Annotated in this window: 120 protein-coding genes, 1 pseudogene and 2 riboswitches (1 of these 123 cut by a window edge); of the genes and pseudogenes, 86 read left to right on the top strand and 35 right to left on the bottom strand. The window is 36.5% G+C overall.

Annotated features, from left to right (window positions below; genetic code table 11):
- The 9 genes from ACQKOG_RS00715 to ACQKOG_RS00675 all read left to right on the top strand — a co-directional run.
- Positions 1–942 carry the 3' portion of a sensor histidine kinase gene (locus ACQKOG_RS00715; protein ID WP_427444434.1) on the top strand. Its footprint begins 444 nt before the window's first position, so 942 of the gene's 1386 nt are visible here — the last part of the coding sequence; its start codon lies beyond the left edge, outside the window; its stop codon occupies positions 940–942.
- A 529-nt stretch (positions 943–1471) separates the two neighbouring features.
- On the top strand, positions 1472–1849 hold the full coding sequence (locus ACQKOG_RS00710) for a 2-oxoglutarate ferredoxin oxidoreductase subunit beta (RefSeq protein WP_370075134.1): 378 nt from the start codon (positions 1472–1474) through the stop codon (positions 1847–1849).
- A 224-nt stretch (positions 1850–2073) separates the two neighbouring features.
- The gene (locus ACQKOG_RS00705; RefSeq protein WP_427444430.1) at positions 2074–3162 is read left to right on the top strand and encodes an ABC transporter substrate-binding protein; all 1089 of its coding nucleotides are present in this window, start codon (positions 2074–2076) and stop codon (positions 3160–3162) included.
- Positions 3152–3988, top strand: a complete 837-nt coding sequence (locus ACQKOG_RS00700; RefSeq protein WP_427444427.1) for an alkaline phosphatase family protein — start codon at positions 3152–3154, stop codon at positions 3986–3988. The genes ACQKOG_RS00705 and ACQKOG_RS00700 overlap by 11 nt, the downstream gene beginning before the upstream one ends.
- A gap of 280 nt (positions 3989–4268) precedes the next feature.
- Positions 4269–5111, top strand: coding sequence for an ABC transporter permease (locus ACQKOG_RS00695; RefSeq protein ID WP_402868032.1), 843 nt, complete (start codon positions 4269–4271; stop codon positions 5109–5111).
- A complete protein-coding gene (locus tag ACQKOG_RS00690; RefSeq protein WP_370075130.1) occupies positions 5111–5896 on the top strand; it encodes an ABC transporter permease in 786 nt (261 codons plus the stop codon). The genes ACQKOG_RS00695 and ACQKOG_RS00690 overlap by 1 nt, the downstream gene beginning before the upstream one ends.
- The gene (locus ACQKOG_RS00685) at positions 5893–6894 is read left to right on the top strand and encodes an ABC transporter ATP-binding protein (protein WP_427444422.1); all 1002 of its coding nucleotides are present in this window, start codon (positions 5893–5895) and stop codon (positions 6892–6894) included. The genes ACQKOG_RS00690 and ACQKOG_RS00685 overlap by 4 nt, the downstream gene beginning before the upstream one ends.
- Entirely contained in the window at positions 6891–7679 is a 789-nt protein-coding gene (locus ACQKOG_RS00680) for a DeoR/GlpR family DNA-binding transcription regulator (RefSeq protein WP_427444419.1), read from the top strand. The genes ACQKOG_RS00685 and ACQKOG_RS00680 overlap by 4 nt, the downstream gene beginning before the upstream one ends.
- Entirely contained in the window at positions 7657–8679 is a 1023-nt protein-coding gene (locus tag ACQKOG_RS00675; protein ID WP_427444416.1) for a histidinol phosphate phosphatase domain-containing protein, read from the top strand. The genes ACQKOG_RS00680 and ACQKOG_RS00675 overlap by 23 nt, the downstream gene beginning before the upstream one ends.
- On the opposite strand, the gene ACQKOG_RS00670 is transcribed toward ACQKOG_RS00675, so the two are convergent.
- Both ACQKOG_RS00670 and ACQKOG_RS00665 read right to left on the bottom strand, forming a co-directional pair.
- A complete protein-coding gene (locus tag ACQKOG_RS00670) occupies positions 8612–9412 on the bottom strand; it encodes a hypothetical protein (protein ID WP_427444413.1) in 801 nt (266 codons plus the stop codon). The two genes, ACQKOG_RS00675 and ACQKOG_RS00670, sit on opposite strands and share 68 nt — an antisense overlap.
- Before the next feature lie 78 nt (positions 9413–9490).
- Positions 9491–9934 carry a hypothetical protein gene (locus tag ACQKOG_RS00665; protein ID WP_427444410.1) on the bottom strand — a complete coding sequence of 148 codons (444 nt, stop codon included), beginning with the start codon at positions 9932–9934 and terminating at the stop codon, positions 9491–9493.
- Between the two features lie 201 nt (positions 9935–10135).
- Between ACQKOG_RS00665 and miaB the strand changes: the two genes are divergently transcribed.
- The 12 genes from miaB (at position 10136) to ACQKOG_RS00605 (ending at position 23588) form a co-directional block, all read left to right on the top strand.
- The gene (gene miaB / locus ACQKOG_RS00660; protein WP_370075122.1) at positions 10136–11680 is read left to right on the top strand and encodes a tRNA (N6-isopentenyl adenosine(37)-C2)-methylthiotransferase MiaB; all 1545 of its coding nucleotides are present in this window, start codon (positions 10136–10138) and stop codon (positions 11678–11680) included.
- Entirely contained in the window at positions 11681–12118 is a 438-nt protein-coding gene (locus tag ACQKOG_RS00655) for a RicAFT regulatory complex protein RicA family protein (protein ID WP_370075121.1), read from the top strand. It abuts the gene before it with no gap.
- 162 nt (positions 12119–12280) lie between these two features.
- A complete protein-coding gene (cotE, locus tag ACQKOG_RS00650; protein WP_370075120.1) occupies positions 12281–12895 on the top strand; it encodes an outer spore coat protein CotE in 615 nt (204 codons plus the stop codon).
- Positions 12896–13015: 120 nt separating this feature from the next.
- The gene (mutS, locus tag ACQKOG_RS00645; protein WP_427444405.1) at positions 13016–15622 is read left to right on the top strand and encodes a DNA mismatch repair protein MutS; all 2607 of its coding nucleotides are present in this window, start codon (positions 13016–13018) and stop codon (positions 15620–15622) included.
- Between the two features lie 14 nt (positions 15623–15636).
- A complete protein-coding gene (mutL, locus tag ACQKOG_RS00640) occupies positions 15637–17532 on the top strand; it encodes a DNA mismatch repair endonuclease MutL (RefSeq protein ID WP_427444402.1) in 1896 nt (631 codons plus the stop codon).
- Positions 17533–17970: 438 nt separating this feature from the next.
- On the top strand, positions 17971–18171 hold the full coding sequence (locus tag ACQKOG_RS00635) for a hypothetical protein (RefSeq protein ID WP_427444399.1): 201 nt from the start codon (positions 17971–17973) through the stop codon (positions 18169–18171).
- A gap of 103 nt (positions 18172–18274) precedes the next feature.
- Positions 18275–19921, top strand: a complete 1647-nt coding sequence (locus ACQKOG_RS00630) for a glycerol-3-phosphate dehydrogenase/oxidase (protein ID WP_427444396.1) — start codon at positions 18275–18277, stop codon at positions 19919–19921.
- 3 nt (positions 19922–19924) lie between these two features.
- Positions 19925–20839: an alpha/beta fold hydrolase gene (locus ACQKOG_RS00625; RefSeq protein WP_370075116.1), complete on the top strand. Its 915-nt coding sequence runs from the start codon at positions 19925–19927 to the stop codon at positions 20837–20839.
- Positions 20826–21728, top strand: a complete 903-nt coding sequence (gene miaA, locus ACQKOG_RS00620; RefSeq protein WP_427444393.1) for a tRNA (adenosine(37)-N6)-dimethylallyltransferase MiaA — start codon at positions 20826–20828, stop codon at positions 21726–21728. The genes ACQKOG_RS00625 and miaA overlap by 14 nt, the downstream gene beginning before the upstream one ends.
- 91 nt (positions 21729–21819) lie before the next feature.
- Entirely contained in the window at positions 21820–22050 is a 231-nt protein-coding gene (gene hfq / locus ACQKOG_RS00615; protein ID WP_370075114.1) for an RNA chaperone Hfq, read from the top strand.
- Positions 22051–22150: 100 nt separating this feature from the next.
- A complete protein-coding gene (locus ACQKOG_RS00610; protein WP_427444390.1) occupies positions 22151–22453 on the top strand; it encodes a rhodanese-like domain-containing protein in 303 nt (100 codons plus the stop codon).
- 262 nt (positions 22454–22715) lie between these two features.
- A complete protein-coding gene (locus ACQKOG_RS00605) occupies positions 22716–23588 on the top strand; it encodes a DMT family transporter (protein WP_427444387.1) in 873 nt (290 codons plus the stop codon).
- A 224-nt stretch (positions 23589–23812) separates the two neighbouring features.
- Here ACQKOG_RS00605 and add read toward each other — a convergent pair whose 3' ends face one another.
- Together add and ACQKOG_RS00595 are read right to left on the bottom strand one after the other, a co-directional pair.
- Positions 23813–24805 (bottom strand): adenosine deaminase, encoded by a 993-nt coding sequence (gene add, locus ACQKOG_RS00600; protein WP_427444384.1) that lies wholly within the window; start codon positions 24803–24805, stop codon positions 23813–23815.
- 65 nt (positions 24806–24870) lie between these two features.
- A riboswitch (purine riboswitch) is annotated at positions 24871–24969 on the bottom strand.
- A gap of 202 nt (positions 24970–25171) precedes the next feature.
- A pseudogene (locus ACQKOG_RS00595) lies at positions 25172–25279 on the bottom strand (phosphoenolpyruvate phosphomutase); the annotation flags it as partial.
- Positions 25280–25622: 343 nt separating this feature from the next.
- Between ACQKOG_RS00595 and ACQKOG_RS00590 the strand changes: the two are divergent.
- Positions 25623–26387 carry a YheC/YheD family protein gene (locus tag ACQKOG_RS00590; RefSeq protein WP_427444381.1) on the top strand — a complete coding sequence of 255 codons (765 nt, stop codon included), beginning with the start codon at positions 25623–25625 and terminating at the stop codon, positions 26385–26387.
- An 879-nt stretch (positions 26388–27266) separates the two neighbouring features.
- Here the strand turns inward: ACQKOG_RS00590 and ACQKOG_RS00585 are convergent.
- Complete coding sequence (locus tag ACQKOG_RS00585) at positions 27267–27872, bottom strand: response regulator transcription factor (protein WP_427444378.1); 606 nt, start codon at positions 27870–27872, stop codon at positions 27267–27269.
- Positions 27873–29327: 1455 nt separating this feature from the next.
- On the opposite strand from ACQKOG_RS00585, the gene ACQKOG_RS00580 reads away from it, so the two are divergent.
- The 7 genes from ACQKOG_RS00580 (at position 29328) to cobT (ending at position 37069) form a co-directional block, all read left to right on the top strand.
- A complete protein-coding gene (locus ACQKOG_RS00580; RefSeq protein WP_427444375.1) occupies positions 29328–30428 on the top strand; it encodes a ThiF family adenylyltransferase in 1101 nt (366 codons plus the stop codon).
- A 9-nt stretch (positions 30429–30437) separates the two neighbouring features.
- The gene (locus tag ACQKOG_RS00575) at positions 30438–31766 is read left to right on the top strand and encodes a YcaO-like family protein (RefSeq protein ID WP_427444372.1); all 1329 of its coding nucleotides are present in this window, start codon (positions 30438–30440) and stop codon (positions 31764–31766) included.
- 36 nt (positions 31767–31802) lie between these two features.
- Positions 31803–32666 carry a SagB/ThcOx family dehydrogenase gene (locus ACQKOG_RS00570; protein WP_427444369.1) on the top strand — a complete coding sequence of 288 codons (864 nt, stop codon included), beginning with the start codon at positions 31803–31805 and terminating at the stop codon, positions 32664–32666.
- A 23-nt stretch (positions 32667–32689) separates the two neighbouring features.
- On the top strand, positions 32690–33946 hold the full coding sequence (locus ACQKOG_RS00565) for a M16 family metallopeptidase (protein ID WP_427444366.1): 1257 nt from the start codon (positions 32690–32692) through the stop codon (positions 33944–33946).
- A 14-nt stretch (positions 33947–33960) separates the two neighbouring features.
- A complete protein-coding gene (locus ACQKOG_RS00560) occupies positions 33961–34890 on the top strand; it encodes an ABC transporter ATP-binding protein (protein WP_427444363.1) in 930 nt (309 codons plus the stop codon).
- Positions 34887–35636, top strand: coding sequence for an ABC transporter permease (locus tag ACQKOG_RS00555; RefSeq protein WP_427444360.1), 750 nt, complete (start codon positions 34887–34889; stop codon positions 35634–35636). The genes ACQKOG_RS00560 and ACQKOG_RS00555 overlap by 4 nt, the downstream gene beginning before the upstream one ends.
- Before the next feature lie 86 nt (positions 35637–35722).
- A riboswitch (cobalamin riboswitch) is annotated at positions 35723–35899 on the top strand.
- 114 nt (positions 35900–36013) lie between these two features.
- Positions 36014–37069 carry a nicotinate-nucleotide--dimethylbenzimidazole phosphoribosyltransferase gene (gene cobT / locus ACQKOG_RS00550; RefSeq protein WP_427444358.1) on the top strand — a complete coding sequence of 352 codons (1056 nt, stop codon included), beginning with the start codon at positions 36014–36016 and terminating at the stop codon, positions 37067–37069.
- Between the two features lie 108 nt (positions 37070–37177).
- On the opposite strand, the gene ACQKOG_RS00545 is transcribed toward cobT, so the two are convergent.
- Positions 37178–37783, bottom strand: coding sequence for a trimeric intracellular cation channel family protein (locus ACQKOG_RS00545; RefSeq protein ID WP_427444354.1), 606 nt, complete (start codon positions 37781–37783; stop codon positions 37178–37180).
- A gap of 275 nt (positions 37784–38058) precedes the next feature.
- Between ACQKOG_RS00545 and ACQKOG_RS00540 the strand changes: the two genes are divergently transcribed.
- From ACQKOG_RS00540 to glnA, 3 genes are all read left to right on the top strand, one after another.
- A complete protein-coding gene (locus ACQKOG_RS00540) occupies positions 38059–39309 on the top strand; it encodes an aminotransferase class I/II-fold pyridoxal phosphate-dependent enzyme (protein WP_370075107.1) in 1251 nt (416 codons plus the stop codon).
- Between the two features lie 249 nt (positions 39310–39558).
- On the top strand, positions 39559–39933 hold the full coding sequence (locus ACQKOG_RS00535; protein ID WP_370042727.1) for a MerR family transcriptional regulator: 375 nt from the start codon (positions 39559–39561) through the stop codon (positions 39931–39933).
- Positions 39934–40016: 83 nt separating this feature from the next.
- On the top strand, positions 40017–41351 hold the full coding sequence (glnA, locus tag ACQKOG_RS00530; protein ID WP_370075106.1) for a type I glutamate--ammonia ligase: 1335 nt from the start codon (positions 40017–40019) through the stop codon (positions 41349–41351).
- Between the two features lie 146 nt (positions 41352–41497).
- Here the strand turns inward: glnA and ACQKOG_RS00525 are convergent, their stop codons facing one another.
- Positions 41498–41896 carry a CotD family spore coat protein gene (locus ACQKOG_RS00525; protein ID WP_427444343.1) on the bottom strand — a complete coding sequence of 133 codons (399 nt, stop codon included), beginning with the start codon at positions 41894–41896 and terminating at the stop codon, positions 41498–41500.
- Between the two features lie 896 nt (positions 41897–42792).
- Between ACQKOG_RS00525 and ACQKOG_RS00520 the strand changes: the two genes are divergently transcribed.
- Positions 42793–44148: a YjiH family protein gene (locus ACQKOG_RS00520; protein ID WP_427444823.1), complete on the top strand. Its 1356-nt coding sequence runs from the start codon at positions 42793–42795 to the stop codon at positions 44146–44148.
- 156 nt (positions 44149–44304) lie between these two features.
- Positions 44305–44862, top strand: coding sequence for a hypothetical protein (locus ACQKOG_RS00515; protein ID WP_427444340.1), 558 nt, complete (start codon positions 44305–44307; stop codon positions 44860–44862).
- A 207-nt stretch (positions 44863–45069) separates the two neighbouring features.
- Here the strand turns inward: ACQKOG_RS00515 and ACQKOG_RS00510 are convergent, their stop codons facing one another.
- The 4 genes from ACQKOG_RS00510 to ACQKOG_RS00495 form a co-directional block, all read right to left on the bottom strand.
- The gene (locus ACQKOG_RS00510; protein WP_427444337.1) at positions 45070–45672 is read right to left on the bottom strand and encodes a DUF7010 family protein; all 603 of its coding nucleotides are present in this window, start codon (positions 45670–45672) and stop codon (positions 45070–45072) included.
- Between the two features lie 79 nt (positions 45673–45751).
- Entirely contained in the window at positions 45752–46435 is a 684-nt protein-coding gene (locus tag ACQKOG_RS00505) for a hypothetical protein (RefSeq protein ID WP_427444334.1), read from the bottom strand.
- A complete protein-coding gene (locus tag ACQKOG_RS00500; RefSeq protein ID WP_427444331.1) occupies positions 46432–47298 on the bottom strand; it encodes an ABC transporter ATP-binding protein in 867 nt (288 codons plus the stop codon). Before ACQKOG_RS00500 ends, ACQKOG_RS00505 begins: the two co-directional genes overlap by 4 nt.
- A gap of 3 nt (positions 47299–47301) precedes the next feature.
- The gene (locus ACQKOG_RS00495; RefSeq protein WP_427444820.1) at positions 47302–47619 is read right to left on the bottom strand and encodes a GntR family transcriptional regulator; all 318 of its coding nucleotides are present in this window, start codon (positions 47617–47619) and stop codon (positions 47302–47304) included.
- A 319-nt stretch (positions 47620–47938) separates the two neighbouring features.
- On the opposite strand from ACQKOG_RS00495, the gene queF reads away from it, so the two are divergent.
- The 7 genes from queF (at position 47939) to ACQKOG_RS00460 (ending at position 54672) form a co-directional block, all read left to right on the top strand.
- Positions 47939–48439 (top strand): preQ(1) synthase, encoded by a 501-nt coding sequence (queF, locus tag ACQKOG_RS00490; protein WP_370075100.1) that lies wholly within the window; start codon positions 47939–47941, stop codon positions 48437–48439.
- Positions 48439–49074: a queuosine precursor transporter gene (locus tag ACQKOG_RS00485; RefSeq protein WP_370075337.1), complete on the top strand. Its 636-nt coding sequence runs from the start codon at positions 48439–48441 to the stop codon at positions 49072–49074. Before queF ends, ACQKOG_RS00485 begins: the two co-directional genes overlap by 1 nt.
- Positions 49075–49433: 359 nt before the next feature.
- Positions 49434–49685, top strand: a complete 252-nt coding sequence (locus tag ACQKOG_RS00480) for a phage holin (RefSeq protein ID WP_427444327.1) — start codon at positions 49434–49436, stop codon at positions 49683–49685.
- Positions 49686–49779: 94 nt separating this feature from the next.
- On the top strand, positions 49780–51885 hold the full coding sequence (locus ACQKOG_RS00475; protein ID WP_427444324.1) for a DUF2339 domain-containing protein: 2106 nt from the start codon (positions 49780–49782) through the stop codon (positions 51883–51885).
- A 343-nt stretch (positions 51886–52228) separates the two neighbouring features.
- Positions 52229–52672: a type IV pilus modification PilV family protein gene (locus tag ACQKOG_RS00470; protein WP_427444321.1), complete on the top strand. Its 444-nt coding sequence runs from the start codon at positions 52229–52231 to the stop codon at positions 52670–52672.
- 44 nt (positions 52673–52716) lie between these two features.
- Positions 52717–53136 (top strand): hypothetical protein, encoded by a 420-nt coding sequence (locus ACQKOG_RS00465; RefSeq protein WP_370075096.1) that lies wholly within the window; start codon positions 52717–52719, stop codon positions 53134–53136.
- A complete protein-coding gene (locus ACQKOG_RS00460; protein WP_427444318.1) occupies positions 53137–54672 on the top strand; it encodes a DUF7305 domain-containing protein in 1536 nt (511 codons plus the stop codon).
- A 153-nt stretch (positions 54673–54825) separates the two neighbouring features.
- On the opposite strand, the gene ACQKOG_RS00455 is transcribed toward ACQKOG_RS00460, so the two are convergent.
- From ACQKOG_RS00455 to ACQKOG_RS00445, 3 genes are read right to left on the bottom strand one after another with little or no spacing between them, the layout of a single operon-like run.
- Entirely contained in the window at positions 54826–56475 is a 1650-nt protein-coding gene (locus tag ACQKOG_RS00455) for a hypothetical protein (RefSeq protein WP_427444315.1), read from the bottom strand.
- 22 nt (positions 56476–56497) lie between these two features.
- Complete coding sequence (locus ACQKOG_RS00450; protein WP_427444313.1) at positions 56498–57067, bottom strand: PulJ/GspJ family protein; 570 nt, start codon at positions 57065–57067, stop codon at positions 56498–56500.
- Positions 57060–57512, bottom strand: a complete 453-nt coding sequence (locus ACQKOG_RS00445) for a type IV pilus modification PilV family protein (protein WP_427444310.1) — start codon at positions 57510–57512, stop codon at positions 57060–57062. Before ACQKOG_RS00445 ends, ACQKOG_RS00450 begins: the two co-directional genes overlap by 8 nt.
- A gap of 309 nt (positions 57513–57821) precedes the next feature.
- Here ACQKOG_RS00445 and ACQKOG_RS00440 point away from each other — a divergent pair, with 309 nt between their 5' ends.
- From ACQKOG_RS00440 to ACQKOG_RS00395, 10 genes are all read left to right on the top strand, one after another.
- Positions 57822–59189 (top strand): VanW family protein, encoded by a 1368-nt coding sequence (locus ACQKOG_RS00440; RefSeq protein WP_427444307.1) that lies wholly within the window; start codon positions 57822–57824, stop codon positions 59187–59189.
- Positions 59190–59207: 18 nt separating this feature from the next.
- Positions 59208–60878 (top strand): GspE/PulE family protein, encoded by a 1671-nt coding sequence (locus ACQKOG_RS00435; protein WP_427444304.1) that lies wholly within the window; start codon positions 59208–59210, stop codon positions 60876–60878.
- A gap of 14 nt (positions 60879–60892) precedes the next feature.
- Positions 60893–61942 carry a type IV pilus twitching motility protein PilT gene (locus ACQKOG_RS00430; RefSeq protein ID WP_427444301.1) on the top strand — a complete coding sequence of 350 codons (1050 nt, stop codon included), beginning with the start codon at positions 60893–60895 and terminating at the stop codon, positions 61940–61942.
- On the top strand, positions 61939–63144 hold the full coding sequence (locus ACQKOG_RS00425) for a type II secretion system F family protein (RefSeq protein WP_427444298.1): 1206 nt from the start codon (positions 61939–61941) through the stop codon (positions 63142–63144). The genes ACQKOG_RS00430 and ACQKOG_RS00425 overlap by 4 nt, the downstream gene beginning before the upstream one ends.
- A gap of 100 nt (positions 63145–63244) precedes the next feature.
- Positions 63245–63688, top strand: a complete 444-nt coding sequence (locus tag ACQKOG_RS00420) for a type IV pilin protein (protein ID WP_427444296.1) — start codon at positions 63245–63247, stop codon at positions 63686–63688.
- Positions 63689–63776: 88 nt separating this feature from the next.
- Positions 63777–64748, top strand: coding sequence for a type IV pilus biogenesis protein PilM (gene pilM, locus ACQKOG_RS00415; protein WP_427444293.1), 972 nt, complete (start codon positions 63777–63779; stop codon positions 64746–64748).
- Positions 64748–65338 (top strand): PilN domain-containing protein, encoded by a 591-nt coding sequence (locus ACQKOG_RS00410; RefSeq protein WP_427444290.1) that lies wholly within the window; start codon positions 64748–64750, stop codon positions 65336–65338. Before pilM ends, ACQKOG_RS00410 begins: the two co-directional genes overlap by 1 nt.
- The gene (locus ACQKOG_RS00405; RefSeq protein ID WP_427444288.1) at positions 65335–66060 is read left to right on the top strand and encodes a potassium transporter; all 726 of its coding nucleotides are present in this window, start codon (positions 65335–65337) and stop codon (positions 66058–66060) included. The genes ACQKOG_RS00410 and ACQKOG_RS00405 overlap by 4 nt, the downstream gene beginning before the upstream one ends.
- 57 nt (positions 66061–66117) lie before the next feature.
- On the top strand, positions 66118–66870 hold the full coding sequence (locus tag ACQKOG_RS00400; RefSeq protein WP_427444285.1) for a prepilin peptidase: 753 nt from the start codon (positions 66118–66120) through the stop codon (positions 66868–66870).
- Positions 66871–66964: 94 nt separating this feature from the next.
- Positions 66965–67687 carry a gamma-glutamyl-gamma-aminobutyrate hydrolase family protein gene (locus ACQKOG_RS00395; RefSeq protein WP_427444283.1) on the top strand — a complete coding sequence of 241 codons (723 nt, stop codon included), beginning with the start codon at positions 66965–66967 and terminating at the stop codon, positions 67685–67687.
- A 199-nt stretch (positions 67688–67886) separates the two neighbouring features.
- On the opposite strand, the gene lexA is transcribed toward ACQKOG_RS00395, so the two are convergent.
- A complete protein-coding gene (lexA, locus tag ACQKOG_RS00390) occupies positions 67887–68504 on the bottom strand; it encodes a transcriptional repressor LexA (protein WP_402867962.1) in 618 nt (205 codons plus the stop codon).
- Positions 68505–68666: 162 nt separating this feature from the next.
- Here lexA and yneA point away from each other — a divergent pair, with 162 nt between their 5' ends.
- Complete coding sequence (gene yneA / locus ACQKOG_RS00385) at positions 68667–68981, top strand: cell division suppressor protein YneA (RefSeq protein ID WP_427444279.1); 315 nt, start codon at positions 68667–68669, stop codon at positions 68979–68981.
- Positions 68978–69655 carry a YneB family resolvase-like protein gene (locus ACQKOG_RS00380; protein WP_402867959.1) on the top strand — a complete coding sequence of 226 codons (678 nt, stop codon included), beginning with the start codon at positions 68978–68980 and terminating at the stop codon, positions 69653–69655. Before yneA ends, ACQKOG_RS00380 begins: the two co-directional genes overlap by 4 nt.
- Positions 69656–69919: 264 nt before the next feature.
- On the opposite strand, the gene ACQKOG_RS00375 is transcribed toward ACQKOG_RS00380, so the two are convergent.
- From ACQKOG_RS00375 to ACQKOG_RS00360, 4 genes are all read right to left on the bottom strand, one after another.
- On the bottom strand, positions 69920–70459 hold the full coding sequence (locus ACQKOG_RS00375; RefSeq protein WP_427444274.1) for a DJ-1/PfpI family protein: 540 nt from the start codon (positions 70457–70459) through the stop codon (positions 69920–69922).
- Between the two features lie 70 nt (positions 70460–70529).
- The gene (locus tag ACQKOG_RS00370) at positions 70530–71042 is read right to left on the bottom strand and encodes a GNAT family N-acetyltransferase (protein ID WP_427444271.1); all 513 of its coding nucleotides are present in this window, start codon (positions 71040–71042) and stop codon (positions 70530–70532) included.
- Between the two features lie 38 nt (positions 71043–71080).
- On the bottom strand, positions 71081–71509 hold the full coding sequence (locus ACQKOG_RS00365) for a DUF3021 domain-containing protein (RefSeq protein ID WP_427444269.1): 429 nt from the start codon (positions 71507–71509) through the stop codon (positions 71081–71083).
- A gap of 5 nt (positions 71510–71514) precedes the next feature.
- Positions 71515–71946: a LytTR family DNA-binding domain-containing protein gene (locus ACQKOG_RS00360; protein WP_427444266.1), complete on the bottom strand. Its 432-nt coding sequence runs from the start codon at positions 71944–71946 to the stop codon at positions 71515–71517.
- Positions 71947–72126: 180 nt separating this feature from the next.
- Here ACQKOG_RS00360 and ACQKOG_RS00355 point away from each other — a divergent pair, with 180 nt between their 5' ends.
- The 3 genes from ACQKOG_RS00355 (at position 72127) to tkt (ending at position 75354) form a co-directional block, all read left to right on the top strand.
- Complete coding sequence (locus tag ACQKOG_RS00355; protein ID WP_427444263.1) at positions 72127–72744, top strand: CPBP family intramembrane glutamic endopeptidase; 618 nt, start codon at positions 72127–72129, stop codon at positions 72742–72744.
- Between the two features lie 255 nt (positions 72745–72999).
- A complete protein-coding gene (locus tag ACQKOG_RS00350) occupies positions 73000–73233 on the top strand; it encodes a DUF896 domain-containing protein (RefSeq protein ID WP_132363207.1) in 234 nt (77 codons plus the stop codon).
- A gap of 126 nt (positions 73234–73359) precedes the next feature.
- Positions 73360–75354, top strand: a complete 1995-nt coding sequence (gene tkt, locus ACQKOG_RS00345) for a transketolase (protein ID WP_427444260.1) — start codon at positions 73360–73362, stop codon at positions 75352–75354.
- 28 nt (positions 75355–75382) lie between these two features.
- Here tkt and ACQKOG_RS00340 read toward each other — a convergent pair whose 3' ends face one another.
- Positions 75383–75730: a hypothetical protein gene (locus tag ACQKOG_RS00340; protein WP_370075072.1), complete on the bottom strand. Its 348-nt coding sequence runs from the start codon at positions 75728–75730 to the stop codon at positions 75383–75385.
- Positions 75731–75860: 130 nt separating this feature from the next.
- Between ACQKOG_RS00340 and ACQKOG_RS00335 the strand changes: the two genes are divergently transcribed.
- Together ACQKOG_RS00335 and ACQKOG_RS00330 are read left to right on the top strand one after the other, a co-directional pair.
- On the top strand, positions 75861–76847 hold the full coding sequence (locus ACQKOG_RS00335; RefSeq protein WP_427444257.1) for a serine hydrolase domain-containing protein: 987 nt from the start codon (positions 75861–75863) through the stop codon (positions 76845–76847).
- 23 nt (positions 76848–76870) lie between these two features.
- Positions 76871–77530 (top strand): HAD family hydrolase, encoded by a 660-nt coding sequence (locus tag ACQKOG_RS00330; protein WP_427444254.1) that lies wholly within the window; start codon positions 76871–76873, stop codon positions 77528–77530.
- Positions 77531–77729: 199 nt separating this feature from the next.
- Here ACQKOG_RS00330 and ACQKOG_RS00325 read toward each other — a convergent pair whose 3' ends face one another.
- The 6 genes from ACQKOG_RS00325 to ACQKOG_RS00300 all read right to left on the bottom strand — a co-directional run bounded on the left by ACQKOG_RS00325 (position 77730) and on the right by ACQKOG_RS00300 (position 82391).
- On the bottom strand, positions 77730–78362 hold the full coding sequence (locus ACQKOG_RS00325; RefSeq protein ID WP_427444251.1) for a response regulator: 633 nt from the start codon (positions 78360–78362) through the stop codon (positions 77730–77732).
- The gene (locus tag ACQKOG_RS00320; protein WP_402872070.1) at positions 78337–79374 is read right to left on the bottom strand and encodes a sensor histidine kinase; all 1038 of its coding nucleotides are present in this window, start codon (positions 79372–79374) and stop codon (positions 78337–78339) included. Before ACQKOG_RS00320 ends, ACQKOG_RS00325 begins: the two co-directional genes overlap by 26 nt.
- Positions 79371–80054 (bottom strand): cell wall-active antibiotics response protein LiaF, encoded by a 684-nt coding sequence (gene liaF, locus ACQKOG_RS00315; protein WP_427444248.1) that lies wholly within the window; start codon positions 80052–80054, stop codon positions 79371–79373. The genes ACQKOG_RS00320 and liaF overlap by 4 nt, the downstream gene beginning before the upstream one ends.
- A gap of 65 nt (positions 80055–80119) precedes the next feature.
- Positions 80120–81244, bottom strand: a complete 1125-nt coding sequence (locus ACQKOG_RS00310) for an alpha/beta fold hydrolase (protein ID WP_427444245.1) — start codon at positions 81242–81244, stop codon at positions 80120–80122.
- Between the two features lie 142 nt (positions 81245–81386).
- Complete coding sequence (locus ACQKOG_RS00305) at positions 81387–82022, bottom strand: PspA/IM30 family protein (protein WP_370075065.1); 636 nt, start codon at positions 82020–82022, stop codon at positions 81387–81389.
- A 15-nt stretch (positions 82023–82037) separates the two neighbouring features.
- The gene (locus ACQKOG_RS00300) at positions 82038–82391 is read right to left on the bottom strand and encodes an ABC transporter permease (RefSeq protein ID WP_370075064.1); all 354 of its coding nucleotides are present in this window, start codon (positions 82389–82391) and stop codon (positions 82038–82040) included.
- Between the two features lie 285 nt (positions 82392–82676).
- On the opposite strand from ACQKOG_RS00300, the gene sirA reads away from it, so the two are divergent.
- The 3 genes from sirA to ACQKOG_RS00285 all read left to right on the top strand — a co-directional run bounded on the left by sirA (position 82677) and on the right by ACQKOG_RS00285 (position 84145).
- A complete protein-coding gene (sirA, locus tag ACQKOG_RS00295) occupies positions 82677–83102 on the top strand; it encodes a sporulation inhibitor of replication protein SirA (protein WP_053483154.1) in 426 nt (141 codons plus the stop codon).
- A gap of 102 nt (positions 83103–83204) precedes the next feature.
- Entirely contained in the window at positions 83205–83423 is a 219-nt protein-coding gene (locus ACQKOG_RS00290; protein ID WP_049668607.1) for a YneF family protein, read from the top strand.
- 251 nt (positions 83424–83674) lie between these two features.
- On the top strand, positions 83675–84145 hold the full coding sequence (locus ACQKOG_RS00285) for an S-ribosylhomocysteine lyase (protein WP_370075063.1): 471 nt from the start codon (positions 83675–83677) through the stop codon (positions 84143–84145).
- A gap of 601 nt (positions 84146–84746) precedes the next feature.
- Here the strand turns inward: ACQKOG_RS00285 and ACQKOG_RS00280 are convergent.
- Positions 84747–85718: an alpha/beta hydrolase gene (locus ACQKOG_RS00280; protein ID WP_370075062.1), complete on the bottom strand. Its 972-nt coding sequence runs from the start codon at positions 85716–85718 to the stop codon at positions 84747–84749.
- A 256-nt stretch (positions 85719–85974) separates the two neighbouring features.
- Here ACQKOG_RS00280 and ACQKOG_RS00275 point away from each other — a divergent pair, with 256 nt between their 5' ends.
- From ACQKOG_RS00275 to ACQKOG_RS00250, 6 genes are all read left to right on the top strand, one after another.
- Positions 85975–87159, top strand: coding sequence for an acetyl-CoA C-acetyltransferase (locus ACQKOG_RS00275; protein WP_427444240.1), 1185 nt, complete (start codon positions 85975–85977; stop codon positions 87157–87159).
- 23 nt (positions 87160–87182) lie between these two features.
- Positions 87183–87449, top strand: a complete 267-nt coding sequence (locus tag ACQKOG_RS00270) for a YqkE family protein (RefSeq protein WP_132363177.1) — start codon at positions 87183–87185, stop codon at positions 87447–87449.
- 273 nt (positions 87450–87722) lie between these two features.
- Positions 87723–88226: a GNAT family N-acetyltransferase gene (locus tag ACQKOG_RS00265; RefSeq protein WP_427444237.1), complete on the top strand. Its 504-nt coding sequence runs from the start codon at positions 87723–87725 to the stop codon at positions 88224–88226.
- A gap of 422 nt (positions 88227–88648) precedes the next feature.
- On the top strand, positions 88649–89137 hold the full coding sequence (locus ACQKOG_RS00260; RefSeq protein WP_427444817.1) for a DUF6584 family protein: 489 nt from the start codon (positions 88649–88651) through the stop codon (positions 89135–89137).
- A 159-nt stretch (positions 89138–89296) separates the two neighbouring features.
- Positions 89297–89767, top strand: a complete 471-nt coding sequence (locus ACQKOG_RS00255; protein ID WP_370075059.1) for an SMI1/KNR4 family protein — start codon at positions 89297–89299, stop codon at positions 89765–89767.
- A 402-nt stretch (positions 89768–90169) separates the two neighbouring features.
- Complete coding sequence (locus tag ACQKOG_RS00250; protein WP_370075058.1) at positions 90170–90577, top strand: hypothetical protein; 408 nt, start codon at positions 90170–90172, stop codon at positions 90575–90577.
- A gap of 27 nt (positions 90578–90604) precedes the next feature.
- Here the strand turns inward: ACQKOG_RS00250 and ACQKOG_RS00245 are convergent, their stop codons facing one another.
- The 5 genes from ACQKOG_RS00245 to ACQKOG_RS00225 all read right to left on the bottom strand — a co-directional run bounded on the left by ACQKOG_RS00245 (position 90605) and on the right by ACQKOG_RS00225 (position 94210).
- Positions 90605–90904, bottom strand: coding sequence for a hypothetical protein (locus ACQKOG_RS00245; RefSeq protein WP_370075057.1), 300 nt, complete (start codon positions 90902–90904; stop codon positions 90605–90607).
- Positions 90905–91044: 140 nt separating this feature from the next.
- Entirely contained in the window at positions 91045–91827 is a 783-nt protein-coding gene (locus ACQKOG_RS00240) for an MBL fold metallo-hydrolase (protein ID WP_427444232.1), read from the bottom strand.
- A 212-nt stretch (positions 91828–92039) separates the two neighbouring features.
- On the bottom strand, positions 92040–92654 hold the full coding sequence (locus ACQKOG_RS00235) for an aspartyl-tRNA synthetase (RefSeq protein ID WP_370075055.1): 615 nt from the start codon (positions 92652–92654) through the stop codon (positions 92040–92042).
- Positions 92655–92843: 189 nt separating this feature from the next.
- On the bottom strand, positions 92844–93314 hold the full coding sequence (locus tag ACQKOG_RS00230) for a VanZ family protein (RefSeq protein ID WP_370075054.1): 471 nt from the start codon (positions 93312–93314) through the stop codon (positions 92844–92846).
- On the bottom strand, positions 93311–94210 hold the full coding sequence (locus tag ACQKOG_RS00225; RefSeq protein WP_370075053.1) for an aldo/keto reductase: 900 nt from the start codon (positions 94208–94210) through the stop codon (positions 93311–93313). The genes ACQKOG_RS00230 and ACQKOG_RS00225 overlap by 4 nt, the downstream gene beginning before the upstream one ends.
- A 76-nt stretch (positions 94211–94286) precedes the next feature.
- On the opposite strand from ACQKOG_RS00225, the gene ACQKOG_RS00220 reads away from it, so the two are divergent.
- From ACQKOG_RS00220 to ACQKOG_RS00210, 3 genes are all read left to right on the top strand, one after another.
- Positions 94287–94823, top strand: a complete 537-nt coding sequence (locus tag ACQKOG_RS00220) for an NUDIX domain-containing protein (protein WP_370075052.1) — start codon at positions 94287–94289, stop codon at positions 94821–94823.
- 72 nt (positions 94824–94895) lie between these two features.
- On the top strand, positions 94896–95408 hold the full coding sequence (locus ACQKOG_RS00215) for a hypothetical protein (protein WP_427444227.1): 513 nt from the start codon (positions 94896–94898) through the stop codon (positions 95406–95408).
- Positions 95409–95887: 479 nt separating this feature from the next.
- Entirely contained in the window at positions 95888–96352 is a 465-nt protein-coding gene (locus ACQKOG_RS00210) for a Fur family transcriptional regulator (protein ID WP_132363163.1), read from the top strand.
- A gap of 71 nt (positions 96353–96423) precedes the next feature.
- Here the strand turns inward: ACQKOG_RS00210 and ACQKOG_RS00205 are convergent, their stop codons facing one another.
- Positions 96424–97908, bottom strand: a complete 1485-nt coding sequence (locus ACQKOG_RS00205; protein ID WP_427444223.1) for a TcaA 3rd/4th domain-containing protein — start codon at positions 97906–97908, stop codon at positions 96424–96426.
- A gap of 138 nt (positions 97909–98046) precedes the next feature.
- On the opposite strand from ACQKOG_RS00205, the gene ACQKOG_RS00200 reads away from it, so the two are divergent.
- The 12 genes from ACQKOG_RS00200 (at position 98047) to ACQKOG_RS00145 (ending at position 110743) form a co-directional block, all read left to right on the top strand.
- A complete protein-coding gene (locus ACQKOG_RS00200) occupies positions 98047–98469 on the top strand; it encodes a zinc ribbon domain-containing protein (RefSeq protein WP_427444220.1) in 423 nt (140 codons plus the stop codon).
- Positions 98469–100070, top strand: a complete 1602-nt coding sequence (locus ACQKOG_RS00195; RefSeq protein WP_427444217.1) for a hypothetical protein — start codon at positions 98469–98471, stop codon at positions 100068–100070. The genes ACQKOG_RS00200 and ACQKOG_RS00195 overlap by 1 nt, the downstream gene beginning before the upstream one ends.
- Before the next feature lie 114 nt (positions 100071–100184).
- Entirely contained in the window at positions 100185–101087 is a 903-nt protein-coding gene (gene xerD, locus ACQKOG_RS00190; RefSeq protein ID WP_402872013.1) for a site-specific tyrosine recombinase XerD, read from the top strand.
- Between the two features lie 85 nt (positions 101088–101172).
- The gene (deoB, locus tag ACQKOG_RS00185; protein ID WP_402872010.1) at positions 101173–102354 is read left to right on the top strand and encodes a phosphopentomutase; all 1182 of its coding nucleotides are present in this window, start codon (positions 101173–101175) and stop codon (positions 102352–102354) included.
- A gap of 14 nt (positions 102355–102368) precedes the next feature.
- Positions 102369–103619 carry a thymidine phosphorylase gene (locus ACQKOG_RS00180; protein WP_427444213.1) on the top strand — a complete coding sequence of 417 codons (1251 nt, stop codon included), beginning with the start codon at positions 102369–102371 and terminating at the stop codon, positions 103617–103619.
- 1357 nt (positions 103620–104976) lie between these two features.
- Positions 104977–105354, top strand: coding sequence for a hypothetical protein (locus tag ACQKOG_RS00175; RefSeq protein WP_427444210.1), 378 nt, complete (start codon positions 104977–104979; stop codon positions 105352–105354).
- A 186-nt stretch (positions 105355–105540) separates the two neighbouring features.
- Positions 105541–105894, top strand: a complete 354-nt coding sequence (gene spoIIAA, locus ACQKOG_RS00170; RefSeq protein WP_370075042.1) for an anti-sigma F factor antagonist — start codon at positions 105541–105543, stop codon at positions 105892–105894.
- Positions 105887–106327, top strand: coding sequence for an anti-sigma F factor (gene spoIIAB, locus ACQKOG_RS00165; RefSeq protein WP_370075041.1), 441 nt, complete (start codon positions 105887–105889; stop codon positions 106325–106327). The genes spoIIAA and spoIIAB overlap by 8 nt, the downstream gene beginning before the upstream one ends.
- A 10-nt stretch (positions 106328–106337) precedes the next feature.
- Positions 106338–107129 carry an RNA polymerase sporulation sigma factor SigF gene (gene sigF / locus ACQKOG_RS00160; protein WP_370075040.1) on the top strand — a complete coding sequence of 264 codons (792 nt, stop codon included), beginning with the start codon at positions 106338–106340 and terminating at the stop codon, positions 107127–107129.
- 15 nt (positions 107130–107144) lie between these two features.
- Complete coding sequence (locus ACQKOG_RS00155; protein WP_402872002.1) at positions 107145–108593, top strand: spore germination protein; 1449 nt, start codon at positions 107145–107147, stop codon at positions 108591–108593.
- Between the two features lie 256 nt (positions 108594–108849).
- Positions 108850–110169 carry a diaminopimelate decarboxylase gene (gene lysA / locus ACQKOG_RS00150; RefSeq protein WP_370075038.1) on the top strand — a complete coding sequence of 440 codons (1320 nt, stop codon included), beginning with the start codon at positions 108850–108852 and terminating at the stop codon, positions 110167–110169.
- Positions 110170–110368: 199 nt separating this feature from the next.
- Positions 110369–110743 carry a GNAT family N-acetyltransferase gene (locus ACQKOG_RS00145; RefSeq protein ID WP_132363147.1) on the top strand — a complete coding sequence of 125 codons (375 nt, stop codon included), beginning with the start codon at positions 110369–110371 and terminating at the stop codon, positions 110741–110743.
- On the opposite strand, the gene ACQKOG_RS00140 is transcribed toward ACQKOG_RS00145, so the two are convergent.
- Positions 110737–111243, bottom strand: coding sequence for a DUF309 domain-containing protein (locus tag ACQKOG_RS00140; protein ID WP_370075037.1), 507 nt, complete (start codon positions 111241–111243; stop codon positions 110737–110739). The genes ACQKOG_RS00145 and ACQKOG_RS00140 overlap by 7 nt on opposite strands.
- A 55-nt stretch (positions 111244–111298) precedes the next feature.
- On the opposite strand from ACQKOG_RS00140, the gene ACQKOG_RS00135 reads away from it, so the two are divergent.
- The 4 genes from ACQKOG_RS00135 (at position 111299) to ACQKOG_RS00120 (ending at position 114565) form a co-directional block, all read left to right on the top strand.
- Complete coding sequence (locus ACQKOG_RS00135; RefSeq protein ID WP_370075036.1) at positions 111299–112078, top strand: segregation/condensation protein A; 780 nt, start codon at positions 111299–111301, stop codon at positions 112076–112078.
- Positions 112050–112643, top strand: a complete 594-nt coding sequence (gene scpB / locus ACQKOG_RS00130) for an SMC-Scp complex subunit ScpB (protein ID WP_402871995.1) — start codon at positions 112050–112052, stop codon at positions 112641–112643. The genes ACQKOG_RS00135 and scpB overlap by 29 nt, the downstream gene beginning before the upstream one ends.
- 91 nt (positions 112644–112734) lie before the next feature.
- On the top strand, positions 112735–113805 hold the full coding sequence (locus ACQKOG_RS00125; protein ID WP_415731695.1) for a D-alanyl-D-alanine carboxypeptidase family protein: 1071 nt from the start codon (positions 112735–112737) through the stop codon (positions 113803–113805).
- A gap of 172 nt (positions 113806–113977) precedes the next feature.
- On the top strand, positions 113978–114565 hold the full coding sequence (locus ACQKOG_RS00120; RefSeq protein ID WP_427444202.1) for a hypothetical protein: 588 nt from the start codon (positions 113978–113980) through the stop codon (positions 114563–114565).
- A 437-nt stretch (positions 114566–115002) separates the two neighbouring features.
- On the opposite strand, the gene ACQKOG_RS00115 is transcribed toward ACQKOG_RS00120, so the two are convergent.
- Positions 115003–115343 (bottom strand): hypothetical protein (locus ACQKOG_RS00115; RefSeq protein WP_427444199.1); only part of this gene is annotated, 341 nt, incomplete at its 5' end.

Here is a 115343-nt window from a genome sequence, read left to right as displayed (position 1 = left end):
CCTAATCCACAGCTGTTAGATATTCTATTGTTTATTATAGGGGTTATAACTATAGCAACTGGCCTTGCGATCCATTTTGGAAGAAAGCTCAAGAAAAAAATGTTTGGCTTGCAGGAAGCGATTGAAAAAATACAAAATCAAAATTTGGATTTTACGATAAGCCCTTCAGGAATACGTGAAATAGATGAAATATCCATTTCTCTTGAGCAAATGAGGGAGGCCTTAAACAGCTCTTTAAAACAGCAATGGGAATCTGAACAGGCACGTAGAGAACAAATTTCTGCTCTTGCTCATGATCTAAAAACACCGCTCACAATTATTCGGGGGAATGCAGAGCTTTTGCAGGATACGGTTCAAGATGATATACAAAGGGAATATAATGACTATATTTTGAAAAATACAATGGAAATAGAAAGATTCACAAAAGAGCTAATTGATATATCGAAAATGGAGAAAAATATCGTTCGGGAAAAAACGAATGTTAAAACGGATGCATTGATGACAGAAGTAGAAGATCAAATGAGAGCTCTTTCGTTGGAAAAAAGGCTTCAAGTGGATGTCCAAAAGGAAATGCTTCCTGCACTTATATTGCTTGATGAAGAGCGGTTCTATCGTGCGATTTTAAATGTCATTGCCAATGCTGTAGAGCACACACCTGAAAACTCTAAGGTGACATTAACTGTTCAAAGCGCTTCTGACTTTATTCAGTTTACCGTTACCGATAGCGGCCGTGGATTTTCTCCGAGAGATTTAAATGAGGCTACCAAACAATTTTATCGCGGAGATCCAAGCAGAAATGCAGGAGATCACCATGGGATGGGACTTTATATTGCCCAGTCCATTGTTCAGAGTCATGGTGGAAAACTGCTAATTTCCAATGATTCATCAGCTGGTGGGGGTAAAGTGACCATAACAATCCCAATCAATTTCTCCCTGACGTAATTGCCTTTCCTGTCACTTTGTTTTCGGAAGATAAACAAAATTATTCAAAATGCGGTTAATTATTTACCGATAGAAGGATTTTTTGCTTATGCCTATTTTGGTGCGCAACAAAAATTAGAGAGTCTTCTAATAGAGTGTTTATTAATATGATATTAGATAAAATGTATACCGTGTATATAAGTTGATTGGAGTGGAGGCTGGGCGACTCCTTGGGGATTAGCGTCACAGATGAGACCCTGGAGTGAGCAACGCGAGTGAAGCGGCTCATCGGATGCCCCCAGGAAGCTTTGCTCTGTGCGAAAGCGTAGTACTAACGTAGCGGCAGCAACAAAGCGCCCAGCCGGAACGGAAATCAACCTCACGTTATGATGGCGAGCCTTAAATTAATAAATACCTTGAGAAAAGAATGATTTTGGCAAATTTGCTAATATCATTCTTTTTGTTTTTGTTGGAAAGGGAAAAAATGGGGAGCGTGTTCGGGCAATAGTATTGTAAAAAATGCTACAATAAAAGAAAAAAAGAAGAGGCGATGCACGTGGATAACGTCATTGATTTTATTGCAAAGAAAAAAGAACGCGAAGAAAGACAACGTGCCCAGGATTTAGAAAGGTATGTTGCGACACAATGTGATTTTCATCAACCAGAAAATATTGATGCACTTGTTGATGGAAAAATGATTGAGGTCAAGGACCATACGTTGTTTTTAGGTTTTCTCTCGATATTAAAAGATGAAAAAATTGATCCACTTGATATTTTTCAGGATGTTTTTACATTAGAACCTGCCCGCTTCGAAATGTCCTACAATATGAAATGGTGGTCAGTTGTACAGCTTGCTTTTACATTTTTAACAATTTTAAAGGAAAACGAGCCGCATACATATGCAGATTTTCTTGGTTTACAAAATTAATCTAGAGTATGTGCACGTCCTGGAACGCTACATAAACGTGCGCATACAGAACTAGATTCCTACTTACTCCTCTAAAACTTTTACAATCCCCCCTTCAATTAATAATTCCTTAATAATTTTTACTGAATATTTTAACGTCCTCCATACTTGCTTAATGTTTGTTTCCTAACATAAATGTTGTAAGGCAAATGAAAACAAACATAAACAAATGGAGGTTCCAACTCATGGCAATTCAAAAGTTGTGGAAGAAAGGTCTAATCGGAGCATTAGCAATTTCAATGTTGGCAGCTTGTTCTGACGGTTCATCTAGTGCGAATGAAGTGAAAAGTGATTTGACACTTGAAGAGATGACGAAAAAAGCACAAGAAGAAGGCACTGTAAATTCGGTCGGCATGCCAGATACTTGGGCTAACTGGGTAGAGACTTGGAATGATCTTGGTACTAAATATAGCCTTAAGCATAAGGATACAGACATGTCGAGTGCTGAGGAGCTAGCGAAGTTTGAGGCGGAAAAGGATGATGCCACTGCGGATATTGGTGACGTCGGAATTGCCTTTGGACCGATTGCTAAGGACAAAGGTTTAACATTACCGTACAAAACATCTTATTGGGATGAAATACCTGACTGGGCAAAGGACAATGAAGGCCATTGGATCGTGGGTTACACTGGAACCATTTCATTTTTAACTGATAAAAACAACGTCAAAAATGCCCCGAAATCTTGGGAGGACATTAAAAACGGAGATTACACTGTCAGCATTGGTGATGCTTTAACAGCGAATCAAGCACAGTTTGCTATTTTAGCAGCTGCAATGGCATTTGGTGGCAATGAATCGAATATTCAACCTGGAATAGACTTTTTTGCAGACTTAGCAAAACAAGGGCGTTTAAAAGGAGATCCGACTGTAGCGAATTTAGAAAAAGGCGAAATTGACGTAGCCATCTTATGGGATTTTAATGCACTTGGCTATCGACACCAAATTGATGAGAAACGTTTTGATGTCGTTATTCCATCAGAAGGTTCTGTAACATCAGGTTATGCAACGATCATTAATAAATACGCTAAAAATCCTTATGCAGCAATGTTAGCTCGTGAATACATTTTATCCGATGCAGGACAAGAAAATTTAGCAAAGGGTTATGCTCGTCCAATTCGTGACAAAGTTCAATTGTCTCAAGATGTTCAGAAGCTATTATTACCTGCGGACATGTACAAAAATGCACAGCCAGTAAAAGACCAAAAGAAATGGGAAGAAACAACAAAGCAAATTCCACAACTATATCAAGAGCAGGTATTAATCCATGGAAAATAATAAAGTTGTTTTAATTGTCGTAGATGCACTTCGCTTTGATACAGCCTGTACCCATATGGGATTTATGCACCATTTAGTTGAACGTAAAATTGCGGCACGCTACAAGGTTTGCTCAGAGGTCCCATCACTATCAAGGCCTTTATATGAAACGATTTTAACGGGGACACCACCCATTGTACATGGAATAACGAGCAATATGACAGTGCGTTTATCCACGCAAAATAGTTTATTTCATTTAGCGAAAGAAAACGGTCTGTCTACAGCAGCAGCTGCCTATTATTGGGTAAGTGAGCTATATAATCGTTCACCATTTGTGCATATGGAGGACAGGCTACAATTAGATACACATTTGCCGATTGAGAATGGACTGTTCTACTTTGAGGATCACTATCCAGACAGTCATTTATTTGCGGAAGCTGCTTGGCTAATGGATCAAAAGCAACCAGATTTCTTATATATTCATCCGATGAATGTAGATGATGACGGTCATAAATTTACGGCTGACTCTGCGCAATATCGAAATCGTGTTTTAGCAGTGGATGCTTTATTATCTTTATTTATCCCAAAATGTCTTGCACAAGGCTATGAAGTGATCGTGACAGCAGATCATGGGATGACGAGTGATGGTAACCATGGAGGCACAACAGGTGAGGATCGTCATGTACCGATGTTTGTTATTTCGAATTATGTTAAAGCGGGCGTTAAGGATGAGGTTGTATCACAGTTACAAATTGCTCCGCTATGCTGTCATTTATTGAATATCGAACCATCTGATGAAATGGTTCCGCTGTTAATAGAGGGGATGCATTCTTTAAAAAAGGCTTAATTATCATTATTTATTCAAGTGTGTAATTGATTCATTATCGAAGTTTGGTAATGACATTTTTAAAACATATGCCTTGTATTAGTTGATTGGAGTGGAGACTGGGCGACTCCTTGGGGATCAGCGTCACAGATGAGACCCTGCAGCGAAGCGGCTCATCGGACGCCCCCAGGAAAGCGCCCAGTCGGAACGGAAATCAACCCCACGCTATGGTGATAATTCTTCTAAATGAAGTGATTAAATCAACATTAATCTAAATGGCCGCTATTAAATAAAGAAAGAAGTGATTGTTTTGATTTCGAAGCGGCAAACAGTTGCCTGGCTTTCTCCTTTTCTAGTACTTGTCTTGTTATTTTTCTTAGTACCGTTACTGTATATGCTCATCACAAGCTTTCAAAATAGTGATGGTTTTACACTCGCACAATATCAATCTGTACTAACGAATGATTACATTTTACAAGGCTTTAAAAATAGTATTACACTGTCCGTTATTTCGGCAGTCATTGCCTTAATTGTTACCCTATTTGCTGTTTATGCGATTATGAGATTTTCTGAGCCAGTGCGCGAGAAAATTTTAATACTGACAAACTTAACATCAAATTTTTCAGGTATTCCGTTAGCTTTTGCGTTTATCGTATTACTTGGTAATAGTGGGCTTTTTACATTGCTATTCGATAAATGGGGTATCGGCACATTATCATCATTTTCTCTTTATAGCTGGGGTGGCTTGTTACTGATTTATATTTATTTTCAGCTACCATTAGCTTTAATGCTTTTATACCCAATCTATGATGGAATTCAGCAACAATGGAAGGACGCAGCAGCATTACTGGGAGCTTCTACTTGGCAGTTTTGGATGAAGATTGGGATCCCTGTTATGCTTCCAGGGATTGTTGGAACATTTAGCGTATTGTTTGCCAATGCAATGGGTGCGTATGCCTCAGCCTATGCGCTAACTAGCAGTAATTACAATTTAGTAGCCATTCGTATTGGCTCTCTTATTAAGGGAGATATTTTTGCTCAACCAGAGCTGGCAAGTGCTATTGCTGTAATACTAGCAGTAACGATGGTGACGGCGATGCTGTTAAGTGAATGGAGCATTTCAAAAACAAGGAGGAAGTTATAGTGAAAAAAAGAGGCTTTGCTGATTTATTTTTCCTCCTGTTAGTGGTGTATTTAGTGTTGCCAGTTGCTGCAACAATGCTTTACGCCTTTGCGACAAAATGGAATAAGACCATTTTGCCAGAAGGATTAACATTTAAATGGCTTGCTACATTATTTCAGGATGCAGAATTTATACAGGCGTTTGGACGTTCTGTTTTATTGTCGAGTGGGGCTGTAGTGGTTGCATTGCTCGTTATCGTACCAGCTATTTTTGTGATCGTGTTGTATTTTCCAAAATACGAAAAATGGATTCAGATGGCTGTTGTGATGGTGTATTCATTTCCTGGAATTATTTTAGCAGTTGGGCTCATTCGTGTTTACAGCAAATTTGGTGTGCCGATGATTCTCGTAGTTTTAGGGGCATATGTTATCGGTATCCTACCTTACATTTATCAGGGGACACGCAATAGTTTACGGAATGTAGATGCACGGCAGCTTTTAGATGCAGCACAATTACTGGGAGCATCGAAAGTGCAGGCATTTACTAAAATATTATTACCTACTGTTTACCCAGGCTTATTTGCAGGTGCATTATTATCGTTTTCCGTACTTTTTGGAGAATTTGTACTGATTAATCTTGTTGTCGGTTCTCGCTTTGAAACAGTACAAATTTATTTAATGAAGAAGCTTAGTACAAGTGGACATATTGCTAGTGCAGTTGTCTTTATTTATATCGTTCTTATGGGCTTATTAACGTTCGCTATTGCAACATTAACGAAACGATCGAAAGGTGCTACAAATCTATGAGTTATATTGTGATTGAAGGACTTCATAAAAAATATGGATCAACGACGGTTTTATCAAATATAAATATGAAGATTGAAAAAGGTGAATTTATAACTCTTTTAGGTCCGAGTGGCTGTGGTAAGAGTACAATCCTACGTATATTAGCGGGCTTAACAGATGCATCTGCGGGAAAAATTATCATAGAAGACAAGGATATGAATGGTGTTCAATCAAAGGATCGCCAAGTTGGTATGGTGTTTCAATCATATGCGCTATTTCCAAATATGACAGTGAAAGAAAATGTAGCCTTCGGTTTACGCATGCAAAAAGTAAATACTGCTGAAGTGGATCAACGTGTTCAAGAAATGCTTGAAATCGTGCATTTAAGTGAAAAAGCGAATGCATATCCGAAAGAATTATCTGGAGGTCAGCAACAGCGTGTTGCCCTTGCTCGAGCGCTAATTGTACGTCCAAAAGTATTGCTGTTAGATGAGCCGCTCAGTGCGTTAGATGCCCAAATTCGTAAGAAACTTCAAGCAGACTTACGAGCGATTCAACAAAAGCTAGGTATAACGATGATTTTAGTGACGCATGACCAAGAGGAAGCAATGGCTGTTTCTGACAGAATATTTGTGATGAATAATGGGATGATTGCACAAAGTGGAACACCTACTGCGATTTATACAAGCCCTGAAAGTGAATTTATCGCTAATTTTATCGGACATTACAATGTTTTTAAGCGTCAAGCCCTTGAGAAAATGATTGGCGAGACATTGCCAAAAGAATACTCAAAATTTGCGATTCGACCAGAAGCCATACATCTCAATCAGAGGCAGGGGGATGTTTGTATGACTGGAGAGGCGAAGCAGTCATTAATGAGCGGCAATGTTATTCGGACAACGTTAGAGGGTGAAAGTCTCTTTACGATGGAACAGCTACACCAACGAGGGCATTCGTTTGAACTTGGTAAGCAATATGTGTGCTATGTGGCGAGGGAAGATGTGATTGCATTATCATGACATATGCAAAAATTGAACGTTTTGAATTTATTTTAAAACAATTAGAGGCTGATGAAAAAATTATTGTTGCCAATATTGCAGAAGAATTACAAGTGGCACCAGAAACGATTCGTAGGGATTTTGATGAGCTAGAGCAACAGCATTTATTAACGAGAGTACACGGAGGAGCTGTAAAGTATACGAACGTTAGAAATGAACCAGCATTTTTGCGCAAGCTTCAAATGCAAAAAGAGGCAAAGCGCGATATAGCTCGTTTAGCAGCTAGTCGTATATGTGATGGGGATACTATCGCGGTGGATACAGGGACAACGACTGTGCATATTGCAGATTTTTTATTGGCAGTCAACGATATAACTGTCGTAACCAATTCAATCGCTGCAGCTGTACAATTTAATTTGGCTATAGAAGAGCGGCGGATGACGGGGAAAGTTATATTACTTGGAGGAACGACCAATCCAAGGCAATCCTCAGTAACAGGAGCTATGACATTAGAATTATTAGGAAATATGAATTTTGATAAAGCATTTATATCGTGTGGTGGTATAAGTGATGGTATCGTGTACGATTATGATTTGGATGAATCGTTAATTTCTAAAAAAATGCTTGACCGTAGCAAGATGAACTTATTATTAGCGGATGCATCTAAAATAAATGGTAAGTCCTTTTATCAAATTTGTCACATTGAAGAGTACTCAGAAATTCTTTGTGATATATCTTGCCCATTAGAGTGGCAAATGTATGAGGGAAAGTGGACTGTATGCAATGGAGGGAAATCGGCTGATTGATTATCATGTACATTTAGAGGAGGGGCCATATTCATTTCGATGGCTGGAGCGTACTTCTCAGGCAATTAGATTTTTTAATGAGGATGAAGGAGCAACAAAAGGTTCTAAAGCATTTATAGAGCTACAAATGCAGCAGTTATCAAAGCGTTTACAGAATGGGTGCTATAGTGAAGAATGGTTAGATTTATATTTACAACAAGCAAAGCAGCTTGGTTTGCGCGAGGTTGGGATTGTCGACCATCTATATCGTTTCAAAGAGACGCGAGCATACTTTGAGCGATATATGCAATTAGATGACAATGAAGTTGGTAGAATTCAGCGTTACTGGCTTGATCGTGTGATGACGGAAAGCATGGATGATTTTGTGTCAGCTATTAATCGATCAAAGGAAAAGTGGAGTCGCCATGGTATTTCCTTAAAGCTTGGCATTGAGGCAGATTATTTTGTCGATGGTGAGGAAGAATTAGCATCATTATTAGAAGGATATCCGTGGGATTATGTCATCGGATCTGTCCATTTTGTCGATGGCTGGGGCTTTGATAATCCTCAAACACAATATATATTTGAGGACATGGATGTAGCAGCCTTACAGGATAACTTTGCACGATTTTTTGCTACAGTAGAAAAAATGATCATCTCGAATATGTTTGATTTTGTGGCGCATTTAGACAACTTTAAAGTGTTCGACTATCAAGTGAAGGACACGGCTTTTCTTGACTCTTGGTATGAAAGAATTGCAAAGGCACTTGTGACCACACAAACTACCACTGAAATAAATGCCGGTTTATATTATCGCTATCCAGTAAAGGAAATGTGCCCTGGCCCCCGTTTCTTGCAAATTTTAATTGAACACGGTGTAGCCTTTACAGTTTCCTCAGATGCGCATTTCCCAGACGATTTAGGCAAACGTACATTTGCCAATGCAGATTTGCTTAAGAGCTTCGGCGTTCAATCGATCGTTGGGTTTGATCAACGCGAAAAACAATATATAGAACTATAATAAACGTCGCCGTTGATGAATATCTTCGGTGATTTTTTGTTTTTAGGAAGGGTGGTGGATGGGCTTCGGTGAGGTGATGGATAGGTTGAGCAAAGCGACGGATATAATCATTAAAGTGAAGGATGGAGCCAGCGAAACGATGGATAGATTGATCAGAACGACGGAAAGAAAAGGCAGAGCGACGGATAGAAAAGGCAAAGTCGTGGATAGAAAGGTCAAAATCGTGGATAGAATCATCCAGCGACGGAAAGAACCGGCGAAGTGACGGAAGGAATCGTCCAAGCGACAGAAAGAACTGCCGAAATGACGGATAGAAATCAAAGCGACGGAAAGAACCGGCGAAGTGACGGAAGGAATCGTCCAAGCGACGGAAAGAACTGCCGAAGTGACGGTAAGATATGCCAAAACGACGGAAAGAACTGCCGAAGTGACGGTAAGATATGCCAAAGCGACGGAAAGAACCGGCAGAGCGACGGATAGAAAAGGCAAAGTCGTGGATAGAAAGGTCAAAATCGTGGATAGAATCATCCAGCGACGGAAAGAACCGGCGAAGTGACGGAAGGAATCGTCCAAGCGACAGAAAGAACTGCCGAAATGACGGATAGAAATCAAAGCGACGGAAAGAACCGGCGAAGTGACGGAAGGAATCGTCCAAGCGACGGAAAGAACTGCCGAAATGACGGATAGAAGTCAAAGCGACGGAAAGAACTGGCGAAGTGACGGAAGGAATCATCCAAGCGACGGAAAGAACTGCCGAAATGACGGATAGAAATCAAAGCGACGGAAAGAACCGACGAAGCGACGGAAGGAATCATCCAAGCGACGGAAAGAACTGGCGAAGTGACGGAAGGAATCGTCCAAGCGACGGAAAGAACTGGCGAAGTGACGGAAGGAATCGTCCAAGCGACGGAAAGAACTGCCGAAATGACGGATAGAAATCAAAGCGACGGAAAGAACCGACGAAGCGACGGAAGGAATCGTCCAAGCGACGGAAAGAACCGACCAAGTGACGGAAGGAATCGTCCAAGCGACGGATAGAAAAGTCAAAATCGTGGATAGAGCCGTCAATAACGTGGATAGAACCGTCAAAATGATGGATAAAATCGACGAGGCAACGGTAGAAACTATAGAAGTGAAGGGTAGCAGTCAAAGCGAAGGAAAGAACCGGGGAAGCGACGGAAAGAACCGGCAGAGCGACGGATAGAAAAGTCAAAATCGTGGATAGAACCATCAAAATGATGGATAGAAGCGCCAAAGTGATGGATAACCCCCGCCCCCGCAAAACTGACGAATCCCCCCTGCAACCTAACAAAAATATTCATCTAGCTAAGCGTAATTAAGTCTAAACCGCGACATTTAGTACGCAAACCTTGTAGGATGTTGCCATTATTCAGTATAATAGTAAAATGGGAATTCAAATGTATGGAATTCGTTTGAAAGGAGTTACCTGATTGCAATGAATGAAGAACAACGCTTAGCAAATCAACAAGTCAATCAACCAAAAAAAGAAGATAAGCCTGAAAAGGATTATAGTAAATATTTTGAAACGGTCTTTACGGCACCTTCATTAAAAGATGCTAAAAAACGTGGGAAAGAAGAAGTTAAGTACCATAAGGACTTTAACATTGCAGAAGAGTTTGCAGGTGTGGGTACGGGGCGTACTTTTTATATTCGTACGTATGGCTGCCAAATGAACGAGCATGATACGGAAGTGATGGCTGGGATTTTTATGCAGCTGGGTTATACGCCTACAGATGTGATTGATGAAGCTGATGTAGTGCTACTGAATACGTGTGCTATCCGTGAAAATGCAGAAAACAAAGTATTTGGAGAACTGGGCTTCCTACTAAAATATAAACGTAAAAATCCAGAAATGCTTATTGGGGTTTGTGGCTGTATGTCACAGGAAGAATCCGTTGTAAATAAAATTTTAAGAAGTTATCCACATGTCGATATGGTGTTTGGTACACATAATATTCACCGTTTACCGAACATTTTAAAAGAAGCATATATGTCTAAGGAAATGGTCATTGAGGTTTGGTCTAAAGAAGGCGATGTTATTGAGAATCTGCCGAAAAAACGTCTTGGTTCCATTAAAGCTTGGGTAAATATTATGTACGGCTGTGATAAATTCTGTACGTATTGTATTGTACCTTATACGCGTGGTAAGGAGCGTAGTCGCCGTCCAGAGGAGATTATTGCTGAAGTTCGTGAATTAGCGGCTGCGGGCTATAAAGAAATTATGCTGCTGGGGCAAAATGTCAACGCTTACGGCAAGGATTTTGAGGATATTGAATATCGACTTGGTGATTTAATGGATGAATTACGAAAAATTGATATTCCACGCATTCGTTTTACAACGAGTCATCCACGTGACTTCGATGATCATTTAATCGAAGTTCTTACAAAACGTGGTAACTTAGTTGAACATATTCATTTACCAGTACAATCTGGTTCAAATGATGTGCTAAAAATTATGGCGCGTAAGTATACACGTGAGCATTTCCTTGGATTAGTAGCGAAAATTAAAGCGGCTATTCCGGAAGTAACACTAACGACTGATATTATCGTAGGCTACCCTAATGAAACAGAGGAGCAATTTGAGGAGACATTATCCTTATACCGTGAAGTAGGCTTTGAAATGGCCTTTACTTATATTTATTCTCCTCGAGAGGGTACACCTGCTGCCAAAATGGTGGATAATGTACCTGAAGAAGTGAAAAAAGAACGTCTTCACCGTTTAAATGAAGTTGTAGGAGAATACTCTCGCAAAGCATTAGAGGGCTTGAAAGGTGAAGTAGTAGAAGTCTTAGTCGAAGGTACAAGTAAAAAACGCGAGGATGTGTTAGCTGGCTATACGCGTAAAAATCGTCTTGTAAACTTTAAAGCGCCAGCAGATCTAATTGGTCAATTAGTGAAGGTAAAAATAGTTGAGGCTACTTCTTATTCACTAAGTGGTGAGTTCGTAGAAGTAGTAAAAAATGAAAAGGTGGAAGCGTAAATGTCACAAGTATTATATACAAAAGATGATTTAATCAAGAAGTCACACGAAATTGCGCATATGATTGCCAATACGCCAGAAGTTGAATTTTTCAAAAAGGCTGAAGCGCAAATTAATGAAAACCAACAAGTACGTGAGCGTATTGCAGGCCTAAAAAGCCTACAGAAGCAAGCTGTTAACTTCCAACACTTAGGGAAAGAAAAAGCGCTTAAATTAATTGAAGATAAAATCGAAAAAATTGAAGAAGAAATCAACTCAATCCCAGTGGTTCAACAATTTAAAGAATCTCAAGTTGATGTCAATGATTTATTGCAATTAGTTTCGAACACAATTGCTAACAATGTTACAAATGAAATTGTCCGCTCAACTGGTGGGGATTTACTTCGTGGAGAAACTGGCTCATACGTAGCCAATACAACACCAGGCAGCTGCTCATAAACATAATAGAAGTAATAGCTCGAATGCTGCATTCGGGCTATTTTTATGGGTTTAATACTCGTAGAAATTAGCGCAATTCAGACAAAAAAGTATGAAAAAGTCAGTAATTTGATTCTATAAAAATATATGTTCACCCAATAGGCGCTACCTGCATATGATGGAGTGAAAAGAGTCAAAGGAGGAATTGCGCTGAAACGTTTACGACAAATCGTGACGAGAGCAGTAGTTGCCAAAGGGAAGAAGAGAACGGAAGAACGTGTAACATTAAGTCCATCGAATAAACCGACGAGTATACTCGGGTGCTGGGTTATCAATCATACTTGCTCCGCGAAAAAAGTCGGTAAGTTTGTAGAAGTATCAGGGAAGTTTGATGTCAATGTATGGTATGCCTATAGTAGTCATTCGAAAACAGCAGTGTTTTCTGAAACGGTGCACTATAAAGACAAAGTGAAGCTTTCATTTAGAGAAGGCGAAGTGAGTACTGGTGATGATGTTCGTGTACGTGTCGTTCAAGAGCCAAACTGCATAGAGGCAATCATCTCTCCATGTGGTACGAAGTTTGAAATCGTAGTAGAACGTGAAGTTGTAGTAGAGGTAATGGGAGAAACGACGATTTGCATTAGTGTACATCCACTAGATTTCGAAGAGGAATGGAACTTTGATGAGAGCTCATCTTCGTCTTCATCTAGCTCCAGTTCCAGCTCATCGTCTAGCTCGAGTGAAGAAGGTAGGTATGTTTTAGAGTCCTCATCGTTTCCTGATGAACGACCAAGATAATACTGAAGATTTTATACATGCGAAGCGCTAGCATCTTAAAAAAAGGTGAATTAAGCGTTTCGCATGTATCTTTTGTTATAATAAAAATATCTATATGGTTAGAGCGAGGTAAATTTTAAAATGACAACATATACACCAATGATGCAACAGTATTTGCAGGTAAAGGAAGATTACAAGGATGCCTTTTTATTTTTTAGATTAGGCGATTTTTACGAGATGTTTTTTGAGGACGCTATTAATGCCTCTCAGCTTTTAGAAATTACATTAACGAGCCGGGACGCGGGTGCAAAAGAGCGTATTCCAATGTGTGGCGTTCCGCATCATTCGGCAAAAAATTATATTGAAACTCTTGTGCAAAAGGGTTATAAGGTTGCAGTTTGTGAGCAAACAGAAGATCCAAAGCAAGCAAAGGGTGTAGTGAAGCGTGAAGTTGTACAGCTTATTACACCAGGTACGATCATGGAAGGTAAGGCGCTTGATGGTAAAACCAATCATTTTATTGGTGCTGCGGAGCAATTCGACGATATGACATTTGGCTACGCTTATTTAGACTTATCTACAGGTGAAGCAGTAGCCTCCTCGATTGAGGGCGACGGTAAAGCACTTTTATTGCAAATGCAAGCATACGGTATTCGTGAATTAATTGTAACAGAAAGTTTGCAGCTTCTTTTAGCAGAGCATGCAGTAAACGCAGGTATCGTCCTTTCTATTGGAACAGATGAAATGACAATGGATAAAGCCGCGCATTATTTAGATGAGGTGCCAAATGATTTGCAAATTGCGTGCCTTCGTTTGCTCGCTTATATCGATAAAACACAAATGCGTTCTTTATCACATATTCAAGCATTTACTTACAATGAAATGAAAAATTATTTACGTATTGACTCTAGCTCAAAGCGTAATTTAGAGCTTATTCAGTCTATTCGCGGTGGCGATCAAAAGGGCACACTTTTATGGTTGTTAGATGATACAGTGACAGCAATGGGTGGACGTAAGTTAAAACAATGGTTACACCAACCTCTTGCTTCACGTGCTGCCATAGAAGAAAGACTAGCAAACGTCACTGATTTATTAGAGGAATACTTTGTAAGAACAGAGCTTCAGGCCTCTTTAAAACAAGTATATGATTTAGAGCGTTTAGCTGGGCGTGTAGCTTTTGGTAATGTTGGTGGACGAGATTTAGCGCAGCTACGTGATTCATTGCGTCAAGTACCTGCTATTCAGCAGCAATTACTTGGTACCGATAAAGAAACATTGCAAAAGCTAGGTGCAGCGCTTGATATGTGTGCAGATGTAGAGGCACTATTAGCTCGTGCTATTACAGACAATCCACCAATTACAATTAAAGAGGGTGACGTCATTCGCGATGGCTATGATGCGCGCTTAGATGAACTACGCTATGCTTCTCGTAATGGGAAAGATTGGATTGCACAGCTAGAGCAAGAGGAACGGGTGAAAACTGGCATTAAAAACTTAAAAATCGGCTACAATCGAATTTTCGGTTATTATATTGAAATTACGAAATCTAATATCCATTTAGCAGATTTAACACGTTATGAACGTAAGCAAACGTTGGCAAATGCCGAGCGTTATATTACACAAGAGCTTAAAGAAAAAGAAGCGTTAATTTTAAATGCTGAGGAAGAAAGTTTAACGTTAGAGTATAACTTATTTGTGGCAATACGTGATGAATTAAAGGTATTTATTCCACGTGTCCAAGCATTAGCGTCAAGCATTAGTGAGCTAGATGTACTATTAAGCTTTGCGAGTGTTTCAGAGAAATACCGTTTTACGAAGCCGGAGTTTCATGGCGGACGTTCGCTAGAAATTATTGAAGGGCGCCATCCGGTTGTTGAGAAAATGCTTAATAAGCAAATGTATGTACCAAATGATTGTGTACTTGAGGAAAACAACAATATGATGCTTATTACAGGTCCGAATATGTCCGGTAAAAGTACGTATATGCGTCAAGTTGCACTAATTGTTGTCATGGCGCAAATGGGCTGTTATGTGCCTGCTGAAAAAGCTAGATTACCAATTACAGATCAAATCTTTACACGCATCGGTGCAGCAGATGATTTAGCTGCGGGACAATCAACATTTATGGTGGAGATGTTAGAATCTCAGCACGCCATTACGCATGCTACAAAAAATAGTTTAATGTTGTTTGATGAAATTGGTCGTGGGACATCTACTTATGATGGTATGAGTCTTGCTCAATCCATGATGGAATACATCCATGACAAAATTGGAGCAAACACGCTATTTTCAACTCACTATCATGAATTAACGGCACTCGAAAAGGAGCTTTCTCGACTGCAAAATGTACACGTATCGGCTACTGAAAAAAACGGCACGGTTGTCTTTTTGCATAAGGTGAAAAAGGGCGCTGCCGATAAATCTTACGGAATTCATGTAGCACAGCTTGCACAATTGCCAGAGGAAATTTTAGCAAGAGCACAAGTGCTGCTTGAAAACTTCGAGGCCGGAAACGAAGCTGGAAACGAAGTCAGAAACGAAGTAGCCGTCTTACAGGAAGTTGATGAAAAGCCAGTTGTTGAACAGCCAAAGCAAATGTCACTATTTACGGAGGAAGAAGTAATCTCTCCAGCAGAGACAGAGGTGCTTAAAAACCTAGAAAAAGTAAATATTCTGGGCACTTCACCGATGCAAGCGATGAATATTTTATACGAATTACAGCAGCAACTAGTAAACGCAAAAAAGTAAAGGAGTGATGCGCTATGGGAAAAATACAAATTATGGACGAGTGGCTGTCCAATAAAATTGCGGCAGGGGAAGTAGTTGAAAGACCAGCCTCTGTAGTAAAAGAGCTTGTTGAAAATGCCATTGATGCAGGAAGTACGTCCATTGATGTTTTTTTACTAGAAGCGGGCCTCACTTCAATTCAAATAATTGATAATGGTAGTGGTATGGATGAAGAGGATGCATTAATATCATTCTCTCGCCATGCGACAAGTAAAATTCATCAAGAACACGATTTATTTCGTATTCGTACCCTTGGCTTCCGTGGTGAGGCCTTAGCTTCCATTGCATCGGTGTCAAAAATGACACTAATTACATCTAATGGTGAATCAGGAACGTATTTAGAGCTTGAGGGTGGGCATATTGCTACACATAAACCTGGCCCTTTGCGCAAGGGAACAGATATTACAGTGGCACAGCTATTTTTCAATACACCTGCTCGATTAAAATATATGAAAACAATACAGACCGAGCTTGGACATACAATTGATCTGATGAACCGTCTTGCACTCGGAAATCCACAAATTGCGTTTAGATTATTGCATAATGGCCAGCAATTGTTACAAACAAATGGACGAGGAGACGTACAGCAAGTATTAGCTGCCATTTACGGTGTGCATAATGCTAAAAAAATGGTGGCATTCAATGGAGAGTCACATGATTATAAAATTTCCGGTTTCGTATCATTACCAGAGGTGACTCGTGCTTCGAAAAACTATATGTCGTTGTTTGTGAATGGTCGCTGGGTGAAGCATTATTTGGTACAAAAAGCGATTGTAGACGCTTATCATACGTATTTGCCTATTGAACGTTTTCCAATTGTAGCGCTCTATATAGAGGGGGATCCTTATTTAACAGATGTCAATGTTCATCCTGCCAAACATCAAATTCGTTTAAGTAAGGAGCCTGAGCTTCTTAAGTTAATTGAAGAAACAATACGAGAGAAAATCCGCAACGTTATTCGAGTACCGCTAATGGAAAAGAAGGAGAAAGTGGTAAAGCCTGCGACGGAGCAGTTAAATATTTGGAAACCAGCACCAAAGCTTAATGTGGAGAAAATGAATGCCATTGTGGAAAAACTTTATGATGTGCAAACAGTGCAGGAATCGAACACATTAGACCCTATAGTGCCACAACCTGAAGCCGTCCCTACTACCATTGAAGATAGCTGGCAACCGACACCAGTGATGGAAGTGAATTTTCCTGAAGAAGTGAATCTTGTGAATCCTCCTGAAGAATTGAAGCTAGAGGAGCCAGTGGAAATTCTAGAGGATGAGCTAGCTAAAGAACCATTTCCTGCGCTTGAAGTGGTAGGGCAAATTCACGGCACGTATATTGTTGCACAAATGGAGGATGGCTTTTATTTAATTGATCAGCACGCTGCTCAGGAGCGTATTAAATATGAATTTTTCCGTGAAAAGGTCGGTCAGGTGAACCCAAATGAGCGTCAGGCTTTATTGCTTCCATTGACCTTCCATTATGCTGCTGACGAGGCTCTTATATTAAGAGAAAATAGACAGGAGTTAGAAGCTGTTGGCGTATTTTTAGAGGAATTTGGACAGGCTTCATTTGTAGTGAGAGAGCATCCTAGCTGGTTCCCTAAGGGAGAAGAACAAGAAATTATTGAGGACTTAATTGAACAGGTATTGACAACTAAAAAGGCGGACGTCAAAAAATTACGTGAGGCAGCAGCAATTATGATGAGCTGTAAAAAGTCGATAAAGGCCAATCATTATTTAACGAAAGAGCAAATGGATACGTTACTGCAAGATTTACGCAACGCCGACAATCCATTTACTTGCCCACACGGACGTCCAGTGCTGATACATTTTACAACGTATGAAGTGGAAAAAATGTTTAAACGGGTAATGTAGATGAAACGCCTGATAATAATCATGAACAACATGAATAGTCCATGCTGCATAAAGGAATTTTATAGGTAAAGCATAATACAAATGACTCATCACCAAAAGTTGTGGATGCCATTTGTTAAAACGTATGCCATAAGTTGATTGGAGTGGAGACTGGGCGACTCCTTGGGGATTAGCGATATAGAGGAACGAAGGCTAAAAGCATCACGTCCTGTGATAACGCCTTCGTGACCAACATCCTGTTGGCCCGAGACCCTACAGCGAAGCGAAGCGGCTCATCGGACGCCCACAGGAAGCTCTGCTCTGCGCGAAAGCGAAGCGTCAGCGGCAAATGTTTTATCTGTGCGAAAGCGAAGCGGCAGCAACAAATGTTTTATCTGTGCGAAAGCGAAGCGGCAGCAACAAATGTTTTGTGTAGCGAAAGCAAAGCGGTAGCAACAAATGTTTTGTGTAGCGAAAGCAAAGCGGCAGCAACAAATGTTTTGTGTAGCGAAAGCGAAGCGTCAGCAACAAATGTTTTCTGTAGCGAAAGCGAAGCGGCAGCAACAAATGTTTTCTGTAGCGAAAGCGAAGCGGCAGCTACAAAGCGCCCAGTCGGAACGGAAATCAACCACACGTTATGGTGATGAACTATACAAATGACATTAGAATTTCTATGCTTAAAGTTATTGCTAGTAATACAGGCTGTCATACGCAATAGAGGTTACACATATTTTCAAATTATAGCTAATGGGGGAAAAAAGTTATGTTTTCATTTGAACATCGTCCTAAAATTATGCATTTTTTAGAGCAATATAGCTTTGATGTTTTAGTCATTGGTGGCGGCATTACTGGTGCTGGCATTGCGCTTGATGCAGCATCTAGAGGGTTATCAGTCGCTTTGATTGAGAAGCAGGATTTTTCTGCTGGCACGTCAAGCCGTTCAACAAAACTTATTCATGGTGGGCTTCGTTATTTAAAGCAACTTGAAGTAGGTGTTGTAGCTGAGGTTGGGCGTGAGCGTGAAATTGTATATGACAATGCTGTTCACGTGACAACACCTGAAAAAATGCTTCTACCATCGTATAAGAGGGGTTCACTTGGACCATTTACAACATCAATGGCACTGAAAGTATATGATCGATTAGCAGGTGTTAAAAAGCATGAACGTAGAACAATGTTAAACGCTCAGGAAACGGCAGCGCTAGAGCCTTTGCTCAATCGAGATGAGCTTATTGGTGGTGGTTATTACGTTGAATATCGTACGGATGATGCCCGTCTGACAATTGAAGTGCTGAAAAAAGCTGTAGAATATGGGGCGCTTTGTTTAAATTATGCGGAGATGACAGAATTTTTATATGAGAAGAAAAAGCTTGTTGGGGTACAAGTGAAAGATCATGTTACAGGGAAAACGACCCAAGTACATGCTGCGCAAATCGTTAATGCAACTGGCCCTTGGGTGGACGAGGTTCGCCAAAAGGATAAAGTAGCAGACAAAAAGCAATTACGTCTCACAAAAGGAGTTCATATTGTCTTTGATCAAAAGGATTTTCCATTACGACAAGCAGTGTACTTTGATATAGTAGATGGGCGTATGGCCTTTGCAATTCCACGTGATGGTAAAGCCTATGTAGGGACAACAGATACAGTTTACGAGGGAGACCCTGTACATCCTGTCGCTACCCAAGAAGATGTTGACTATTTAACTGCTGCTGCAAAAACTGTCTTTCCAACGGCAAATATTTCAAGAGATACAATAGAATCGTCGTGGGCAGGTGTGCGTCCACTTATTTTTGAAAAAGGAAAGGATCCATCCGAAATTTCACGCAAAGATGAGATATGGACGGCTTCGAGTGGACTAATGACGATTGCGGGTGGCAAACTAACGGGCTACCGTCAAATGGCAGAAACAATCGTTGATAAAATTGTGAAAACCCATAAATATAAGCACGCAAGTCCGTGTGTAACACGTGAATTATCACTTTCTGGTGCAAAAGGCATTAATGCCATTAATTTCACTGATTATAGTACGTATAAAGCTAAAGAGGGCGTTCAGTATGGTCTAAATTATGATGAAGCAAAACAGCTTGTACAAAAATATGGCACGAATGTCGATGCATTATATAACCAGGTGAAATATTTGCATGAACATGGAAGTTCGATGCCCCTGGCCCTACATGCAATGCTACTTTATGGCATAGAAGCGGAAATGGTGTACACACCAAGTGATTTCTTTATCCGTCGAACAGGCTTATTATACTTTGATATTGATGCGGTAAAACGTTATAAACAGCAGGTCATTCAAGTTATGCAACAACATTTTAACTATACAGAGTCACAAAGAAATACTTATGTCGCTCAACTAGAGCAAGCTATTGTAGATGCAACAAACTTTGCGGAGGAAGGAGTGTAGGCAATGCGTTATATTGAAATGTCAGATGGCCATTTTCTGTTTACTCGCACATTAAAGCCATCGAAGCCATGTATTGGCCATATTCATATTTTACATGGTATGGCGGAGCATAGTGGACGTTATGTTAAATTTGCCAATAGCCTAAATGAAGCTGGCTATGCAGTGACAATGCATGATCATCGAGGGCATGGAGAAACAGCAGCTTATAATGGCACACTAGGTTTTTTTGCTGAAGAAAATGGGTTTGATCGCGTCGTAGAGGATGCACATGAAGTAGTTACAATATTGCATGAACAATTTACAGATGTACCTTTGATTTTATTTGGTCATAGTATGGGATCGTTCATTACTAGAAGGTATATTCAATTGTACAGCGATCAAGTGGATAATGTGATTCTTTGTGGAACAGGAAGCGTTACAACATTGCATACGATGGGGAATCTAGTAGCAAAAGTAATGGCCAAACAGCTTGGTAAAGATACGGAGAGCAAGTTATTAAATAAGCTGAGCTTTGGTAGCTTTAATAAACAGTTCCCAAATTCGAAGACTGCGTATGACTGGATATGTTCAGCAGAAGATGAGGTGCAAAAATATATCGATGATCCGTATTGCGGCTTTATTCCAACAAATCAATTTTTTGTCGATTTAACAACAGGTTTTATGTCGTTAAATCGTAAAAAAGAGATAGCCAAAACAAAAAAAGACTTACCTATATTATTGATAAGTGGTAGTAAGGATCCAGTCGGAGAACAAGGCCAAGGTGTATACGCTGTAGCACAACAATTGGCGGAAGCGGGCATACAGGATGTAACGGTTTACTTATTTGAGGATAAGCGCCATGAAATCCTAAACGAAGACAATCAAGAGGCAGTCTATCAAGTTTTATTACGGTGGTTAGAAAAATATGATACAAGATAAATTACAGCAGGCAGAGGTCGTAGCAATCGTAGGGCCTACTGCTTCTGGGAAAACAGCACTAAGCATTGAGTTAGCAAAAAAATATAATGGCGAAATCATCAACGGTGACTCCATGCAAATCTATCGAGGCTTAGATATTGGTACAGCGAAAATTACTGAGGAAGAGATGGAGGGTGTACCCCATCATTTACTAAGCTTCAAAGAGCCGACAGAGTCCTTTTCAGTAGCAGACTATCAAAAATTAGTGCGAGCTAAAATTGCAGAAATTCAAGCGAGTGGTAAGCTACCGATTATTGTAGGAGGTTCAGGTTTATATGTGCAGGCAGTACTCTTTGATTTTCAATTTACAGAGGAGCAGGTAGATGAAGAGGCACGAAAAGCCTATTATGCAGAACTGGAGAAATTAGGTCCAGAGGCAATGCATGCTAAGCTTAAAAAACTTGATCCACAAACAGCTGAGACAATTCATCCAAATAATACTCGCCGTGTTATACGTGCATTAGAGATGATTGAGCTTAGTGGCGTTTCAAAGGCATCCGAAGCCCAAAATCGTGGAGAAGTTCCACTTTACAATCATGTGATTATAGGGCTTGGGCAAAATATGTCACGTGAAGTGCTCTATGATCGTATTAACCGTCGTGTCGATATAATGATGGAAAAAGGGCTTTTAGAAGAAGTAAAAGGCTTATGGCAGCAAAATATACGAGGTGTACAGTCAATACAAGCAATCGGCTACAAGGAATTATATGATTACCTAGATGGGAAATGTTCTTTAGATGAAGCTATTGACAGCTTAAAGCAAAATTCTCGCCGCTATGCGAAAAGACAACTAACTTACTTCCGAAACAAAATGGATGTATATTTTGTTAATAATGACGAAAAACTTTAACTAATTCTTAAAAATCACTAATTGCTAAATTGGTAGAACGTGCTAATATAGGAATGAAGAGGTAGAAAGAGAGCATAGGGAGGCATATTTGATGAAATCAATTAACTTGCAAGATACATTCTTAAACCATCTACGTAAAAACAATGTTTTTGTCACTGTGTTTTTGTTAAACGGATTTCAGTTAAAAGGAACTGTGAAATCCTATGATAATTTTACAATTTTATTACTAGATGCTGAAAGCAAGCAACATCTTATTTACAAACACGCTATTTCTACATTTGTTCCAGCAAAGCAAGTAGATTTTTTAGAAACTGAAGAATAGAAACATTAGAAGTAAAACAGTTAGTGTTCATGACACTAGCTGTTTTTTTGCCTTCAGGCTATAATGTAAGAGGAAATCGACATATTGGAGGACTACACAGATGAAAACTATGGATACAACAGAAATATTAGACCTATTAGATGCGAACGAAGATCTATACATTATTGATGTTCGTGAAGATGATGAGGTAGCACAAGGCATGATCCCTGGTGCGCAACACATTGCTCTTGGGACAATCCCTGAGCGCTTAAATGAATTAGATGCTTCTAAGCCATACATTATCGTTTGCAAAGCAGGCGGTCGTTCAGCAAATGCTTGTGCATACCTAGATGCTCAAGGCTTTGACGTAACAAACCTTGAAGGCGGCATGCTTGCTTATGATGGAGAGTTAGAATTTAAATAATTGTCGTTTAAAACCCTCGTTTAGGCGAGGGTTTTTCTTATACATTCGAGTTGATATAAGATTGAAGCAATTCGTTATCGTTTGGTAAAATGTGTTATAATTGCAACATGTAAGGAGGGATTAGTATGTATCGAACAATAGCACCCCCAACAATGTCTTTACAGTAGAATCTGCTGTTTAGGCATTCAATAAAAGCTTGCTAATTCTCAATAGATTCTACTGTATATGAAGACTATATACATGTAGAAAGTAGGAATTAGAAATGAGCGGGAAACTATCTTTTATTTTATCAATGATTATTTTTGGAGCTGTCGGTGTTTTTGCAAAATATATTAAGTTACCTTCAAGTGAAATAGCCTTTTGGATGAGTCTCATTGGCTCTTGTTTTTTACTTTTGATTTTCCTATCAAAAAAAGAAAGGTTTACGAAAACAACTATTTTGCAAAATAAATGGCCATTGGTACTTTCGAGCTTTGCCTTATGCGGCAATTGGATTTTCCTTTTCCAAGCGTACAAGGAAACAACTATCGCAAATGCAGCTCTAAGCTACTATTTTGCGCCAGTACTAGTGATTTGTTTGTCACCTATAGTTTTGAAAGAGAAAATAATATTAAGAAAAATTTTTTATGTTTGTGTTGCGCTTGTAGGTCTGTATTTTATCGTTCAAAGCCAAACTACCGAAACGAGCGAACATTATATCGGTATTGTATATGGGCTTATTGCAGCTTGTTTCTATACAATAGTTACATTCACCAATAAGTATATTTATGGATTAAAAGAGCCCGATAATACGATTATTCAACTTGCTTTAGCAGCGTTATTCCTTGCTCTTTACCTTTTTGGGACTAATGGGTTCCAAATAATGAAAATCGATATAAAATCAATTAGTTTACTTATAGCGTTGGGCATTGTCCATGCTGGGATCGGCTTCTATCTGTTCTTTTTCGGAATGCGTCATCTAAAAGGGCAAAGTATAGCTATTTTAAGCTATATTGATCCACTGACATCATTAGTAATTTCGACGATGATTATAGGAGAGAAAATGGGAACCCTACAAATACTAGGCGCTATCCTTTTACTCGGCGCAACATTTCTAAGTGAAATAGATAAAACAAAGTTGATATCAAAGCAATAAACGGACAGAAAGCTCCCAAAAGCCTTTTTGGCATTAGGGAGCTTTTTCTAGCAAAGGGAATAGAATTATGAAACATAAAGAAGTGAACTACTCGTCATTTAGCAAAGCTTGATGTTGTAGCTTCTCAGTTCCACGACGTTTTCTTCTGTAATAAAAGCACTTGCTCCTACATAATAGGTAGCTTAAATATATTCTGCATAATTTTTTACAAAGTCTATTTTTCTTTAATATTGTGCCAAGCACCATTCTTTAGTTTCTTGGTCGGCAAAGGATGCTTCTACACTATTTATATAAATTTGTCGATAATCTTCTTCGCTTAGATTAAATTCATTGTTAACTAAATGGATTTCTTTTGCCATTGTAGTATCAGATACTGTTCTGTTATCCGTATTAAATGTCACTTTTATTCCATCTTTATGAAACTTATAAATCGGATGTTCAGAATAATGATGAACAGCTTTCGTTTGGACATTACTTGTTGGACACATTTCAAGCACTACCTGTCTTTCTTTCACAATCTTATATGCCTCGGCACAATCTTTAATAAATACTCCGTGTCCTATTCTTTCAGCACCCAACAGTTCAACAGCCTCTAAAACATTTTTACCAATTCCTGTTTCACCGGCATGAATAGTGACTCTGTAGCCATATTTTTTGGCTAAAGCAATTGGATCTACGAATTTTTCACAAAAGCCTTCTTCTTCAGATGCACAGAGGTCAATTGCCACCACACCTTTTCCAAGGAACTTTTTCCCCTTTTCAACCACCTCAAATGCGCTTTCTACAGACATAGTCCTCATGCAAGACAGGATTATATTTCCCTTTATTTCGTAGCAGCTTTCGGCGTCTCTCATCCCATCTATAACAGCTTGAATAACTTCTTCAACACCAAGACCTTGTAATGTGTGAAGTAACGGGGCAAATCTGACTTCTAAATATTTCACATTTTCCCTTGTTGCATTCTCAAATAGCTCAAAAGTAATTCTTCTTAAGTTCTCCTTAGACTGCATGACTAAATTAGGAAGAGAAAATCTTTTTAAATATTCATCAAGGGATTCACATTCTAACGGAGCAATCAGCTCCTTTTGTAGTTCATCCTTATCAAAAGAGGGTAACTGAATGCCTTCCTTCTGAGCAATATCGATAATAGTTTCAGCCCTAAGGCTTCCATCCAAATGACAGTGTAGTTCAATTTTTGGCAATGCTAAAAAGTTCATTTTTGACCTCCGGAAATAAATTATTAGTTTAAAATACAAAAAAATTCCTGACTACAAAGAAAATACAAGTTCTGTACTTTCTTCGTAATCAGGAATTTCGGTTCCTGGTAGAGACCCCCAAACCATATTATTGGGGTTATACGAAATATATTATTGAATTCATTTGCGATTTTCAATATGATAATAGAAAAATTTCGGATTGTCAACATGGTCCATACCTTTTTCAACAAAACTGCTTCGTTCATTTAAGTACATATCTTCAAATAGTTATTTGTTGTTATTAAGAGGAAAAGGTTCTTTTGATTTACATTTCGGAGTACCGAATACCAACATTTCATTATTATCTCTTACACCTAATGATCCTTATATCGATAGACCACTCGCCCAAATCCCTTTAAAACCGACTTCCTCTACAACTTTTGCGGAAAGACCGTTATGGGATTCCATTAAAAATTCAAGTTTGTCTGAATATATTTTTTTAAAAAAATTCGTCCTTTTTCAATATCTCCCATCTCCCCATACTCGACATGTCTATATGACTAAAAGTAAAGATTAGCAGGGCAAATATATTAGAAGCTAATGATTTTGAAATCAATAAAATGGATGTATTGAGAACAATCATAATGCTACTTTTCTAGTGTAGTAAATTTATTATGACTCTAACAGAAAAATAGGAGATATTAGTCGCGGTATCAAGTCTCACTCACCCATGCAAGATAAATCTATTTACATACAATAAAGTAACCTCCATAAGTGGGGAGGACTACACTATTAATACAAAAGAAATAAAAATATCTAACTAAATGAGGTGAGTTTATTGAAAAATGGACTTGGAAAATGGGAACAATTCTTACTTTTAAAACAAAATCCTTTAACAACTGACTGCATTCCAGAAACAACAATTTACAGTCTAGAAAATCTAATCTATTTATTAAATAGGTATGAGTATGTTTATGTGAAACATAATAGCGCTGGACAAGGAAGAGCAATTTATAAAGTCTGCAAAAGAAAAGATGGATACTATTGTTTTAACGGATTTACCATGCAAGGTGAAGAAATAAGTAAATGTGTGGCAGCAATTGAGGATTTCCACCAAGTTCTACATCCATATGAGAAACACGGTAGATTAAGCGGAATTTATATTATACAGGAGGGGGTCAAAAGTCTAACCCCTGATGGGGATTCAATATCCATTCGTGTTCATGTTCAAAATCTAAAGGGAAAATGGATAATTGGTGGAATTTACGGAAGGCTTGCAACTGAGGATCATGGGATTGTCAATTCAAATCGGGGTTCTCAAGCAATATCGATTGAAGAATTATTATCAGGTTATTTGATGATGGATAATACAAAGAAAGATCAAACAATAGACTCTCTAAAAGAAGATTCAATTTTAGCATCTGAAGTAATAGCATCCCACTTTTCTTGTAGAGAATATGGCATTGATTTTGGAATAAATCTTGAAGGAAAACCTATATTATTTGAAGTAAATACAACGCCAAGCATACGTAGTTTTGCCAAAGTTGATAGGGCGATCTGGAAGAATATTGTTGAGATTAGGAAAATGCAAAATGAAGGCTAAGTTTGAAATGTAGTTATTTTTCATTTTAGTAATCGGCATATTTCTATTCAATAGACATACATCAAAAAATTACTTTCCCTTCTATAATTTTAGGAAAGAAGAAACTTAATTGGATCCGTTACTTGTGTAGATTAGGGATTTCCTGAAAAAATGGGTTATGGTTGGGTAGGCGTGATATGAATCAATTTTCTATTGAAGACGATTCAGCTTGGGCTCAAATTGCCAGCCCTCAGGAACCTGAATTCGCGTACATTAGTTTATTTGGTTATTCGAAGTGTTAAAAGATTCTTTTGATTCACTCTTACTGGCGAAGAAAAATCCCTGGAAAGAATGTCTGTTTACAACTTGAACAGACATTTTTTTACATTAATTATACTTTGTTAGAGATATGTAGAACTATAACTTCTAAATGATTGTAGGGAATAGTTTCATTTCATTTTGAAGCAACGTCCTAAAGACATTGGTTACTCCGAAAGATTTCAGTATGTAGTTTTTTAGTAACCATTTATAACTACTTAGGCTTGGAATAAAGTTTAATTAAAAGCACTTCTTTAGCCTACATTTTAAGATAAATAAAAAGAATCCATTTCGAATAAAAGGCTTCTTATTTTTGCTTACTGAAGTACTATAAAAAACAATTAAAGAGAAAAGGAACCAATAAAACTAAAATAGCACCTATACCAAAAACAGAAATCACTTTTATCATGTCTTTCTTCAACAAAACACCACCTAATATCCATTTTTTAAAATCCAAACTATTATGTAAGGATGAGTGCTTTTATACTGCGTTTATATTAGTGTTAACGTTATTACTAGTGAATTATTAGCAGTGTGAATTAGCCTTTCATAAGATCAAAAATTAATAAAAACACAAGTATGCTATTTAATACTTAGCAACCCCCGCTTAATAGCTGTTACGACAGCACCTACTCGAGATTCTACGTTTAATTTCCTAATGATTGATGAGATATGATATTCAACTGTTCTTATGCTTATCATCATTTCCTCACTAATTTCAGAATTGGTTTTATCCTCTGCTATCCGTGTTAATATCTCATACTCTTTTGGGGTAAGCATTTTATCTATCTTATTTTCTTCAATTTTAGGAAACAATTTGTATCCTAAATATACTTGTTTAATGGTAAAGACTAGTTCTTGAGTTGATTTTTCTTCTGTAATAAAAGCACTTGCTCCTGCATTATAAGTGGCTTGAACATATTCTACATAATCATACTTCGATAAAATGACGACTCGTAAGTGAGGCATATTTTTTAGTAGTTCTATCGTTAAATCAAGCCCACTAGAAAATTTCATTCGAATATTCATTAACACAATATCCGGAGAGTTAGTATTAATTTCATGTAGTAAAAACTCTGGATTAGAAATGGCCCCTACTACGCGAATAGTTGGTTCATTGTTTAATCTGTATGATAAGCATTCTAATAGTAATTGACGATCATCTACAAGTAGCACATTAATAATCAAACTGCTCACTCCTTAGCTATATCAATTTCTGCATAATCATGTCTGTTATTGTCTTTAGATGATGAGAGAAACTAAAAATGCAATTTTTCTATTATACCCGTTCAAATGATTTCAAAACTTTTATTCTGTTTTTCTAATTACTAGGTAAATTATTAAGTGAATTTTTACTTCTATACTTTTATATGGGATTATATATGATGTAATAATATTTGCGGGAAATACGGATGTTTTAATAGTTCTTTTTGTTATAATTGCATTACTCTAATAACTCTGAACATTTAATATAAATTTTACACAAATTAACTTTAATTACTTGTAATTACATATTTTGTATGATACTTTAAATATACCATAAAATTACCAAATAGGATTTTGTAATTGATTAAAAGAATCCAAAGAGTTTGTTGATTGAAGTCAAAACAGAATGACTCAAAGAGAATTAACGTCAACAGCACAAAATAACTTTGAAATTTAAACTGTAGGGTAATTTTATGAAAGTATATTTAGTTCCAAAAGAAGGCTTTTTTCTCCTACAGGATAAGCGAAAAGAGCTTGAATGAAAGCTATAACCGTACACATTTTGATACCATCCACGTTTCCTTAAATGAAACCAAATTAATAGCAAGGGACAAATCTTTACTCTTTAGTATAATGCGCTGAATAATCTGAAATTTCTATTATTTTTAGCGTATTTACTATATAAAACTGGAAAAGTAAGGAGGTGGAATATATGCAAATCATTGAACTAAATGAAGGTATGCGCTTATTTGATGTTCCTTCAACTGCAGAAGCTGTGTGGTGTTGCTGCTGTTATTTCTGTACTTCTACAGGATGATTTGTAAAATATAAAGCACTTATTTACATACTTTGGGAGCGCAACAATTGTTCAGAGACCTTTCTTTGAAAGGAGGGAAATAAGTGCTTTGAGAACAATCATTACTAAAAATTCTTAAGTTATATTGCTACACAAAGAACTTAGCCTCTTCTGTTAATGTATGGTTAATATACATTTATTGGGGAGGTTTTTTTAGAATTATATTAAATTTTAACTTCGTTCAGCAAATGCTTTTGTAGCGAAAGCAAAGCGTCAGTTACAAATGTTTTTGTAACGTAGTGAAACGTCGTTATAGAAGTATCCCACCTCTATAGATGGTGAGATAAATGCGGTTTTAAGTTACTATTCAGCAGGTGTCCAAACATCCGTTGAAATAGAAGAACTCAGGCTATGAACTTCGCATTCTGAAAAAATGCCTGAGTGACCAACATCATGTTGCATGTTGCTGTCGGTCCGTAAGCACTTCGCTTTCACGCAAAAAACATCTGTTGGCTTAAAGCCTCCGGAGGATGTCACGGAATCGGAAAGGAGTTCTTTGTGCAAGTACAAAGCCGATTCCACACGCAATTATGCCGAGGCATAATTGATGTATGTAAATTTTATGAAAGAAGGTGGAACAATTGGGACGTATCCAGAACAGAGAATTAAAGGTTAAATTAAAAAATGATATTACAATAGCTCAAATTGATGAGGATGAAATCACAATTAAAACCGCTAGTCGATTGTTTAAACTAAAGGGGAATGATATTAAAAATATTCTTATCCCTAATATTGAAAACTTTGAACTTGGAGTCGACTTTTTTACAATAAAAAAGTGTTCATTAGAAGCGTCCGAAGAAGAAATACATAATGCTTTGGGACAATTAACTGCTAGGGGTTGGTTGACGAATATAGACACACCTGTCTCTATAAAAAGTTTTTCAGATTCTGAAAAGGAAAGTTATGAATCTATAGGTGTCGATTACAGAAAAATTCAAGCTATTCTAGACAATAAAACTGTAGGTGTGATTTCACTTATGAATCATACGGAATCCCTAGTTGAATACATGCTTGGCTCTAATATTAAGAATATAAATCTATTACTGCCAAATGATATTGCTGAGAATGTAAGCTCTTATTTCTATCAAAAAAATAATTTTGAGAATCTTAATCTTTGTAGTTTTAATGACTTGAATCAAGAAATATTGGAAAACCAAATTAAAAATTGTGATTTCTTAATCATATTAGAAACTATTGAAAATAAATATATAGAGAAACAGGTAAATAAATTATGTTTGAAACATAAAAAACCATTTATTAGAGCGATTATTCAAAATTTTAAAAGTGAAATAGGACCTTTGGTTATCCCAAACATGACGGCTTGTCTAGAGTGCTACAATACAAGAATTTATAGTAACTTAAATCATTATCTTGAAAATAAGGCAATTGATCAAAAAATAATGTCAAAAGGTTATGTATATCAAATTAGTAATGAAGTAACAATGTCTTCCTTCTTAACAGGAATTGGTATTTTAACAAATGAAGTAATAAAGTACTTCATAAAAGATATTACTTGGAACTTTCCTGCATCGATTGAAAGTGTTATAGAATTTGATAACTATAATATGGAATTAAATGTAAATAAATTCCTGAAAATTCCTAGATGCGAAATTTGTGGGAAAAATATAATGAATGATTGTGAAGAGAAGTATTGGATGGAGCCATACTCATATCAAAAATAGGAGGTACGTATGTATAGAAAAGCAACGAGTAATAATCTTTCTTCTATTTATCCTTTTGTTGATTCTGCCATATGTAATTCTAAAACAGGAATAGTAAAAGATTTATTTCATTGGCTACCTGAGCCGAATGATCCTTCCATATTTTTAATGGCAGCTATCACGAATAATTCGGGAAGGTTCGCAAATGAATCCGCTACTAATTTTAACAGTGGTGCTGGACTAACAATGGAAGCTGCTTATAATGCGGCTGTTGGTGAAGCAATCGAAAGATATTCATCAGCATTTATTAATGAAGAAGAACTTGTTTTATCCAGTTATAGAGATTTAAAGGAAAATGCCATTCATCCAGAAAAATTTGCTTATTATCATGAAAAACAATATGTTACTCCTGAATTTCCATTCAAAAAACTAAATTTAGATACAGTCGTTAATTGGGTCAAAGGTTATTCATTGATTCAAAACAAACATGTTTATATTCCAGCTGCAAATGTATTTCTTCCTTATTTCCACAAAAATGATGAAGAACTAATATGGCATTCAGTATCTACTGGTCTTTCTTGTGCAAAATCAAAGGAAGAGGCTATTTTAAAAGGTATCTTTGAAGTAATAGAACGAGACTGCTTTAGTATATTATGGTTCAATAAATTATCAATGCCAAAAATCAATATTGAAAGTGATAAATATATTAGGGAAATATTTGAACAATATTTTAAAACGCCAAATTGTAAATTCCATCTAATTGATATGACAATGGATGTAAAGATTCCAACCGTTTTAGGGGTATTAGAAGATTTATCTGGTGGTACATTAATCGCTGCTGCAACTCGATTGAATTTGAAGGATGCAGTCATTAAAACCCTTATAGAATTATCTCAAGGAAGAATTAGCTGGAAAAGAGATTTTGTTGAGGGAGTTTCAGACGAATTTAAAGAAGATTATAGTGATATACGAGATTTTCATAGTAGAGTAAGACTATTTACGAATAATAATATGAAAAAGCACATTCAGTTCGCATATCAATCTAATAATATTGTCAACATTAATCAAGCATATCCTGAATATGAAAATTCTCATAAAACACAGCTAGCAATAACTCTAGAAATGTTAAGAAGACAAGGACATGATGTTGTTATTTACGATTTAACAACAGAGGATGTTAAAAAAAGGGGGTATCATGTAATTAGGGTGGTAATTCCAGGTTTCACGGAAATTACTAATGATCATGTAATTCCGAGAGCTGGTGGAACAAGGATATATGAAGTACCGAAAAAAATAAATTTAAAAGATACAGTCATGAATTTTGAAGAACTAAACCCAATACCACATCCGTTCCCTTAATAGGATGAAAATAAAATTAAAAAAGGGTGTGATTTTTTGAGTCAGATAACAGAAGTAGAAATTCTATCAAAAAAGGTTGAGGAAACGCTGTTAAAAAATTCCAGTATGTACGAAATTTTCCATGAAAATACAAAATTAAATTCATTGAAGGAAAAGATGCTGGGAAAAAATATAATGAGTGTTTTGACAGAGAAAAACTTCTTAGAAGCAAGTCATATGCCATATAAAACATACACGTCTAATAAGAGAATCCAATTAGAGAAAAACTTTCATAATTTAATTATTAATAAAAGTTTCACTGAGGTTCTTTTAGAAAGGCGTAGTGTTAGAAAATTTATTAATAAACCAATCTCTTTTAAGCAATTATCATATTTATTATATATGAGCTATGGAATTAATGACTTTTTACCATCAAAACAAACAAATTCTTTACAGGAATTAAGAACCGTGCCATCAGCTGGTGGTCTATATCCTTTAGAAATTTATTTACTAGTAAACAATGTAGAGAATTTAGAACAGGGTTTATATCATTATAATGTTAAATTACATTGTCTCGAGTTATTAAAGGAAGGGTCTCAAGAAGATTGTTTACCATCATTAACCTCTTACAGTGATATTGCTAAAAATGCGTCAATTCTGATGTTCATAACAGCTGTATTCCCTAGGCTATCTTACAAATATGGAGATAGAGCATATAGATTTGCTCACCTTGATGCTGGTCATTTAGGACAAAATATATATTTAACGAATACTGCTATGAATTTAGGTACGTTAGCTGTTGGAGGCTTTTTTGATGATGAAATTAATGAGTATTTAAATATAAATGGTGTATCCGAGGGAGTTATATATGAATTTTTTATTGGACATAAAGACGAAGAAAATGATTATAGAATTAAGTAGATGCTAAGAGGATGCATAAACATATGAAAAAATATAAATACACTTTATCGAAAAACGATATACCTATTTATCATTTGAGGAATGAAACAAGTTACTTATCTCATATTATTTTTTGGTTTAATATCGGTTCACGTTATGAACACAAAAATTATTATGGAATAGTTCATCTAATGGAACATTTATTATTAAGCTGCCATTATTCAAATGAAAATCAATTAAGAGATATCTTAAATGAAAAAGGAGTTGAATACAAACTTTCTACTTCTTATGAATATTTTTATTTATTGTTGTCGTGCAAAGAAGAGGATGTAGAAGAATTAATTAAGATAGTATTGTTCGTTCTAAGCAATCCAAATATCGACAATATTTCATTTGTTAATGAAAAAAAGACAGTTATGTTAGAGAAGAAGAGTCGCACATTCATTGATCAAAAGAATATTCAAGATATAATCACCGAGAATATTTGGGATGAGAATTTAAGCCATTCAATACTGGGAACTGAATTAACACTATCAAAAATGAAATTAAACCAAATCCTTGATGTAATAAAATACTTAAATAATAGTAAAAACTTCTCCATTTTATATAGTGGTAAAAAAAATATGGATGATTTTTCTGGAATTATTGACAAGCATTATGAGATATCTTCAGAAGGAGAGGAAATACGTATCAATTCAATGATAAGGGATACGATAGAGCCTTCTACTTTTATAGAAACAGATGTTATGATAAAAACGAAAGAAAATTCAGATAAATCATCCTCTTCTTTTGTATCTATATGTTATGAATTTAACAATGGATTATCAAAAGATGAAAAAATTTATTTATCTTTGTTTAGTATGATGATGACAATGAATGACACGGGATTGCTGTATGAAGAATTTCGGTTGAAAAAACAAAGTGTGTATTTTATCGTGTGCTTACCTTTTCATTTTAAATATGAAAGTATTTTGCAAGTCCAATTTATTACTGAACAAGAAGATTTAGAATCACTCATCTTACATATTAATGAAAAGATGAATATAGACAGTAAAGAAATTAACATTATGAATAAATATTTAGAGAAAAGCAAAAAGTTTTTACAGCATAAAATTTACAAGATATTAGAAAATGATAAGGATTTTTTATTATTTTTAGGTAATGAGCGGGTTATTGAAAGGCATCATTTATCATTAGATGAAATGCTTCAAGTTCTTGATAATATTGATATTAAAGACATGCAAGCATTTATAAATGAAAAGTTAAATCATGCAACAATGAAGCGAATCATTCTATCATAATTGAGGTGTTCTAATTGAATGAAGCAATATCAATAAAAGATTTGAGTTTTTCGTATACCTTAAATAAACAAATATTGAAAAATATTAATTTAACGATAAACCACAATGAAGTGTTTGGGTTACTAGGACCAAACGGAGCTGGAAAAACAACTTTATTAGAATGTGTACAAGGAGTTAAAAATGGATTCACTGGCACCATAACTGTCAATGGTTTAGATGTTACAAAAGATGGAGATAAAATTAAACCACTTATAGGTGTACAATTTCAGTCAAACTCCTATTTTGATCATATTAAGGTGGATGAATTGTTCGAATTTTTCGCCACATTATACAATATGGAGATTACTGAAAAAGAAATTGAAGACTTATTAAAAAAAGTCAATATGCAAGAACATAAAAGAGCTTACGTTAATAAACTTTCTGGCGGGCAAAAACAAAGAATAAGTATAGCATTAAGTATTCTCAATAAACCACAGGTCTTGTTTTTGGATGAACCAACAACTGGTTTAGATCCAAACTCTAGAAAAGATTTGTGGCATATTATTAAGGATATTAGAAAAGAAGGGACAACAATAATCCTAACGACACATTATATGGAAGAAGTAGAAGCACTCTGTGATAATGTATGTTTTATAAACGATGGGAGTATTTATACAGTAGGAAAACCTGAAGAAATTATTAAAAATGCTAATTTAAACTCGGTTATTAAAATAGGTTTAATAGTAGATTCTTCTGTCCAGTATTTAGAAAGTTGTTCGACAGTAGATAAGATTAAAAAAGAAGATGACTATTTCTACTTATACACGAAGGATATTAGAAAAACGTTAGATTATATAAATAAATTAGAAGATGAAAAAAGAATAACAACAACGAGCATTAATATTCAAAAAGCAAATTTAGAAGATGTATTCTTAAATATGACTGGAAGTGTTTTGAAATTATGAATAGTTTTGTTAATTTATCTTCTATATTTTTCAAAATGGAAATAAGAAATAAACAAGCGGTTATTATGAGTACGGTGTTCCCTATTCTAATGATGGCTTTAATGGGTACAGCAGGGAAAGACGCTGCAAGAGAGGGTATGTCATATATGTCCTATATTTTCCCTGGTATTCTAGGGATGGCTTATGGAGCTATAGGTCTTATAGCTTTACCCGTTATGATTGCTTCGTATAGGGAAAGGGGTATTTTTAAAAAAATTAAAGTTACTCCAATCTCTACATCAAAAATAATGGTATCTATTTTCAGTACACAGCTTTTCATTATGGCTATACAAACAGTTATTATTTTGGGCATTAGTGTTTTCATTTTTAATGTTCAATTAAATTTTAATTCAATTTATACTCTTTTATTAATTCCATTGTTATTAATGGGTGGTCTTAGCTTATTAGCCATCGGTTTAATAATCGGAATTTACGCTAATAACGCAAAAAATGCCACAACTATGGGGAATCTTTCAAATCTAGTTTTCATTTTTTTAGGTGGTACTTTCTTCCCGAGCGATGTGTGGCCAAAATTTCTAATGCCATTTGTTTATATTAATCCACTTAATTATATTATTGAAGCTATTAGAAAAACACTGATCTTCGAGACACAAAATCTCAACACTTATCTGACTGAATTATCAGTAATAACTGCTATAGCAGTTATTACTTTAGTATTTTGTGTTAAAGTTTTTAAATATGAATAATTAAGCATATTTATTTACTTAAATAACAATGAAGCTTGAAAATTTAAAATGTTGACACAATGAGCGCTTTGCCGTAGATTTAAAGTAATTGCATAAAAGCGTTAGGTGCCCACTGCGGGAGAATAGGGAATAAAGTGAAAAGCTTTAGCGGTCCCACCACTGTAAAAGGGAGTTTCATAGAGAATGCCACTAGCGTCTTGCTGGGAAGGTTCTATGAAATGTTGAAATTGAGCCAGGAGACCTGCCTATCTGCTTCGGTTATATAGACGATGGAAAAGTCTGTAGTTTATTTGTTATGGAATAAACTACAGGCTTTTTATTTTTTTCTCTAAATCATTCTTCGAGTAACAAGGGCAAAAAAGAAAGGGGAAATTTTCATGCAATTATTACAACAAACGATTCAAAACATTCAAAGTGCTGACTACAAAATGATGGAGAAGGCAAGGGAACGCATAGATGCACTTTGCAAGCCTCCTGGAAGCTTGGGGAAACTGGAGGCTCTTGCTGTACAACTATCTGGAATTACAGGAGACCTATTTCCTGCGATTGATAAAAAGGCGATAATTGTCTGTGCAGCAGACCATGGTGTTTGTGATGAAGGGGTAACACCTAATCCACAAAATGTGACGGTCTTTCAAACATTAAATTTTCCTAGAGGAGGAACAGGTGTCTGTGCTATCGCAAAAATCACAGATGCAAAAATTGTCACAGTAGACGTTGGTGTAAAAGAGGATATTCCACATGATGCTGGTGTTATCATAAAAAAAATTAAATATGGCACGGACAATATGGCAAAAGGTCCTGCTATGTCAAGGGAAGAAGCCATTCAATCTATTGAAGTAGGAATTGAGGTAGCAACGGAAGAAATCAAAAAAGGAATCAATGTACTCGGGACAGGTGAAATGGGCATCGGTAATACAACGCCGAGTGCTGCCATATTATCGGTTCTTCACGAATGTCATCCAAATGAAGTGACAGGCTTTGGTGCAGGAGTAGGACCAGGGGGGATTGCACATAAAGTAGAAGTCATTCACAATGCTATTGCATTAAATAAACCAAATCGCGATGATGCTATTGATATTCTTGCAAAGGTCGGTGGATTAGAAATAGGCGCTATGGCTGGAGTAATACTTGCAGCCGCCGCACATCGTAAACCTGTTGTTATTGATGGTTTTATTTCTACCATCGCTGCCCTTATCGCATACGAACTCGAACCAAACGTAAAAGACTATATCATTCCTTCACATGCCTCAGAAGAACCAGGTGCAAAAATTGCTGCTGAAATGCTCGGAGTTGAACCGATGTTGCTGATGAATATGCGATTGGGTGAGGGCTCTGGTGCAGCTTTAGCCTTTCCTATTTTAGACGCAGCATGTTCTATGATGAAAAATATGGCTACTTTAGAAGAAGCTATGTTGCTGTTGAAAAATTAACTTTAGCTGCTGCTGTGGATGCACGGAGTTTGTGATAAATAAGGAATTTATAAATTCAAAAAAAGCCCAAATCAGATATTTGGGCTTTTAAATTATGCAACAGTATAACTATGCTCGATTCAACCTCCGTAACGGTAAACGCCATTTCTTCATATATGAAAGTATTCTTAGTACTGTGATCACACCAAATAATACATATAAAAAGATATCCCCTGTAAAAAGTTGAAGTCCGATGATAAGCCCGGCTAATGCTGCCCAAACGCCATAGACTTCATCACGAAGAACTAACGGTTTACGTCTAGCTAATAAATCGCGAACAATTCCACCACCTGACCCTGTTAAGACAGCAGCTACAATAACGGCACTAATAGGCATGTCGAGCTTCACAGCATAAAGGGCACCTTGAATCGCAAATGCCGATAATCCGATAGCATCAGTGAAATTGCCCCAGCGATGCCAATGCTGAATGAGACGATGTGGAAATAAGAAAAAAATTGTAATGGCTGCAATGGCGATTTGAAACATCATATCTTGACCCCACAATGTTGTTACAGGTAAACCTATGAGTAGATTTCGTATAGCTCCACCGCCGAAAGCAGTTACGATACCGAGTATATAGACACCGAATAAATCGTATTCTTCCTCCATTGCAATTATTGCTCCAGAAATTGCGAAGGCAATTGTTCCAATGATACTAAAAACCTCCCAAGCCAACCCTTTCACCCCTTATGTGAATAAATCATTTCATGTTGTTGTAGATTAGTTACTAGAAAATATTAAAGTTACCTTTTTGTATCTAGAAGTTTTTGCAAAGAAAAGCATTGACTTTTGATTCGGAATTATCAGATATTAAATACCTTATTATAACAGAATTAAATAGATTTAGTTGGTCATTTAGCTTAGTGCCTAATGAAATTAGCAAGCTTTGCAGGCAAGCTCACAAATTGATAAGATAAGACTTGAACAAATGTGAAATGGAGAAGAACATAATGACTTTTACAACCAATTTATCAGAAGAAACACTAGCATTAGCTGCTAAAATAGAAGAAAAGGTACGCCCTTTTCATGCAAAGGTAGAAGACATGGCATTCTTCAATCAACAAAAAGTGCTTGCTGCGTTCCGAAAGCATCAAGTTAGTGATTATCATCTGCACCCGTCTAATGGTTATGGCTATGATGATGAGGGGCGTGACAATCTAGAACGAGTTTATGCAGAGGTCTTTGGAGCGGAGGCTGCCATTGTACGTCCGCAAATTATTTCTGGTACACATGCAATTACACTTAGCTTATTCGGAGTACTACGTCCAGGTGATGAATTACTTTATATTTCGGGTCAGCCGTATGATACATTGCAATCAATAGTTGATGGTGGCGATAAGGATACTGGCTCGTTAAAAGATTATAAAATCGGTTATAGCCATGTGGATTTAATCGATAATCAAGAGATCGATTGGGAAGGTGTTGCAGCTGCAATTACAGCAAACACAAAAATGATTGCTATCCAACGTTCGAAAGGCTATGCAACACGCCCATCCTTTACCATTTCGCAAATTACAGAAATGTGTGCAAAAATCCGTGAATTAGCACCAAATGCGGTTATTTTCGTTGATAATTGCTACGGTGAATTTGTTGAGGCACAGGAACCGACCGAGGTTGGGGCTGATTTAATAGCAGGCTCGCTCATTAAAAATCCTGGCGGAGGCTTAGCGAAAATTGGTGGTTACATTGCGGGGCGTGCAGATTTAGTAGAAAAATGTGCTTATCGAATGACATCACCAGGTATTGGTGCTGAAGCAGGAGCAACATTAAATACGCTTGGTGACTTCTATCAAGGATTTTTCCTTGCACCACATGTTGTATCTCAAGCGTTAAAAGGTGCCATTTTCACAGCTGCTATGCTAGGGGAAATTGGCATGAATACATCACCAAGCTATGATGCTAATCGTACAGATTTAATTCAATCGGTTTCTTTCCAAACCGCGGAACAAATGATTGCTTTTTGCCGTGAAATTCAAGCGAACTCACCAATTAATGCGCATTATGCACCAGAACCGGCGTATATGCCTGGCTATGAGGATGATGTCATCATGGCAGCTGGAACATTCATTCAAGGTTCAAGTATTGAGCTGACAGCAGACGGTCCTATTCGTCCGCCATTTACAGCATTTATTCAAGGTGGGTTAACATACGAGCACGTAAAATTTGCAATTTGTAGTGCTGTTCAAAAAATCCAAAAATAGGTAACGAAAAACTATTCAAAACTTCCATTTTGAATAGTTTTTTTATTGATGGACGAAAAGTTGAAGGTGACCTTTGTTAAAACGTATATTAGCAGAAATCACTCCTACGTTAGGATCATAAACTTAGTTTTTTTACAATTTTTCGTCAGTTCAAAAAAATTATTTTATCTCATGTTAGGAAACCTTACATGAGTGGTTGACAGTGTAAATTTTTCGTTATATTATTAGCAGGTATTGGAGGGGACTTAAATGAGTCGTGAAATTAGACGAACTATGCCGTTATTATCTATGAATATCGTAATGCAATTGACAGAGCTTTCGGCACGTCAGATTCGTTATTATGAAGAACACCATTTAATTGAGCCGCACCGAACAGAAGGCAACCGTCGAATGTTTTCATTAAATGACGTTGATACACTGCTGGAAATTAAAGATTATTTGGATCAGGGTATGAACATGGCGAAAATTAAAAAGCTGTTCGCTAAAAAGAATGAACCTGTTTCAACAGATGAACGTGATTTAAGTGACTCAGAATTACGTCACATCATGCGTGAAGAAGTGCGTCAAGCGCAGCGCATGCAAAAATCATCCATCCGACGTGGGGATTTATCTCGATTCTATTAATAAAAAGCAACATCATTCATTTCTTTATTAATAGAGTAGGGTAATAATAAAAAGCTAGACAATTTATAGGAGTGTGGAAAACTGTGGGTAAATACACTAAAGAGGACATTAAACGTCTAATCGAAGAAAAAAACGTAAGCTTTATACGTCTACAATTTACAGATATTCTTGGCACAATCAAAAACGTTGAGATTCCTGTAAGCCAACTAGACAAAGCACTAGAAAACAAAATGATGTTTGATGGCTCATCCATTGAAGGCTTCGTACGTATCGAAGAATCAGATATGTATTTATATCCTGATCTAGATTCTTTCGTAGTGTTCCCTTGGACTTCTGAAAAAGGGAAAGTAGCACGTTTCATCTGTGATGTATACACTGCTAAAGGCGAGCCATTTGCTGGTGACCCACGAAACAACTTAAAACGTATCCTTAAGAAAATGGAAGATATGGGATTCTCAAGCTTCAATTTAGGACCTGAGCCAGAATTCTTCTTATTTAAATTAGATGCAAAAGGTGAACCGACATTAGAAGTGAACGACCACGGTGGTTACTTCGACTTAGCACCAACTGATCTTGGCGAAAACTGCCGTCGTGATATCGTATTAGAGCTAGAAGAAATGGGCTTTGAAATTGAAGCGTCTCACCATGAGGTAGCTCCTGGACAACATGAAATCGACTTCAAATATGCAAACGCAATCACAGCTTGTGACAATATTCAAACGTTCAAATTAGTTGTTAAAACAATTGCACGTAAACACGGTCTACATGCTACATTCATGCCGAAGCCATTATTCGGTGAAGCGGGTTCTGGTATGCACTTTAATGTTTCGTTATTTAAAGGTAAAGAGAATGCATTCTACGATGAATCTACTGAATTAGGCCTTTCTGAAACAGCAATGCAATTCATGGCAGGTGTGCTTGGCCACGTTCAAGGCTTCACAGCTGTGACAAATCCAACAGTTAACTCTTATAAACGTCTTGTACCAGGTTATGAAGCGCCATGTTATGTAGCATGGTCAGCTCAAAACCGTTCACCACTTATCCGTATCCCATCAGCACGTGGTCTTTCAACTCGTGTAGAAGTACGCTCTGTGGACCCATCTGCTAATCCGTATTTAGCGATGGCTGTTATTTTAGAAGCTGGTCTTGAAGGGATCCGTCGAAACTTAACACCACCAGCTGCTATTAATCGAAACATCTACGTGATGTCTGATGAAGAGCGTAAAGCGAATGGTATCGCAAACTTACCACCAGCACTTGATGATGCTTTAGCATTACTTGCTAAAGATGAAGTAGCTCAAGCAGCTTTAGGTGAGCATATTTATGCAAACTTTAAAGAAGCAAAAGAAATCGAGTTTGACATGTATCGTACAACAGTACACCAATGGGAACGCGATCAATATTTAAAAATGTACTAAAAATATTAACCGAGTGCCTAGTATAGGTGCTCGGTTTTTCTTATGAAATTAAGAGATCGATAGTAAAGATAGAAATAGGTATTTTCATAGGAGTATGCTATAAAAAAATGAAGCGATGAGGTATTACTAACCTCATCGCATATTTTTTAATAGCCCATATGATGATGACCCATATGATGATGGCCCATGTGATGGTGCCCCATATGATGATGTCCCATATGATGATGTCCCATATGATGATGTCCCATATGATGATGTGGCATATGGCAAGGCTCAGGTGGCATCTCGCAAAGTGTATGAGTTTCGCAACATTCTTCCACTACACATTCAGTGCAAGGGAAATGATATTGATGATCAATTATATGTTTGTTAACTGTTGTAATATGTGCTGGTTGTACATGAGGTACGACCGTATGGATGTAATTAGTGCGTACATATTCCTCTGGTGGACAACAATGTGGTTGTTCAAATTGAGTTGGGCAATGCTGCGGTGGACAACAATGTGGACCTGCGTGATGATGATGATGATGCATACGTCTATGCATGGTAAAACCTCCTGTTTTGATAAGTTGTGGTTCATAATTAACATATGAGATGAAAGACAGTATGGTCTATTTGTATGCCTATTAAGGGCTAGTTAAATCTCTTAGGCAATCAAAATAGGTATGATTAATGGAGAGTTTCACCAAGCTTTAACTTCTCTCAGCGGATGTTTGGACACCTGCTGAGAGAAGTTAAAGCCTCCGGATGCAATTATGCAAGGCTTAATTGATCTTTGTCGAAAGATAATGATACTAAGAAGAAGTGTGGATAATTAGAAGAGAATTATAACAATAACAAATTTTTATGGATTGAATAAAAATGCATTTTGTTGTAGAATTAACCGATGTATTGTTGGTTTATGATATTTTATAGCTATGACTTAATGAATAGAGATTTTGCATTGCGGATGTTAATTATAAAAAAGTATGTTTGGGCATTCCTTTATTACTTTTTAGAGGGATGTTTTTTTATTTTATCCGTATTCTATCTTTATCTCGCATTAACGACAGTAATTGCTCTGTATCAAAAGCGAAGCGTCAGGTACAAGAATCCCGCATCGAAATTCAGCGAAAGTAAAGAATATAGGTGGGAGATTAACGGCTCGTAAATGCCTGAGAGGTAAAGACTAATGTTCAGTGAGGAATAAGAAATTCCCGCTGATTAAAGTATAGATATACATTTCTTGGCGGATGTCACGGAATCGGAAAGGAGTTCACATAGGATGTTAGCCTAAGATCATCGCATCCATGCGATAACGGCTAACTGACCTGTGTCACGCAGGCCTAAGCACAAAGCCGATTCCGGACGCAATTATGCCGAGGCATAATTGATCAGTCCATAACTAACAAGCTTGATGTATAAAACTTCGAAAAAACCTAGAGAAATGAGGCTTTAAATGATGAAAAAATATCCTTTTTCTACATACTTTTTCTTCATAATTCCGTCTCTTATTGGTGTCCTGTTATTTATGACACCAGTCTTAACGGAAGATGGATGGAAAGTTCCAATTGCTATTTTAGCAAATTTACTAGCAGGTTTTGTTGCTCCGGTTATTAGTTATTTTACTATAATTATATTCGCGATTTCGGCAATTGGTTCACTTATTGCCAAATTTATTCCACGAAATAATTCAAAAGAGCCTAGTATTTTAGATACATTATTTTATGTAAATTGGTTTTGGACAATTATAAGAGTCATTGGTTTAGTATTTGCTTCAATGGTTGTCTTTGATTTTGGACCATCGGCGATTAATAATGAAAATACTGGTGGATTATTAATGAACCCAGACGATGGTTTAGTAACATTTTTATTCACGATTTTCTTATTTGCAGGCATTCTATTACCGTTTTTAACAAACTTCGGCCTGCTTGAATTTTTCGGAACGATGATGGTAAAAATCATGCGTCCTCTCTTTAAAAGCCCTGGTCGCTCATCGGTTGATGCACTTACATCGTGGGTTGGAGATGGAACAATTGGTGTTCTTATGACGAGTAAGCAATATGAAATGGGGAACTACACGAAAAAAGAGTCTGCTATTATTGCAACGAGCTTCTCGGTAGTATCCATCACATTCTGTATCGTAGTGTTAGATACAGTGCATTTGTCACGCTATTTTATTCCATATTACTTAACGGTTGTCCTTTGTGGTCTTGTGTTAGCGATAGTAATGCCACGAATTTTCCCACTTTCTAACAAAGAAGATACTTATATCGACGGTACACCAGTAGATCCATCGCGTGAGGAATTACCAGAAGGCTATAATTCTGTGTCACATGGCTTAGAAAATGCTTTAGCCGTTGCGCATGCAAATCGTGACCCACGTCAATTTTTGAAAGATGGAATTAGAAATGTTTTGGATTTATGGGTTGGTGTAGCACCGGTTGTTATGGCTTTTGGTACGATTGCTTTAATGCTTGCTGAATTCACGAATGTTTTTGCATTTTTAGGAAAGCCGTTTGAACCTATTTTAACAGTGCTTGGTTTACCAGAAGCAGCTGAGGCAGCACAAACGATGGTTGTTGGCTTTGCTGACATGTTCCTACCTTCAATTTTAGGGGCAGGGATTGAAGCTGACACTACACGATTTGTAATTGCTGTCGTTTCTGTGACACAGCTTATTTATATGTCTGAAGTCGGTGGACTTATTTTAGGTACAAAGATTCCACTTAAATTTTTAGATCTAATTGTAATTTTCTTAATACGTACGATTATTTCACTACCAATCGCAGCATTAGTTGCACATATACTCTTTTAGACTAAAAAGGCAATTGTTCGAATTTACTAACGCGAACAATTGCTTTTTTCTTTATCTAAATGCGTGTTAAAAGAATAAATTGAACAGAAAACAACTTGACACATAATTTCATTGAGTTGGGAAAAACTACACTTAAAGTGACACTGAGGTGATAAAATGGACAGAATTTTTTCTCTCTGCTTAAATTCCTGTTATTTATTATTTTCTCAACCAAGTGATGCCTATATCAATGATTCGCTCAGTTCTTATGAAGAAATTTATCCTGAAATAGGCTATAAAACGGTTGAAGCAGCTGCCTCCGATTTTGAACGGCACTATCATCAAGGGCTAAAGCTACCACTTCGAGTACCTTCTATTAGTTTTACACATCATTTTGGTCGTTTTAATGATCTTGATGGTGACATGAACGATTTTTTTGAAGCAACATTTATTAATCATCAACTTCCTGAGCATCATTATAAAATAACGGTTCGACCTATTCAGTTTAAGTATCCATCTAAAAAAGAAAATATAGTAAAGACATACAAGTTGAAAAACGGAACGACTTCAAATTATATGGAAATTTCAGGTTTCAATGTACTTGCATTTGAAAGAGAAGATTGGCATTATATGCTGTGGATTGATAAGAGGGTTTCAAATAAGGTAACACCTGAAGTTTTAGTTGACATAGCCAATTCTATTGACTACACAACGCAAGAGGATGAACAGGGTTAATATAAAAATGCCAAGTCCTTTACTTCAAAATGTGATTTTACTCAGTAAACTTAAAAACATCGAAAAAGCATTGGGTATTGATTTCCCAATGCTTTTTATTTGGTGTTACAGATTATATAAAATTAGGCGATACTTTTTAATGGTATTTGACAAAAACATCTAGCAATAAGGCCTTCTCCTACCTGTTAAGTCAAATGCTCATACTTTTTATATACCATACACTTTTTCATCTATAATTTGATAATCATAGCCTTTGAGAGGTATTTTTGAATTAATATGAATGATTACTCCAAATATTAGGGAGATTAACCCCCATATTAAACAAATAAAGTGTACGTATACACTTGGGATGGAATAGATGAACGCCATACTGAGGCACACACCCACCATCACCATAATGAAATATAGATACTCTAGATGAACCCAACAAAGAATGATTAAATGTGTGGCGTTAATAATGCAAAGGATTGGCAATATCTTTGTCGAATCTAATTGATTAACTAATAACAGTACTGGAAAACAACAAACAGTTATCGCTGAAGCAAATCCGACCAATGATGTATACTGGCTTGGATTTGCTTTCATTTTCAACAATTTATAAAATAGGCTTCCTATTATCGGGACTAATAAACCACCCCATATGTAAACCTTGGTCAATAAAGTTTCATCAAGAACGTAAGTTAATACAAATGCCAACAGCCAATATATAGAACCAGCTATGAGCATAAAACCACCGCCGCGATATTGCTGTATAAAATCGAACCTATCCCTATGAACCATAACATTATTAGGTACAAATGGTATCCTCATATTATTGTCTCCTTCTTAAAGTAATATAAATTCTCATAGTATAACAGCTTATAAACAGCATTCCGAAATGCTTCTAGAATTATGCTGCTGGATTGACCGAAGCATTTCGAATCGCCATTGTTATGATTGAGTAAAGTAATACACTAAAAATTAATAAACTACTTAATAAAGTAAAGGTAGATATATTTGATAGTAGGTCAAACAAAGAAGAATACAACTTGAAGATAATTGTAACAATTGGAATTAAGACTAGTAACCCGATAAAACTGTATCCACCAACAGTTCCTAATCGATAAAAGACAACATTCAATAAAAGGCCAGCTGTAAGGAAGAAGAGCAGTAAAACAGTATCCAATGCCATCGTTTGTAAAAATGATGGGGAATTATTAAAAAATAAAATAGGATGAATAATGAATATGTTAGAAACGAAAGTAATTATTTTTTGTGTACAACCAATTATGAAGGCACCTACTAAGCTCCAGCAGATGAAAAAGAGCCCCACATTGAACATAAATTGCAAGCGACATAAACCAAGCCTTAAAAAATAAGACAAGGTTTTATTTAGTAACTTTGCTGCCATGACACTGGAAAAGATATAAACAGGTATAGAAATCATGATGGAAAAAGAATAATTATGAAGTTCAAAAAAAGTATCTATGAAAAGCGAAAATAGGACGATTGAAAATAAAATGCACCAAAAAGTTATAATTTGTTTTTTATAGCTTTGAAATAATACATACAAACTACCCTTTACTGTATTCATTTAATAGCCCTCGCTTTCTGCTGTTTACTTAAATACACCAACATATCCTGTAATGAAACACGTTCAAGCATAATATTCTGTCCTTCAATGGATTGACCATCAGCGAAGACAATTGCAGTTAGCTCCTGCATAAATGTATGTTTGTAAATAACTTCTAGACCACGTATTGCTTGCTCGACATCAGAAGCACTACCTTTTACTGCAACAATATGCTCATGCCATTGTTCCGATGTTTTCTGAAGCAGTAATTGTCCTTCGTGTAAAATAAGTATTTCTTCAAATAGCCCACTTGCCTCATCAATTAAATGTGTAGACAAAATAAAAAGTCTTGGATTTTCGGTTTGTTGTTCAATCAATAAATCATAAAAAGTATTTCGAGCAGCAACATCAAGTCCGATATAAGGCTCATCGAAGATTGTAATACCTGCATTACTAGCAAAACCTGTAATAATACCTAACGCAGACACCATTCCTTTTGATAAACTGCGAACCTTATCTTTTGGATTAAGAGCAAAAACTTCTAGTAGCTCCATTGCAAGATTCCCATCCCATTTTGGATAAAAGAAGCTATTCGCCTTTAACGTTTGTGCAATGCTCATTTCCTCTTGAAAGTTTTCACTCTCTGCAACAAAACAAATATCACGTAGAGTTAAAGGTACATTAAATACATTTTCTCCATTGACAGTGATGTTCCCGTTAGTTGTAGCAATAAGTCCTGATAATAAATTTAAGAATGTAGTTTTGCCAGCGCCATTATGGCCCAAAAACCCAATGATTTTAGGTCCTTCAATTGTAAAAGAGATATTTTTTAAAGCTTCCTTATGTCTATATGATTTACTAACATTTCTCACTTCAATTTTCATACGTTAACCCCTTTGTAACATATTTTGTAATTCTACATCTGAAATACCTAATCTTATTGCTTCTTTCTTCAATGGCTCTATATGTTGATTAAAAAAATTTTCCCTACGCTCCGCAATTAATATTCCGCGGGCGTCAGTACTAACAAACATGCCGACGCCTCGTTTTTTATAAATTACGCCTTTGTCCACTAATTCGTTCACGCCCTTTCCAGCTGTTGCGGGATTAATTTGATATTCCTTTGCAAACTCATTTGTAGATGGAATGCGATCTTCTGGTTGTAGGTGTCCATCTAAAATCCTATCCTCTATTCGTTCGCGTATTTGCTGGAAAATGGGCTTTTCGCTATTTAAAGAGTGAATTACAATCCACCTCCTTGTGTTAACTGGTTAATTACTTATGTAACTAACCATATAACGATAGGATATTTTTGTCAATGCCAAATTATGAAAAATTTAGTTGACGGAATGCATTTATTAAGTTAATATTACTAGCGAATAAGAAAGAGGTTCATAGCGCATACCCTCTATAAAAAACTATGGATGACGTCATTTACGCCATATCCCAAAAATGCGGATATGGCGTTTTTTTTTATTAGATTTAATGCGTAATGGACTTCTCACAACTTGAGGAGGCATTTTTATGGCAGGAAGAAATGAAGAACAAGGATTACAGGATTTAACCCTACTTGGTAACCAAAACACAAAGTATTTATTTGAATACTCTCCGGAGATACTTGAGGCAGTTGACAATTTACATACGAAAAATGATTTCTTTGTGAAATTTAATTGCCCAGAATTCACGAGCCTATGTCCTATGACAGGGCAGCCTGACTTTGCGACAATGTATATATCCTTTATTCCAGATAAAAAGCTAGTAGAGAGTAAATCTTTAAAGCTCTATTTATTTAGCTTCCGTAATCACGGGGATTTCCATGAGGATTGTGTTAACATCATCATGAATGATTTAATTAAGCTGATCGAGCCACGCTATATTGAAGTATGGGGCAAGTTTACGCCACGTGGTGGCCTATCCATTGATCCATGGTGTAACTATGGTCGCCCGGGCACAAAATATGAAAAAATGGCGGAGCATCGTTTGATGAACCACGATCTGTATCCTGAAAAGGTGGACAATCGTTGATGCTTTACTATTTAAACGGATTGTTTGTAGGTTTTTTAATTTTAGCAAATGTTTTAGCTGTTAAAGTGTTTAGTATAGGCGAATGGATAATGCTTCCCGCAGCAGCGATTTTAATTATTTTTACGTATCCTCTTATTGATGTAATTTGTGAAGTATATGGCAAGGAAGCGGGCGGTCGCACGGTAAGAACAGGGCTTATGGCACAGGTGTTTGCGGCATGCTTTATCGCGATTGCCATTGCACTACCACCTGCAGAAGCCTTTGGTCATCAACAGGAGTTTGAGACAATTCTCGGCGGCAGTATGCGCGTCATTATTGCAAGTCTTGTAGCCTATACGGTCAGTGTTAATTTGGATGTAGTGATATTTAATAAATTTAAGGAAAAGCATGGAAGCGGTAAGCTTTGGCTTCGAAACAATGCTTCTACGATGTTAAGCCAACTCATCGATACGGCATTATTTATTACGATAGCCTTTTATGGAATAATGCCAATTAAAGTGTTACTGACATTATTTATAACACAGTATTTGTTTAAATTTTTTGCGTCCATTGTAGCAACTCCACTTGTTTATGGGCTAGTTTTCGTTGCGCGAAGATTTGATAAACGTAAAGGCTTTGAACCATCTCATTATTGAGATGATTCAAAGTGATGAAAAACAAAAATGGGGATATAAGAAGTGTTGTGTCGTTTACCTTCGCAACTCTCTGCTTTAGCAATAACAACGCCCAGTCGGAACGGAAATTAACCCCTAGTTTGCCGAAGAGCTATACTTAATTTCATTAACATAATAGATTTTCAACAACTAGAAGCCATCTCATACCTGAGATGGCTTTTTAGTGTGTGCTTTGCGAAAACTAGCGTTGCAAATTTGTGCTTCATAATATTTGTGGAATAAGAATCCCTCTTATTCTACGTTTATAGCTCCATTTTTGCATATGTGCAGTAATGCGGCGGAGCATATACTGTGTATGAGAAGGGAGGAGGTGAGTATATATGAAAATTAACTGGATGATCCGTTTTCAGCATAAACCATTTTTACTTGCGCTATTTTCGTTGATTTTATTACTCGCACAGCAAGTAGCAGCTATTTTTGGCTACGATTTAACGAGTGCAATGAGTGATCAGGCAATGACCATCTTAAATATCGTATTATCAATTTTCGTTTTATTAGGAGTTGTTGTAGATCCAACAACGCGGGGAACCAGTGATAGTCAACGTGCTTTAATGTATCGAAGACCTAGATAAATAGGAGAGTAAAAATAAATCAAAAGTGTAATTTTACAATAAGGATAAATATGTTATAATGTTAAAAAATTGATAATGCAGGGAGGATGATTGAATGTCGCTTGAAATGGAGCGGAGGGTTGCCATGCTCGAGCAGGAAATGATGGATCTACGGCAGGAATTAGAGGGCTTGAAGCGTGAGCAATCTGTTGCTAAAACAAGTGCATTGAACGCCAGAAAGTCCATTATTGAACAATCTACGCCAAAACTAGCGCAAAACCCAAAGCCAAATTCAAACTTGGAACCAAAGCCAAAAACAATGCCAGCTCCAGAAAAAAAGATGGAGCCACAGCGAACGTTGGAAGAGCGTATTATGTGGGCACTTCCAAAAGTATTTATGGTAATTTTAGTGATGGGGGTGCTTTGGGGTCTTAAGCTTGTGAGTGATTATGGCTATTTATCGAATGAGGTTAAAATCATCCTCGCCTACGCATTATCGCTTGCTTTAGCAGCAACAGCTTATGTGTTGGAGCATAAAAAAATAGGATCCTCAGCCATCACAATATCTTTATACGGTGGGGCGTTTATTGTTGGAATATTAACAACAGCCGCTAGTGCAATATTGTATGAAATCATCGGTTTAACGATGGCACTTGTTATTGCCGTCGTTTATATCGGCTACGGTATTGCTATTAGCTATTTAAAGAAAAACGAAGTACTAACAATATTTGTAGCGTTTACCTCGTTATTACTACCTTATTTACTAGAATATATGGATTTTAGTCCTATAATTATTTTAATCTATGTGGTTGTCCTATTTACGATGCTGCAATTTGTCATTCATCAACACAAGCAGAAATTGGCTCTCTATATAGCAACCTTTTTCTCAGTGCTAGCGGTCAGCATTATAGCGTTTATGAATCATGACAATCGAGCTGTTTTTGCAATAGGTTTCCTAGTTGTTTTATCTATTTTTTACACGAGTTGGTGCCGTTTATATAATGCAGAGTCTAAATTGAAATATATTCATGTTGGACTTCAATTTAGCCTAGGAGCCTTTAGTTTATTGCTCTTGAACTTTATCATTAGTCCTATTGAATATAGTGAAGCACTATTACTCATATTAGTTTTCTTGTTTGCAGCTTTAGCGGGTTATGGCTATAAGCAAAAATGGCAGGAGGCATTTGATAGTGCCGTAACACTCGCATTTATTACACTATGTAATACGTTACTAGTTATGAATTTCCCGGAGAAAGTGGATCATTTGCTCATCCCGTTCATTACCTTTGCGGGCGTAATGATGAGTTTACGTTTACGAGCTAGTATGATGAAGGTTGTCAGCTCATTTTTATTTATGGTTACACTCGCTTTAAGCTTTATAATTCATGAGCCAACACCATTCTTCAGCATAGACCATGTTAGCTTGATCATGCCAGGAATATATCTCCTGATTATTTATCTATATGCAAGACGTCCAAAGGAGACACAGACTGCATTTGAAAAGGTAATGAAGGAACTATATGTGATTGATTTTTTAGCAGTAATAACGACTGGTTATTTCTTAGCTTATATCGGAAAGCTGGATGGAACGTACTTTGCAGGTGCTGGTAATATTCCGCATCTAATGTGTATAATCCTCGCTTTACTTTTCGCGGGATCACTTTTAGTACCAACAAAATACAAAGGGCGCGCATTAACGCCAGTCCTTAGTGTATTTTTCATTCTCTTCACAATAATGCTTGAAATGATTCCGTACAATATGCAAGGTGTCGAGTGGTTAAATATAGTGACAAGAATTGTGTATATTGCTGTTATCGTAGCAATTATGATCGATTTACTGATGAAAGGGCGCATTTATCAAAGCTATCAAGAGCAAATAGAGAAACTTCTTGATCCAATTGTAAGTGCAGGTGTGGTGCTTACGATGATATCTGTTTGGGGTCTCATATCCCAGCTTTCCTACAACAGTTTGCTTGATTGGAAGCTAAGCATTGCCTTCTCAACGATTACATTATTCTTGACAGCAAGTATCTCGCTTTGGCTTAGCAACGTGCGCAACTTACGAACATTACGCGTAACAGGTTTTATCATCTTAGTTATTGCGTTTATTAAGCTTATATTCTTTGATTTGTCCGCGCTAGACTTACTAATTCGAGCTGTCCTGTTTATTACAATTGGTGGGATTGGGTTGCTGTTGTCGGGTAGGTTGTTGAGGAAATGAATAAATTATTTAGACACTAAGTATGTTTTCACAAAAAACGTTTACCTTAATTTGGGGTAAACGTTTTTTTACATCGTATTGCTTTTTATTGTAATTTAAACGTAGTTCGCCTTACATATTATTAGGAATGGAAAATTTTGAAAAAAATATATACTCATATGAAGAAGTGGTCTTGTAAATATTGTTTATATATGGAATAGTGTAATTATCATAAAATAGTATTTAATTAAATAACTAGGAAACTTTAGTTACTGTAAGCACTGTTATTATAGTGTTTAAGACTAATAGACTTTTATTGATATCTTATATTAATAAAAGTATTATCGGCAGAAGGAGGGCGGAAATGAAGCGTAAAAATAGAGAATTATTTAACAGTCAAGGGGGATTCTCTTTAATTGAGGTTATTGCTTCTTTAGTTATAATAACTATCATCTTATTATCCTTTTTTGGCTTACTCATTCAATCGAATAAAACAGGAAAAAGCTCTGAACAAATTATTGATGCAACCTATTTAGCGCAAAAGGAAATGGAGAAAATGTATAACTACTTCAAATCCACCAAAATCGAAACTTGGGAATCTGATTTTCCATACGAAAAGGATGAAGAGAAATCGAGCGGTAATACCACTCAGTATAAAGTGACACCCGTAAATGCTAAAAATAAGGAAATCATAATAGTGAAAGCTGAAGATATGTCGCCGGAAAAAACAGTTAGGATTACTATCGAAGTCTATGATTCAAGAGGGAAGATATTAAAAGCAAAAGTGCAAAATATCTTTAGCTTATAAGGAAAGAGGTAGTGCGTATGTCTAAATTTCATAATGAGAGAGGCGTGACCTTACTAGAAGTTTTGGCTGTTACCATAATAGTTACGCTCGTTTCTATTGTTCTAATGTCGATCTTAACGAATGGCATGAATACTAGCGATAAACAAATGAAATCGAGTGTACAATTATCTGATGCAACCTATATTTTGAAAGTTGTCACTAAAGATACTCGTAAGTCTACAGAAATTATTACGAAAGACTTTGATGATTGTACAGAATATATATTAACAAATAATCAAAATAATCAAAAATATAACTACGTATTCCATCGAAATAATCAGACAATTGCAAGGGATGATGAAATAATTGCAGTGAATGTACTTGATTTTAAAATTAAAGATAAACGGAGTCATATAATTATTGATATTACAACGCCAAATAATAAGCCCTTTTCATCAACTATATATTTCAGAGGAGGTAGCTAGATGTTTAAATATCTAAAACAAGAAAATGGGTATTCGTTACTTTTAGCAATTTTGGCAATTGCTTTACTATCAGTTCTTGGAATTATGCTTTTAACACTTACTGCAAATTCATTAAAGATTTCTACTAGTGAGCGAGATGACCAATCTGTATTTTTCATTGCAGAAGGTGGTTTAAACAGTACAAAAAGCAAAGTAGAACAATTAGCTAAAATTACATATGATCAAAATAGAAAGGATTTCAATAAGCTACCTCTTGATAAAAGAAAGCCGGAAAAATTTAAGTTAGATTTTATTGATGCATTTGAAAGTAGCTTAAAAAAAATCTTTGAAGAGAATACTCAATCAACATATACTGCTACAGTCACCTTTGATGAACAATTTAAAGAAAAACCTATTGCGAATGTAACAATTGTTCAAGAAAATACAGAACCTTTGCAATATAAAATAACATCTGTTGGTTATATTGGAAAGAAAACAAGAACCGTAGTGCAAACAATTACATTTAATTTAGGAAGTGGAACGGAAACTGGCCCTACTTTTTCAAATGCCGCTGCTATCCACGCTATTGAAAACATCGAACTTGGGGGCGGTAAGTTTAATGGGGATGTTGTATCTGAAAGTGGGAATATTGATATTACACAAGATGAAACAAAAATTAATGGAAAAATTGGAACAACTTCAGATAAGTTTTCAAAACCAGACTGGATCAATATTACAAATGAGATTATAGGGAATGTTGCATTTCCTGAAGATATATTACTACCTTTCCCAGATAATCAATTTACTAATTTAAGCACAAGACCCTATACGAATTCAATACAAGTTACAATCGATGGGGAGCAAAGACAACTCTCATTAGATAAAAATTCAATTAAGATTGATGGGGATAGAAAGATAAATGGTACTCCAAATTTCAGTGGTATTCTTCCGATTTCTCAGGATATGTACGTAAAGACGCTTATGGTTGCTTCGAATAATACATTAACGATTGATGTCGGTAATTCAGACAAAAATTTATTTATAGATAACTTTGACTTCTCTCAAGGTCATTTAAATATTATAGGAAGTGGTAAATTAACTTTGTACATAAAGAATGCTTTTGATTTAGAGGGGGATTCAAGTATGAATAATACAGGGGACATAGGCCAATTAAGTATATATTATGCAGGCACTTCGTCGATGAATTTTACTGGTAATACAAGAACAAAAGCCTCTATATATGCTAAATCAGCCAATATAGAAATTGATGGTTCTGGTAGTGTACAAGGAAATATATATGCAGGTGGAACAAATATCACTATTGAAGGAGGGTCTTATAATCACAACTTATATATATATGCCCCTAACGCAAGAGTCTTATTGGGGGGATCAGGAACAGTTATAGGCGGAATAATGGCTCATACAGTAAAGACTAGTGGAGATCCAGCTGTTACTTACAAACAGAAAACGATTGAAGATACAATATCAAATGGTGGCTTAATTTTTGAAGAAAATCACAATTTAACAATTTCTAATGGTATGCTTGAAGTAGACTAAATATCACGTATAAATAAACGCGCATTAAGCCTAACTGTATAGCTTTTAAAAAACTTATACTCTTCGATTTGTCAGGACTGTTCTTGAGGAAATATTGGAAAAGGGTTGTTTAAAATGACTGTGTGAAATCAGACTTTCTAAACAACCCTTATTTTAATAACGATTAATTGTCTCGGGTTCGTTCAATTCAGTAATAAATTCTTCTTCTTCATCACGTTTAAAGGATGTGTATTGAGCTATTAAATTTTCGTCATAGGTTATTTTCAATCTGGAATTCCTTTTAGGTACTTCAACACCATTTGTAATAACGGTTTCTTTTTGGTTTTTAGAGCTTTCATAAGTATAGTTTTGACTATTACCACGTACTGCAGTTAGAATTGTTCGTCTTGCTGAAATTCCTCCATACAAGTTAATATTCGAGCCAACGCCATACATAATCATATTTTGTTTTGAATAGAAAAAGCCTTTAAGCATACTAGGCGTAGCACTATCAACAGAAATATTACTAATTGAAATGTCCCCTGTTGCGAAAATAAAGAGGGTGCTATTTGAATTTATTCCATTTAAAGTACTATCCTTAATATCAACGTTACCATTTACATATAGCATGGCATCGCTACGTAAATTAGTATTGTTTACAATGAAATCTCCATTAATAAAATAGGTGCCCGACAAATTTAAGGTTTTTCCACTTCCATTAATATTAAAATTTCCTCTATCGAGGGTTTTCTTACAACCAAATAAACCCCAAGTATTACATTCTTCTTTTTCTCCATGTATGAAAATAATATTGTCTCTATTAAATTTAGATGTTTCGTGATTTGTGTTCGAGACACTTAAGCCAGTAGGATAGTTTTTATTATAATTTTTATTTGTATACAAAGGTATAACTTTCTCTGTTATTTCAAGATTATCTCCGGGTAGGCTTTTTGTTACAAGGGATACATTTTTCGTTAAAAACAAACGATTCTGTAATTCGCTTTTTGTAGCAGGATTTGAAGGGGTGAATTTTATATATTTAGAACCGTTTAAATAGTTTGTATTGCCAGATATGTGTGAAGGATAATCAACAGTATTATTTACATAATATATATTTTTTTCTGATTCCCTCATAATTATTTTTGGGGTAACACTTTTAGAGTCTGGAATTATTCTGGGAAAAACGCTATCTGGCCATTGTGCAATATTATTTTTTAGCCAATGGGCTTTTTCAGAGATAATTAAATGACCATCTGTTTTAATATCTCCCTGAATTTCAACACCACCATGTAAATAAAGATTCCCCTCGTCATTCGTTGAAACAGCATAGCGTAATTGATCTGGAATTGCATCTGTACCGATAATAATCTGTGAATATGTAATATGCTCTTTACTATTTACTTTTCCAGTACTTTTAAATGTTACTAGGCGTTTATAACGATCCTTCTCTTCATTTGAAATTAGTTCTACTTTCTCGATGCAGACGTTTGTTTGATTAGCATTTTCTGCAGGGATGTTAATGCCTTGCGAGCAACTTAGCTTTGTAGCAGTCAAGGTATTAACGAGGAAGGTTTCGAATGCAGTCTTTCCCATTGGTTTATCTTTAATTTCTTTTTTTAGAACAGCTTGAATATCATTAACGGCATAGACTATCCCTTTATCTGATAAATCTTGAGCTTGTACTACTTCCTCTCGAGTGTTGTTTTTTGTAATACCGCTTGACGTTAAAGTGATAAGACTCAAACCGAGTATAGTGAAGATGATGATGACTGCAAATGTTATTAACAATGAATAGCCATTTTCATTTTGCCGGAAAATTTTCATATGACAATCTCCTTTATTTAAACTATTTTGAGCTTACAATAGGTTGAATCTGATTTTTAAATTCCATAGTTTTTGTTTGGTCATTACCTGAACGTTTTTTTATAATCTCAAGCTTTAAATTGATTGTGTAAATGGATTCAACTGTAGGGTTTCTTGTTATTTCTGAATTTTTAGAAATTTCAATGTTGCTGTTTTGAACTTTATATTTCTCCTTTTTAAAATAGATATAGGTAGTGCTATTTTCAGTTTTAAATCCTATAGGCTCAAGCGTCTTTTCGCATTCGCTAGTAATAGTCCATTTACCATCATCGTTTTTTTTACATTTAGACAGATCATTGGTTACTTCAATATATTGATTACTGATATTCCTTACAATATGACTTTGGTTTGTTGTATAGAGGGTTTTAATAAATTTACTTATGATTATATCTGCTTCATCTCTAAGCATAGTTTCTTGTTGAATATTTTGATTAGTTTCTAAAGTTTTCACAAGGATTGAAAAGATAAGGGTGGAGACGATTGCTAGAATAACAATCGTTGCGAGTAATTCAATTAGTGTTAAACCATTTTGATTCTTAATATATTTATTCAATTGAAACATATCCTTCCGACGAGCCTTTTGTTTTTCCATTTTGAGAAGTTACTGTTACAACTACTTTTATTAGATTTAAATCTTTTTCCGTGAAATCTGAATTTGCATATTTATTAGAATTTTGACTAGGGGTATATGTAATTGTATATGTTTTTCCATTTAAATCTATCTCGAGAGGTGGGTTTTTCTTTTTGGCATCTGGTTCACTGGTATCTTTAAAATAATCATTCAAGTCTTTTGTAGCTATTTTGGTAAGTGGATCAGATTTTAATTTAGCTAATACAGCATCGGCTAAATTTACAGTGACTAATTTTTCGATATTTACTGTGGCTGTTTTATTCGTAGATATAAATATTTGGGCAAAGGATAAGAGAATAATGGATATTAATACAAGTGATGCAACTACTTCGATTAAAGAAAATCCTCTCTGTGATTTTATCAACATAAAAAACTCACCTCCGATCTAATAGTTTTTTTTATCTAGAAAAGTTGAATTAATAAGCTTGATTCGGAAATATGTAGGTAAATATAACCTCATTATATAGGGTGTTTACCTTATTGACAATGTATTATTAATGATTTTAATTACACGTAAATAATTTTTAGTTCATAAAATTTTAACTTTTTTTAGTTAAAAAGACTCATTAAATAATATCTAGTATGCTGTATGGTAAAAATATGAATAAAAAGTAACGGAGAGATATGAGTAATTAGGCATTTTATTTTTGGATATATTTGTAAAGGCGGTAAGGCTATGAAATTACATTTGAAGATAGGTTCAGCAGTAGCTGTTCTAATCATTTTATTAACAGTCTGGGTACCAAATTTAATTATTGATAGAGCATTAGCTAAAGGGGATGAATCTACAATCGGTGGAATATCAGTTAAGGACTTAGAAGATGATGCCATTGAAAATGCTTTACGAGAGGCCATAAATACTTGGCAAGAGGCTCCTATCGATGTAGAAGGTGCTAAGGTTACGATTTCACTTGACCCTAAACTGTTTGTATTTGATGTAGAGAGTACGATGGCTGAATATCATAGTTTAACTGACAGGTCTTGGCTTGCTTTCTGGAAGCAAAGACAAGTAGTACATATACCCTTACATGTGGTAGTTGATGATCAAGTGAAGAAACAGCTTGAGGCTACTGGTGTATGGGAAGTTGAAAAGACTTTAAATACGATTATCACCGAAACTTCCAATTTAAAAAGTCACGAAGTCGCTGCAACAGTTGCAGATACTAATTTAATAGAATCGGAGCGTTTAGCTCTATCAATTGAGGAAATCCCTACAAATGCAATGGGTGTTGATAAATTAGCGAATACGTTAAATGATTCTATTGTTTTACCGAATGAAGCGTTTTCTTTTTTAACAATGATAGAAGAAAAATATGAAGAATCAGATAGTGAAGCGATTAATTTCGTAGCCTCTATGCTTTATCATGTTGCTCTTCAAACCGATTATGAGATTTCAGAGAGACATTCCCAAGGAGAGAAGCCAAATTATTTACAGCAAGGTTTGGATGCGAGGGTAAATCGAGCGTTAGATAAAGATTTGCAATTTATAAACCGTTCGGATCAACCGAATAAATTAAAACTCACAGTAGAAGGCGAATCTTTAAAAGTGGAATTACTAGCTCAAAAGAAAGAAAAAGAAATCTCAGTTCGTGTTAGTAAAGATAAAATCATACAACCGCGAGTCATCACTCGCTATTCTAAAGATTTACCAATAGGTAGAGAAGAAGTTATTCAAAAAGGTCAAGAAGGCGTACGGGTAGAAGTTTATCGCTCGATTTCAGAAAATGGTAGCACTACGGATGAACTTGTTAGCCGTGACTATTATCCACCAGTAAATAAAATTATTGTGAAATCTTCAAGACAGCCCGTTGTTACTGAAAATAGTAGTGGAAACTCCGACTCGAGTGATCCAGACTTACAAATGGATTTAGACGGAGATGGATTACCGGATACACAATCTGAAAATAAAAAATCCGGCAATAATGTTACAAAAACGAATAAAGATACATCTGCAAATACAAATACTTCAACAGACCCGAATGACCCTGAAATTGTATATGGCTATTACGATAAAGGTGGGAATTTTATACAAACAAGCCCGTAAAGAGAGGAGCAAACGCGAATGGTCGTAAAAACTGGACGAAAACGCTTAGGTGATTTACTTGTCGAATCTGGTGTTATTACAAATGTGCAATTAGAATTTGCTCTTACAAATAAAACAAAAGAAGAGAAATTGGGAGATTTTCTTATAAAAGAAAATATTCTAACCGAGCAACAGTTAATCGAAGTACTAGAGTTTCAGCTAGGAATCCCACACATTCATTTGAATCAATATTCTATCAGCCCGGATTTACTTCAGCTTGTTCCGGCTGAACTCGCTAAACGAACAAATATTATTCCAATCCGTCGTGAAAAAAATAAACTGTTTATCGCGATGGCTGACCCGATGGATTATTTTGCAATTGAAGAAGTACGTATGGCGACGGGCTGCCAAATCGAAACGAGTATTGCGGCTAAGGATGATTTATATCGTACGCTAACGAAATACTATGATTTGCAAGAATCTATGGAAGCTGCATTGCTCGACATTGGCGCGACAGTTGCTGAAACTCAGGAAGAAATTGAACGAGAGGATTCTCCAATTGTTCGCCTAGTTAACCAGATCATTGCTAACGGAGTTGCCCAACGAGCGAGCGATATCCACTTTGACCCACAGGAGACGGAGTTAAGGGTTCGTTATCGAGTGGATGGCGTTTTGAGAACAGAGCGCTCGTTACCGAAACATATGCAAAATATAGTGTTAGCACGTATTAAGATTATGGGGAATTTAAATATTACAGAAAATCGAATTCCTCAAGATGGACGTATTAAAACGAATGTTAATTTCAGGCCAGTAGATATTCGACTTTCGACACTTCCAACTGTTTATGGAGAAAAAGTGGTAATGCGTATTTTAGACTTAAGTAGTGTTGCCAATTCTATTGATAAGCTTGGTTTTACAGAGCAAAACGAGGCCCTTTTCCGAAACATGATTGCAAATCCAAATGGGATTCTGCTCATTACCGGCCCTACAGGATCAGGGAAATCATCAACATTATATGCTGCCTTAACTAACTTGAATGAAGAGGGTGTCAACATTATTACAGTTGAGGATCCGGTTGAATATCAGCTTGATGGGATAAACCAAATTCAAGTGAAAGAAGAAGTAGGCTTAACTTTTGCCACTGGATTGCGTTCAATTTTGCGTCAGGATCCAGATATTGTAATGATAGGTGAAGTTAGGGATTTCGAAACGGCGCAAATAGCAGTACGTGCCTCGTTAACAGGGCATTTAGTCTTAAGTACTTTACATACAAATAGTGCAGTCGAGTCGATTTCTCGACTTCAGGATATGGGGGTAGAGCCATTTTTATTATCCTCCTCACTTGTAGGAATTATGGCACAGCGCTTAGTACGACGAATTTGTCGAGATTGTGGAGAAGATTATACTTTTACTAACCATGAATTAGAAATAATGCGTAATAACGGCATTGAAGGTTTCACACATGGTAGACGCGGAAGAGGCTGCCCTTCGTGTAATCAAACAGGGTATCGTGGACGGATGGCTATTCATGAAATTTTACCAATCGACCGCAATATTAAAGAAATGATTTTAAGTCGAAGTAGCGATAGTGTGATCCGTGATTATATGAAACAAGAAGGCTATTACACATTACTAGTAGATGGGTTGTTAAAAGTAGTAGAAGGACTAACAACTACTTCAGAAGTGTTGCGTGTAGCAAATGTAGATTAGGATGTGAATCGTTCATGACAACATGTAGAAATATTGATGAGCTATTAACGCGTGCATTTGAAGAAAAAGCGTCTGACCTTCATTTAACTAAGGGGATCCCGCCTGTTTATCGTATCCATGGACAACTAGAACATTATGGGAGTGAATTACTAAATTCCGAAGAATTACATACTATGGTGAAAACTATTTTACCTGAGCATAAATTACAAGAATTTCACGATAAAGGGGAAACTGATTTCAACTATTCATTGCCCGGGAAATGTCGTTTTCGTGTAAATGCATATCATCAACGCAATGAAGTGACAATAGCTGCCCGTTTAATAGAAGCAAAAATCCCTTCCATTGAATCGTTAAATATGCCACAGGTACTGTATCAATTAGCAGAAAAACCACAGGGACTTATTTTAGTGACTGGTCCAACAGGTTCGGGAAAATCTACAACGCTTGCTGCAATGATTGATCATATTAATGAAACAAAATCAAAGCATATTATCACGCTTGAGGACCCGATTGAATATTTACATGCACACAAAAAATCAATTATCAATCAACGTGAAGTAGGGGTTGATACTCAGAGCTTTTCCAATGGTTTGCGTGCTGCTCTTCGTCAGGACCCCGACATTATTTTAGTAGGTGAGATGCGGGACTATGAAACGATTTCAACAGCCATTACAGCGGCAGAAACGGGCCATTTAGTGATGGCGACATTACATACAAGTAGTGCTCCGACTACGATTGATCGTATTATAGATGTTTTTCCACCACATCAGCAAGGACAAATTCGTGTACAACTAGCAAATGTTTTAGTGGGCATTATTTCACAGCGTTTATTTGTACGTAAGGATGCCAAGGGACGTATTGCTGCAACTGAAATATTAGTACAAGCACCATCTATATCAAATTTAATTCGAAATGAAAAAGTTCACCAAATTCCTACTGTTATGCAGACGAGTAAAGCTTTAGGTATGCATACTTTGGAATCTTCTATGCAGCAGCTAATAGCAATGGGGAAAATCTCTTTAGAAGAGGCAAGGCCATATATGAATGCGGGGGATTATAATTGACCGTTTTTCGATATAGTGGACGCACAAAAACTGGTGCACACAAAAAAGGAATTATTGATGCGACTAACAAAAAAGTAGCACTTGAAAAATTAAGAGCACAAGGCATTAATGCCCGTGAGCTGGAAGAGTCTAAAAGCATTTTGCACAAAGACTTAAATATTGGCGGTAAAGTAAAGCACCAGGATTTCGTTATTTACTGTCGTCAATATGCAACACTAATCCGTGCTGGCGTTTCTATTGTAGAGGCAACACATATTTTAAGTGGTCAAACGAAAAGTAAAGCATTGAAGAAAGCGTTAGAACAAGTGGAAGAGGATATACGCGGGGGGACAGCGTTTTCGGACGCAGCGGCCAAGCACCCAAAGGTTTTTCCTATAATGTTTGTTAATATGATGCGTTCAGGTGAGGCAACAGGAAATATCGATGAGACTTTAGAGCGGTTAGCAGGGACACTGGAAAAACAATTCAAAATTAAGAAGAAAGTACAATCAGCATTGGCATATCCGGCTATTTTATCTGTGCTGACGATAGTAGTTGGGATGAGTTTAATGATATTTGTTGTTCCGACGTTTATGGTTACTTTTGAAAGTATGGATGTAGAGATGCCGTTATTAACAGTCGTCGTTGTAAGTGTTTCGGATTGGTTAATTAAATATTGGTATATAGTAATTGGACTTGTTTTTTTATTGGTTTTTCTATTTAGATTTTTCTATAAAAATAATAAGCAATTTCATTACAACGTAAATTACGTAATATTACGAATACCTGTATTTGGAATTTTAATGCAAAAAAATGTAATTGCTCGTGTGACTAGAACCCTATCATCACTATTCAGTAGTTCAGTACCAATTCTACATGCACTGACAATTGTCGAAAAGGTTTCAGGGAATCCAGTAGTAGGAAAAGTTGTACTGGAGGCAAGAGAAAACTTAGAAAAAGGCGGTACCTTATCTGAGCCATTAGAAAAAAGTTGGCTATTCCCTCCTTTAGTAACCCAAATGACATCTATCGGAGAAAAAACGGGTTCTCTTGATTATATGCTCGAAAAGATAGCAGATTTCTATGAGGATGAGGTAGATCGCTCAGTGGATACATTAAAATCGCTCGTAGAACCATTAATGATACTAGTTTTAGCAGCCGTTGTAGGTGTAATTGTTGCGGCAATTTTCCTACCAATGTTCGTATTATATGAAAATATGTAAGCGTACTAACTTTAAAGGGGGTGGTATAGAAAAGTTGTCGTAGTAATGGGTGTACTTGTGTTTTCGGACTAATCATAACAATTTTTAAGGAGGAACACCAATGTTCAAAAAATTCATGAACAAAAAATTATTGAAAAATCAAAAAGGGTTAACGCTAATCGAGGTACTAGCTGTAGTTGTTATCCTAGCAATCGTAGCATTAATCGCTATTCCAGCGATTGGTAATATTATTGATAATAGTCGAATTAAAGGCGCAAAAGCTGATGCAGTCAATTTAATCAATGCAGCACATTTGTATTATACAGATGGTGGAACTGAGGTTTTTGGTGAAAAGATGGTAGATTATTATGATACTGCGGGTGGTGCAGTAAAAGGATGGACTGTTTCTAAACCAGGGGGAACAGGGGATAATGCATCGTCCGCTCTACAATTCAGTGGTAAAGTAACGAGAGGAAATGTCACTATAGAATTTATTAGTGCAGGTATAAAAGAGATTGAACCGGATTCTAAAAAAGGGAACGATAATGTAAAAATTAGTAAATAATTAATCCTCTAACTGAGTCTGATGCTGTCGAAGTGGTATCAGGCTCAGAAAAGAACGATTAATTTAATTAAAGGAGGCATCTTTTCACATGTTTACAAAAAAGAAAAAATCGCATGTGTCGATTGAAATAAAAGATTATATATTGCGTGCGATTGTGGCAAAAGGTGCTGATCCGTCGCAATGGAAAGGCTATGAAATGCCATTAGCAGAAGGAATTGTTGAAGGATCTGTTATTCATGATGAAATGGAATTGTTTGATGTAATGAAAAATGATGTGGCAAAATGGGCTGGTAAAAAGCAAAATGCGCGTATTTTTGTACCGGATACTTCCGTTTTGTTGAAGAGCTTTGAGCATCCTGATGATATAGAGTGGAATGAATTAAAAGGTTATGTAGAGATGGAACTTGGTCATTCCATTCATCTTCCATTTCAAGAGCCTCTTATTGATGTGTATGACCCAAATCCAAGTGATGGACAGGCCATGCTATTTGCAGCACCTTCAGAAGAAGTTTCTAAAATGATTGGACTTTTACTCGATGCTACATTAGAACCACAAGCAGCAGATATTCGAGCATTGTGTAATATTCGTCTGTTAGAGTATTTGCAGCTAATAAAGGACAATCGAACTTATTTAATAGCGGATTGGTCGATCAATGAATTGTCGATAAGTATTTTTTCATTTGGTCAACTGGAGTTTTTACGATACCAATCATTTGATACAGATTTATCGAAATGGAAGCCTGAAGAGATTGAAGAGTATCGTTTTTCTTATCATTTAGAAGTTGAAGATGATTATCGTATGATTCTTACCGATCAAATGCTTGAAATCGATCGTATTATGAATTTTTTTAAGTTTTCCTTACATAAAGGTGAGAAAAGTGTAGATGAGATTATCATTTTAGGAGATAATCCACTACTTCCTACCATTAAAGAGTTTTTAGAAAATAATTTTTCGACACCAATTATTATGTTAAATGATTCAGTTATTCAAAAATCTTTCCCTCAATTTTCAGAGAAATTTGCAAGCTTAATTGGACTTGCATTAAAGGAGGTTAACTGATGGTACCAGAAATTAACCTCTTGCCGAATTTGGAGAAGAAGCATTCAACACCTACTTTAATATATGTAGTATTTATTATTCTTATTGGTATGATAGTAGGATATATGATTTTCTTGTTTTTCCAAGCAAAAAGTGATTTTACAAAATTAAATGCACAGGAAGTGGAGCTTTCATCGCAACGCGAACAACTTCAAATCGAGTTAGATGGTAAGCGAAATGCGAACCAAGGCTCATTGGAGCAATCCGTACAATTTGTGGAAAACGTATCCTATCCTGTGACACCTTTAATGGATGAAACACAAGTATTGTTACCAGAGCAAACGTATTTAAGGAACTATGTATTTGGTGAGAAAAATGTTGAAATTACAGCTGATTTTGAAACGATGTCAGCTATATCATCTTATTTAGAAAAGCTAACTGCAAGCCACTATTTCAATGATATACAGGTTGATACTATTTCTAATTTTGATCTTGCTATTGGACAAGAGGAAGAAAGTGCTAAGAACAAGTTTAAGGAAATACCACGTTATTCTGCAACTATTACATTAGGAATTGATTTTAAATTTCTCGCTGGAGGTAGAGAATCATGACAAGTAGTAAAAATTCAACGATTCTTATCTTAACAGCATTCATTGCAGCCATTTTATTTGCGCTATATTACTATATATTAACACCTAAATTAGAAGAAGTAGATGCGAAAGAAAGCTCGAATATCGCCATTCAACAAGAAATATCTACTATTCAGGAGCAGATTGCTTTACTTGAAAAGAATGGCAAATCAAATGGTACAAGTAATTTAACATTGCGTAAAAAAGTACCTCAAACTCGAGCTATTGATGAAGTCATTCGAAATATTGAAGAGATAGAAGCGGTGACGGGGACACGGGTAGAAGCTATGGACTTTAATAATTATGATTCCCTCGTAGCGGATTCTGCTATTACAGATCCCAACTCGGCAAATTCCGAGGAACAGGCTGATACGCAGCAATCCGCAACTGAAGCGGATGAACAAGCTGTTGCTAAGAATGATGAAACTCCTGAAGTGAAAGATAAAATACCAACTGCTACTTTTACTAAAGATTCCTTACCAACGGAATTAAAACTAGTAACATTTGATATTGATGTTGTCGCAATGGATAATAAAGCAATGGTTGAGTTTATAAAAGAGATTGAAAAAATTGATCGTGTGATGAAAATTGATGCAATCGATTTCACATTAACGGGTGAAGAAGCGAAATTCAAGGAGGACGCTGATTCAACCTTAAAAGCAACCATACAAGTAACGACGTTCTATTATGAAGGACAACAATAATCTAAATGGCGCGCATACTTAAATGTATGGGCGTCTATTAGTATAGGAGGACATAAAATGGAAATTGCTTATACAATTACAGTTTTAATATTTGGGCTTGTTCTTGGCTCATTTTTTAATGTGGTTGGCTTACGGGTGCCTTTGAAAGAGTCCATTGTGCGTCCACCCTCGCATTGCACTTCTTGTAAGAGACAGTTGACGGCGCTTGATTTGGTGCCTGTTTTGTCTTATTTATTTTTAGGTGGAAAATGCCGTAGCTGTGGGCAAAAGATTTCTTGGATTTATCCACTGATGGAACTTATAACAGGCCTATTATTTGCTTTTGCTTATTGGAAATTAGGCTTTAGTGCAGAATTTTTTGTAGCGCTATTATTTATTTCATTATTAGTCATTATTGTTGTGTCGGATTTTGCGTATATGCTTATTCCCGATAAGGTGCTATTATTCTTTTTACCATTGCTAGTTTTTGGACGCGTGATATCTCCTTTGTCACCGTGGTGGGACAGCATAGTTGGTGCTGTCGTAGGTTTTGGCATATTATATTGTATAGCTGTTCTATCAAGAGGTGGAATGGGTGGTGGTGATATTAAATTATTCTTTTTACTTGGTCTCGTACTCGGGACAATACATACAATTCTGACGTTATTTGTAGCGGCAGTAATTGGCATGATTGTTGGCATCGTTGTATTAAAGGTACGCGGACAGGGAAGAAAAACGCCTATACCATTCGGACCTTCTATTGCTCTGGCAGCTATTATCATCTATTTCTATGGGGATGCGTTGATGAATTGGTATCTTGGATTTTGGTAATTAATCAGTGATGGATTCCTTCAATGATTAATATCTTCACCAATTTGGCTTTTACAGGCAGTTATTGCAAGATAAAGATCATGGAGGGGATAGGATGAAACCAATTATCGGAATAACGGCTTTTGCGGAGGATGATTTGTCCTCAAGATTAAATGCTGCATATAGCAAAAGTATAATTGAAGCAGGGGGAGTTCCACTTATAATTCCACTTGGCGTTGAAGAGGATGTAGCACAAATTTTATCATTGACGGACGGATTATTACTTTCGGGTGGCTATGATGTACATCCATTCCTCTTTGACGCAGAACCTACACCGAAATTAGGGAAGGTTCATCCTGAACGAGATTCAGTGGAGCTTGCTTTAATTAATGCAGCCAATATTCGGAAAATGCCGATTCTCGGAATCTGTCGAGGGCTTCAAATACTAAATGTTGCGTTTGGAGGCACAGTCTATCAGGATATTGAAAGTGAGTATCATAGTAAAAAATTAATAAAGCATGTGCAACAAGCAGCGCGAGGTGTTGCAACACATTATGTAAATTTAACACCGGATACATTATTAAAAACGATTATTGAGGAAGAAAAAATTGCTGTGAATTCATTTCATCATCAGGCAATAAATGTAGTAGCAGAAAAGTTGAAAGTGGTAGCAAAATCAAGTGATGGTATCATTGAAGCGGTAGAGCATGTTGATTTACCATTTTGTCTAGCAGTACAATGGCATCCAGAAGAACTAGCCGTTGCAGGAGATGAAGTATCAAAGAAACTATTTGCTGCATTTGTAAAGGCAAGTTTAAAGTTTAAAGTAGAGGCATAAAACTTTATAAGCATTATTTTTTATCCAAGGCTAAGATAACCTTCGTGATGAACATGAATACAATGCTAGGTGTAAGGAATCCATTGTAAAGTGGGTTCTTTTTTAGTGTATAAAATAGCACTCAAAACATAAGAAAAAGAGGTATATGCTCATTTGTGAACATAATATCCTCTTTTTATATTTTAAAATTGAGATACTTTTAATGTACACGACGGTATAGACCTACAACATGTCCCAAAATAGAAACTTGATCTACGATAATTGGCTCCATTGTTGAGTTTTCAGGCTGTAAACGAAAATGACTTTTTTCCTTAAAGAAACGTTTTACGGTTGCTTCATTCTCTTCAGTCATTGCTACGACAATATCACCATTATCAGCTGTTGCTTTTTGTTTAACAATCACTAAATCTCCGTCTAAAATGCCAGCTTCAATCATTGATTCGCCCATAATTTCTAGCATAAATAATTGATCTTCACTTGTACCATAAATATCTGGTAGTGGGAAATATTCATCGATATTTTCAACAGCAGTTATTGGAGAACCTGCAGTAACCTTCCCAACTAATGGGACATGAATAACATGTTGCTTTTGAATAGAATCCTCTGGCTCTAAAATTTCAATAGCACGTGGTTTAGTTGGATCGCGTCGAATCAAGCCTTTTTGTTCTAAACGAGCTAAATGCCCATGAACTGTTGAGCTTGAAGCAAGTCCAACTGCCTCACCAATCTCACGTACAGAAGGTGGATACCCCTTTGCTCGTACTTCTTCTTTAATGAAATCTAATATGGCCTCTTGTCTTTTCGAAACTTTTTTCATAATGGCTCACCTCTTTTTTTAATCATTCTACTTATTAATAGTATAACAGAATGCGAACACTTAAGCAAACATAGGTTCGAAAAGTGTTTGACAAAAACGTTTGTTCGTATTAATATGAGAACATATATTCCGAACAAACATTCTAGAAAAGAGGTTTTAAACATGAACTGGTTAAAGAAAAATCCACATATTACAACTTTATTCGGAGCTTGTCTACTTTTTGCGGCATACCTTTTTATAACAGACCCAGGCGATGTAACGTACACAGAAATTGAAATCGCACATGGTGATAGCTTATGGTCGTTAGCCGATCAATACCGTGGTAAAATGAAAACGGATGAATGGATTAAGCTTGTGAAAACAGAAAATGAATTATCGAACATACAAATTATTGCAGGCAAATCCCTAGTGATTCCAGTAGTGGGTGACCAATCCTATCCTATAAATTCAATTGAAATTGCGAGAAACGAAAAATGATGATGAATCAACAATCGGCTGTTGTCTATTGCCGTGTGAGTACAGAAAAAGAGACACAAAGTTCCTCGTTGGAGCGTCAGCAAGAGGAGTTGATGCGCTATGCTAAAGAACAGGGCTACGAAGTCATGCGTGTTTTTAAGGACAAGCATAGCGGTTATGATGTGGAACGTGAAGGTTTACTAGAAATGCTCGATTTCATTAAAGAAAAAGAGATAGAAGCATTATTTGTGCAGGATGAAACACGCTTAGGTCGTGGAAATGCTCGAATGGCAGTATTGCATTTATTGCAGAAAACTGAAACTGATGTTTTTTCTATGCGAGACGAGGGGCCAATACAATTAAATGAAATGGATACGATGCTCCTAGAAATTTTAGCAATCGTAGAGGAGTACCAGCGCAGAATCCATAATGCTAAAATACGTCGTGGCATGCGTCGTGCCGTTGAAAATGGCTATCGCCCAGAAAACAATTTATCTAACCGTGGAAATCCAAATGGTCAAGAACGTAAGGAAGTCCCTGTAGACGAAATTGTCAACCTACGTAATCGAGGCTTCACCTTTGAGGAAATCGCCATGACTCTTAGAGGTCTAGGTTTTGAAGTAAGCAAAGCTACAGTCCATAGGAGATATCGGGAACATCAAGAGGGAAGCGGGCAAAATAAAGTGACGTTTTAATCAGTGGGAGTTTTATCGTCCCGCTGATTTTTTTTAAGGCTCTAAGCTCCCAAAGTGACGTATAGAATCGGCGAAGTAATGGATAGAATCGTCAAAATGCTGGATAGCCCGATCGACGAATAGAATGAGTAACTAAAATACATTTACCATGTGGAACTTTACCCAAGAGCAAATAAAAATAAGAGAAGTAGCGATCTCTACCTCTCTCCCTCATAAATTCACTATTATGTTGAAAAACATTTATTATTAATTAGCATTATTTCGTTATTCACGGTACCAATTTTCATTAAAAGAGAGATGCAGGGCTTTACCCACAGTAATGCCAAACTTTATAAAACCTCTACCTCTCGCAGTTATTATGTTGCCGTCTTGTACAACTAGTTCTTCAGAGAAATGATTAAGATCAAAGAAACCTAACTTATCCATACCTTCTTGTGATAATCCTACAGTATATTTTTTGTTCTTTAATACTCCAGCTTTTGCTAGAAGAGTTGGGCTGCTAGAGATGCTTGCAATGATCGCACCTTTGGCATTTGCATTTCCAATAAAATCAATTAATTTTTGCTCATGTATTAGTAAAGCTATATCCATACACCCAGGTAATATCAGGCTATCGATTTCGTCAAGATTAACTTCACTTATTTGTGTATCGGCTATACAAGATAACCCAGATTCCCCTTTAATTTCTTCACTGTTTAATCCAACAGTTACAATAGGTTTATTCCCTTGCATTAATATAGATAATGCCACACTCAGTTCATATTCACTAAATTGGGGATACAATAATACAGCGGTCTTTTTCATATAAATCTCTCCTCTAGAAACCGAAATAGACATAGTAATAAAGTAGATTTTATTAATACCTGAAAGGATCTTATGCCCATTCCTCATCTAAGACAGCATAGTAGTATTCATCCCACCACTCATCTCCGTTTGGTATACATTTTTTAAAATAACCCTCGCGCCTCATGCCGATTTTCTCCATTACTCGATAGGATGGGATGTTTTCTGGTTGGCATGTTGCAATAATTCTATGAAGTTTCTTTTCTTTAAATCCGTAATCCAGTACAGCTTTTGCTGCTTCAGAGGCATATCCATTATTGTAATAGTTCGGATTCAATACCCAGCCAATTTCATATGTATGGTCACCAAAATATTGATGGAAAACAATATGACCAATAACAATATTTTCGCTTACTAAAATAATAGGGAAGTATTTTGCTTTATCGCCTCTATTCTCTGAAACGAACTTTTTAGCTTCTTCCTCATTAAAAACGCCCTCGGGAATATACTTCATCACATTCGGATTCGAAGTATATTCATAGACAGCTTGCCAATCTTGAATTTCAAATTCTCTTATTAATAGTCTTTTTGTTTTGATAAACATTTCATTTTTCCCCCAAGCCGTGAAGTTTCACAATTTTTTTACTTTCTATTTATAAGCTCATCAATCTTTTTATTCATTTTTTTCACTTCTGATTTGTTATATAGATAAAATAACAGCCAAATTAGAGTAAATAGTAAAACACTAAAGAATAGCATTAACATAGTTATTCCTATAGATGATGTGGGAAGCCAATTTAAAAATAGTGCAACAACAATAAAAGTACCTAAAGAAATTGCAAAATGGATAGCTGTTTGTAGTAAAAACGTTAAACGTTCTACTTGATAAATATATGATGGTAATACACAAGCAAGCCCCACAATAATTGAACCTAGAGATTGTTGTATAAAGTCTGCCGTAATAGCTTCTAAAAAAATATCTCCAAAAATCCAAGAACCAAAAAGATTAATAAAAACAAAAACTGTACAGCCCATACTTACGCCAAACGCTACATTTTTAAAAAAATGCACCTATATTAAACCCCCAAACGGTTTTTAAATTGCTTTCGATAATTACGAGAAATTACTTCTTTAATGCCTAAAACTAACTCAATTTCCATTGTTCCATTAAATGAAGCTTCAATATTTTTAACTTTCGTTAGATTTATAATTGCAGATTTAGAAATCCGTATAAAATCATTCCCTAATTTTCGCTCTAATTCATATAAAGGTTTATTCAATATGAGACGATTATTATCTACATCATATAAAGCTAATTCTCTTCCTTCCGTTCGAATAACAATTATTGAATTTGGATCAATGATATATGTTTTATTATTTGCTATCCCTGTTAAAATTTGTTCTCCATGCTCTTGTTGTAATAAAGAAATAGCAGCTTGTATCGTAGGAGTAAGTTTTGCTGTACAAATTGTTACATGTGGCTCATCATACTCTGAATCTATTTTCACCTCTATTTTCAGCTTTATCACCTCTCAAAAAATTATAGCATATACATCGTTTTGGAAAATGCAGGTCATTCTTTGAAAAAGGCATCTTACACAATCATAACAACATGTTACTCCAAACGTATTGTTGGGGTACATTTCGTTCGATATATTGAGTTCAGGTAAAAGGGGGCTATGGATATTATGAATGAATTAACTACTTCAAGTGAAAGAAATAAAACTGGTTGGATATTAGCAAGTATTTCAACTATGCTCACAGCGAGTATAATCCTTTGGTTCTATAATAATCCTGAAGGTTTTATTGAAAATGGAATTGGCTTTAGGACAGATGTATTTTCGAATATATTTATTTGGATTTTTACGCTTTTTATCATAACGGGATACATTGCTTATACACTCATTGCAATACCTTTTGTAAAAGCTCATTTATTGACTATTTCTTGGCTTAAAGTAATTGGAATATGGGCTGCCATTGTGACAGGAATAGTAGAAGAAGTTGTTTTCAGACATTTACTTATGGAATACTTATTAACTCTTGCATTGTCAGACGTGACACAAATACTAATTTCAGGGATACTTTTTGGAATTGCTCATGGTGTATGGGTACTTTTGAAAGGGGATTGGAAGTTTGCATTACCTGCTATTATAAGTACCACAATATTAGGAAGTCTTCTCGCAACGCTTTATATTATAACTGGACGAAGTACCTTTGCACCAATTGTAGCTCATATTTTAATTAATATGTTTATTGAACCATGGCTAATGTTATCTGCAGTTTCTGGAAAATGGGATGGTAACTAATTGATTATGTATTTATATTTTATAAAAACGTGTAGCCATGACAGCGTGTTAGGCTACCTAGCTTGCTAATTGTCCTTAACCTGCGTTTTTATTTCCTTCCAAGTGAGTTTCGAGTAATGTTTCTAGAAATTCTCTTTATACTACACTAAAGAATAAACTGATACTTGAAAGGTTGGTATAACTGCATTTCAAGGGAAAACATGCTATACTTTGCATACCATATTCATTAAGATATGTATTGAAAGGTGTGTAACTATGTTATCAAAAGAAAAAATTAACCGAATCAATGAACTTTCTGCTAAGGCTAAAAGTGGTACATTAACAGAGGCAGAAGCTAAGGAACGATCAGCGCTTCGTAAAGAATATCTAGATACATTTAGATCAACTATGCGTGATACAATTGAAAACGTAAAAGTGGTAGATGCTGAAGGAAATGATGTAACGCCAGAAAAAGTTAAACAAGCGAAAAAAAATAAATTTCTAAATTAATGTGTCACATTTCTATAAAGTATGTAATAAAACGTTAATAGTATAACAAAACCATTGTTTTCTGAAGTAATGTTGACTAAACTGTATAAGAACAATATATAGGACGAGAAAGGATGTCACAAAATAATGACTCAACATGCGGATCAACTAGCGATTAATGCTATCCGAACTTTGTCAATCGATGCAATTGAAAAAGCAAACTCAGGTCACCCAGGTTTACCGATGGGGGCAGCGCCAATGGCTTATACGCTTTGGACAAAACAACTTCGCCATAATCCGGCTAATCCAAAATGGTTTAACCGCGATCGTTTTGTACTGTCTGCAGGTCATGGCTCTATGCTTTTATATAGCCTACTTCATCTAGGTGGCTACGGCTTACCAATGGAAGAAATTCAAAACTTCCGTCAATGGGATTCATTAACTCCAGGACATCCTGAATATGGTCATACTGTTGGGGTAGAGGCAACAACAGGTCCTCTAGGTCAGGGTATTGCTATGACAGTTGGTATGGCAATGGCTGAACGCCATTTAGCAGCTACTTACAATAAACCAGGACATGACATCGTTGATCACTATACATTTGCACTTTGTGGCGATGGCGATTTAATGGAAGGTGTAGCAGCTGAAGCTATCTCTTTAGCAGGTCACTTAAAACTTGAAAAGTTAATCGTTTTATACGATTCAAACGATATTTCTTTAGATGGCGATTTAGAAAAATCATTCTCAGAAAATGTTCAAAAACGTTTCGAATCTTATGGCTGGAACTATTTAAAAGTTGCAGATGGTACAGATGTTGCAGCAATTAACGAAGCTATCGAAGAAGCTAAAAAATCAACTGGCAAGCCTACACTGATTGAAGTGAAAACTGTTATCGGTTTTGGTTCACCAAACAAATCAGGTAAAGCTGCTTCTCATGGTGCACCACTTGGTCAAGATGAGGTTGTTTTAACTAAAGCATCTTATGAATGGGCACACGAGCCATTCCAAATTCCTGCTGAAGCATATGATACATTCGCAGCAGCTGCTGAAGTTCAAGGGGCACAACCTGAAGAAGCTTGGAATGCTAAGTTTGAAGCATATAAGCAAGAGTTCCCAGAATTAGCAGCACAATTTGAAAACGCAATGAATGGTCAATTACCAGAGGATTTCGCTTCAGAATTACCAGTTTATGAAGCAGGTAAATCAGTAGCAACTCGTTCTTCTTCTGGAGATGCAATCAATGCAATTGCAAAGAAAACACCATCATTCTTCGGTGGTTCAGCTGACCTTGCTGGTTCAAATAAAACAACGATGAAAGACGCTGGAGATTTCTCTGCAGACGATTACGCTGGCCGTAATATTTGGTTCGGTGTACGTGAGTTTGCAATGGGTGCTGCTATGAACGGTATGGCACTACACGGTGGTGTTAACGTATTCGGTGGTACATTCTTCGTATTCTCTGATTATGTTCGTCCAGCTGTACGTCTTTCTGCATTAATGGGTCTTCCTGTTACTTATGTATTTACACATGACTCAATTGCTGTAGGGGAAGATGGTCCGACACATGAACCAATCGAACACCTTTCATCTTTACGTGCAATGCCAAATTTATCTGTTGTTCGCCCAGCTGATGCAAATGAATCAGCAGTTGCATGGGAACTAGCAGTAGCATCTGAAAAAACACCAACTGTTTTAGTATTATCTCGTCAAAACTTACCTGTGCTTGACGCATCTATTGATACAGTACGTGAAGGTGTTACTAAAGGTGCTTATACAGTGTCTCCTGCTACAAAAGAAGTGGCAGATGCCATTTTAATTGCAACAGGCTCTGAGGTTTCACTTGCAGTTGAAGCACAAAAAGCATTAAAAGCTGATGGTGTAGATGTGGCAGTTGTTTCAATGCCATCTATGGATCGCTTCGAAAAACAAGATGCAGCTTACAAAGAATCTGTTCTTCCAAAAGCTGTAACAAAACGTCTTGCAATCGAAATGGGCTCATCATTCGGCTGGCATAAATACACTGGTTTTGAAGGAGACGTTCTTGCAATTGACAAGTTCGGCGCTTCTGCACCAGGTGAATTAGTAATGGAAAAATACGGATTCACAGTAGAAAATGTTGTAGCGAAGGTAAAAGCGCTATAATTTATAAAATACCGCAATACTTAGTAGGTTAAATCTCCTCTGAGTACTGCGGTATTTTTTCATGTTTAGAGGACTTCACTAAAGAAATCCAAATAGCTGCACAATGAATTAGTAGCATAATGACAAAACAGTAAAAGCCCTTGGTACCTCCTCCAAGGTTTAGCTCATCAGCTATAATGCCACTAAACCAAAGAAGCTGACCTGTGACAATTACTGAGAGGCTTGCAAAAAGTATACAAAACCAAATAGATACTTTTTTTACAATCACAATAATGAGTAGTAAAACAGCAAAAAGTAGGGTAGCTTCAAAAATCGGATCAAGAAGTGAAAACGTATTTTCATTTACGAAATGCTTATAAGTAAATTGAGTATCCACACAACCCCTCCTTAAAATTAATAACGTTTTTGGTAATAAAAGGTTTCTTGAAACTCATCTAGTATTAATTTCCATTTGGTATACAATAATAAATGTAGGCATCGAACTAGAAATGTTGAGAGGTATTTAAATGAATTCACAAGCAATACTTACGCAAGTAAAGAAAACTTTCTCGCAATTAGATTGTACAGGTGGCGGAGTTATTATTAATAAGCATGGTCAAACCGTACTAGAAGAATATTTTGGTGTGCAAGGACAACAAAAAGACGCCAAAAGTGTAGGACCACATACTCTTTTTCATCTTGCTTCTGTTCGTAAAACATATGTAGGATTTGCTGTAGCATATGCGCTTTATCATAACTATATTGCTTCAATAGATGATAAACTAAGTGATTATTTAGAGAATGAAAAAATATTTGCTGATGTATCGATTAGACATCTACTCACCCATACTCACGGTTTGCGTCGGCAAAATGAAAAAATAATGAAGGAATTCAAAGCAGGATATAACTGGGCATACCGAGATATCAATGTAGAACTACTTGCTAAAGTCATTTTTAAAGCAACTGGAAAAACTATTGCAGAAATTGTGGATGAGCAAGTATTTCAGCCATTGTCTATTACTGAAACAAATTGGTTCAGTGAAAAAAACGAACAGCATATAGAAGTAATACATAATGATAGTCCATTTTGGTATGAAAGCGAAGTATGTGATGGTAGCAAAATGAATATGTATAGCACCTTAAGAGAGCTAGCTAAGTGGGGACAAGTGCATCTTGATAAAGGGAGATTACACGGAAAACAAATTATACCTGAAGAAATCATACAGTTATTAACGACAATTCAATCCCCGAATACTAAACCAAAGAACTTGCCAACTAATGGTTTTTTCTGGTTTGTTCAGCCACAACAGAGAGAAGGGATTACAGAGTTAAGCCCAATATTACCACAAGGAAGCCTTCAATTACTTGGTTACACAAGTGTTGCTCTATTAGTAATTCCTAAAGAAAATATTGTGGCAGTTCGTGGATTTAATAGCTTTGGTTCACCTGAAGGGTTTGATTACATCAAGGATATTCATGATTTTGGTTCTAGCGTATATCAATCAATTCAATAAAGGGATAATAAAAGGAGCTAGTAATGAAAAAGTATAGCGTAGTGTTATTTGATTTAGACGGTACAATATCTGATCCTAAAATAGGGATAACGAAATCTGTTCAATATGCTTTGGAAAAAATCGGTATAGTTGAAGAAGACCTAGATCATCTTGAAACGTTCATTGGGCCACCGCTGCAAGTATCATTTAGAGAAATATATGGAATGGATGATGTTCAAATACAGCAAGCGATTGCTTATTACCGTGAACGTTTTATCCAAACCGGCATATATGAGAATAAATTGTATCAAAATATATCATCTTTATTAGAATATTTACAAAAGGAGGGTTATCAATTAGCAATAGCCACATCTAAGCCAACTGTATTTGCAGAACAAATTATACAATATTTCAACCTTGAACGTTTTTTTGACTTTGTCGCTGGTAGTAATTTAGATGGTACACGATCAGCTAAAGGAGAAGTTATCGCATTTGCACGTGAACATTATAACGAGGTTAATATTGATCAATTAATTATGATTGGAGATCGTAAATACGATATTGTTGGGGCACATGAAAATCAAATTGATTCTATCGGTGTTACTTATGGTTATGGCTCACTCGAAGAATTAACGGATGCACAAGCAACATACATAGTGAACAGTGTAAACGAGCTACAAGAACTTTTTAATAGATTAGGTTAAACAAATACGAAACTGCATTTCTATCAATGCAGTTTCGTATTTTTTTTGGTAAAACAGACAAAATCGCTGATAGCCCAGGTAGAATCGCTGATAAAAGAGCGAAAATCGCTGATAGCCCGGGTAGAATCGCTGATAAAAGTGCAAAAATCGCTGATATAACCCAGCAGAATCACTGATAAATCAATCGACTCAAGAAAAACTACTTCGCAAGCCCGTTTTGAAAAGCGTAGACTACTGCTTGTGTGCGATCTTGAACATCGAGCTTCGCTAAAATATTGCTAACATGTGTTTTTACGGTTTTTAATGCAATGTATAAATCGTCGGCAATTTCCTGATTGGCTTTGCCTTTAGCCATTAGCAATAATACTTCCATTTCACGCTCGGTAAGCTGCTCGTACAGTGGGGTACTATTGCCGTGGCGCATGCGATGCATCATTTTTGATGTTACTTCTGGCTCTAAAACAGTTTCGCCACCCATTGTTTTACGAATGGCATCGGCGATTTGCTTCGCATTGGACGTTTTTAAAATATAGCTGACTGCACCAGCCTCTAATGCAGGGTAAACTTTATCATCATCTAAAAAACTTGTTACCATCATAATTTTTGCTTCTGGCCATGCTGCTAAAATTTCAGCTGTCGCTTCAGCTCCTGTCATGATTGGCATTACATTGTCCATTAAAATAATGTCAGGACGCAGCTCAAGAGCACGTTCCACTGCCTCTTTACCATTTTCAGCTTCACCTACAACAGTGATATCTGGTTGTGCTGACAAATATGCAGAAACGCCGATACGTACCATCTCGTGGTCATCCACTATTAACACTTGAATCATTTACTTCAACCTCCTTTTGTAGAGGAACTTTAACCTCTACAATTGTACCTTCTCCAGGCACTGATACAATTTTGTACGTACAGCCAATCTCTACAGCACGTTCAGCAATGTTTTGCAGTCCGTAAGAAGTAGATTTATCGGCTTCGACATCAAAGCCGAGGCCATTGTCCTGGATACGTAAAATGGCTAAATCATCGCGGGCAACGAGCAGTAATTCAACTTCACTCGCTTTGGCATGGCGTAGCGTATTCGATAACGCCTCCTGTGCAATACGGAATAAATGATCCTCCTCCGCTTTGGATAATGCCATTTCCTCAAGCTCATATTCAATATGAAAGAATACTTTTTGTTGTAGCTCAATAATGAGCTCCTCAAGACCTTGTGCTAGCGTTTTATTATGCAGAGCTACTGGACGTAAATGTAATAATAATGCGCGCATTTCAAGCTGTGCCTGTTGAACAATTTTTTCGACCTGCTTTAAGCTTGTAGCATTTTCATCGGTTTCGGTTAATGCGGACAGTAACATCGAAGCGGCGAATAATTGCTGTGATACAGAATCATGGAGCTCACGAGCAAGGCGTTGACGTTCAGCAATAATGCGCTCTTGAATAATTTTATCGTTAGCTTCTGCACGTTCATTGGATAATCGCTGTAAGCTTTTTCGTTGAGTATCAATTAGCTCACTAGTTTGAACTAAAGCTTTTTTCAAAGGCTTTGGTAAAGGCTGTTTTTTAGGTAATACAAAATCAGGTTCAACTAACTGTTTTACGATGCGGGTTGCCTGAGCTTCTCTTGCACGGGCAGTCATACTAATCCAGCTTGCAATCAGTAAACTAATTGCAAAAAGGGTGACGACAATAAAACCACCGAGTGGAATATTATTATAATTCTGTTGCCATAATGGCTCCCATGTTTTCTCGTTTGGCTCGCCCCAAACAGCGACAAGGAGACCGAATGTAGCACTCATCAACATAAAAAGTAAAGTAAATATTCTTGAGATAAAGGCAATCATTTACGTAGCACCTCCAAGTCCCCGAGCCATGTTGCAACGTGTATGACAAGTGTACGTTTTGCATCCTCAGGGTTCCCATCTGAAAAACTTACACTCTCATTCAGTAAGCGTTGTGGTCCAACATGTAGGCATTTTATTTCACCAAACAATGTCGTATAGTGTAAGCGGAATGGAATTTCATAGGGGATATAAATTTGTACCTTACCAATGCCCTGTCGAATCGTAATGATGCTTGTGCCGGCAGGTAAAATTGTTTGTGTTGTGTCAATCGTAATATCGCCTGCAAGTCGCTGTATTTGGACATCTTGCCATTTATAGGCTTCCACTGGCGCAGGCAATGTACCGAATAATTCGTTTTTCGTAGTGGGAAGCTTTTCGAAAAGCTCCAAACCAACAACTTTGGCTTTATTTTCTCTTTGCAAGTATTGATAGAGCATATATAAGAGAATGATGACGATAAATAAGCGTAAACTCCACATCGTAAAGAGTGCAATGGAGATAAAGAAAATTCCTGTCCATTTAAAGAAACGATTTTTTTTCGAGAAGCTTAAATAAAGAAGTCCTACTCCAATCAATAGACAAAAGGCGCCACCGTTATTAAAAATTGTGAGCTCCACAAAAACGAGTAAAAAGAAGCATAGTACCCCAAATGTGAGCTTATTAGTTGTGAAATTTTGCAAGAGGGTCAACCTTCTTTCTACAAATTGATGAGAGAAGACGAACTTCTCCTAAAATAAAAGTATTTTTAATTATCTTCAAGCATTTTTTTGATTGTGTCATTCATCAACGTTGAATCCAATGTATTTGGATAATGAGCAGAGTGCTCTAAAGTGATAAACTCCTTACCATTTGGTGCATCTATTAACTCATAATATTGCTTTGCTAATTCATAGTTCGTCTGTTTATCATATTTACCTTGTATAAAATAAACAGGTATATCTATACTTTTTACAGAATCAAAAAAATTAGTAAGAATGATTTCTTTTTTTAGCTCTTGGCTTTTTATAAGGCTAAATTGTGGTCCTGAAATAAATGCTTTATACAGATCCTGTAAAGAGTAATCAGGGGAAGTAAAAGCCCCTTTTACCAATTCAAAGATATTTACTTTCTTGATCGTATCATCAAAATAATTCATGCCTTTATATTGATTGATAAGATCGCTAAATTGATCCTCATCTTTTGCTAAATAAGGACCTTTTCCTATATCTTCTAAAATTCGGAGTGTTTTTTTATCTCTATTAGCTCTGGCTTCACTCTGTAACCAATTGTATCCAAGTTCTTGGCCTTTAATAGTACTGGTTAATTGAGAAATTCCTAAGTAGGCATGGAACTTCTCAGGATAATTAGATACTAATTGAGTTCCAATGACTGTACCGAAGGACTGACCAATGACAAATATTTTTTCCTGCTGATAGTGTTCTCTAATATAATCCACTATTATATTAGCATCTTCTGTAAATTGAGAAAGGGTCAGTGTATCATTCGTTATTTTCTTGTTAAAACTTTTTCCGGAACCTCTTTGATCATAATAAACGGCAACGCAATTTTCGGTTATTTCAGGATACAATGTTCGCGCACTCACGCCATAGGGGAATGGTGATCCTGGCCCACCATGTAAGAATAAACAAAATGGTTTCTCCTTATCTTTTCCTTCTACCAATATATATTGTTTATCTCCATTTACATTGATTTCCTTTAACTCGCTAATACCACCATTTTCGATGATTTCAGCACTTTGTTGTTTAATTTGTTGTTGTACAATGAAGCGATAACCTAATAACATGAATATAAGTAATATAAGAATAAAAATTGCAAAAAGACATATTTTAATCATAGGACTAAACCACTTTCTGTTTACTATTATTTTCATTATTACAATTTCCTTTATCTCTTTTTGGTCACCTTCAATAAGTGCAAAGGTTTTTCTTCAAAGAAATGGGATGCTTCAATAATTGAGGCATCCCTTATTTCTTTTATTATAACATGTTATTTTTTTCAATTAGCAGTTATTGTTATTTATTTTCAATTAGCAGTGGTGCGTCTTCTGCGACATTTTTTTCTAGCTGCGCAAGACGAGACTCGAAAGATGTTACTTCATGATCTTTGTCGATTTGGTAAGCAAGCTTATCGATATACGATTCTAAATCTTCAAAGTTGGTTTTGTTGTTTTTAGCAATCATTCCGTCCATTTGATGGTGAGCGCGTGTGACGTTTTCTTTGCCCATAAGCTGTAATTGACGCACTTTCATGTCTTTAATTTTGTGCTTCATCGTTTCAAATTTGCGTTCAAGCTCGAAGTATTCACGTGTACTAGCTTCGATACTAGCTTGTAATGTATTGTTACGTGCTGTGTAAGCAGCAACTTCATCAGAAGCAAAATCGATTAAATCTTGTTCGCCGCTAGTAGTAGCTAATGTTAGTTGAGACTCACGTTTAGCTAGTAATTCTGCATTTTGCTTAAATTCTTGCTCTAGTTTTTCTTTTAACTGACCTTGACGCTCTAATAATTTTCCAGTTTGCTCTGTTTGTTTTTCTGCTTCACGAATGTATTGGTTTAACATCGCAATTGGATTTTTTTGTTCCTTCTTATCAAATAACTGATGTAAATCTGCCTCTATTGTATATTTAAAACGTTGAAATAAGTTCATGTAAATTCGCTCCTTTTATTTTGTTAAGTTAGACCACTCTTTTTCAAAGTTTGTAAATGGATCTTCTTTTTTAGCTTCAATTGTTGGGATTTTTACATCTTCGCCATTCCATTTTTTATAGATAACATAGATGACAGCGATTGCTGCTAAACCAACCATTGCAGGGATATTAGATATTGCTGATAGCACACCAATCAGACCCACTGTAAACCATAAGATTTTACCGAATGTCGATTTACTTGAAGTGTAGAAGTGCATACCGAGTGCTACAAACAATCCAGAAAATAGTAGACCTGCAAGTGGTCCAGTTAAAGCGAGTGCAACACATCCTGCGATAAAGCCTCCGATTAGTAGAAAAAATTTTCTCATATGTTTTAGCTCCTTTCGTTGATACCTTTATATTACCTATTAGAAAGCTTTGCTAAAACGGACTGGAAATTGATTTTACTCTAGGTCTTGAGGCTGAGAATATTCTAAGTACTATAGAAGAAGCTTAAAATTGTAAAAAACTTAATTAGCCATAAAGCATTTGATAGAACGGAAAGTAGAAAGTTTTCGACAAAAATAGAAGATGAATGCCTCCTTCGTTTGACAAATTAAAAAGTTTGGATGAGCTATACTTATGAAAAAGAAATGAGCGAAGGAGGATTTCTAGTGAGAACCTATTCCATATATAAAATAAAAGAAGAGCATTTAACGTTTATTTTCGGCAGAGAGCGTAAGTTATTAGAAATGATGCAGGGCTGTGAAGACGCTAACGAGAAATCCTTAAAAGAGCTTGCATATATATGTGAAACCGTACGCTTCGATGAGATTGCTACGATGCTTGAGGCGCAACTAGATTCTAAGTATGCACATTTAGAGAGAGCTCGTAATGCTTTATTTTTAGAACATCCTATAAAAGGAAAAATGGCTATTTATTTAGTGGAACGCAAAATTTGTGTTTATTGTGAGGGTTCACGAATGCTTGATTTGGATCTATTCCAAATGCTTGCGAAGATGAGCGAGCGCTTTATTGCATTTAATAAACAAGATAATGAGTGTGGGTGGCTAAAGCCAATGAAGTATACAATGCATTAGGAATTTTCACTACAATATATAGTAACACGCTAATATTTGGTGTATAATGGAGCGTGGAGAGTTTTTTTCTCGGTATATATTGTAGTGGAGGAGGTTGGTTGTATGCCTACATGGGGCTGGATTATTATCGTAATTATCGCATTAGCAGCGGGCGCAGCACTTGGTTTCTTTTTAGCTCGTCAAGCTATGATGAAATATTTAAAAGAAAACCCACCAATTAACGAACAAATGATTCGTATGATGATGGCGCAAATGGGTCGTACTCCGTCTGAAAAGCAAGTACGTCAAATGATGTCACAAATGAATAAATTCCAAAAATAATTGGAATTTTTAAAGAACAACTAGTCCAAGCCGGGCTGGTTGTTTTTTTACTTCTTATAGCAATTGTTTACTGTGCGAAAGCGAAGCGACAGCAACAACTGTTTACTGTGCGAAAGCGAAGCGACAGCAACAACAATTACGCCAATGTAAAATTGAATTTTATAAATTATTTGAATAATTTATAAAAAGCATATAAATCTATCGGAAAACTCGTTATAATAAAAATATTCTATATAAAGGAGTTGTTTGTATTGCAGAAAGAAAAAACAAATGTTGAAAGTTTTGATTTAGATCATACGAAAGTAAAAGCGCCATATGTACGTTTAGCAGGTGTTAAAACAGGAAAAAAAGGCGATGAAGTGTACAAATATGATATTCGTTTTAAACAGCCAAATAAAGAGCATATGGAAATGCCTGCATTACATTCCCTAGAGCATTTATCGGCAGACATTATTCGCAATTACTCTGATCATATTGTTGATTTCAGTCCAATGGGTTGCCAAACTGGCTTCTATGTATCGCTAATAAATCACAATGATTATGAAGACTTATTAAATATTTTAGAAAAAACATTTATGGATGTAACAAAGGCCACTGCAGTCCCTGCGTGCAATGAAGTACAATGCGGCTGGGCAGCTAGCCATAGTCTAGAAGGTGCACAAGCGTTAGCTAAAGAATTTTTAGCAAAACGTGATGAATGGCATATCGTTTTTGCAGAATAAAAAATTTAAAAACCTTGCGTATCGAGCTGCACCCAATTGTTAACACCATCTAACAATTGGAAGTGTAGTTCAGTATTGCAAGGTTTTTTATGTTATCTGTGAGAGTCGTGCCACTTTGCTTTTCCACAGATACATTTTGAGGAAGAGCCATACTTTATTTAATATGCCACTTTCATTTCATTGAAAAATAAAATGGTCAAGGAAATTTTTATGAATGTTATGGAGCTTAAAATGAGGGTGAATTCAATCCTAGGCTACTCGCTTTCCGTCTTTTATGATGCCGCTGACATGTCAGAAGGTACATGCTATGTGAATTGGTTGATTGGAGTGGAGACTGGGCGACTCCTTGGGAAATAGCGCTAGGGGAACGAAGGCTAAAACCATCACGTCCTGTGATAACGCCTTCGTGACCAACATCGTGTTGGCTTAAGCGACTCATCGGACGCCCCCAGGAAACTTTGCTCTGCGCGAAAGCAACAAATGTTTTCTGTAGCGAAAGCAAAGCGTCAGCGGCAAAGCGCCCAGTCGGAACGGAAATCAACCCCTCGTTTTGCAGAAGAGCTACATTTTATTTAATGTTGACACATTGTTTTCATTTGTCCTAAAAATGAAATGGAATGACATTAGATGAAGAAGAATCACGATTAATTTTTTGATAGATGAAGTTTTCTAAAAAGTCATGGATTAAATCCTCATATTCAGCCATATTTTCATTAAAGGACTGTGCATGAGCACCTTTATCAAAAAGCTTCAGTTTCTTAGGACCACTTTTTTTATTGTATAAATCCAGTGACATGGAAGCTGGGATAAATGTGTCAGGTATACTATGGATAAAAAGCACAGGCTTTTCGATATTTGTCACAGCCTCAGAAGGTGTCACGCTTTTAAACGAATAACCGTCTCGTAAGCGGACAAAAAAATCTGCAAAACGAATTGGAATAATCGAGCCGTATTTAAATTCCGTCTTCGCAATTTGTTTCAGCAGCATTGAAAAATCAGAAAACGCGCAATCAGAAATATAGAAATCTGCACCATCCTCTACAGTTCCTGCATATAGTAGCATTGTTGCGGCACCCATCGATTCACCGTGAATACCAAGAATAGCGTCTTCACCAATCATTGCCTTTATCGTTTTGACTACTGCGTCAAGGTCATTTTTTTCATAATAGCCGTAGCTAGTCGTTTTTCCACCTGTCTCCCCATGTCTACGATGGTCAAAAATAACGGAATTGTAGCCAAGTCGTTCAAAAAGTCGAGCATATTTGACGGAGTTGATTTTATTTTCTGTTACACCATGGCAAATAATGATGGTATTATTTGTTTCCAATGGCTGAAACATAATGCCGCGAATTGTATAGCCATTTGGCGAGTCAATATTTAATTCACATTTTAAATTTTTATTGTACCAAGCTTCATCAAAACGTTTAGCAGTGGTTTCACGTTCACGAACAAATTCAGGATCCTTTTGCTTAATGTACATTAATTTATTGGAAAGCGCGAAGCCGAACAGACCAGTTGCTGCTGCGGCAATCGTCGTTGTTATACCTGAAAATAAAAGCATTTTCTTTTTCATTATTAGCACCTCCACGTCCTGTTTCTTTTGTTGTCTTGGCATACAAGCGACATCTTTCGTATGTATGCACTTTTCTTAATTGTAATGTTCCCAACTGAGATTGTTTAAAACACGTCAACATTTTACATTATCTTTAGCAAAACTGCGATTATTTCTATTATCGAAAATCGTCAAAATATTTGTTAAAATAGATATATCTGCTAGTAGCATATGCATGCAGTGTTCATTTTTGAACGGGGAAAAGGGGAGAATGTTTATGACAAAAGAGGTAGTAATAGTAAGTGCTGTACGTACAGCTATTGGTTCATTCCAAGGAACATTAAAGGACGTACCAGCGACAAAATTAGGGAGTATTGTTATTGAAGAAGCATTAGCACGTGCTGGTGTAGCAGGTGAACAAGTTGACGAGGTTATTATGGGGAATGTCTTATCAGCTGGACTTGGACAAAATCCAGCTCGTCAAGCAGCGATTGCAGCAGGCTTGCCACATGAAGTATCTGCATTAACGATTAATAAAGTTTGTGGCTCAGGACTAAAATCGGTTCACTTAGCGACACAAGCCATTTTAGCAGGTGATGCGGATATTGTCGTTGCAGGTGGCTTTGAAAATATGAGCCAAGCACCGTATGTATTAAGAAATGCACGAGAAGGCTTCCGCATGGGAGATCAAAAAGTAGTCGATACGATGATTCATGACGGATTATGGTGTGCATTCAATGACTATCATATGGGCGTTACAGCTGAAAATTTATGTGATGCCTATGAGATTTCCCGAGAGGAACAAGATGCCTTTGCAGCACGTTCACAACAGCGTGCAGAAGCGGCAATGGCAGCAGGGAAGTTTAACGAGGAAATCGTTGCGGTGGAAATTCCTCAACGTAAGGGCGATCCTATTATTTTTGATAAAGATGAATTCCCACGTCAAGGCGTTACAGCTGAGTCGCTATCAAAACTACGACCTGCCTTTAAAAAGGATGGCTCTGTAACAGCAGCAAATGCATCAGGCATTAACGATGGTGCAGCGGCTGTCGTTGTCATGTCGAAAGAAAAAGCGGACGAGTTAGGCATTCGACCTCTCGCACTAATTACAGCGAATGCAAGCGCGGGTGTTGACCCAGCTATAATGGGAACTGGCCCTGTAACGGCCGTAAAGAAAGCATTGGCAAAAGCTGATGTAACGTTAGATAATATAGATTTAATTGAAGCAAATGAAGCTTTTGCAGCTCAATCAATCGCTGTAGATCGCGAACTAGGCTTTAATCATGATAAACTAAATGTGAACGGGGGCGCAATTGCCCTTGGCCACCCGATTGGTGCAAGTGGAGCACGTATTTTAGTAACACTTTTACATGAGATGGAAAAGCGTGATGCAAAGACAGGTCTCGCAACACTATGTATCGGTGGTGGACAAGGTGTAGCAACTGTAGTCAAGCGCCCTTGAAGTGAATAAGAAGGTGAATTGCAATGGGAAAGAAACGAAAACAACAGCAACGCGTGGATAGTAGCGTAACAGCTAGTCTACCAAAGCAGGAGGCAGTTACATTAGCCGATCAGCTAGGCGGTGACGTGCTTGCCAAATTAAAAGCGGCCAAGCAAGATTTAACAGCGAAAGAGCAGGCCGCAGAAGAAGAGCGCCAAGCAAAACTAGCCTTTGAGCGCAAACAACGTGAAAAAAACAAATCGTTTGAGGAACTACTAAACGAATACGGCGATAAAGGCTCAAAATTTTAAAGAGAAACAGTGAATCCAAATGTGGATTCACTGTTTTTTATGTTTTATCGGAAAGATTTCGAGATTTATCGGAATGATTTTTGTTTTTATCGGAACAATAGTAGTGAAGAAGAATTTATTTACATTATATTCCTAGGATGATAAAATTAATCACCTTTAAATACAAGGGTAGAAGAGTGCTATCCTTTATTTAAAAATAAAAAACGGGAGACGCTGCCAATACATATATCTCTTAATAATAGTTTAGTTACAATCTATGATAGGAGAGAAAAAATGATTGAATTAAGCACTAAAAAATTAAGATTAATCCCATTAAATGCAAAATGTTTAGACTTACTAATCAATGATGAAAAGTCATTGGAAATAGAGTTGTCAGTTAGTAGTAAAGAAGTTTATCTTGATGAGGAACTAAGACAAGCTTTGAAGTTTAGACTAGCAAAGGTATTAGATGATGAAAAAAATTATTTTTGGCATACAAATTGGTTAATCGTATCGAAAGAAACAAATAGTATTGTTGGTGGCATTATGCTAAAAGGACTACCGAATGAGCAGGGCGATGTCGTAATCGGGTACTATACATTTCCACTATATCAGGGAAAGGGATACATGACGAAAGCTGTTAGGAAGATGAAAGATTGGTTACTACGTCAATCTAACGTTAAGTATGTAATTGCCGATACGGATAAAAATAATATTGCCTCACATAAAGTATTACAAAAAGCAGGGGCAATTTTATATTCAGAATCTGAAGAACTATATTTTTGGAGATTCGAATAAGATTATAAAAAACAAAGGGAACACTTTAAATTTTTTTAAAAAGAGTCAAAGTAATACACTTAATAGATTAGTATCCTATATACAATGTGCAACATTATAATACGATATTTTTAAGCTGAACTAATTTGTTATAGTTCAGCTTTTATTTGTGTTTAAAGACATAGTCTGAAAATATTTAATAAAAATATAGTATATGTAAATTTTTCTATCAGTTATTCAAGTAACTGGGCAGTTTAGTTGAATGAGGAAAAAATTACATATATAAAACAAGGCCATACATTGTTAAGATTTGATAGGTCAAGTATTCCATGGAAAGAAATTAGAGCGAGAGCGTTTCTTCAACAAGTGGAGACGTTTTTTTACTAACCAAGCAGTATACTATTGAAAAATAATATGAGTAAAGAATTAAGAGGGTGTTTTTTATTGAAAAGAAAATTTCAAAGACTTTAAAAGGCATAGAAGAGGATATTAAAAATGATGATTGGGGGAAGGCAAGGGATAGATTACACGGGTTAATATCAACCTTTCCAAATGAATTAGAACTCCGTAAAAAGTTGGGAGACATTTATTTCGAGTTAAAATATCCTGCAATGGCTGGTCGATACTGGTATTTAGAAGAGAATAAGACTCCATTAATGGTACATGCGTGTATTGAATTTGAAAAATCTATGGGAAATGACATTAATAATATAGCAAGAGCTTTAAAGTATAAAGGCGATATTGAACTTTTAAAAGGAATGGAATTAGACCCAGCACTTTTATATAAAGTAAAAGAATTAGTAGAAGAACCAGATGTTCCAATAGAATTTAAAGAAGATAAATTGATTATTTTGGGTTGTCTTTCAATAATAATTTTAATATTTATTTTTGCATTAGTTGGAGTTTATACATTTTTTAAATGGATATTTTAAATTAAAATTATTTTTTCAATAGAGGATAATAGAAAGAAATTTTTTCTAACGAGGTGTAATAGCTGAAAGTAAGGCTGTATTTGACGGATTTTTTAGTAAAAGGATAAGGTAAAAAGAAATTTAAAAGAAAAATATTTCTAATTGTATGGAGGAGTCACGTTGGTTAACGAAGTAATTACAAATGCTAAAGAAATGATTCAAAGGTCTGGAGCATCCACTAGGATAGCGACAGTTGGAGAAATAAATGACCTAAATGAAAAACTAGATATTCAACTTCCTGAATGGTTGATAGAATTAATGACTACGGTAGAAGTGTGTGATAGTAAATTGGTGGTTCCTCTAGATGAAGAAGCTGAATTACGAATAGAATTCTTGAATCCAAAGTGTATTATTCAAGAATGTTTATTAGCTGTTCCTGGATGTGCAGTACATAAAAACGGTTATATTTGTATCGGATTAGAAATAGGTATTGGAAATCCTTACGCAATAAATATACACGAAGGTAATAACCCTCCTGTCTATATATTAAATCATGAATATGGTGAAGAGAATGAGATGATAATTGAAAATAGACTAACTGTGGTAGAAAAATTATCTGACCTTTTCCTAGTTGCGACCATAAAAAAGTAAAATTGTTGAATAGCGCTTTTAAGACTTAATTTGTGAAGAATTACACTTACATTCTCGGGTGCTTTACTAGAAGAATCTTGAATTGTATGTGCAGTTCTTTTTTTCTTTATTGAATGAACAAGGCAGGTTAGTTCAACAGTGTTGTTTAACTTGTGTTCAACGATCGGGCCATATTATTGAATAACATTCTTTTATGAAAGGTAACCCAAACGACGCTTTGGGTGCATTTTAAGAATCCTTATTAAGGTATCATCAAGTTTTAATGAAGAGTAGTATATGAGATAGGAAAACACCTGAAATGTTGATACGATAACTTTTTAAATTATGAGATGACGAGCGAGGATAGGTATGGGGAGATAGGGCAGATTGGTGTAAAAAGGTTTTAAGGAGATAGGTGATAAAATGAAATACAATTATAATATAAAAGACCCTTCAAAAAAATATAATGAAGTGGTAGCGCAAGTTATTTCATTATATGGTTTGTTTTCGAGGAAGAAAAAATTAAGAGCGATAGAGTTTTTTTATAGTAAATTAAATGACGAAGATTTCGAAGTAGAAGAATTAGCTAGTGGATTTATATTCATAGGCATTTTATATCAAGAAATTAAAGATTATGAATCTGCAGCGTTTTTCTTTAATAAAGGCTACAGCTTAGGTAAAGACATCGCATTTCCTTATAACTCTGATTTAAAAAAAGTATTAAAAACTTTTCTAAAAGCAAGTCGAAAAGATCTATATGATTATTGGCGTTCAGATTTTATAAAGCGAAGTCTTTACGACAAAAAATTTAACAAATTGATGAATTCATAACTTCTCTTCTTCAACTAACTGGGTGCGTTAGTTGAACAGTGGAGCTATGAATAACATTAGAATAGAACATAAAATTAGAGAATTACTAACTCTTTTTGGAAGCTTTACTTTTCCTGGTCCTTTATAAAATCCGGAAAATTGAAATTTATTTCTGTATAACACGAAAATTAAAATAAGAATTGAAATACCAACTAACCAACCACCATTGGTATGATCTACATTTATTCCTAAACTCGCATAGATTAATTTCACCAAAGTCCCCATCATAGCACCTAGAATTAATAAAATTCCAGTTATTCGTATTAATTCCAAAAGTAATCTAAACATAATTCAAGTCCCCTTCGATTTTTATATTAAAATTTCTTAATAATAAGGGAATTCCCATCTTTTTGCGTCGGTTAATCCGATACGATGCTACACATGCCGGCTACTTAAACTGGCCTGCATCTTTCGTTCAATAAGAACCGTTAAAACTGTACGCTAAAACCATTAAATTTATGGATTCCAGTACCGAATTTAGTAAGTTTATTTTCATTCAAAAACTTAACTGCAATTTTTACTTCTTTTAAAATTTTTGGTTCAAGCCCTAAAGTATTATGTGAACCGTAAACCATTGAAACGTTTGGTATCTCTGAAATTTTTTTCAATGAATTGACTAAATCAACAGGGTTTGTTGAAGGATAAAAAGCATATATAGGGGTTTCATCATATAGTAAATCCCCTGTAAACAAATAACCGTTTGTTTCATCAAAAACACAAATATGACCAGGAGAATGTCCCGGAGTATGATAGATGACTAATTTTCTATTACCTAACTCAATTACATCACCATCAACTAACAAATCTGTAGGTTCCCTTTGAAATGGTTGATATGTGTCTGGATTAAATGTATTTGGAGTAGGTAATGTTATATCTCTACTAATATCTTTTCTAATTTGCCCTATTGACAAGCCTTTTATTCCATTCACTAACCAATCTTTATCTCCCTCATGAACATAGATTTTTTCAAATTCTCCATGACTTCCAATATGATCAGTGTGGACATGAGTTGTAATGACCTCAATCGGAAAGGTAGTCAATTGATCAGTAATTCTCTTAATATTATCAATTCCAAGACCAGTATCAATTAGTACCGCTTTTTGATTACCCAATAATAAAAATGAATGTACCTTCTCCCAATGTCCATATTCACTAATTGCGTAAGTATTCCAATCAATCTGTTGCACAGTAAACCACGAATCTTTAATCATCCATTACCTCCAAAAAATTATTTTACTTCCTTATTTGTTCTATAGTATAACCCAGTATCCTTTTGCCACTTATTGAACTAACCTGCGTCGATAGTTCAATAAAGAAAAAAGAGCTGCCTATGCAACTCAAGCCCCTGTTAGTTACAATTAACGCCCCCTGTATTTATTTTTTCTTCCTTTTAACTTAGAACGAAATAACATCTATAAGTTATTTATAAATCAATTTCATCTAGCACTTCTTCTGTGGATTTATTAATTAGTTTGATTGTTCCTTCTTCTAGAGCAGTGTCACTTTCAAAGTACCAAATATACAATCCTTTTAATTGATATTCTTCTAAGACTTCAGCAGGTAACATTTCTAAATTTAGTATTGTAGCATTTTTATCATCAAGTTGAAGAAGTCGGTCATCGCCATCTTTAATTACTCCAAATAGTAGATTTTCACCATATCCTTGATAACCGTTTAATTTCTCATAATTTCTTTTATTATCCATAGGGCCCCAAGTAAGGAAGTCTGCTTTCCATCCACAAAGTCCTTTTCGTACATACGTAGCTCCTAGATTATTCTTATTTTTTATGAAAAAGAAAAGAGCATTACTGTTTATTTTATAGGCTGGAATTAACTCTAAATCTTTTTCAACGGCAAATATAGCTTCTTGAGGTTCTGAATAGGAAATAGACTTTTCAGAAAATAACCATATAACAGTCATAAAAATTACGATCACTGCAAATGCGATAACTGTATTTTTGTTTAAAGTGCCTTTTTTCATTTGAACACCCCTATTATTCACCATTATTTTACCATAAAAATCTATGCCTCTATTCAATTAACTTGCCCCTTAGTTGAATAACCGATAGAAAAATTACTACATTTTTATTAAATATTTTAGACTTCTTTAAACACAAATAAAAGCTGAACTAATATCAAAATTAGTTCAGCTATAATAATAATGTTGCACATTGTATATACCGATCGATCTATTAAGTATATTACTTTAACTCTTTTTAATAATTTTTTAAAACGCCCTTTGTCTTTTAAAAGTTTTCCTCACCAACACGACAATCCCAACAAAAACAATCGCTCCAGCTGTATCCAAAATAACATCCTGTCCGCTCATCATGCGTTCTGGTATAAAGCTTTGACGGATTTCATCAAGCGTTGCTATAAGAGCTGTACCAGCAATAGCGACACCTGCGGCGAATCGACGTTTTCCCCATGCAAAGAAAATACCAAGTGCGATACAGCCGAATCCAACAAAATGTGTTAATTTTCGAATTAAAAATTCTACGAACTTAAAGTAACCACGTTCTTCCACAGAAACAACTGTGTCCCAATAAGGAATTTTTAACACAGATAATTGCTTTTCAAACGGTTTATTTGCTAATACTTGCTCCAACTCAGGAATAATAGACTGTTGTTCATAGGTCATACTAGAGGAGATTGCAAGTACTACTAAAAATGCTATTAAGATAAGCCATTTTTTCATCGGTGCTCCATATATTGGTCGGCTTTTGTTAGCTCTTTTATTGCTTTAAAATCTGTTATTGAATCAATTTTTTCATAGGCAACGAGTGTTTGTGCCAACTGTTCCTGTGAGCTTGCACCAATCACTGTTGAGGCTATAGTTGGTTCCTTTAGATTAAAGGCGATTGCTAGTGCATGTAAATCGTCATAATGTGAAGATAAGCCTGTTAATACTGCTGTTAATTCGTCCGCTGTATATGTGTTAAAGCCGTTGACACGCTGTAAACGTTCTTTCCAGCTATTTGTTAGTAAACCTTTTGCAACAGTCCCGCGTGTTACAACAGAAGCCCCTTCACTTGCGATAAAGTCGAACCATTCTTCTGGTCGACGGTCTAAAGCACTGTATTGCATCATGACACTTTTAGCGGAGCTTGTTGGTAAAAAACGCTTTAGTACATTTGGTCGAATAGAGGAAATGCCATATTCTCGAATCAATCCATCCTTTTTCAACTCTTCAAAAGTGTTGATAATGCCATCCCAATCGTCCTCAATCGTCCCACCATGTAATTGATAAACATCAATATAGTCAGTTCCTAGTCGTTTTAAGCTAGCGTGGAGAGCTTCCTTTATATAAGACGGAGATGCATCCCAATGCCAACCTTCTACACCTTCTGTCCATCGATTCCCAACTTTCGTAGCGACTATAACATCCTGACGACGTTTCCCTAAAATAGCGCCAATAATTTCTTCATTTGCCCCAAAATCATATAAATCGGCTGTGTCGATGTAATTAATGCCAGCATCTAGTGCCATAGCGACGATTTCAGCAGCCTTTTTCTTATCTGTCGAAAGAGACATGCCCCCTAAACTAATTTCTGAAATAAACAATTCACTTGAGCCAAGCTGTCTTTTTTTCATGCCAATGCCCTCCTTCGATTTCTCTACTTGTAATGGTACAATGAACATATCTGAAGAACAAGCGAGGTTATAGTCAATGAAAAAGTTTGAGGAAAAAACGACAAAGACTACACCCATTTATGACGGGAAAATTGTGAAACTACAGGTTGATGATGTCACTTTACCGAATGGTAATGTTGCAAAAAGGGAGATTATAAAGCATCCTGGTGCAGTTGCAGTTATTGCTGTTACCGATGAAGGAAAGTTAGTATTAGTGGAGCAATATCGCAAAGCTTTAGAACGATCAATTATTGAAATACCAGCTGGCAAGCTAGAACCTGGTGAGGAGCCGATTGAGACCGCGCGCCGCGAATTAGAGGAAGAAACAGGTTACGGTGCACAATGCTTAACTTATTTACAAGCGTTTGCAACATCCCCAGGCTTCGCAGATGAGATCATCCATCTATTTGTGGCAAAAGATTTATATAAAATTGAAAACAAAGCAGATCTAGATGAGGATGAATTTGTCGAATTATTAGAAGTTTCGTTGGAAGAAGCGGGGCAAATGGTTGCAGATGAGCGTATATTTGACGCCAAGACAGCATTTGCAGTACTTTGGCTTGCGGCACAATAAGAAAATATCTTTAGCATAATAGAAGCGGACGAGCATAAGCTGTACAAACCTTGATAGAAAAGGAGCATGTTTATGTCTCGTACGGTGTCTATATTTTATCACGCATCCATCATTGCTGTGAGTTTCGTTTGTGGCGTTATCTTATTTCATATTATTGGTGGGCCGAATGCAGAGCCTTTTATTTCATTTATAGAGCCTCGATTAACAGATGGGGACAGGCATTCTCTATTTCGTTTAGTGCTACCTGTTGCTGTTTCAATAGCGCTTGTACTATTGCTTGCAACACATAGTGTCCTGAAGGTTCTAGTACGTGTAACAGTGGCGATACGTGCTACCTTTTTTGGCTTTAGCTCCGTTTTTTTATTACAGAAGCTTGAAGCTTTCTGGGTTTATACGATTTGGTGGTTTCCATTTCAGCTTATCTATTGTATATTGTTGCTAAACCTATGCAATTTACTTGTACCAGCTTGGTCAAAGAGAAAAATCGGGAAAATGATACATGGTCGGACAATTTTGTTGAATTTTATCGTATTTTTCATCATAATAGTGGCTGAGTTTATTGTTATTTCTTATGTATTAAATTGATAAATACAACATGAAAATGGCTCATCACCAAAGGTTGTGGATGGCATTTGTTAAAACGTTTACCTGTTATAAAGTTGATTGGAGTGAAGACTGGACGCCCCCAGGAAAGCGCCCAGTCAGAATGGAAATCAACCACATGTTATGGTGATGAGCTATAAAAATTTAACTTCTTTCAGCAATTTTTTTCTGTAGCGAAAGCAAAGCGTCAGCTACAAATGTTTTGTGTAACGTAAGTGAAACGGCAGTTACAATTTTTTTCTGTAGCGAAAGCGAAGTGTCAGCTACAAATGTTTACTGCGCGAAAGCGAAGCGTCAGCGGCAAATGTTTACTGCGCGAAAGCAAAGCGACAGCGGCAATTATGCCGAGGCATAATTGATTATCAGGTAAAAACATACAAAAGCATATTCGAAATATACTCACTATCTTGTAATAGGATTTACTCCTTTGGTATAATGGAAAGAGTTTAGGGGGGCGTCACATGGAGAGCCGAATTGATCGTATAAAAAAACAGTTGCATAGTGCTAGTTATAAGCTGACGCCGCAGCGAGAAGCAACAGTTGCTGTACTGCTTGAGCACGAGGAAGACCACCTAAGTGCAGAAGATGTTTACCTTTTAGTAAAAGAAAAGGCACCGGAAATTGGTCTAGCGACTGTCTATAGAACGTTAGAATTACTAACTGAGCTCAAAATTGTCGACAAAATCAACTTTGGCGATGGCGTTTCGCGCTATGATCTACGCCAAGAGGGAGCTGCGCATTTCCACCATCATCTAGTTTGTATCGAATGTGGTGCGGTTGATGAAATTCAGGAAGATTTACTTGAAGATGTGGAAGCCGTTGTTGAAAAACGTTGGAACTTTATCATAAAGGATCACCGACTAACTTTCCACGGCATTTGCTGGCGCTGTCATGATAAAAACGACGAGGTATCAGAAGAAAAGTAAAAAAGATGTCCCAAAAAGTTTTATGACTTTTTGGGACATCTTTTTTTATTAGCAAAATTTTGTTGTTTTATTTAATCCGAAATTTTATTTTTAATAACTTTTGAACGGTCTTGGATATCTGTAATATGTAACGTATCATTTGATAATTTCATTGTGTAACGTTTTTCGCGCTGGTATGACCAAGTACCATCTTCAGTTTGATAGAAATCGAAAATTTCTGTTGAATCAAGAATGATTGTGGATGGATCAGTAGCATATATCTTGTCAATCATATTAGATTTGAAATCATAGGAATAGTAACCGAATGTGTTATGGTCGGTTACGAATTTACTGTAATCTTTACGTATTTGTGTACCTTCTAAAAAATAATCCTGAACATAACTAAAATCAGCATTTTCTAGAGCGTACTTGTAGTTATTACGGAAATCATAGAAGAGTGAACGAGCCGAGTCTTCATATTCAGATAAGAATGTTTGCGTTGCTATTTGATTTGCTTTTTTTTCTTCTTCAACTTTTTGTTTAGCCTGTACTGAGGTAAATTGAAGGTGATTTTCTGTATTATTCAGTGTAATAATTTCGGATTTTTCTTCTTGTCCATCTTGTCCTTTTTTAACAGCATATACTTTAACAGAATCATCTAGCTTTGCAGCAAAAAGTTTAACATCTTGTGCTTTCTTTCCAGTACTTTTTCCGTTAATAAATACAATTGCATCTTCAATATCAGATGTAAGATGTATCTGATAATCAGCAAGATCTATTGAAAGAATCTTTTTGTTATCTTCTGTATTGGAAAGCGTTAGCCCACCTTTGATTTCATTTTGAAAATATTCATCTTGTAACGATAAATTATAAGTGTAAATACCAGGGGCAAATTTACCGATTTTTTTTACTTCATCAGAAAGTTCTGTAGAAACCAATTTTCCTAATTTAAATTTCGTGTCGAGCTTAACAGGACTAACAGTATTAACACTTAATTCAATTGGCTGAATATCAAATGTATATTTTTTATAGAATAATAAGAAACTATTTTCTCTTATTGTTATTAGTTTTGAATCATCCGTATTTGTTATTGGTGCTGAATATCCTTTTTTCATTAATTCATTCAACTTTTCTTCTAACTCAGGATTAATATTTTTAGTCCAATCTTGACTCTCCATATAGTTGAAAAATGCTTTGCTATCAATAATTGTTTCATCAGGAAATCTGAATGATTGGGCGAATTTTTCATAATCTTCATCTATAAAATATTTGTTCAGGTTAGCTAACTGTTTTTGGGGATCCAACTGACTTTTAATTATAAAATGTCCACCAACTAGCAGTGCTAATATAGCAAATATACTACCGATAATTACCTTTTTTGTTGTGCTCATCGGTACTTTATCTGGGGATTTTTTAGGGAAGTAGTTGTGTTGATTTTGATGTTCCTCATCTTCTTTTTGGATATGTTTCACAACATCCGTTTCTTCAGAATGAATAGCTGAGAGTTTAGTACCGCATTCTAAGCAAAATTTCTCATTCGATAGTGCTTGCTTTCCACAATTCTGACATTGACGCATTATAAAACTCCTTTTTTATAAATATAATATAAATATACCATGTAAAATCATAGAATAAAGGATAACTTATTGAATAATTATAAATTAATGGATATCATTATGGTAAATAGAGGTATAAAAAGTGGAGGAAGTGTGTAAATGATTGATATGAAGGATATAAGTGTGATGGAGCTGAAGGATTTAAAAAATGGGTTAAAAATGGTGAAAGATAAGCGAATGGAACTGATAGTTAAATTAGGAGAACTGGTTCATTTGCAACTGTTAAATGAGACACTCAATCCTGATGAATTAACAGAAATTTCCTCTGAAATTGCATCGCAAGATCGCTTGATGTACAGATATGGTAAGCAGATAACACTTATGAATGCAGCATCACAACAGTGTTCAAAATGCTTACAACCACTTGTAGAGACTGCAAAATTCTGCGGGAATTGTGGTACATTGAATCCTACTTATGTTGATCCAAATACAGTGTATAAGTCATGCGGAAGCTGTTCTGAAGAAATACATGGGACTGCTCTATTTTGCCCATGCTGTGGTATGAAGCAGGGGGAAATATAATGACTTGTAGGCATTGTAATGAGCAACACCCTAAATATTTTACATATTGCCCCAAAACGGATGGCATTATTGAACAAGAGCCGCATAAATATACATATGCAACGAATGATTTTTGCTTATCTTGTGGGACGAAAAATGAAGAGTCAGGCTCGTTTTGTAGTCAATGTGGCTCATTAACAATTAAAAAAGTAGAGCAAAAAGCAACATTAAATAACGTAATAAGCAAAACATTAAAAAATGTTAACGTACCAAACATGGGGAATATGAAAGGTCAAGAATTAAAGACATTGTCAAAAGAAAAAGTGAATTTCTTTAAAAATAATCCACTATTCTTTGTTCCTGTTGTTGTGTCCATTTTATTATTATTTTTGTTTACTTTCTTTGTGAAAAGTAGCATTTTAGATGTAGCAACGGTTGATCAAGGTCGAGAAGAAACAGCCATAATAAAAGCAATTATGGATGACCCTTCAGAGTTTGAGGATATGATTTATAAGGAGTTTGGTGTCAGATTAAGTATACCTAATGTACTCTCGCTACCACGCTTAGTGACAGTGCTTCATAATGTTAAGGCGGAAGGGCATGTTGTGTTAGGTGCAGTTTATGATCAAAATTCCTTGAATATATCTATGGACAATGTGTTATTTGGTCTAATGTTCATTCCTATTATTGCTTTAGCAATAGGTGGTGTACTATACGGTATTCTAGCAAGGAAACATAATTGGCCTTTATACCAAGGAATTGTTTATTCAACAATTGTCTATGTTATTGTGATGTCAGCTGTCTCTATTATGTCAAATTTCAGTACTAGGATTGGTGAAGTAGAAACTAAAGGGCTCTTTAAGATTGAGGTTTCAATGAATTATTCTACTTTGGATATGATTCTTTCAGCGACTAGCTTATCAATTGTCATATTTGGGTTTACTGCAATTTTAACTTATTTTAATAAATCTATTTTTGAAAAGTTGAGCTATCAAGTAAAATATGTCCAATATGCTATGTTTTCTGTAGCAATTACATGTATTGGGTTACTTATTAATTTCTTAAACATTTATTTTAGTTTGGATAAAAAGGGTTTAGAATCAGAATTGCCAGAGGGATTATTTGGAACTGTTTCGATTTTTAGTAGTATTTATATGGGTACTTGGAATTGGATATGTACGTTTTTTTCAAAGCTACATCTGAATGTATTAAGTGATGGTTTGTCAGAGAGCGTATCTTACAGCCTTTTTGGGAACGATAAATCTGGTGTATATAATTCTTACTTTTTAAATAGTTTATTTGAAGAAGGTAAATTTTCGGTATTGCCTTCATTTATATTAGTACTAATCACGATCTTATTGATTGGTGCAGCAGGCTATATATTATATATTGTCCATCGTATGAATTGGAAAGAATGTTTGATTTTTGCCGGTATATTTACAGCGCTACAGTTGATGCTTATTTATTTTGTGAATATTCAGCTCGATTTTGAAGCTACCGGTAAAATAGTTCAGTTTTCATTTGCGTTTGAAATGATTGCAACAGTGTTACTTGTTTTTATCGTCTCTTTTGCAAGTTTTGCCGCTGGCGGTTTTTTGCGACAGTATCAATTGAAAAAATAAATAAACTGCCTCCCTTATGTTGAAAGTGAAGGGAGGTTTTTTTTTGTAGAGAAAGCATTTGGTTTATTGAACATGTTAATATGAAAGATAATAGATTGTTAAGGGGGCGCTGTGATGAATGAATTTCAATATGCAATAGAGGATTATATCCACTTTATCCAAGTAGAACGGCAATTATCTGATAATACATTAGCATCCTATCGCCGAGACTTAGAAAATTACGTGAATTTTTTGCGGGAAGTAGAGGGAATGTCTGATTTTCGTAAAGTGGAAAGGACGACCATTTTGCGTCATCTAGAGCAGTTGCGTATGCAAGGAAAGACAAGTCGTACTGTTGCCCGCCATATTTCCTCCATTCGCAGTTTCCACCAATTTTTACTCCGAGAAAAGCGAGCAGAAACAGATCCAACTGTCCATTTAGAAATGCCGACCATTGAGCAAAAGCTACCAAATGTCCTTTCTATTGAAGAAATAGAAGCTTTATTAGCGACACCAAATCGCAGCAAACCACAAGGCATTCGCGATGTGGCAATGTTAGAGCTATTATATGGGTCAGGAATGCGCATTAGTGAGCTGATTGCATTGGATTTAGCAGATATTCACTTAACAATGGGCTTCGTACGCGTTTTTGGTAAGGGTGGCAAGGAACGTATCATTCCCCTTGGAAAAAGCGCCCTTTCTGCATTAAGTACTTATTTAGATGGCGCACGAAGTCAATTACAAGGGAAATCTCCAAAAACAGAAGCTTTTTTTATCAATCAAAGAGGAAAACGTTTAACAAGGCAAGGTTGTTGGAAATTAATGAAGGAGCACGCTTTAAAAGCAGGCATCCAACATGAATTAACGCCACATACATTACGTCATTCCTTTGCAACACATTTAGTGGAGAATGGTGCGGATTTACGAGCAGTGCAAGAGATGCTTGGACATGCCGATATTTCCACAACACAAATTTATACTCATATTAGTAAATCACGACTATCAGAGGTTTATAAGCAATTTCATCCACGTGCTTAAGAGAAAAATTTATCGGTCGGAGGTCTGACCTTTATTTTTCGTTGTTTTTTGGTAAAATAGAGACATGAGATTAGGAGGCAAAATTATGAATAAACCATTTGAAAAAATCCATGTAGTAGTATTGGACTCAGTTGGAATTGGTGAAGCTCCAGACGCAGCGAATTTTGGAGATGTAGGTTCACATACTCTTGGACATATCGCTGAAAAAATGAATGGGCTTACAATGCCACATATGGAGTCTTTCGGCTTAGCAAACATTGAACCGTTACAAGGTATGCAAGCTACCGACAAACCAAAAGCATATTTCGGAAAAATGCAAGAAGCATCTGTTGGTAAAGATACAATGACAGGGCACTGGGAAATCATGGGTTTGAATATTGATAAACCGTTTAAAGTGTATCCAGAGGGATTCCCTGCTGAACTAATTGCAGAGCTGGAAGAACGTACAGGCCGCAAAGTTCTTTGCAATGAACCAGCAAGCGGAACTCAAGTAATCGAGGACTTCGGCAAGGAGCATATGGAGACAGGAGCGATTATTGTCTATACATCTGCTGACCCTGTTTTGCAAATTGCTGCACATGAAGAAATTATTCCACTAGAGGAATTATATAAAATTTGTGAAATTGCTCGTGAGTTAACATTACAACCAGAATATTTAGTTGGCCGTGTTATTGCTCGTCCATTTGTCGGTACACCAGGAAACTTCGAACGTACGTCTAATCGTCATGACTATGCGTTAAAGCCATTTGGTCGCACAACGATGAATGTCTTAAAGGATGCAGGCTTAGATGTTATAGCAATCGGAAAAATCTCTGATATTTTCAACGGTGAAGGTGTCACTGATGCAGTACGTACGAAAAATAATACGGATGGTATGGATAAGTTTGCAGAAGTAGTACGTCGTGATTTCCATGGTATAAGCTTCTTAAACTTAGTGGATTTTGATGCGAATTTTGGACATCGTCGTGACCCACTAGGTTATGGTAACGCACTACAAGAATTTGATACACGTTTACCAGAAATTACTGAGGCAATGACAGAAGATGATTTACTAATCATTACGGCTGACCACGGTAATGATCCAACATTCCCTGGGACAGACCATACACGTGAATATGTACCGTTAATTGTCTATTCACCACGTTTTAATGGTGGTAGCGAGCTAGCACTTCGTGAAACTTTTGCAGATATTGCAGCAACAGTTGCTGAAAACTTCAAAGTAGAAGCACCGGAGTTTGGTAAAAGCTTCTTAACAAATCTGAAGTAAGGGGGATTTTCGATATGAATATGGCGCAACTATTTGAAAAGAAAAAGCAAGGCAAGGAGCTATCACAAGCTGAAATTCAATATTTTGTAGAGGGTTACACTACTGGTGCAATTCCTGATTATCAAGCAAGCTCCTTACTAATGGCAATCCGTTTATTGGGTATGACATATGATGAAACATTTTATTTAACAAAAGCAATGATAGAATCTGGAGATGTTATTGATTTATCTTCTATCGAAGGTTTTAAAATTGATAAACACTCGACAGGCGGTGTAGGCGATAAAGTTACACTAATTGTTACGCCAATTATTGCTGCACTAGATATTCCAGTGGCGAAATTTAGTGGTAAGGGTCTAGGCATTACAGGTGGTACAATCGATAAATTAGAATCGATTCGTGGCGTTAAAACAGAGCTTTCATCACAAGAATTTATCGACAATGTCAATAAACATAAAATTGCAGTGGCTGGTCAAACAGGTAATCTTGTACCAGCTGACAAAAAATTATATGCATTACGAGATGTGACGGGTACTGTCGATTCCATTCCACTTATTGCCGCGTCTATCATGAGTAAGAAAATCGCAAGTGGTGCAGACGGCATTGTACTTGATGTTAAATGTGGCTCAGGCGCATTTATGAAAACAGAAGAAGAAGCGCAGGTTTTAGCTGATACGATGACTGCAATCGGTGAAAAGCTAGGGCGTAAAGTAGTTGCGCATATTAGTGATATGGATAATCCACTAGGTAAAATGATTGGCAATAAGCTTGAAGTAGTAGAAGCATTTGCTTTATTAAGTGGCCGTATGGACGAAACGCATGAGGATCTGCTTGAGGAATGTATTATTATTTCTTCGCTTATGTACCAAGTTGCAGCAGGTGTAAATGAGACTGAAGCAACAGCTGCTGTTAAACGAGTGTTAGAGGATGGTTCAGCAGCTTCAAAATTTGAAGAATTTATCGTAGCTCAGGGTGGCGATTTAGCAGATATCGTGCAAAAAGACACAGCAAATAAAGTAGCTATCAAAGCAACTACTAAAGGCACTGTAGGGACGATTAATGCTTTATTAATCGGGGAAGCTAGTGTTGGTCTTGGCGCAGGTCGATTAACTAAGGAATCTGAACTTGATTATGATGCTGGTATTCAATTGATTGCCAAAAAAGGCGACCATGTTCGTGCTGGCGAAACGATTGCTTATTTATATTCGAATAGTCAAATCGATGAGGAAACAATCGAAAAAGTACTGAAGGCTTATACAATTGCATAAATAATACGAAGCGAGAACTCTCTTTGATAAAGGGGTTCTCGCTTTTTTTTGTTCTGTGGGAAGGCGGAGAGTCTTTGTGGCGGAAAGAAGAGGTTAAGCGGCGGAAAGGAGCTAAGGCGGCGGATGGATGAGGCGGAGTGACGGAAGGAATAGTCTGAGCGACGGAAGGAAGGGTCAAAGTGGCGGAAAGAAGTCAGAGCGACGGAAAGAAGATTCGGAGTGACGGACGAATAGTCAGAATCGTGGATAGAACCGACAAAGCGACGGAAAGAAGAGCTGGAGCGACGGAAAGAAGAGGCAGGGTGGCGGAAGGAAGAGCCTGAGCGACGGAAGTAAGGGTCGAAGCGACGGAAAGAATAGTCGGAGTGACGGAAAGAAGAGCCGGAGCGACGGATAGAGCAGCCAGAGTGACGGAAAGAAGAGCTGAAGTGACGGAAAGAAGTCAGGGCGACGGAAAAAAGAGCCGAAGAGACGGAAGGAATAGTCAGAGCGACGGAAAGAAGGGCCGAAGTGACGGAAAGAAGCTAGAGCGACGGATAGAAGATTCCAAGTGACGGAAAGAAGACCAGGGTGGCGGAAGGAAGAGCCTGAGCGAGAGAAGAAAGGATCGAAGCGAAGGAAAAAAGTCAGAGCGACGGAAAGAAGAGTCGAAGTGACGGAAAGAAGTCAGGGCGACGGAAGGAATAGTCTGAGCGACGGATAGAAGATTCCAAGTGACGGAAAGAAGAGCCAGGGTGGCGGAAGGAAGAGCCTGAGCGAGGGAAGAAAGGATCGAAGCGAAGGGAAAAAGTCAGAGCGACGGAAAGAAGAGTCGAAGTGACGGAAAGAATAGTCTGAGTGACGGAAGGAATAGTCTGAGCGACGGAAAGAAGTCAGGGCGACGGAAGGAATAGTCTGAGCGACGGATAGAATAGTCGGAGTGACGGAAAGAATAGTCAGAGCGACGGAAGGAAGGTTCGAAGCGACGGAAAGAAGTCAGTGCGACGGAAAGAATAGTCAGAATCGTGGATAGAACCGTCAAAGTCGTGGATAGAAGTGTCAAAATCGTGGATAGAGCCGTCAAAGTCGTGGATAGAAGGATCAAAATCGTGGATAGAACCGGCCAAGCGAAGGATAGAAATCAGAGCGACGGATAGAGCAGCCAAAGTCGTGGATAGAACCGACAGAATGATGGATAGAACAGCTAAAGTCGTGGATAGAACCGACAGAATGATGGATAGAACAGCTAAAGTCGTGGATAGAACCGTCAAAGTCGTGGATAGAACCGTCAAAGTCGTGGATAGAACCGTCAAAGTCGTGGATAGAAGTGTCAAAATCGTGGATAGAACCGGCCAAGCGAAGGATAGAAATCAGAGCGATGGATAGAGCAGCCAAAGTCGTGGATAGAACCGACAAAATGACGGATAGAACAGCCAAAGTCGTGGATAGAATCGACAAAGCGACGGATAGCAAAAAACATCGTGCTGTTGCTGCCGCTACGTTGCACAACGCTTTCGCACAGTCAAAACACGTTGCTGCCGCTACGTTGCACAACGCTTTCGCACAGTCAAAACACGTTGCTGCCGCTTCGCTTTCGCGCAAAAAACATCTGCTGCTGCCGCTTCGCTTTCGCGCAAAAAACATCTGCTGCTGCCGCTTCGCTTTCGCGCAAAAAACATCTGTTGGCCCAAGTGGCTCAACGGACGCCCCAGGAAATCGCCCAGTCGGAAAGGAAATCAACCTCACGTTATTATAAATTAAAAATTTTTGTAAAAAGAGTGCCTCACGTTTAAAAAATGTTGATTTATCCCATACTGCATTTAACCAAAAAAGCTATAAGTATGTCGATTTGACACTATTTCGGAAGACTTTGCACTAGTTCTGTCAGCCGCAAGGAATCACCACATTGAATGTGGAATTGCACGAGGAGGAGGCGATGTTCATGCATTTTCAATTAGAGATGGTAACAAGAGAGACAGTAGTTGTACGTTTATTTGGGGAGCTCGATCATCATGCAGTAGAGCAAATTCGAGCTAAAATTTCTACAGCAATTTTTCAAGGGGCTGTAACGACCATTATTTGGAACTTAGAGGGGCTTTCCTTTATGGATAGTTCAGGTGTAGGTTTAGTACTTGGTCGAATGCGTGAGTTAGAGGCAGTCGCAGGACGAACAATTTTATTGAATCCATCGCCGACAATGCGGAAAGTGTTTCAATTTTCAGGTTTAGGGCCGTGGATGATGAATGCAACTGAAGAGGAAGCGATTGATCGAGTTAGGGGGATTGTAAATGGATAACGAAATGACATTAACTTTTTTAGCAATTAGTGAAAATGAAGCCTTAGCGCGTGTAGCGGTAACAGGTTTTATCGCACAATTAGATCCAACAATTGATGAGCTATCCGAATTTAAAACGGTTGTCTCAGAGGCAGTTTCTAATGCCATTATTCACGGTTATGAAGAGAATGGTAAGGGTGTTGTTACAGTTCATGCAAAACGTGAGGATGATATTGTAACAGTGTCTGTTATGGATAAAGGTATGGGTATTGAGGATGTTAGCCAAGCGATGGAGCCGTTATTTACGACGAAAGGTGCGATGGAACGTTCAGGTATGGGCTTTACCATTATGGATAGTTTTTCAGATCAGTTGACAGTAATGTCCAAGTGGCAAGAAGGTACAACTGTCACGTTTACGAAGAAATTTTACTCAGTTCGCACACCGGTAATGTGAGGATGCGATCTTGAAGCCGCTAGAACAGTCGTCCGATAAGCTATTGTCACAGGGAGAAATGCGAGATTTAATTGCACGTGCACAGCAGGGCGATCATGAGGCTCGTAAACGAATGATTGAAGGAAATACGAGGCTTGTGTGGTCTATCGTCCAACGTTTTGCAAGCAGGGGCGTGGAGCTCGAGGATTTATTTCAAATTGGCTGCATAGGGCTCATGAAGTCTGTGGATAAATTCGATCTAACGTATGATGTTAAATTTTCGACATATGCTGTACCAATGATCATCGGAGAAATTCAGCGCTTTTTAAGAGATGATGGTATGGTGAAGGTTAGTCGATCTATTCGTGAGCTTAATTTTAAAATTCGTCATGCAACTGATGAATTCATTAAAAAAAATGAGCATCCACCAACCATTCATGAGTTAGCACAAGCTCTTGGTGTCACCTCTGAGGAAATTGTAACAGCTTCCGATGCATTAAGAGATCCTGCTTCCTTACATGAACAATTGTATGAGAGCGAAGGGGATTCTATTACATTAATGGATCAGATGAAGGACGAAAAATCTGAGCAGCCATTTGACTATATACCACTAAAAGAGGTGCTCACAAGACTTGAGCCTAGAGAGCAATCCATTATTTATTTACGGTATTTTTCAGATTGTACCCAAACTGAAATTGCTAACAGGCTCGGGATATCTCAAGTTCAGGTATCGCGATTAGAGAAAAAGATTCTTGCTCAATTAAAAAATTGGATGGCCACAAGTGCCACAGTTGAAGAGGAAGAAGTAAAAAAAGACATCTAAGAAAATGGTGACAGCATGACAGAAAAAGATAAACTTTTTAACAGCTTAGAAGAAGCCGAAAATTTTCTTAAAGAACAATTTGGTGACGGCGAATCATTTGACGTTAGTATTAAGCATGTATTTGTCAAAGATTTGCCGGTTCTTTGTGCATATATAAGCGGACTTGTGGATGGAATAGTGTTAACACAATTACTCTCTAATTTGTTGCCTGATGAGGACATTGATATTGAGGATGAAAAGGAGTATTTTGAAGCCTATTTCAATTACCAAGGCCGTTCAGAGGAAACTAAGCGTGAAGCCATTTTATTATCAATATTAAGTGGACAAGTTGCCTTTATAACGAAAAGTGGTTATGGCTATGTTGCTGAAATTCGAAGTTACCCAGGACGTACCCCTGCGGAGCCTGACAATGAAAAGGTTATTCGTGGATCTAGGGACGGCTTTATAGAAGGTATTTCACAAAATGTTGCTTTGATTCGTCGGCGAATTCGCAATAGTAATTTACGTTTCGAGCTACATAAAATATCCGAAATCGGTCAAACCGATGTCGCGCTAGCGTTTATAAAGGGTATTGCGAGTGATGAAACGCTCGATAAATTGCGGCAGCGTATTAAAGAAATTAATCATGATGGCTTGACTATGACTGATAAATCATTAGAGGAATGGCTGTTTAAACAGAAGTTTCATCCAGTTCCATTTGTACGTTACACGGAACGACCAGATATTACCGCAGCGCATTTGCTTGAGGGACATATTGCCATTGTTGTCGATACGTCTCCTTCTGTCATTATTGTGCCAGCAACTGCTTTTCATTTACTGCAGCATGCTGAGGAGTACAGGCAGGCACCATCAGTCGGAACCTTCGTCCGTTTTATGCGCTATTTTGGAGCAATTATGGGTTTATTATTATTGCCTTTGTGGTATTTATGTGCAACGCACGGGATACATTTACCGGATGAGTTATCCTTTTTAGGGGCAAAGAAAAAATCACATATCCCACTGTTACTACAAGTACTTATTGGAGATATAGGGATAGAATTTTTGAGGATGGCCGCCATTCATACCCCATCACCTTTATCCACTGCGATGGGGTTAGTTGCCGGTGTAATTATTGGTCAGATTGCTATTGATGTTGGGGTATTCACGCCAGAAGTAGTGTTATATACAGCTGTTTCAGCTATTCTGACATTTATTATTCCGTCATATGAGCTCGGTATCTCCATTAAACTCTTTAGATTAGTGTTGTTAATCATGACTGGAATTTGGGGAGTTAATGGGTTATTTATCGGGATCTTTATATTATTTACGTATTTATGTTCATTACGTCCGATGCAAGCGCCATATTTATGGCCACTTATTCCGTTCTTTCCAACAGCGATGCTTCGCGTACTTGTCCGTTTCCCAATGACAGCAGATGCATTAAGACCTTATGTAGTCGATTCCGAACATCGAAAAAGATCATAGGAGCCGTTGCACTCGCTTTTTTCATGTGATAAAGTTCACATATAGTATTTTGTGATTTTTGCGAAAATTGTCTTCATTCATCAAAAGGTATACCACGACAAGGTGTTGGCATATATGTGATATTTGCCCCCGTGTACTGTTCGAACCCTTGTTGAATGAAGCAATACCTCAATAAGGATAGATTGCCTATATCCTTTCTAAAAAATGAGGAGCGATTTATCACAAGATGGAACGATGTGAAAAGGGAGAGATGCACATGCATTTATATGGAACACAAGCGATTTCTGAAGATGGTCATTTAACGATTGGACAGGTAGATACATTAGAACTTGCAAAAGAGTATGGTACACCTTTATTTGTGTATGATACAGCGCTTATTCGGAAGCGTGCACGCGGCTTTATTGATACGTTTAAAAAACTAGGTGTAAAAGCAGAAGTAGCTTATGCTTCAAAAGCATTTGCATGTGTAGCTGTGTACCAATTAGCGGCAGAAGAAAGTCTATCTTTGGATGTGGTCTCTGGTGGAGAATTATTTACAGCTTTAAAAGCAGGTTTCCCTGCAGAGCGCATTCATTTCCATGGTAATAATAAGAGTATTGCAGAATTAGAATTAGCCTTTGACTCGAAAATCGGTTGTATTGTCGTGGATAATTTCTATGAAATTCAACTTTTACAAGAAATCTCAGAGCGCCGTCAACAAAAAATGCGTATTTTATTACGTGTCACACCAGGTGTTGAGGCACATACGCATGATTTCATTACGACAGGTCAAGCGGATTCTAAATTTGGCTTCGACTTAAATAACGGTCAAGCAGATGAAGCTTTCCAACAAACTTTTAACCATGAATACTTAGAGCTTCTAGGATTACACTGTCATATCGGCTCACAAATTTTTGACACAGCGGGCTTTGGCTTAGCGGGAGAAAAACTAATTGATAAGATTTCTGATTGGAACAAGACTCACGATTTTACATGTACTGTGTTAAACTTAGGAGGGGGCTTCGGAATTCGTTATACTGAGGAAGATGCACCGCTTGAGCCACAAGTATATGTAGAGGATATGATTACAGTTGTAAAGAACAAAGCGACTGTACTTGGTCTAACTATGCCGGAAATTTGGATTGAACCAGGTCGATCACTTGTAGGCGATGCAGGAACATCACTTTATACAATTGGTTCACAAAAAACAGTACCTAATGTTCGTAAATATATTGCTGTCGATGGTGGTATGAGTGATAATATCCGTCCAGCATTATATGATGCGAAGTATGAGGCGGTCATTGCAAGTAAAGCAAATGAATCAAAAAGTGAAACATATACAGTGGCTGGTAAACTTTGTGAATCTGGCGATAAATTAATTATTGATGCTAAGCTTCAGGAAGCAGCTTCTGGTGATGTGCTAGCAATCTTCTGTACTGGTGCGTATGGATATTCGATGGCGAGTAACTATAATCGTGTACCACGACCAGCAGTTGTATTTGTAGAAAATGGAAAGCATCAATTAGCAATTCGACGCGAAAGTTATGAAGATATTGTACAAAACGATCTCCCGCTAACGTTAAAAAAGGGTGAGTAAATATGAGAAAAAACAAATGGGTATTACTAGCGTCCATTTCAACTTTTATTTTGTTGTGGGGCGTTGTCTATTGGGTATTGGCGTCTAAAGGTATTCTCGGACCTGGTTCGTAAGACAGAAATTGACTTGCGGTAAAAGTACAAATCGTGTAGGATAGTCAAAGATTATGTACAGCTAGAAAATGAGGGAATAGACAAATATGTTAATTCGATATAAAAAAGCTTTCGAGAAAATAGCAATGGGGCTACTCTCGTTTATGCCTAACGAAAAAGACATAAAAAAGCTCAAAGAGACAATCCACTCCTATGAAAATGATGATAATTGGGTTTTATATTTATGGAAAAAGAACGATGAGTATGTAGGCATTGTTGGACTTGTAACAGACAGTAATAATATAGCTATGATTCAACATGTTTCCGTTGTCCCTTCTTATAGAGGCGAGGGTGTTGCGAAGGAAATGTTACAGGAAGTAGCAGACCTTGGCCAGTATGAAAGTGTGCGTGCAACAGAGGAAACACGTAATATTGTTCAAAAATGTATAAATTGTATCGATGAAGAAGCAGACGATCATTGACGTCTGCTTTTTCTTTGTTTGCTTTCTTGACGCTCTGCAAGAATATGTGAGCGATCTCGAAGCATATGTTTATGAAGAAGATAGTTAGAGTTACTTGGTGGTAAAATCTGTATGCGAGCGAATACTAATTCCTCTAATATGGCTGAAAGAGGAAGTTGAAATGTTTGAAAGGACTTGCCCTTTTGGGTAGCAGAAAGTGAATCTGTTAGTTGTGTTAGTAGAATTTCGTAGTCGATTTCGTCAAAAAAGATGTGGCCCATATTATGTTGAAAATTATGGAGTGCTTTTTCTAATATTCGCGCAGCACCAATAAAATTGTCACGTCGCCAATGATATAAACCTGTTGCGAGCTGTACGTATCCAACGAGAGGGTGCTTTTTATCACCTGGAGCAATATCCTTCCAGTATTCTTCAAGGACTTCATGGCATTCAAAAAAATCTTGATTACCATTGAAAAAAGCACAATAGTCGATAAATAAAGTGTGATGCTGTGGATGCATTTTGGACTCCTTTCTACTATACTAAAAGAACATAGAATCTCAGGGTGGTAAAACAATGTCTTATGAAGTAAAATTAGAAGCCTTTTCAGGGCCTCTTGATTTATTATTGCATTTAATTCACAGATTGGAAATTGATATTTATGATATCCCAATGGCTGAAATTACTCAACAATATATCGACCATATACATGCTATGCAGGTACTTGAGTTAAATGAGGCTAGTGAATATTTAGTGATGGCTGCAACATTATTGGCCATTAAAAGTCGTATGCTCCTGCCAATTCATGAAGGTGAGCTTGAAGATGCCGAATTAGAAGTCGACGGCCCAGACCCTCGTGAAGAACTGGTGCAACGTTTAATAGAGTATAAGAAATATAAAGAAGCAGCAAGTAGCCTGCAAGAGCTTGAAACAGATCGTGCACAGGTATTTACACGGCCTCCAGCTGATTTATCAGAGTTAGCATCAGATGAGCAAATGGCGTTATTTGATTTGAACGTCAACATCTATGACATGCTTGGAGCCTTTCAAAAACTGATGCGTCGAAAAAAATTAAAGAAACCGCTAAAAACAACTGTAGCGAGACAAGAACGCTCAGTGAAAGATCAAATGCGTTCAGTTGTCGATTCATTACGAAATACAGGTGGACGTGCATCATTTTCCGAGCTTTTTCCCTATGAAGATAAGCCAACGCTTATTCTGACGTTTTTATCTATTCTTGAACTGATGAAACGTCAGGTCGTCATCGTAGAGCAAGACGGTAACTTTGAAGAATTAACAGTTACATTACAGAAGGAGGAATGGGATGATGAGGAAAACAATGATGCTGCAGAGTAGAATAGAAGCCTTATTATTTGTTGTTGGAGACGACGGCTTAACCATTAAACAATTGTCACAACTTTTAGGCGAACCGGAAGAGTTAGTTGTACAAACAATGGAAGTATTGAAAACAACATATGAAGAAGATTTAGCAAGAGGCGTTACTATAAAAGAAATGGCTGGAGTTTATCAGCTTATAACAAAATCTGATTTAGCAGATACCATTCAAAGATTAGTAGAAAATCCAACCGCTCAATCATTATCGCAAGCCTCACTTGAGGTATTGGCTATTGTGGCATACAAACAACCAATTACACGTGTAACAATTGAAGATTTACGTGGTGTGAAATGTGAAAGACCAATTCAAACGCTCGTTTCTAGAGGGTTGATTAAGGAAGTTGGTCGCTCGGAAGGGACAGGACGTGCAATCTTATATGGTACTACAAAAGAATTCTTAAACTACTTTGGATTAAATAGTATGGATGAAATGCCGCCTTTACCTGAAGAAGAGTTAGTTGAACAAGAGCAAGAAACAGATCTATTTATGACGAAATTCCAAGAAACTTTTAATGGAGTAAAGTAAATGAGCAAGGCATAATTGATTGGTATAATACTTAGCTTGAAACATAAATATAATCTATATTTTCCTATTACTTTTAATAAGGAGTGGCTCGTTGCTTCGGTTAGTACGTTTAATATTGTTCATGATAGTCGTGGTAATGTTAATGCTTCCAGAAACCAGTTTAGCACGGGGGGGTAGCGGATATGCTGTTTTAGATGGTGATACGGGCCGTGTTTTATTTGAATCAAATAGTGATGCACGGTTACCAATTGCTAGCTTAACAAAAATTTGGACAGCACTTGTTGCTATTGAAAATAGCAATCTTCAAGATGAAGTAGTTATTTCACCGAGGGCTGCAACGGCTGAGGGCTCGTCAATTTACTTGCAAGCAGGTGAAAAGGTTACGGTAGAAACACTGTTATATGGTTTGATGCTTCGCTCAGGAAATGACGCAGCAACAGCTTTAGCAGAGCATGCTGGTGGATCGGTAGAAGGGTTTGTCAAGTTAATGAATGAGCGGGCTGTTGTTGCTGGGCTCACAAATACAGTATTTATGAACCCGTCCGGTTTGCATCATGATGAGCACTTATCGTCAGCGAGAGATACTGCTGAAATGTTAAGGATTGCTCTCCAAAATAAAACTTTCAAGAAGATTGCCTCCACAGTTCTATATCGTGCCAATACTGAAAACGGGATGTTATGGGAAAATAAGCACCGTTTATTACGAGAAGGATCAGGGGTTGCCATCGAAATAGGGGATGAGACACAACAACCTGTTAATGCATTAAAATCAGCTAAAGGTTCAGCATTTGCCGGAAAAACAGGCTTTACAAAAGTAGCTGGTCGGACCCTTGCAACCGCCTTCCAAAAGGACGGGCAAACATGTATTGTCGTCACTTTGAATGAATCCGATGACTGGAATGTACATCGAGGTTTAGCCAATAAGGTTTGGCAAGATTACAGCCTTGAAACAGTGGTGAAAAAAGGTAAATATAAAGTCAATAAAAACCTCTCCATTCGTTTAGAGGAACCAATTCTTTTACAGTTAAATAAAGAAGAAAAAGAAAGTGTAAGGCAAGTTTTGCATGTCTCTAGAAAACGTAAGGAAGGTGTACTGTCCATCTTTCTAGGTGAAGAGCGTATCTATGCAGTGCCAGTAAAAGTTGAATCAGTGGATCGTTAAAAGCGATTCGCTGTTTTTTTATGGCCCGCATTTAGATAACGTTTGGGGCGACGCCAGTACCATTCGTGAATAAATTTAGAATTATTTAACAAGCGATGAGCAATTTGGTAAAATTAATTAGAATAGTATTTAATTAGATTTTTGGAATATTAATAGAGGGGAGAAATTATTTATGACCACTGAATCAAGCAAGAAGCAATATCAAATAGGGGTAATAATAATTTTATTCTTGTCAAGCTTTATCGCTCCTTTTATTTTTTTATATCCTATTCAAGAATTGTTTTATCGACCAAAGGAATATTACTTTTTTGATCCTTTTTTTACAGCCTATATTGTATTAATGGTAGTATTATTCATGTTAGCAGTCATGTTATTAATCAATTTTTTAGTGACTCCTAAAACAAAAAAAAGGAAGAAAATTCAACGAGGAATCGTGGGGTCATCGTTTGTAATTGCTAGTGCATTGATATTTTTATGTATTAATAACTATCAATATATTGATACAAAAGGAATTCATATGAATCAATTTTTTAGTTTGCAAGAAGATTATACAAGCTGGGAAGATATTGTAAAGGTTGAACAGACTATTGTGGAGAAAAATGGTGTCAGTTCACCGGAAAAATTGATTTTCACATTACAAGATGGTTCAATAATTGAACAATCTTTAACCGAAAAGTTATCAAGCGCGAAGCAATTTATTAATAAAGAATTAAGTAACTATGGACTTAAAATCGAAAATAAATATAGTGGAAATGAGTAGTAATGAAAGGCTGCCGAAAATGGTGGCTTTTTTTTGTTTTATAAGAAATTAAGAGCGCTCGCTATTTGATTAAAAATAATAAGAGGATTTGATTAAAATTGGATCATCACCAAAAGATGGGGATGACATTTGCTACGTAGATAAAGCTTGAAAGGTAGATGTCGATAAAATTCAGAAGTTGGTAGATAAAATTCAAAAGTTGGTGGATAAAATTCAGAAGTTGGTAGATAAAATTCAAAAGTTGGTAGATAAAACTCAAAAGTTAGGTGATAAAACGTAAAAGTGTTCCGATAAAATTCAAAAGTTGGAAGCCATTTTGCTAAAACGTATTCCACGTATATAAATTGATCTTCGTTCCGGTTGGTTGACTCCTTGGGGATTAACGTCGCAGATGAGACACTGCCGCAAAGCGGAGAGAGGAACGAAGACTAAAATAGTCACGTCTTGTGACAACGCCTTCGTGACCAACATGCTGCTGCTGTCGCTTCGCTTTCGCGCAAAAAAACATCTTGCTGCTGTCGCTTCACTTTCGCGCAAAAAAACATCTTGCTGCTGTCGCTTCGCTTTCGCACAATAAAACCTGCTGCTGCTGTCGCTTCACTTTCGCGCAAAAAAACATCTTGCTGCTGTCGCTTCGCTTTCGCACAATAAAACCTGCTGCTGCTGTCGCTTCGCTTTCGCGCAATAAAACCTGCTGCTGCTGTCGCTTCGCTTTCGCGCAATAAAACCTGCTGCTGCTGTCGCTTCGCTTTCGCGCAATAAAACCTGCTGCTGCTGC

The sequence above is a fragment of the Lysinibacillus sp. NPDC093216 genome, from assembly GCF_050280325.1.
In the GTDB taxonomy this organism is placed as follows: Bacteria; Bacillota; Bacilli; order Bacillales_A; family Planococcaceae; genus Lysinibacillus.
This window is presented reverse-complemented; position numbering and strand designations above follow the sequence as displayed.

Bases quoted from the DNA above. Each gene is read 5' to 3' on its own strand.
- ACQKOG_RS00710 (WP_370075134.1), top strand. From the start codon at position 1,472: ATGCACGTGGATAACGTCATTGATTTTATTGCAAAGAAAAAAGAACGC.
- ACQKOG_RS00705 (WP_427444430.1), top strand. From the start codon at position 2,074: ATGGCAATTCAAAAGTTGTGGAAGAAAGGTCTAATCGGAGCATTAGCA.
- ACQKOG_RS00700 (WP_427444427.1), top strand. From the start codon at position 3,152: ATGGAAAATAATAAAGTTGTTTTAATTGTCGTAGATGCACTTCGCTTT.
- ACQKOG_RS00685 (WP_427444422.1), top strand. From the start codon at position 5,893: ATGAGTTATATTGTGATTGAAGGACTTCATAAAAAATATGGATCAACG.
- ACQKOG_RS00680 (WP_427444419.1), top strand. From the start codon at position 6,891: ATGACATATGCAAAAATTGAACGTTTTGAATTTATTTTAAAACAATTA.
- ACQKOG_RS00675 (WP_427444416.1), top strand. From the start codon at position 7,657: ATGGAGGGAAATCGGCTGATTGATTATCATGTACATTTAGAGGAGGGG.
- ACQKOG_RS00670 (WP_427444413.1), bottom strand. From the start codon at position 9,412: ATGATTCCTTCCGTCACTTCGCCAGTTCTTTCCGTCGCTTTGACTTCT.
- miaB (WP_370075122.1), top strand. From the start codon at position 10,136: ATGAATGAAGAACAACGCTTAGCAAATCAACAAGTCAATCAACCAAAA.
- ACQKOG_RS00655 (WP_370075121.1), top strand. From the start codon at position 11,681: ATGTCACAAGTATTATATACAAAAGATGATTTAATCAAGAAGTCACAC.
- mutS (WP_427444405.1), top strand. From the start codon at position 13,016: ATGACAACATATACACCAATGATGCAACAGTATTTGCAGGTAAAGGAA.
- mutL (WP_427444402.1), top strand. From the start codon at position 15,637: ATGGGAAAAATACAAATTATGGACGAGTGGCTGTCCAATAAAATTGCG.
- ACQKOG_RS00635 (WP_427444399.1), top strand. From the start codon at position 17,971: ATGTTTTGTGTAGCGAAAGCAAAGCGGCAGCAACAAATGTTTTGTGTA.
- ACQKOG_RS00630 (WP_427444396.1), top strand. From the start codon at position 18,275: ATGTTTTCATTTGAACATCGTCCTAAAATTATGCATTTTTTAGAGCAA.
- ACQKOG_RS00625 (WP_370075116.1), top strand. From the start codon at position 19,925: ATGCGTTATATTGAAATGTCAGATGGCCATTTTCTGTTTACTCGCACA.
- miaA (WP_427444393.1), top strand. From the start codon at position 20,826: ATGATACAAGATAAATTACAGCAGGCAGAGGTCGTAGCAATCGTAGGG.
- hfq (WP_370075114.1), top strand. From the start codon at position 21,820: ATGAAATCAATTAACTTGCAAGATACATTCTTAAACCATCTACGTAAA.
- ACQKOG_RS00610 (WP_427444390.1), top strand. From the start codon at position 22,151: ATGAAAACTATGGATACAACAGAAATATTAGACCTATTAGATGCGAAC.
- ACQKOG_RS00605 (WP_427444387.1), top strand. From the start codon at position 22,716: ATGAGCGGGAAACTATCTTTTATTTTATCAATGATTATTTTTGGAGCT.
- add (WP_427444384.1), bottom strand. From the start codon at position 24,805: ATGAACTTTTTAGCATTGCCAAAAATTGAACTACACTGTCATTTGGAT.
- ACQKOG_RS00575 (WP_427444372.1), top strand. From the start codon at position 30,438: ATGTATAGAAAAGCAACGAGTAATAATCTTTCTTCTATTTATCCTTTT.
- ACQKOG_RS00565 (WP_427444366.1), top strand. From the start codon at position 32,690: ATGAAAAAATATAAATACACTTTATCGAAAAACGATATACCTATTTAT.
- ACQKOG_RS00555 (WP_427444360.1), top strand. From the start codon at position 34,887: ATGAATAGTTTTGTTAATTTATCTTCTATATTTTTCAAAATGGAAATA.
- cobT (WP_427444358.1), top strand. From the start codon at position 36,014: ATGCAATTATTACAACAAACGATTCAAAACATTCAAAGTGCTGACTAC.
- ACQKOG_RS00540 (WP_370075107.1), top strand. From the start codon at position 38,059: ATGACTTTTACAACCAATTTATCAGAAGAAACACTAGCATTAGCTGCT.
- ACQKOG_RS00535 (WP_370042727.1), top strand. From the start codon at position 39,559: ATGAGTCGTGAAATTAGACGAACTATGCCGTTATTATCTATGAATATC.
- ACQKOG_RS00525 (WP_427444343.1), bottom strand. From the start codon at position 41,896: ATGCATAGACGTATGCATCATCATCATCATCACGCAGGTCCACATTGT.
- ACQKOG_RS00520 (WP_427444823.1), top strand. From the start codon at position 42,793: ATGAAAAAATATCCTTTTTCTACATACTTTTTCTTCATAATTCCGTCT.
- ACQKOG_RS00515 (WP_427444340.1), top strand. From the start codon at position 44,305: ATGGACAGAATTTTTTCTCTCTGCTTAAATTCCTGTTATTTATTATTT.
- ACQKOG_RS00510 (WP_427444337.1), bottom strand. From the start codon at position 45,672: ATGAGGATACCATTTGTACCTAATAATGTTATGGTTCATAGGGATAGG.
- ACQKOG_RS00505 (WP_427444334.1), bottom strand. From the start codon at position 46,435: ATGAATACAGTAAAGGGTAGTTTGTATGTATTATTTCAAAGCTATAAA.
- ACQKOG_RS00500 (WP_427444331.1), bottom strand. From the start codon at position 47,298: ATGAAAATTGAAGTGAGAAATGTTAGTAAATCATATAGACATAAGGAA.
- queF (WP_370075100.1), top strand. From the start codon at position 47,939: ATGGCAGGAAGAAATGAAGAACAAGGATTACAGGATTTAACCCTACTT.
- ACQKOG_RS00485 (WP_370075337.1), top strand. From the start codon at position 48,439: ATGCTTTACTATTTAAACGGATTGTTTGTAGGTTTTTTAATTTTAGCA.
- ACQKOG_RS00480 (WP_427444327.1), top strand. From the start codon at position 49,434: ATGAAAATTAACTGGATGATCCGTTTTCAGCATAAACCATTTTTACTT.
- ACQKOG_RS00475 (WP_427444324.1), top strand. From the start codon at position 49,780: ATGTCGCTTGAAATGGAGCGGAGGGTTGCCATGCTCGAGCAGGAAATG.
- ACQKOG_RS00470 (WP_427444321.1), top strand. From the start codon at position 52,229: ATGAAGCGTAAAAATAGAGAATTATTTAACAGTCAAGGGGGATTCTCT.
- ACQKOG_RS00460 (WP_427444318.1), top strand. From the start codon at position 53,137: ATGTTTAAATATCTAAAACAAGAAAATGGGTATTCGTTACTTTTAGCA.
- ACQKOG_RS00455 (WP_427444315.1), bottom strand. From the start codon at position 56,475: ATGAAAATTTTCCGGCAAAATGAAAATGGCTATTCATTGTTAATAACA.
- ACQKOG_RS00445 (WP_427444310.1), bottom strand. From the start codon at position 57,512: ATGTTGATAAAATCACAGAGAGGATTTTCTTTAATCGAAGTAGTTGCA.
- ACQKOG_RS00440 (WP_427444307.1), top strand. From the start codon at position 57,822: ATGAAATTACATTTGAAGATAGGTTCAGCAGTAGCTGTTCTAATCATT.
- ACQKOG_RS00435 (WP_427444304.1), top strand. From the start codon at position 59,208: ATGGTCGTAAAAACTGGACGAAAACGCTTAGGTGATTTACTTGTCGAA.
- ACQKOG_RS00430 (WP_427444301.1), top strand. From the start codon at position 60,893: ATGACAACATGTAGAAATATTGATGAGCTATTAACGCGTGCATTTGAA.
- ACQKOG_RS00420 (WP_427444296.1), top strand. From the start codon at position 63,245: ATGTTCAAAAAATTCATGAACAAAAAATTATTGAAAAATCAAAAAGGG.
- pilM (WP_427444293.1), top strand. From the start codon at position 63,777: ATGTTTACAAAAAAGAAAAAATCGCATGTGTCGATTGAAATAAAAGAT.
- ACQKOG_RS00410 (WP_427444290.1), top strand. From the start codon at position 64,748: ATGGTACCAGAAATTAACCTCTTGCCGAATTTGGAGAAGAAGCATTCA.
- ACQKOG_RS00405 (WP_427444288.1), top strand. From the start codon at position 65,335: ATGACAAGTAGTAAAAATTCAACGATTCTTATCTTAACAGCATTCATT.
- ACQKOG_RS00400 (WP_427444285.1), top strand. From the start codon at position 66,118: ATGGAAATTGCTTATACAATTACAGTTTTAATATTTGGGCTTGTTCTT.
- ACQKOG_RS00395 (WP_427444283.1), top strand. From the start codon at position 66,965: ATGAAACCAATTATCGGAATAACGGCTTTTGCGGAGGATGATTTGTCC.
- lexA (WP_402867962.1), bottom strand. From the start codon at position 68,504: ATGAAAAAAGTTTCGAAAAGACAAGAGGCCATATTAGATTTCATTAAA.
- yneA (WP_427444279.1), top strand. From the start codon at position 68,667: ATGAACTGGTTAAAGAAAAATCCACATATTACAACTTTATTCGGAGCT.
- ACQKOG_RS00380 (WP_402867959.1), top strand. From the start codon at position 68,978: ATGATGATGAATCAACAATCGGCTGTTGTCTATTGCCGTGTGAGTACA.
- ACQKOG_RS00375 (WP_427444274.1), bottom strand. From the start codon at position 70,459: ATGAAAAAGACCGCTGTATTATTGTATCCCCAATTTAGTGAATATGAA.
- ACQKOG_RS00370 (WP_427444271.1), bottom strand. From the start codon at position 71,042: ATGTTTATCAAAACAAAAAGACTATTAATAAGAGAATTTGAAATTCAA.
- ACQKOG_RS00355 (WP_427444263.1), top strand. From the start codon at position 72,127: ATGAATGAATTAACTACTTCAAGTGAAAGAAATAAAACTGGTTGGATA.
- ACQKOG_RS00350 (WP_132363207.1), top strand. From the start codon at position 73,000: ATGTTATCAAAAGAAAAAATTAACCGAATCAATGAACTTTCTGCTAAG.
- tkt (WP_427444260.1), top strand. From the start codon at position 73,360: ATGACTCAACATGCGGATCAACTAGCGATTAATGCTATCCGAACTTTG.
- ACQKOG_RS00335 (WP_427444257.1), top strand. From the start codon at position 75,861: ATGAATTCACAAGCAATACTTACGCAAGTAAAGAAAACTTTCTCGCAA.
- ACQKOG_RS00330 (WP_427444254.1), top strand. From the start codon at position 76,871: ATGAAAAAGTATAGCGTAGTGTTATTTGATTTAGACGGTACAATATCT.
- ACQKOG_RS00325 (WP_427444251.1), bottom strand. From the start codon at position 78,362: ATGATTCAAGTGTTAATAGTGGATGACCACGAGATGGTACGTATCGGC.
- ACQKOG_RS00320 (WP_402872070.1), bottom strand. From the start codon at position 79,374: ATGATTGCCTTTATCTCAAGAATATTTACTTTACTTTTTATGTTGATG.
- ACQKOG_RS00310 (WP_427444245.1), bottom strand. From the start codon at position 81,244: ATGAAAATAATAGTAAACAGAAAGTGGTTTAGTCCTATGATTAAAATA.
- ACQKOG_RS00305 (WP_370075065.1), bottom strand. From the start codon at position 82,022: ATGAACTTATTTCAACGTTTTAAATATACAATAGAGGCAGATTTACAT.
- ACQKOG_RS00300 (WP_370075064.1), bottom strand. From the start codon at position 82,391: ATGAGAAAATTTTTTCTACTAATCGGAGGCTTTATCGCAGGATGTGTT.
- ACQKOG_RS00290 (WP_049668607.1), top strand. From the start codon at position 83,205: ATGCCTACATGGGGCTGGATTATTATCGTAATTATCGCATTAGCAGCG.
- ACQKOG_RS00280 (WP_370075062.1), bottom strand. From the start codon at position 85,718: ATGAAAAAGAAAATGCTTTTATTTTCAGGTATAACAACGACGATTGCC.
- ACQKOG_RS00275 (WP_427444240.1), top strand. From the start codon at position 85,975: ATGACAAAAGAGGTAGTAATAGTAAGTGCTGTACGTACAGCTATTGGT.
- ACQKOG_RS00270 (WP_132363177.1), top strand. From the start codon at position 87,183: ATGGGAAAGAAACGAAAACAACAGCAACGCGTGGATAGTAGCGTAACA.
- ACQKOG_RS00265 (WP_427444237.1), top strand. From the start codon at position 87,723: ATGATTGAATTAAGCACTAAAAAATTAAGATTAATCCCATTAAATGCA.
- ACQKOG_RS00250 (WP_370075058.1), top strand. From the start codon at position 90,170: ATGAAATACAATTATAATATAAAAGACCCTTCAAAAAAATATAATGAA.
- ACQKOG_RS00245 (WP_370075057.1), bottom strand. From the start codon at position 90,904: ATGTTTAGATTACTTTTGGAATTAATACGAATAACTGGAATTTTATTA.
- ACQKOG_RS00240 (WP_427444232.1), bottom strand. From the start codon at position 91,827: ATGATTAAAGATTCGTGGTTTACTGTGCAACAGATTGATTGGAATACT.
- ACQKOG_RS00230 (WP_370075054.1), bottom strand. From the start codon at position 93,314: ATGAAAAAATGGCTTATCTTAATAGCATTTTTAGTAGTACTTGCAATC.
- ACQKOG_RS00225 (WP_370075053.1), bottom strand. From the start codon at position 94,210: ATGAAAAAAAGACAGCTTGGCTCAAGTGAATTGTTTATTTCAGAAATT.
- ACQKOG_RS00220 (WP_370075052.1), top strand. From the start codon at position 94,287: ATGAAAAAGTTTGAGGAAAAAACGACAAAGACTACACCCATTTATGAC.
- ACQKOG_RS00215 (WP_427444227.1), top strand. From the start codon at position 94,896: ATGTCTCGTACGGTGTCTATATTTTATCACGCATCCATCATTGCTGTG.
- ACQKOG_RS00210 (WP_132363163.1), top strand. From the start codon at position 95,888: ATGGAGAGCCGAATTGATCGTATAAAAAAACAGTTGCATAGTGCTAGT.
- ACQKOG_RS00205 (WP_427444223.1), bottom strand. From the start codon at position 97,908: ATGCGTCAATGTCAGAATTGTGGAAAGCAAGCACTATCGAATGAGAAA.
- ACQKOG_RS00200 (WP_427444220.1), top strand. From the start codon at position 98,047: ATGATTGATATGAAGGATATAAGTGTGATGGAGCTGAAGGATTTAAAA.
- ACQKOG_RS00195 (WP_427444217.1), top strand. From the start codon at position 98,469: ATGACTTGTAGGCATTGTAATGAGCAACACCCTAAATATTTTACATAT.
- xerD (WP_402872013.1), top strand. From the start codon at position 100,185: ATGAATGAATTTCAATATGCAATAGAGGATTATATCCACTTTATCCAA.
- deoB (WP_402872010.1), top strand. From the start codon at position 101,173: ATGAATAAACCATTTGAAAAAATCCATGTAGTAGTATTGGACTCAGTT.
- ACQKOG_RS00180 (WP_427444213.1), top strand. From the start codon at position 102,369: ATGAATATGGCGCAACTATTTGAAAAGAAAAAGCAAGGCAAGGAGCTA.
- ACQKOG_RS00175 (WP_427444210.1), top strand. From the start codon at position 104,977: ATGGATAGAGCAGCCAAAGTCGTGGATAGAACCGACAAAATGACGGAT.
- spoIIAA (WP_370075042.1), top strand. From the start codon at position 105,541: ATGCATTTTCAATTAGAGATGGTAACAAGAGAGACAGTAGTTGTACGT.
- spoIIAB (WP_370075041.1), top strand. From the start codon at position 105,887: ATGGATAACGAAATGACATTAACTTTTTTAGCAATTAGTGAAAATGAA.
- ACQKOG_RS00155 (WP_402872002.1), top strand. From the start codon at position 107,145: ATGACAGAAAAAGATAAACTTTTTAACAGCTTAGAAGAAGCCGAAAAT.
- lysA (WP_370075038.1), top strand. From the start codon at position 108,850: ATGCATTTATATGGAACACAAGCGATTTCTGAAGATGGTCATTTAACG.
- ACQKOG_RS00145 (WP_132363147.1), top strand. From the start codon at position 110,369: ATGTTAATTCGATATAAAAAAGCTTTCGAGAAAATAGCAATGGGGCTA.
- ACQKOG_RS00140 (WP_370075037.1), bottom strand. From the start codon at position 111,243: ATGCATCCACAGCATCACACTTTATTTATCGACTATTGTGCTTTTTTC.
- ACQKOG_RS00135 (WP_370075036.1), top strand. From the start codon at position 111,299: ATGTCTTATGAAGTAAAATTAGAAGCCTTTTCAGGGCCTCTTGATTTA.
- scpB (WP_402871995.1), top strand. From the start codon at position 112,050: ATGAGGAAAACAATGATGCTGCAGAGTAGAATAGAAGCCTTATTATTT.
- ACQKOG_RS00120 (WP_427444202.1), top strand. From the start codon at position 113,978: ATGACCACTGAATCAAGCAAGAAGCAATATCAAATAGGGGTAATAATA.